We start from the raw sequence: 115,343 nt of genomic DNA, 5'->3' as shown, positions 1-115,343 counted from the left end.
AAACAGGATCAGCGCGCCGGTGGCCGCGCTGACGGTCAGATACGCAAACGAAAAACACGAGACGTACACGAACAGCATCGCCGCAGCCGGCCAGTCGGCAGGCGGGGCGGGCCGTCGCGCACCCGCACGCGCGACGACCGCGAGTATCAGCGCACCGGATACGAGGCGCAGGCTGCCGAAGCTGGCCGCGTCGATCCGTCCGGCCTGCAGCGCGAGTCGGCACAGCAGCGAATTCGACGCGAACGCGAGCATCGCGATCGACGTCAGCGCGACGACGCGCACGCCCGGCCGGACGTGCAGCGCGAAGGCGGGGGCGGGCGGTCGCATCGGGGCCTCACGCGTGGCTGGCGACGATCAGCACGGCCGCGCCGAACAACGCGACGCCGAGCGGCGCGGTGAGCGCCTGCCCCCACGACGCATTCTTCTCGAGGGCCATCAACGCGGCGAGCAACAGCATCCAGCCGAGACTGCCGGCGCCGACGACGAACATCAGCAGCATCAGCGCCCAGCAGCAGCCGACACAGAAGAGCCCGTGGCTCACGCCCAGCGCAAACGCGTGACGCATCGGCGTGCGGCCGCGCCAGCGGCTGATCACGAAACTGAAGGGCGTGCGGCAACGGTCGAGACAGTGCGTCTTCAGTCCGCTGAACTGGAACGCGCCGGCGAGCGCGAATACGGCCGCGCCGATCAGCCAGCCGCGCCACGCGAGCGCCGGTACATGCGCGACACCCGTCAGCAGCAGCCCGTGCAGGCCATGCGCGACGAGGCCGAAGCCGCTCCACGTGGCGACGTAGCCGATGCCGACGAGCGCGAGCAGGCGCGTCTGGTCCGGGCGGCTCGCGACGACGCGGGCGAACGCATCGAACAACGACAGCGTCGTCGGCAACATCATGGCAAGGATCATCAGCGTCCAGCCGGCCGCGTCGAACGCTGCCGGCAGCCACAGCGTGCCGCCCGGCAGCGCGCGGCAAAGCGCACTGAACGGTTCGGGCAACCCGCTGTCGCCGTGGTCGAGGTAGCGCCCGTACGGACTGCGCGTCCACGCCCACAGAGTGAGCCACGCGAACGCGACGAGACTCGCGAGCACGAGCGGAAACAGGCGCCGATGCAGCGACGCAGCCATGACCGTCGGCGTGCGATCGCGCTTCACGCGTCGAACAGGAACGTGCTCTGCAGCGCGTTGTGATTCTTCAGATCGACGTCGATGCCGATCGCCGCATTCTTCGACCGGTAGACGGGCGCCTTGCCGACGAACACCGGTGCGCCGGGCACCGTCGAGAACACGGTGTCGGTCAGCGTCGTCTGTGCGCCGCTCGGGCCGAGGTACGGTTCGAGTTCCGCGTGGTAGTCGGTGCCGATCGACAGCGTGCCGCGTGCCCCTTGGACATTGAAGGTGATGGGCGCGCGTTCGATCGACACGACCGTGCCGATCAGTTTCGCGAGTTCGGCGATCGGGCCGCCCGCCTGGCCCGTGTAAACCTTGAGCAGCGCCTGCTCCTGCGCTTCGGACGCCGTGTCGCTGACGTAGATCGCAGCCGTCCAGTTACCTTGCAGGATGTTGCCCGGCACGCGGCACACCGCGGCGATCGTGTTGCCGCCCACGTCGACGCCGTCGACGGTGCCCTTGTCGACATGCCAGGCGACGATGGTGTCGCAGACGCCGAAATCCGGATCCTCGCCGATCCAGCACGGGCAAAGTACGCGACAGTTACAGACCTCGAGCAGACGGCCTTCAAGGTGATAGCTCATGATTCCCTCCAGGGGGCGACGGCGAATGCACGTTGGGCTGGGGGGAGGAAGCTGACTGACGAATCGTCACCCCGCTCGGCGATGCGAACGCGAAATGCGCTGAGGAATGCGCGGAAGCGGAGACGGGATGGATGCGATAGCGCGGGCCTGAAGCGGCGTATCGATTTTCAAGTGTAGGTGGGGAGGGCCGATATGCAAGCCGCCGCATGCTGCGACACCGGCTGACAAGCCGGCGCGCGTGCGCTAGCATCGCGATCGGTGTCGCCGCGCGACGGCGGCCGATGCGCGACAGCGCGGCAAGCCCGGCACCGGGTTCCACGACTTCAACGAACAACAAGGAGCATCCATGCGTGTCTTGACCGGTCTGCTGTGCTCGCTGGCGCTGGTGGCGAACGTCGCCCATGCGCAGGCGAATTGTGCCGACGCGACGGATCAGGCGGCGATGACGGCATGTGCCGATCGCGCGTACAAGAAATCCGACGGGGAACTGAACCGGACCTACCAGGCCGTCACCGCGCGCCTGCGCGATGCGCGGCCGCTCGCCGACAAACTCGTGAATGCGCAGCGTGCGTGGATCGCGTATCGCGATGCCGAATGCAGCTTCTCCAGCGCAAACGCCGAGGGCGGCAGCGCGTATCCGATGGTCGTGTCGACCTGCCTCGACGATCTGACGAAAGCGCGTACCGAGACGCTGAAGGGCTATCTGGCCTGCGAGGAAGGCGATCTCGCGTGCCCGGTGCCGGCCAGGTAAGCGTGGTGCGCCGCCCGGGCTAACGCGTTCGGGGCGGCCGGGCGGCACACGCCATCCGCGGCTGGACGTCGTCCGTTACACGTCGTCCGTTTCGTCGAGCAGCTTGTGCCGCATCGCGTAACGCACCAGCGCCGCTTCGTGCGGCATCTGCATCTTTTCCAGGATCCGCGTCTTGTACGTGCTGACCGTCTTCGCGCTCACGCACAGCGCGTTGGCGATCTCGGTCAGCGTCTGGCCGGCGGCGATCCGCCGGAACACGTCGAATTCGCGGTCGGACAGCCGCTGGTGCGGTAGCGTCTCCGCCGGTTCGTTCAGGCTCTGCGCGAACTGCTCGGCCATCGCGAGGCTCACGTAGACGCCGCCCGACGCTACCTTCGTGACCGCGCCGACGAGCTCGGCGCTCGCGCTTTCCTTCGTCAGATAACCCGACGCGCCGGCGCGGAACGCGCGCACCGCGTATTGCTGCTCCGCGTGCATGGTCAGCACGAGGACGCGCAGCGCGGGCTTCTCGTCCTTGATCTGCTTGATCAGCTCGACGCCGTTGCGGCCCGGCATCGACAGGTCGAGCACGAGCACCTGCGCGGGCGTGGCGCGCACGAGCGCGATCGTCGACGGGCCGTCGCAGGCTTCGCCGGCCACCTCGAATCCGGTGGCGTTCTGGAGGATGTGCCGCAGACCGTCGCGTACGAGCGTATGGTCGTCGGCGATGAGCACCTTGATCATGTGATGAGCGTTTCCTGTTGGACGGTACTGAGCGGGAATGCGACGGTGATCGAGAAGCCGCGCGCGAGCGCGGTGTCGATCGTCACGGTGCCGCCCAGCATGTGGGCGCGTTCGCGAATGCCGATCAGGCCGAACGATTTGTCTTCGTGGGCCGGGCCGCCGGGTGTCGAGCCGCGGCCGTTGTCCGCGACGCGCAGCACGCAGAAGCCGTCCTCGACGTCGAGCTGCAGCGCGACGCGCGTGGCATCCGCGTGGCGCGCGACATTCGTCAGTGCTTCCTGGACGATCCGGAACAACGTGGTCGCGCCCGCGCTGGTGAACGTGAGGCCGCCGGTTTCGATGTGCCGCTCGACATCGATTCCGTAGCGGTTCGTGAAATCGTTCGCGAGCCATTCGATCGCCGGCACGAGGCCGAGATCGTCGAGCATCACGGGCCGCAGGTCGGCTGCGATGCGCCGCACCGACGCGACCGTCGCGTCGATCAGCCGCCGCATGCCCTGCAGGTGCGACTGCACGTCCTCGTCGGGTTGTGTGCGGCCAGGCACGCGCAGTTGCTGCTCGACCACCGACAGATCCATCTTCAGCGCGGTGAGCTGCTGGCCGAGGTCGTCGTGCAGTTCGCGCGCAATGCGGGTCTTTTCCTCTTCGCGCACGTTCTGCAGGTTCGCCGACAGTTCGCGCAATTCTTCACGCGATTGCTTCAGTGCGTTCTCGGCACGCAGCCGCTCGGTGATGTCGCGCAGCATCACCGTATACAGCTTGCCCGACGCGTCGCGGATCTGCGAGATCGAGGCCTCGATCGGGAACTCGTCGCCGTTGGCACGCAGCCCGAACAGCACCCGCTGGCGGCCCATCTGCCGCTCGGACACGCCCGTCACGCCGAACTGGTCGACGTGCTTCGCGTGCGCCGCGCGGAACCGCTCGGGGATGAAGCGCGACAGCGGCGCGCCGATCGCCTCCATCGCGGACACGCCGAACACCTGCTCGGCCATCGGATTGAAGATCACGACCGTCTGCTTTTCGTCGATCGTGATGATCGCTTCCATCGACGAACGGATGATGCCCATCATCCGCGCCTCGTTGAGGATGCCGCGGCTGCTCGCGCCGGAATCGGCGGCGCCGGCGCGGCCGCGCAGCAGCGCATGAATCAGCACCGCGAACGCGATCGACGCGATCAGCCCCGCGGCGAGCACGGTGCCGGCCGCGCGTTGCGCGCCGGTCGCGCTCGGGCGGCCGTCCGCGGAATAGGCGAGCGTCAGCACGGTGCCGCCGAAACTCAGCTCGTCGGTGCGCCGCATCAGGTCGGGCGATGCCGAGGCCTCGTCGGTCGTCGTTTCGACGCTGACGATCGCGCGCCGATCGCCGCCGGCGGTCATCCACACGTCGATCCCGCGTTCCGCGTCGAGCGCGCGCTCGATCAGGCGCCGCGGGCTCACCGCCGCGAACAGCACCCCGTCGGCACCGGCTTCGCGCGTGCCGGACGGCGTGGCGGCCGCATGCGGCGATGCCGTCACCGGCAGGAACAGCGTCAGGGTGCGTGCGTCGCGGGACGTGTCGTCGTCGGCCGGGTGGACGCCGAGCGCGATGTCGCCGGTCTGCAGCGCGCGCGAGAGCGGCGCCGCGTCGGACGCGCCGAAGCGCACGACCGGCGAATTCGACGCCGGTGCGCTGAGCGCCGCGGTCGCGAGCGTGCCGGCCGGCAGCGGTTTCGCGCCGGCGAGGGCGGTGCGCGTCGCGGGCGTCAGCGGCACATAGCCGAGCTGGCGGACCGGCGATCGGCCACTGTCGAGATCGAGCGTATCCGCATAGCGGCGCCACTGCTCGGGCGTCATGCCCGGGACGAGACTGAACGCGCCGCGCGCGCCTTCGAGCACGGCCACGCTGGATTGCAGCTCGTGGCGGAGCATCGCGGTCACGTGCGACGTGCGGCGTTCGAAACGCGTATGGACGGCGCCTTGCCACTGCTCGCGCACAAGCAGCGCGACGCCGAGCGACAGCACGGCGCCGGCGCACAGCGCAACGACGCCGGCCGCGAGCGGCTGGCGTAACATGGTCTGGAAGCGCGTGGGCCCTCGGGCGTCACGCGGCGGGGTTCCACTGGCGGTCATTCAATGGCCATTCTGTTGTCGGGGGCCACTCCGTGGCACCCGGAGCAGCGCAGCAAAACCGGGCAAAACTCGCACCGGCTGCATGCAACGTCTATTTTCAAGATGAAATTGTGCGCGATTTACACGGTTTTTGTAATGGGGTCACTAGAAATTGCGGCAACCGGCGTGAAGCAGCGGGTGCGCCGGCCGCACTTGACGCGCATCAACGGGCGCGTCGGCACGTGGGGCAGACTGTTCGGCAGGCCACCCGGCATCGGGCCGGGTGGCGATAACGGGCCGTCGTCGCGCGACGCGCGATGCGTGCCCGGTCGGAGGGACGGACCATGTACAAGCGGATTTTCGTCGGGCTCGACGGCAGCCCGAGCGCGCGTCTCGCGCTGAGCGAGGCGATCCGGATCGCGGCGGCGTCCGGCGGTGAAGTCACCTGCGCGTATGTCGTCGAGCACCGGCCGCAGCTCGTCGACGTCGATGCGGGCTTCGCGGCCGCGCGCGATGGCGATGCGGCCGCGGCCGATGCCGTGACGCCGGTGCTCGACGATGCCAAGGCGGTGCTTGCGCAGGAGCATGTGCGAGGCACCGTGCGCGCGCTCGACGCATATGGCGAGGATGTCGCCACCGTGCTGATGCGCACGGCGGCCGAAGCCGACGCCGACCTGATCGTGATGGGCACGAGCGGGCGCCACGGCCTGCGTCGGCTGCTGCTCGGCAGCGTCGCCGAATCGCTGCTGCGCGCGGCCGACCGGCCCGTGCTGCTGGTGCGGCACAGCGAGCCTGGTGCACCGGCGTCTGCGTGAAGCAAGCGGCGTGGCACTGACGCAAGGGCGGGCGCGGGCGGCGACTGTCTCGTGCATTCGCCGGATGAAGGCTGATGAAACGAAAACGCACGACGCACGTTGTGTGAGTGCGGCTGTCGCTTCTGTCACATCGGCCGGGCGAGGGCGGCAGGCCTGATGCACCCCGTGGGCGTAATCGCGTGCCGCGGTTGCATCCCGACACGCAGTTCTGGCAGCATCGACCGGTGTCCGCTTGTTCGCCGCGCGCATGGCCGCGGCGATCGACGCAGCAGCATCCGGCGGCATGCGGTCGCGTTCGCGATGAGCGAAGCGAGGCCGTGCGCCGGGTGTCCGGTTCCTGACCTTACCGATGTCATCCGCCATGCCGATTTCCGCTACCGACCTGATTCGCCAGTTCGATCTTCAGCCGCATCCCGAAGGCGGCTATTTCCGCGAAACCTACCGTGCGACCGATTCGGTCGTGCGTCCGGCCGACGGCGCGCCACGCGCCGCGTCGACGGCGATCTACTACCTGTTGTGTGACGGCGCGTATTCGTCGTGGCACCGGATCCGTTCCGACGAGGTCTGGCATTTCTACGCGGGCGACCCGATCGAGGTGTGGGTACTCGACGCGCGCGACGGGTTGACGATCCACCGGCTCGGCAACCCGCTCACGCATCCGGGTACCGTGTTCCAGTCGGTCGTGCGGGCCGGGAGCTGGTTCGGCGCGCGCTGCGCGGCGCCGGAGCACGTCGCGCTCGTCGGCTGCACGGTGGCGCCGGGCTTCGAGTTCGCGGAATTCGAACTGGCCGACGCGGCCGAGCTGGCCGCCACGTTTCCCGACTACGCGGAACACGTCGCCAAGCTCGCGCAGCGCACGGACATGTGACTGTCACGGCGGTGCAACCCTTGACGCGAAGCCCGCGCCGATGGCGCGTGTTCCGCGCGAGCGCGGCCAAACCCGTTTAGAATGCCGTGATGCATCAGGTCGGCTGCGGACGTGCCGCGGCGGCCGTTGCCCAGCCGTACCGACAGCCCCCGTCGCGCGGCCGCATGTCTTCCAGGAGCGCCGCCGTGTGGCACTTTCCCATCGCTATTCCATCGTCGCTCGGCCCATGGGCCGTGTTCGCGAGCGTGTTGATCACGCAGCTCGGCGTGCCGGTGCCGGCCGTGCCGATGCTGATTCTCGGCGGCACGATGGCGGCAATGGGGCAGGCGTCCTGGGTCAGCATGTTCGCGGCGGCGATCGGCGCGACGATGCTGGCCGATTCGCTGTGGTTCTTCATGGGCCGCACGCGCGGCCGGCGCCTGCTGAACGGCCTCGTGCGCTTCTCGCTGTCGCTCGACACGACGCTGCGTTTCGCGCGTAACGTATTCGAAAGATACGGCGCGCCGCTGCTCGTGCTGTCGAAGTTCCTGCCGGGGCTCGGCCTCGTGTCGGCGCCGCTGCTCGGCACGACCGCGATCGGCGTCGGTGTGTTCCTGTTCTGGGATCTGGCCGGTGCGTCGCTGTGGGCCGCGTTCTGGCTGATCGGCGGTGCCGCCATTCACGACCAGATCGTCCAGTTCGTGCTGTGGGTGCGCGCGAGCGGCGGCACGATCCTCGATGCGTTCCTCGCGATCTTCATCACGTTCCTGCTGTACCGCTGGGTGCGTCGCGTGCAGTTCCGCCGCTACCTTGCACAGGTTCGCATCTCGCCGCCGCAACTGGTCGAGATGATGACGTCGGACGAGCCGCCGCTGATCTTCGACGCGCGGCCGAAAGCGATTCGCGAGCGCGAACCGTACCGGATCGCCGGCGCGGTGCCGGTCGATCTCGATTCGCCGGATCTGCTCGACCCGGAAATGCTGAAACGGCCGATCGTCGTCTATTGCGTGTGCCCGAACGAGGCCACCGCGAAGCGCCTGATCGCGAAGATGCAGCGCAAGAAGATGCTCCACAACATCCGGGCGCTGAAAGGCGGCCTCGATGCATGGGAGAAGCACGGCTATCCGGTTGAGCCGATGCCGGCCGATCTCGATGCGTCGCGTTATTTCGTGCGTCCTGAACACGGTGCGCTCGAAGGCGAATATACGGTGCGTGCGACGTTGTCGAAGTAAGGCACCAGAAAGCCTAGCCAGTTGAGAACTCTCCCAAATGAGGGAGTCGCGGACGCTGCTTGGTCGCAATGCACCCCAAAAATTTTTTCCGTAACACAACAGCTCACCAGTGTGGGTATTCGCAAAACGGTTTTCTCTAGTTCCGATGGCGGGCCGTCACATTCGCGAAAGTAAAATCAGTTTTCAATCAAGCGAATTTATTAGGGAGAGCTGGTTCATTGGGTGGCGGACTGTTAAATTTTAAAAGTAATCGATTCGCTCCATTGACAACAAAGAAAGTAAATTGTAATGTGCGCTTCGGATGATCCGCCGATTTTCTTTCCATGGCATCCGGGTTACGTCGTCTGTCTGTCCGTGTGACCACAACGCTGTTCCGATATCGAGCCATCAGCTGTTCATTTGTCGCGCAAATCAGCAAGAATCACTACAACGCCTACGCCGAATCATTAGCGTTTATTGTGTCGCACTTCGTCATGTTCGGGCCCTGCGCAGCACGTTTCTGTGCTGCATGTTTCTGTTATTTCCATTTCTGTTCCACGGGGTAGTCAATAGCATCGCAAGGCAGGAGTGATCGCCGTAACCTGAGAGAGTATCAACAATAATGAATCCAACCGAACTTGTCCGTACTGTCTCGGCGCAGTTCCCGAACTTTGAGCGACTGCTATCCGGCTTTACGCAATCACGTCGCTTGTTGCAAGTGACGTTTACGCATTCGATGGGCCTGCCGGATGACGCAGTCTTGCCGCATCAACTCATTGCGAGCGAGGGTGTTTGCGAGCCGCTTAGGTTCACCCTGCAGGCGCTATCGAGCGATGTGTCGATGCCGTTAAAAGCATTCATCGGTGCGCCGGTGGCGTTTCAGGTGGGCGACATTGCGGGTGCCGAGCGAACTATTTGTGCAATCGTTTGCGAGGCGCGGCAACTTGCTGCCGATGGTGGCTTTGTGCTGTACGAGTTCGTTTGCACGGACGCACTTTCGTTGCTTGATCGACGTGTGACGTGGCGAGTCTTCCGCGATGCGTCCGTCGTGGATATTTCACACACGATCATTCAAGAGCACACCACTGGCAATCAAATCATCGGTGCCGCGTTTCGGCTCGATACAAGCGCGCTGGGCGCTTATCCAAGCCGTGGGTTCACGATGCAGGCGAAGGAAAGCGACTTCGCATTCATGACCCGCATGTGGCGTCGCGAAGGTATTAGCTGGTACTTCACGCATGCGATCGAGAACGGTGAGCCGATTCATACTCTGCACCTTGTCGATAACGCTGACGCATGGCGGGCGAACCCTGCCGGGCTTGTCCGTTTCAATCGTGCGGATGCGACGGAACCGAACGACACGATTTTCGCGTGGGAAGCGTATAGGGAACTTGCCCCTGGAGGAGTGGTTGCTGCATCGCACGACTATCAGACCGGTGGTGTTGAGCAATTGGACGCCGCGACATCGCAAGATCAGGGCGAACACGGCAAGGCGCTTGCGGCAACGCTCACACAGTATTGGTATGACTCACCACACGTCGCGGAGAATTCCGGACACTATGAGCAGGTCATGCAGCGGCGCCAGCTCGCGCTTACACAGGGAGCCAAGCACTTTGCGGGACAAAGCGTCGTTCGTGCATTCGTGGGTGGGGCTGGCACGACGTTTTCGCTGTCGGGGCATCCTGAAATTGACAGGCATTCGACAGAAGACCGCCGATTTGTGTTGACGCACATAGAGACGCGCGCGCGGAATAGTCTTCTTCTCAACTCACCAGCAAAAGGTGCGTTTTCAATCGAAGACGACGCACCGATTCTGAACCGCTTCGAATGTGTTAGGGCATCTACGCAGATCGTGCCGACGTGGAATGCATCTTGCGTGCCTTCAGTCGGACCGATTAGCGCCCGTGTCGTCGGTAACGGTGAAGTCGATGTGGACGAGCAAGGACGCATATGCGTGCAGTTCTTGTTTGCGCGACGCGATGACCATCCCGATAGTGGCGCAAGCGGATCGTTACGTGATTCGGCCCGCGTGCGCGTCGCGCAACCGTGGGCGGATGCACAGTCGGGTACCGCATTCTGGCCGCGTGTCGGGTCTGAAGTGCTCGTTCTGTTCATGCAGAACGACCCGGATAAGCCGATCGTCGTCGCCAATATGTTCGATGCTCGCCATGCGCCCGTGCAATTCGCCAGTGCTGGCAATCTTCCTGACAACGCACCGTTATACGGTATTCGCTCAAAGGAAATTGGCGGCCTTGGGTATGGAGAACTGCAGTTCGATGACACCACCGGGCAGACGAAAACCAAGCTATCGTCCGAACACGGCAAGACTCAACTCAACCAAGGCTGGATTGGGCACCCTCGCGATAAGGGAGCGTCAGAGAAACGCGGCGAAGGCTTCGAACTGCGCACCGATTTAGCGGGCACCATCCGCGCAGCACGCGGCATGTTGCTTACAACTGATGGCCGCAACAACGCGAATGGTCGCGTGCTGGATCGTGCGGAACTGATTGGCCAATTGGAACTCGCGTTGTCCATTGCAAAACGGCTGGGAGAATTGTCTGCGACGCACGACGCTTATGAAACCGATACCGATCCGCAAGAGAAGTTGACGAAGGGGATTCGCGATTGGTCGGACGATGGTGGAGCTGCAGCAATCGGCATTACCGCGCCTGACGGTATTGCGATGTCCAGCCCCGCGAACGTTGTTTCGGCTGCGGGCGGGCACGTCGAATCAATAGCGGCACAGGATGCAAACATAAGCGCGGGGCGGCGCATTCTGTTACGCGCGGCTCAGGGGCTGTCCGCGTTCGCGAAGGCCGGTATGAAACTGATGGTGGGGTCGGGTGACCTGACCATACAGGCGCATCAGGGGAAGGGAGAGATCGGCACGTCTGAGCGCCTTCATATCTATTCGTTGGAAAAGTTGGTTCTAGAGGCACCGGAACTTGAATTACGCACAAACGGCGCGGTCATCAAACTTGAAAATGGGAAGATCGTCTCGTCCTCGAGTAGCGAGCATCGGATCGAGTCGAGTAGTTTTCAGGCGATCACGGGTGGTGGAGGATCGACCGACCTAGCGCCCATGCCGACCTCATCGATGAGGACCGACGAACGGTTCAAGATTGTCGGTCCTGATGGCAAGCCACATGTCGGTCTTTCGCATAACGTGACCGATGATACTGGCGGCATTCGCGACCAAGGAAAGCTTGCTGCCGACGGTACGCATTCGCTGACCGTAAACGATAGTGAAATTCGTCCGGTTACGTTCCGTCCGGTTGATTGAAAGCACACAAGAAAGATCAAAAAATGGCTAATGCTGAAACTACAAACGGTAATTCGGAATGTGAAGTGAAGCAAGCGTACCGTCGCGTACCACTTCAGTTTGACGTCAACGGAAACCCGCATTTCGGTAGCGTCACAAGCCCTGAATCGTTCAAGGTATGCGCTCTGGGTCGGCTTCCGCCGCGTCACGTCGTTCCGGTCATCTTCGTTCCCGGCATCATGGGAACGAATCTGTGCGGCAACAAGAATGCGACGAAGGCCGGTGAACCAGCTTGGCGTCCACCTAATGGCAAGATGGCGGGACTAGGCGAGTGGTTCCGGCGACTGCATCAAAGCCCCGCAGCAAGACAGATGCAGATCGGACCTGAGCGTGTCGAGGTGGATAAGAGCGGGAAGGTCAGTATCCCGCGGTATTTGTTCTCGTTGACGAACGATGAGGCAAAGCGGCGGGGATGGGGGGAAATCCATTTCGATAGCTATGGGGGGATTCTTGCCGAACTTGAATTTGCTCTGAACGAACCGTTCGTCGAGCCGGAACTGCCTAACGATCGGCAAAAGCCGAAGGATGTCTGGCAAGTGGCACAGACACTAGAGCGAATCGTGAAGAATCAGAAGGTCGATGTTCTCAAAGAGTGGAATCCGCAAGGTGTGACGATCGAGCCACTTGCGTCGGATGAATTCTCACGGTTGTCCCAGTACTACTATCCAGTGTGGGCGTGCGGTTACAACTGGCTTGCATCGAATGATATGTCTGCGGATCAACTCATCGCTCGCATCAACGAGGCCATTGAGTATTACAAAAAGGGTTCCTATTGGATTTCTACTGGCAAAGTCATCATTGTTACTCACTCGATGGGTGGCCTCGTTGCGCGCCGCGCGGCACAAAAATTGAGCGGTAGTGCAAGCCCGACTTCAGGGAGTGGTGGCGGCGGTAATGGCGGGAGAGTCGGAGGCCCGGAGCAATCGGACGACGCAAATGAAACTCAAATGAACCCGCGGGACTCCGGGGGCACTACAGACGCCTCGGCTAGCGTTCCAGCAGGTGCCGCCGGGCCGGATTCGGTGCTGGGTATCGTTCACGGCGTGCAGCCTGTCGGTGGCGCTCCGGTTGTGTATCGACGTTTTCGCGCAGGAACTGAAGTGAACGGGTCATTCAATGTTGAAGGTGCGTTGGTGGCGGAGATTATGGGGTGGAGTGCGGCCGATATTGTTTGTGTGATGGGGAATTCCCCAGGCCCGCTTGAGCTATTGCCGACAAAGCACTTTTCGCCGGGGTGGCTAAAATTCGTTCGGCATGCACATGGAAAGAAAAGCGAGGCAATGCCATCGCTGCCATTATCTAATCCGTACTCTGAAATATATTCCACTACAGTAGGAGATGTGTGGTGGGGAATGGTGAATGAGAAGTTAATAAATCCCGCCGAATTGGATAATGACGTCGGGAAGAAAGATATTAATCGCTATAGTAAAGCAATCGGGGCGGCGGAGCATTTTCATGACGTCTTGCAGTTGTACTGCCATCCTGTCACTTACGCGTACTACGGTGCAGATAAAAAACAGGTGTCGTTTGGAAATATTACCTGGTCAACGAAGGACGACGTTGGCGCCGATTTTGAATGGAAATTGCCTTCATTGAAGACGGATGATTTTGATTTATTCGGAAAATCAGTCTTGAGGGTCGATAGACAAAAGGCGACATTTAAATTAGAGAATGCGCCGCCACCACCTAAAGAAGGGCAGGTGGGCGATATAGAGTTTTCCGGGGACGGAACGGTGCCGTTTGATTCCGGAAATATGATCACGGAGGGTGGGTCGAAACCTGTTACCTTCCGTATGACTGGATTTGACCATCAAATGTCATACAACAATGATCCGGTGCGCGAGTGTGTGCTATGGTGTATCGCGAAGATCGTACAACTCGCGCCGCCAGTCCACCAATCTGGCGGAACTACACAGGGAAGCGCATGAAGGTGCAACGACTAGTAATATTTATTCTCGCTTTTTTTTCTGTAACTTGTGTGGCTGGCGAACCGAGCATGAATGAATCGAAGACATACTGTGTTGGTCGATACCTTGTCGATGTTCCGGCAAACATGGAACCATATGCACAGATGGGCGAATATATGTTTGGCCCCGTCCAAACGAATACAAAGTACCCAAATGCAACTGCATTCAAAAATAGAATGAAGGAGCGGGAGTTTGGTTTAAAGAATCAAGAGGGGAAAAATGAACTCGCATTTGATCGTGCAATTGATTTGCATGACAATGGGATGATATTTCTTAAGTCTACGACCCTCTACGGGAGAAGGATAGAGGGATTTGAGGCGTACAAGTGGATAAATGGTCGAACGTTTTTTATTGATGCTGATGGATTTGATCCAGCCAAATATGCAGCATTGACTGAAAAGCTGCAGAGTAGATTCTTGCCAAGTCTTCGCGCGCGTACCTCAAATGAAATTCCGGCGCAGGCAGGTTTTTGCCTCAAAGATGGATTCTTTGCTGATGATGGGAAAACGCCGCAGCACGAAATTGCATCGATCACGTTCAAGCTGCCAAGCGTGCCGGGTTTGCTCATACATGTAACGACGATAACGGCGAAGCCGGATGCGAAGTCGCTGCTGCAACGGGTCGATAGTGGAGTCGTGCCAGGTCCACTTCAATCGCTCGTTTCGGGCATTCGCACATTACAGCGTGGCGAGCATGACGTGAACGGGCGCAAGGGTGAGGAGGGTTTGTGGTCGCTGCCAACCGATGCTGGTTTCCGCGCCTATCAGTTTCATTGGGAAGCACTGGGGGAGCACTTGCAGCCCTTGAAGCCTACACTTTCGGTTGAACTGACGACGCGCGACGATCAGCGACCCGGCTTGACCGAAGAGCAAGCAACCAAGCTGTTCGAATCGATCGTGAACTCTGTACGCCTGCGCCAGGCACCCGGAGGGGCGCAGGTAGGCGACGCCAGTACTCCGCCCGTTCCGCTTAATAGCATCGTGCGGACTGGGGAGGCTTGTCCGCGCAGCGGGTGGTGGACATGTCCGGAAGCGAACGGGCTTTCCGTCGTCGGTGGTAGTCGGCAGTACATCGAACTCGGCGCGGTCATGCCCTCGGTTGATGTATTGACTCAGCCGGGCGTTCTGGATCGAGTGTTCGGTCGAGAGTCGAAACACAGCGTCCCTACTACGTGGACGCTAGTTGCGGTCCACGATGTTGCACCGCCCGATGCGGCGGACGGTGCCGACAACACCCCGACGGTGTGATAAGGAATGTTGACCGATGCGTAACGTTATTCGAATAGGTGATGCGACCGATCACGGCGGGCAAGTTGTAGGCGGTGCGTCGAACTTCCAAGTTGACGGGGTTGCGGTTGCGCGCAAAGGCGATCCTTGTACATGTCCGGTCCAGGGGCATCAAGTGTGCATGATTGCAGAGGGGGACCCGAATTTTGTCGTCGAAGGTCGCCCGGTTGCGCTCGACGGACACAAGACGACGTGTGGTGCGACACTCGTTTCCAGCATGTCGGGATTCGGAACTGCTTAACTTTTAATAGCGCCGCTGCGAGTGTCCCGAATCCGGGTCACGCAGAGGGAGTATATGACGTACGCGCTACCACGCCCATCCGAATTCCACTACCGGTTTCACGCCCCGCGATTTTACGAAAATCGTCTGGCGTGAAACCGCTGATCCTCCATATAATCCCGCCTGCATATTGCGTGCGCCTGATCGCGCACATTCGACGCGTGTTCGTTCGCGCCGAAAGCGATTGATCCCGTCGTCGTCCGTCACGCACACAGCCGCGTCACACGGGCCGCACGGGCGTATTCCGTGAAAGGCCCGATCCGTTTTCCGGATTGTTCCGGAAAATACGGATAATCCGCGGCGATTCCAATCGGATTGACGCAGTATCCGTGTCGTTTCTTATTTAGAAAACGACGGCGGAGATTATTTCGTTTTCGGCATGCCGTGATCGGCATGAACGGTCGCGCATTGCATCGACAATGACGGCGGCCCGTTCGCGGCTGCCAGGAGACGGACTTGAAACAACCAGAAGACCAGTTGCATCGCGGGCTGGAAGAGCGGCACATCAACCTGATGGCGCTTGGCGCGACGATCGGCGTCGGCCTGTTCCTCGGCTCGGCCACCGCGATCCGCGTCGCCGGCCCGGCCATCCTGCTGACCTACCTGCTCGGCGGCATCGCGATTTTCCTGATCATGCGCGCACTCGGCGAGATGGCGATCGCCAATCCGGTTGCCGGCGCGTTCAGCCGCTACGCACGCGATTACCTCGGCCCGCTGGCCGGCTACCTGACCGGCTGGACCTACTGGTTCGTGTGGATCGTCACCTGCATGGCGGAAATCACGGCGGTCGGCGTCTACATGCACATGTGGTTCCCCGGCGTGCCGAACTGGATCTGGGCACTCGCGGCGCTCCTTGCGATGGGTTCGGTGAACTTCATCGCGGTCAAGCTGTACGGTGAATTCGAGTTCTGGTTCGCGCTGATCAAGATCGTCACGATCGTGCTGATGATCATCGGCGGCGGGTTGATGATCGCGTTCGGCATCGGCAACGGCGGTGTCGCGATCGGCCTGTCGAACCTGTGGGCGCACGGCGGTTTCATGCCGAACGGCATCAACGGCGTGATCGCCGCGTTGCCGATCGTGATGTTCGCGTATCTCGGCGTCGAGATGCTCGGCCTCACCGCCGGCGAGGCGCGCAACCCGGAGAAGTCGCTGACGAAGGCCGTGAACTCGGTGTTCTGGCGCGTGCTGATTTTCTACATCGGCGCGCTGTTCGTGATCATGTCGCTCTATCCGTGGGACCAGATCGGCACGCAGGGCAGCCCGTTCGTGATGACGTTCTCGCGGCTCGGCATCCCGGCCGCCGCCGGCATCATCAACTTCGTCGTGCTGACCGCGGCGCTGTCGTCGTGCAACAGCGGCCTGTTCAGCACCGCGCGGATGCTCTACAACCTCGCGCAGCAGGGCCAGGCGCCGAGCAAGCTCGGCAAGGTCAACCGCAACGGCGTGCCGGTGTACGGCGTGATCGTGTCGGTCGCGCTGCTGCTGATCGGCGTGCTGCTCAACTATCTGGCGCCGCAGCACGTGTTCACGTGGCTCACGTCGGTGTCGACGTTCGGTGCGATCTGGACGTGGTGCGTGATCCTGATCGCGCAGATGCGCTTTCGCCGCACGCTGTCGGCCGACAGGATCGCGCGCCTGCCGATCCGCGTGCCGTTCTATCCGCTCGGTTCGTTCGTCGCGCTCGGGTTTCTCGTGCTGGTCGTCGTGCTGATGGCGTTCACGCCCGATACGCGCGTCGCGCTCGTGATCGGCCCGGTATGGATCGTGCTGCTCGGCATTTCGTATGCGCTGTTCTACGCGAACCGTCCGGCGGCATCGGTGCCGACGAAGTCGTAAGCAGCACGGGCAGGGGCCCGCGCGACCCTTGATCGCGATCATGCGCGCGCGGGCCGGACGATCTATGCTGAACGAATCGATTGTCCGCGCTTCGCGTGGCAATTCACCGATCCCCGCGACCGCGGCGGCTGTCCGGCCGCCGCGCGCCGCTTCCGCGCGAAGCTCCCGTCGTCGTTCCGCGACGACGCGCACGCACGGAGACCTTCGCCATGCAGCCTGCCCAGCCCACCCCGACGCTTGCGCGGATCGCGCTGGCCGTCGATCCGACGCCCGAATCGCTGTCCGCCGCGCGCTACGCGCGCACGCTGCTGCGCCCCGGCATGCGATTGCGCATCGTCTGCGCAATCGACAACCCGCGCCTCGTCTTGCCCGACATCCCGCGCATCGACGCGCTGCTGACGTCCGCGCGCGAGGACCTGATGCGCGAAGCGCAAGCCATCAACGAACGGATCGCGGCGCTGTTCGCCGATAGCGGCATCGAGGTCGAGCAGGCCGTCATCGATACGTCGGTAACCGGCGGCTCGGTGGCCGATGCATTGGTGAGCGATACGTCGGCATGGAACGCGGATGTGCTGATGGTCGGCGCGAATCCGCATCACGGACTGCTGCGGCTCGTCGAAGGCGCGATGTCGGACACGCTGACGTCGCGCGCGCGCTGCGCGCTGCTGATCGTGCCGGCCGCCTATGCGCGGCCGGCGGACGGCGGCCTGCAGCGGCTGATGTTCGCGGTCGACGGCAGCGAGCCGTCGCTGAACGCGGTGCGCGTCGGGCTCGGCTTCGCGGCGCCGACGACGTTGCTGTACGCGGCCTACGTGATCGATCGCGCGGTTCGTCTGACGGATATCGTGCCGGTGCGCGCGCTGGAGGATGCCTATCGCGCGGAGGGCGAGGAGGCACTCGCGAAGATCGGCCCGCTATTCCATGCGACCGGAAACCCGACCAAGCGCGGTGTCGTCGAAACCCGCCCGACCAGCGACGACGTGGCCCATGCGCTGATGCGCGACGCCGTGCACTGGCGTGCCGAATTGCTGGTGGTCGGTACACACGGCCGGCGCGGTATCGCCGCCTGGCTGATCGGCAGCGTCGCGCGCCGCGTTGCGCATCTCGCACAGGTGCCGGTGCTGCTCGTGCGCGGTACCGAATAAATCGCGCGGTGTCGCGATCGAAGCAGGCTTGGCTTGACCTGCATCAGAAACGGCGCGAATCGTGCGTGAGACATTGACGGAACGTCCGGCAACGCGGCCTGTCTGTCGTGCATGTACCTCGCAGCCACGCAGCAATGCGAGTGTCAAAGGCTGCGATCGACGGTGCATTCATAGCCGTCACATCAATTTCCGGAGCCGCAACGTGCAATGCACGGCGCGTCATCCGACCGAGAACTCTCTGGCACGAGGGTAGGCAGCCAACGGCTGCCTTGGAGGACGGGCGGGGTGCAAGTCACCCCGTCCGCTTTCCTCGTTCGTGTTGTAGTTGGCCCCGTCTGGATTGCTTTCCCCGCAGGAATCGTTGTCATTGCGGCCGTGTGGAACGGCGCGTCATGATGCGTGATGGCGCGCGGTGGCGCCGATGCGGATCGGCGATGGTCTCGGCATGCGCTCCGCTGCCGTACAGGCACGGCGTTGCGGCATGCGCTGCCGACGTCGCGCGGTGCGCAGTCGTTGCATGGCCCCGTGCCGTGCAACGTCTGCTTGAACGCTCAGGTGATGCGAAGCATCGACCGCAAGTCGTGCCGTCGGCCCGCGCCGCGGCGCACCCGAGGGTGCTGTCGCGCGACATGCAGCGGCGCGCACGCGCTGCACGTGCGGTTGCGCAGGCGGTTGGCATGCGGCCAGCCGGGGCGCGCCTTTCGGCGTGGCTCGGCAACGGCCGGCACGTCGGGTGCGGCCCGCGCGCACAGTGCCGCGGCGAACCGTTGCAACGCGAGAACCGAGCCCGCGACGCTCTGGTATTTTTCGCGGCCGATCTGCCCGTCGAGCGTGACGAGCAACCCGGCTTCGCGAGCGAGCGCAAGCAAGGTGTCGATATTGTCAGACGGACGGTTGCCGTCCGACACGGCCTTGGCCGGCAGGGCGCGCGCGTTGCCCGACGCGCGCCGCTGGCCGTCCCGGCCCGGTAAGTTGCGAAGTGCCATGATTGGTCTCCTGCGCCAGGCCCCGCATGCCGGCTCGACGGCCGGCTGAGCGATGACCTGTATGAACGTTTCGTCCATGTCACCAGTATCGTGTCGCGCCAGTGCGCTGCCAAGCAGCGCGCGCTGAAGTCGCTGTCAGGTATTGCGCGGCCCGTATCGGAATCCGCTGACACGCATCGCGACCGATCGGCCGTTCCGGCGACGATCCGGCCCGTTCGTTCCGACGAATGGGTAGCGGGTGGGGGACGTCGCTTGACGCATGATTTCGGCCGGTCTAAGTTGCCCTTTGCATCGGCGCCGGGCAGCGTTCCATCGTTCGCCCGTCAGCCGGTGCCGCGCCCCGGGGTGGCGTGGCAGGGCTTCCAGTCTCGTTCGCGGGCAGTTTGCGCCGCGGATATTGCGCGGCCGGTTCGGGGACGGATCGGCACGGCGGCACGCAACGTGCCGTTGATCGCGCGCAAACACGCGCCGGCGCATCGCACGCCGCGCGACCGTTCAGTCATTAAGCTTCCGGTACCTTCTTCTTTTCGTTCCTCGACCGTCAGGAGTCCGTCGATGTCCAAGGACAATTTGCTCGATTCACTCAAGGAAGCCGCCAAACAGCGCGCGATCGGTTCGGATCAGTTGCGTGCGATGCTCGACGACGAAGTGCGCGTGTTGTCGTCCGACGCGCGAGTGCACGACTACATCCACGTGTTCGCGATCCGGCATCTGCGCGAACGGATGCGCCAGCAGGACGATCTCGACAGCGACACGCGGGCCGATGCGCCGTCCGCGGAAGCCGATCCGCGTCCGAGTCATCGCCTGTGACGGACGAGCGCCGCGGCTGACGCCGCGGACGTGACACGATCCGTCGCGGGCCAGGGCCGGATCCTGATCGACAAGGATGCATTCGTCGACAGCGAGCCGGCCCGTTCCAACTCCCTTTTGATCGCCGTTCCCAGGATCGCCGGTAGCGTCGTTGCGTCCGGCGGCGACATGCGCGGCTATCCTGACGATCCCCTGACAACCGGGGTTGTCTTTTGTCATACGTTTCACTGAATTGTCACAGCGGCCTCAAGTAAGCGGCGCGATTGCCGTTTACCCGGTGAATTCGTCCACCGGGCGTTCGCGCTCCCTTACCGAGTCGTTGCCATGTTCTCGTCCATCCGCGCCCGCATCCTCGCCGCGTGCGTTGCCATCGTCGTATTCGCGCTCGTCGCCACCACGCTCATCAACTACTTCATCGCGCGCTCGTACAACGACGATGCGATCGACCGCAACCTGACCTCGGTCGCCAGCGGCCACGTGGTCGGGATCGCCGACTGGGTCGCCACACGGAGCCGGATGATCGCGTCGCTGCAGGATGCCGCGCTGGCGCCCGATCCGCTGCCGGTGTTCAAGCAGATGGCCACGGCCGGCGGTTTCACGAACGTCTACGCGGGCTACGCCGACAAGGCGTTCCACTTCTCCGACCCGACCGGTATTCCGCCCGACTACGATCCGACCGGCCGCCCGTGGTACAAGCAGGCCGCGCAGGCCGGCAAGCCGGTCGTCACGCCGCCTTACGTCGACGCCGGCACGGGCAACCTCGTCGTCACGTTCGCGGTGCCGATTGTGCGCGACGGCGCGGTGAAGGGCGTCGTCGCAGCGGACGTCTCGATGGATACCGTGATCGCTAACGTGAAGACGATCCACCCGACACCCGCGAGCTTCGGGATGTTGATCGACAGCAGCGGCCACGTGGTTGCACACCCGGACGCGAAGCTCACGCTGAAGCCGGTCACCGACGTATCGCCCGAACTCGGTGCGACGAACGGCGCGACGATCGCGGCCGCGACCGCGCCCGTCGAGGTGAGTGTCGGCGGCGACGCCAAGCTGGTGCGCGCGCGCCCCGTGCCGGGCACCGACTGGTACGCACTGGTGCTGCTCGACAAGAACGAGGCGACGGCCGGGATGCGCTCGCTGCTGACCGCTTCGCTGATCACGCTGCTCGTGATCGTCGGTGTTGCATCGCTGATCATCGGCGCGATCACCGCGACCGCGTTCCGCCGCCTGTCGCAAGTGCGCCAGGCCATGGCCGCGATCGGCTCGGGCGCCGGCGACCTGACGCAGCGCCTGCCGGCCGACGGCAGTGACGAAGTGGCCGACATCGCCCGCTCGTTCAACAGCTTCGTCGACAAGCTGAACGACGTGATGCGTCAGATCCGCGATGCGAGCGAATCGGTGCGCACGGCCGCGAACGAGATCGCGGCGGGCAACCAGGACCTGTCGTCGCGCACCGAATCGGCGGCGGCGAGCCTCGAGGAAACGGCTGCATCGATGGAAGAGATCACCGCGACGGTCGGCCAGTCGGCGGCGGCGGCCGGCCAGGCCGACGAACGTGCGGCAGCTGCATCGCGGATCGCGTCGCATGGCGGCGTGGTCGTGTCGGACGTCGTCGCGACGATGGAGAAGATCGAGGAAGCATCGGGCCGGATCGGCGACATCATCGGCGTGATCGACGGGATCGCGTTCCAGACCAACATCCTCGCGCTGAACGCGGCCGTCGAAGCGGCGCGCGCGGGCGAGCAGGGCCGCGGTTTCGCGGTCGTCGCGCAGGAAGTGCGCAGCCTCGCGCAACGCAGCGCGCAGGCCGCGCGCGAAGTGAAGGTGCTGGTCGAATCGACGGTCGCGAGCGTGTCGGCCGGGTCCGGGCAGGTGCGTCAGGCCGGCGACACGATGCGCGAGATCGTCTCCAACGTGTCGAACGTGACGACCATCATCTCCGAGATCACGCACGCGGCGAACGAGCAGACGCGCGGCATCCAGGAAGTGAATCGCGCGGTCACGCAGCTCGACGAAATGGTGCAGCAGAACGCCGCGCTCGTCGAACAGTCGACCGCCGCCGCGACCGCGCTGCAGTCGCAGGCGAACGCACTGGCGACCACGGTCGGGCGGTTCAAGGTCGCATGACGCGGCTTGCGGGAAATACGGCCGCGCCGCTCAGGAGCGGCCGTCGTCGCGCATCAGCGCGAGCCGGTTGTAGAGCGTTTTCAGGCTGATCCCGAGCGCTTTCGCCGCGCGCGGCTTGTTGCCGTCGAAGTGGTGCAGCGTCGCCGCGATGAAGCGCTGCTGCGCATGGTGCAAGGTCGCGCCGAGCGGCAGCGCCATCGCCATCGTGTTCTCCGACAGTCGCTCGGGCCGCACCGCCGGCTTCGGCAGCGTGACGTCGATACCCTCGTCCGCCAGGATGTAGGCGCGCTCGATCGTGTTGTGCAGCTCGCGTACATTGCCGGGCCACGAATACGCGCGCAGCGCGGTGATCGCCGCGTCGGTCAGCCGCTTGTGCGCATGGTGCCGCGCGTTGAGCGCGTCGACGAACTCCAGCGCGATCGTCTCGATGTCGCTGTCGCGCTGGCGCAGCGGCGGCACGTACAGCGCAAACGCGGCGAGGCGGTAAAACAGGTCCTCGCGCAGCCGGCCGTCGCGCACGGCATCAGCCGGGTTGTGGCGCGTGGCCGACACGATCCGCACGTCGAGCGGAATCGGCTCGGTGCCGCCCACCCGCACGATCAAATTCGATTCGATCGCCCGCAGCAGCTTCACCTGCAGCGGCGCGGGCATTTCCGCGATCTCGTCCAGCAGCAGCGTGCCGCCGCGTGCGGCTTCGAAGAAGCCTTCCCGCTGCGCGATCGCGCCGGTGAAGCTGCCTTTCTCGTGCCCGAACAATTGCGATTCCGCGATATCGGGCGGAATCGCACCGCAGTTCACGGGGACGAACGGGCCATCCCGCCGGGCACTGAGATCGTGCAGCCGGCGCGCGACGATATCCTTGCCGACCCCGCTTTCGCCTGCAATCATCACGCTGGCGTGGGTCGGCGCAATTTTCTCGATGCGGCCGAGCAGCATGCGCATCGCGGAGGACCGGCCGGACAACCGGCGGCTGTCTGCACGTTGCTTCGACCGGTTTGCAGTTTCTCCCATCGATATTGATCGGCGTTAGCGAGCCGTTTTGAAAATCGGCATCGCGCGTTCCGTTGATTGCAATATTTATCATCGACAGCGAAACGACCGTGAAGGTGCCGCAAAATAGAAAATTCCAATGTTTGCGGCGGGGGCAGAAGAAGCAGCCCATCGATTCCTGACACGAATCGCGGCATTTCTGAGCCATCCAGGGTCGTATCGGTGCTTTTTTACATCATTCCGATGAAAAAGCCGGTTGCGGCCATGGTGCGCTGATGGAGCCTGCGTCACCCGCCGGTGCCCGACCGGCCGTGACGCGGCGGGCAGCCGGCGGACGCACCATCCGGCCGGCCACTGTCCACATCGGGCATGTCGTTTGCTGATCCCACCACACTCGCCCGGCACGCTCGACGGCAGGCCGGAGGGTCGACCAGCGGCATGACGCCGTGCGACCAGAGCCGGCGCGAAGCAAGGATGCAATGAGGACCCTGACCCGTGAGCTGTTACGGCAGGGTGCATGGATCGTGCTGGCCGTCGGGCTGGCGTCCGCGCTGCAGGCGTGGGCGGTTCGCATCGTCGGCGAGCACGCGCCATTTGCGCCGCTGCCTTTCTATGCAGGCGTTGCGGCTGCCGCATGGCTGACGTCGTTCGGCGGCGGTCTCGTTGCTGCCGCCTTGAGCGTGGCCGTCATCGGTGCGCTCTGGTGGCGCGATGCGCCGCTGGCCACGCTGCTCGCGCAGGCCGGCGCATTCGTCGCGATCGGCTTCGTCGAGTGCGTGATCGTGATGGCCGTGAAGCCGCTGCTCGCGAACGATCGTCTGCGCGAAACCGATGACGACGGCGATGATGCCGTTCGCCCGGCGCATCGCGAGCCGGCACCTGACCCACATCTGCCTGACCGAGACGACGTCCTGCTGCGCCGTGTGGTCGACGCTTCGCCCGATGCGATCGTCGGTGTCGACACCGCACGCCGGATCACGAGCTGGAACCCGGCCGCGCGACGGATCTTCGGCATCGACGCGGCGCAGGCCGCCGGCTGCGACGTCGCCGCGATGATCGCGCCGCGCTGGTTGCGGCGGCATCCGTTGCCGGCGTCGTTCGCGGAGCTGCGCGCGCCCGTCGGTCCGCTCGACGTGCTGTGCGTGCGGCGCGATGGCAGCCGTTTTCGTGCGACCTTCGCCGCGTCGCCGATCGTCGATGCGCAGGGCAACTGCACAGGCCTGTCGATGACGCTGCGCGACGCGCACGAACGGCGCCGCGGCGAGCGGCGCAACATGCGCTCGCTGCGCGGCGCGCGCGACGCACGTGCCCAGGCGGACACGTCGAACCGGCTGAAGGACGAGCTGCTGGCCACGGTGTCGCACGAACTGCGCACGCCGCTGAACGTGATCTACGGCTGGGTCGAGGTGCTGCGCAACGCGGACGGTCAGGGGCTCGCCCAACAGGCGGTCGACGCGATCGATCGCAGCGCGCGGTCGCTGTCGCACATGGTCGCCGACCTGCTCGACGCATCGGCGCTTGCGACGGGCCGGTTGCGTCTCGAACGGGTGCCGGTCGATCTCGTGCGGGTCGTGCGCGATGCCACGCGTGAACTCGAAGCGACGGCGCAGGCGCACGGGCTCGAACTGTCGACCGCGTACGAGATGCCGACCTGCGTGATTCCTGCGGACCGCGAGCGCGTGCGCCAGGTCCTGTCGAACCTGTTGTCGAATGCGATCAAGTTCACGCCACCGGGCGGCCGCATCGTCGTGTCGCTGGCCCGTGCGGGCGAGCGCGTGCGGCTGTCGGTCGCCGATACCGGGCAGGGCATTGCGCCGGAATACCTGCCGCACCTGTTCGAGACGTTCAGCCGGCCCGAACGCGCATTCACGTCGCCGAAGCGCGGCCTTGGGCTCGGCCTGTCGATCGTGCGAAACATCGCGCAACTGCATGGCGGCGATGTCGTCGCGACGAGCGCCGGCACCGGACGCGGGATGACCGTCACGGTCACGCTGCCGGCTGGCTGGGACGTCGACGATCCAGCCGAGAGCCTGCTGCACGCGGCGGGCGCGGCCGACACGGTGGCGCTCGACGGCCAGCGCGTGCTCGTCGTCGACGACGACGTGACATCGCGCGCGAGCCTCGCCGCGGCACTCAAAACGATGGGCGCGCAGGTGTCGACCGCGCAATCGGGGCACGACGCGCTCGACGTGCTGGAACGGCAGGCGCCGAGCGTCGTGCTGTCGGATCTCGCGATGCCGGACGGCGACGGCTTCTGGCTGCTCGATCGCATCCGCCATTTGCCGGGCGGCAGTGCGCATCTGCCCGTCGTCGCAGTCACGGCACACGCCGGCAACGCCGACCGGCACCGTGTGATGGCCGCGGGCTTCGACGCGTATCTACGCAAGCCGGTGGACATGCCGACGCTGGCGAGCGTGATCGCCGACGTCGCGCCGGACGCTGCGCACGATCGGAAACCACGCGGCCGGTAGGCGCCGGCGCGGCTGCTCGCCCGGTCATCCACGAGGCAAGGAGACGCGACGGATGCGATGGAATGCACAACAGCACGAGCGGCAGGCACGCTTGCCTGATGCGCATGCCGTCGGTCGTGTCGACCGCGATCCGCGGCGTGCACTACAGGCTGCAGATCCGCCGCAAGTAGCGTGATGCACGGGCAGGCACCGGCCCGTTCCGTCGCGACACACGGAGGTCCGGATGAAAACGAACCGAACCCGCCGGCCGGCGGCAATCGTGCTCGCCGCGACCGTCGGCGCATTCGCCGCCGCGCTCCCGCATTCACAGGCGGCACCCGCTTCGTCAGCGCAGGTCGCGCCGGGCGTCATCCGCCCCGGCACGACCGCCGACGAGGCCGGCATGACGCAGCGGCCGACCGGTATCGATGTCGAGTTCGTCGACAAGGCCGGCATGATCAGCAAGGTGGAGCGGCAGGCCAGTCAGCTCGCGCTCGACCGCTCGTCGAACCCGAATGTGACGGTGTTCGCGCGCCGGATGGTCGACGATCACGGACGGATCGCCGGCGAATTGCGCCAGCTCGGCGCGGCGAAGGGCGTACCGGTCCAGTCGCGGATGCTCGTCGATCCGGCCGTGACCGCGTTGCGAACCAAAGAAGGCCATGCGTTCGACACGGCCTATGTCGAGGTGGCCGGCCCGCGCGCGCACGAAGCGGCGATCCGGCTTTACGAAGCCGAGGCGCGGAACGGCCGCGATCCGCAGCTTCGCGCGTTCGCGGCCAACGCGTTGCCGATGCTGAACGCGCATCTGGCCGCCGCCCGGCAACTCGCGCAGACGGTGGCGGCCGCGCACTGAGTGAGCGGGGCTCACGTGACGGAGAAATTTGCCAGCCCGCTTGTACATCTTCCATGGCGGCAGCGGCGAACGGGCGGGGCAGGACGTCAGTGGCCGATGCCCGTCATCGCGACGATCGCGAGCACCACCGCGCTTTCGATTGCAGCCAGCGCGGCGACGCCGGCGGCGCCGCTGATTTCATGCCATCTGCGTTCAAGGCGTTTCATCAGATCAACTCCGGATTGCTCCGGCGCGCCGCTGCGCCGCCGCGCTGCGCGAGCCGGTTGCCGCCGTCAGCCGTGATCGCGGGGCGGGGAAGGGACGTGCGGCGAGCGGCGTTCGTGCTCGCCGGACGGCTTGGCAGGATCGATACGGGTCGCGCCGCCAACGGCGGGCGGGTCGCTGGCCGGAAACGTCTCCTCGAGTCCCTCGTCGATGCGCTCCTCCGTCTTGTCTTTCGACGGCGGGCGCGACGTGGCGAGCCAGAGCAGTCCGGCAGCCGGTGACACGGCGTCGTGGCGGCCGGTGGCGTGAACGGTCATGGTCGAACCTCCTTGGTCATGGATGTGGGCGCAAGCGCCATGCCTGCGCGCTCGCGACGGCGCGACGCTTGCACGTCGGCGAAACCGCACGGGGCGCGGCTCGGCATCGCGCGCCGTCGGCGTGGACGAGAGGACATCGTGATGAATGCTTCCAGAGAAAGGATACGTTACGACGCGAACCTATGCGGCGGCGATTTCTCCCATATGCGCGAGCGTTTCGACACGTGGAAGCGCGAATCACGCGGCTATCGGCCCGAGCGGCGCCTGTTCGACGGCAAGGACGACGTACGCGAACTGAACGACACCGTCTACGACGGCCCCGAGCGCGCAGCAGGCGCTCGTCGCGGAATGCGCGCCGTCCGACCGGTTCGCGCTCGCGGTACGGCTGGCCGCGGAGGGGCGCACGATGTGGCTGGGGATGGCCGCCTACGACGACTGAGCACACGGCAGCGTCCGACCAGAGTCGACAACACGGCGGCCCGGCGGCGGGCACGCCGCTTGCGCACGGTTGCAGCGCCATCGAGATGCGCGCGCCGTCGCGCAGGAGACACATGAAGACGCCATTCACGCTGCACCGCCCCGAGCCGACGACACCCGACGTCGACCCGGATCCGACGCCACCCGGGCACGACGGTCCCGTCGATCCGCCCGTACCCGACGGGCTGCCGCACGGCGACCCGCCGTCGCACCCGCAGCCGATCCGGATGCCGGCAGGAAGCGGTGCACACAACCGTCCGCGCGAACACTGAAAAGGAGGACCTTCATGGACATTCACGTGCAATCGCCCGACAAGCGCGCGATCGCTCAGGTGCTGGGCCGCTATTTCGAATCGCGCTCGTTGCGCTATCACATCGAGGAATTGCCGGGCGGCGTGCTGCAGATCGGCTTTCGCGCGAGCGGCCGCCCGGTTGCCGTCACCGTGTCGTTCGACGATGCCGCGTACGACACCTATACGCACTGGGACGCGAGCCAGAAGCAGCTCGCGCTCGGACGGCTCGCCGACGGCTTCTCGCGGATGATGTCGACGCGCAGCCCGGCCGCACTGGCCGGCGACTATCACGTCGAGCGATTCTGATTCCACCACGCTTCACCGGTCGATGCCGGCGTACGGCAAAGTGCCCGCGCGCAGCGGGCGCTTTGCGTCCGAGCACGCGTCGCGTAGGATGTCCGTTAATTCAGCGCATGCTACGTTCGCGCCGCAGGCTGCCAGCCGCTGCAGCCGAAGAAGCGCAATGCGCTTTCCTTCGGGTTCGTTTCGCGCAACCGACGGGGACTGCCTTTATGACTGCTGCTCGCCCTTTGCTGTCACCCGGCGCACGCCGGTTCGTTTCCGGTGTGTCGGCCTGCGCTGCGCTCGCCACGGCCGGCGCCCGCGACGCAGCGGCCCAGACGCCTTCGCCGCTCGGCGAGTGGCAATACTCGGCGGGTGTGCCGCTCGAAAAACTGTACGAGCCGAACGTCTCCACCTGGGATATCAGCATGGGCGCCGCGATGACGCTGCAGCCGCGCTATGCGGGCTCCGATCGCTATCGCGTGATGGGCGGCCCGACTATCGATATCCGCTATCGCGACCTGTTCTTCCTGTCGACGGGCGAAGGGCTCGGCGCGAACGTGCTGCGCGGGCCGAACTGGCGCGTGAGCCTGTCCGTCGGTTACGACCTCGGGCGCCGCTCGGCCGACGATATCCAGCACCTGAACGGCCTCGACAACATCAACGCGGCCCCGGTGATGAAACTGGCGGCCGATTACGTGATCTCGAAGGAGTTTCCGCTCGTCCTGCGCGCGGACATCCGGCGCAGCCTCGGCGGCTCGAACGGCTGGGTCGGCGATTTCTCCGCGTACATGCCGCTGCCGGGCAGCAACGAGCATTTCTTCTGGTTCGCGGGGCCGACCGTGTCGTTCGCCGATTCGCGCTACATGAACAGCTGGTTCGGCGTGAGCCAGGGCGCCGCCGCGCGCTCGGGGCTGCCGGCGTATTCGTCGGGGGCCGGGCTCAAGTCGTTCGGCGCGGGCGTAACGATGGCCTGGTTCTTGAACAAGCACTGGTTCGTCACGATCGACGGTGCGATCGAGCAGCTCGTCGGCCGCGCCGCGCGCAGCCCGATCACGCAGCAGTCGACCAACGGCGTATTCGACATGTCGGTGAATTACCAGTTCTGACCGCCGCCGGACAGCCGATGACCGATGGGGCGTGCGGCATCCGCCGCCACATTTGATATGATTTCGACCTGTACAAATGTACAGTGATCGATCACCGTGACGCCTGCTTCGCCGACGCCCCCGGCGTTTTACTACCTGACCAATTTCGAACGCGCGCTAGCCTGGCTCGGCGCGCGTTACGACGACCTGTTCGACGCGCACGAGCACGCGTTCGTCCGGCAGTTCGCCACGCTGCCGCAGGCGTCGCGCGCGCTGCTCGTGCGGATGCTGATGCGCAACGGGTCCGACTTCCGCGCCAGCAAGCTCGTGTACGACGAAATCGGCTGCGCGCTCGACGCGGCCGCGCCGCTCGTCGAACTCGGCTGGGTCGATCCGGCGCCCGCGCTGACGCTCGACGAACTGTTCGCACTGTCGACCAAGGCCGATCTGCTGCGCATGTTTCCGGCACTCGCCGCGCATACGGGCGAGCGCAAGCCCGAATGGCTCGAACGGCTGCGTCCCGCGCACGACGTCGCGCAACCGCTCGACGCGTGGTGCGCGCAGGCCGGCGACTGCGTGCTGCGCGTGACGGTCGGCGCGCTGTGCGACCGGCTGCGCCTGATGTTTTTCGGCAATCTCCATCAAGACTGGAGCGAGTTCGTGCTCGCCGATCTCGGCGTGTTCCAGTACGAAAGCGTGCCGATCGCACCATCGTCGCGCGCGTTCCAGCAGCGCGGCGACGTTGATGCCTATCTCGCGCTGCAGATGTGCCGCGATGCGCTCGACGCATGGCCCGACGATCTGCCGTTCGACGACCTGATGCGCGCGATCGACGCGGTCGGCTGCGCGCAGCCATGGCTCGCGACGCGTCGTGCGAAGCTGCTGTTCGCGCTCGGGCAGACCTGCGAGCGCCGCGCCGACTGGGCCGCCGCGCTCGACGCGTATGCGCGCAGCGCATGGCCCGGCAGCCGCCACCGGCGCATCCGCGTGCTCGAACGCTGCGGGCGCGACGACGATGCGCTCGTGCTGGCGCTCGATGCGCGCGGCGGCTTCGAGAGCGACGAGGAGCGCCAGCGTGTCGAGCGCATGCTGCCGCGCCTGCAGCGCCGGCTCGGTCAGCGCGTCGAACGTGCGGCCGCAGCGGCGGACGTGCCGCGCGAAACGCTCGTGATCGCGCGCCCCGATGCATTCGTCAGTGTCGAATTCGCGGTGCGCGACCATCTCGCGCAACCGGCTTCACCAGTCCATTACGTCGAAAACACGCTGATCAATTCGCTGTTCGGGCTGCTGTGCTGGGAGCCCGTGTTTGCCGCAGTGCCCGGTGCGTTCTTCCACCCGTTCCAGCGCGGCCCGGCCGATCTGCACGCGCCCGATTTCGTCGCGCGCCGTGCGGACGCGTTCGCCGCGTGCTTCGCGCAACTCGATTCGGGTGCGTATCGCGACACGATCCGCCGGCATTTCGCGACGAAGGCGGGGCTGCAATCGCCGTTCGTGTTCTGGGGCGTACTGAGTGACGAACTGCTCGACGAGGCGCTCGCGTGCCTGCCGCCCGAGCACTTGCGGCTGTGGTTCACGCGCCTGCTCGCGGATATCCGCCGCAACCGGTCGGGGCTGCCCGATCTCGTCCGCTTCTGGCCCGGCGAGCGCCGCTACGAACTCATCGAGGTGAAAGGCCCCGGCGACCGCCTGCAGGACAACCAGACACGCTGGCTCGCGTACTGCGTCGCGCACGGCATTCCGGTGCGCGTGATCGACGTCGAGTGGGCCGGCGAGGGCATCGCACACGCCGAAGCGGCGGGACTGTCCGCATGAGCTACGTCGTCGCGGTGCGGGCGATGTGCGAGTTCACCGCGCGGCGCGGCGATCTCGACCTGCGCTTCACGCCCGCGCCCACCGCGCTCGAAGGCATCGCCGGCCATGGTGCGGTCACGTCGAATCGCGGCGCACGCTACGAAACCGAGATCGCGCTGACGGGCACGTGGGGCATGCTCACCGTGCGCGGCCGCGCGGACGGCTACGATCCGGTCGCGAACCGCCTCGAGGAGATCAAGACCTATCGCGGCAGCCTCGATGCGATGCCGGCCAACCATCGCGCACTGCACTGGGCGCAGGCGAAGGTCTACGCGCACCTGATGTGCGATGCGCGCGGCCTCCAGGACATCGACGTCGCCCTCGTCTATTTCGACATCGTGTCGGAGCGCGAGACGGTGCTGACGCAAACGCTGGCAGCGGCCGAGCTCGCGACGTTCTTCGCCGAGCAGTGCGCGTGCTTCGTCGGCTGGGCCGAGCGCGAGACGGCCCATCGCGCGGCGCGCGATGCGGCACTGCGCGCGCTGGCGTTTCCGCACGGGCAGTTCCGTAGCGGCCAGCGCGAACTGGCGGTGGCCGTCTATCGCGCGGCACGCGACGAGCGTTGCCTGATGGCGCAAGCGCCGACCGGCATCGGCAAGACGCTCGGCACCGTGTTTCCGCTGCTGAAAGCCTGCGGCGAGGGCGAACTCGACCATGTGTTCTTCCTGACCGCGAAAACGCCCGGCCGCGCGCTCGCGCTCGAAGCGGCGACGACGCTCGGTGCCGGCACACCCGCGCTGCCGCTGCGCGTGCTGGAACTCGTCGCGCGCGACAAGGCGTGCGAGCATCCGGACAGCGCATGCCACGGCGAATCGTGCCCGCTCGCGAAAGGTTTCTACGACCGGCTGCCGGCCGCACGCGATGCGGCGATCGAGACAGGGCTGCTCGATCGAGACACGGTGCGCACGGCCGCGCTCGCGCACGACGTGTGCCCGTACTACCTGTCGCAAGAGCTCGTGCGCTGGTCCGACATGCTGATCGGCGACTACAACTACTACTACGACGGCAGCGCGATGCTGCACACGCTCGCGCAGCAGAACCAGTGGCGCGTCGGCGTGCTCGTCGACGAAGCGCACAACCTGCTCGATCGCGCGCGCAAGATGTACAGCGCGTCGCTCGATCCGTTCGCGTTCGCGGCTGCGCGCGAGGCCGCGCCCGCGGCGCTGCGCAAGGCTTTCGACCGGCTCGCCCGCGCATGGGGCACGGTCAATCGCGCGCAGGCCGAGCGCTATGCCGCGTATCCCGAGATACCGGGCCCGATCGTGTCGGCGGTACAAAATCTCGTCGCTGCGATCGGCGAACATCTGGCTGACGCGCCGCGCGCGAACGGCGACGCGCTGCTGCGCTTTCATTTCGAGGCGATCCAGTTCGGCGTGCTTGCCGACGCCTTCGACAGCGCGTCGATCTTCGACGCGACGCTGCATGGCGAACCGATGCCGCGCCAGCCGGCGCTCGACGGCGTTGGGTCGGCCGGCCGCCGGCGCCGCGTCCAGTCGACGCTCTGCGTGCGCAACGTGATTCCGGCCGGCTTTCTCGCGCCGCGCTACGAAGCCGCGTGCGCGACCGTGCTGTTCTCGGGCACGCTGAGCCCGTTTCACTTCTACCGCGACACCCTCGGGTTGCCTGGCGACACCGGTTGGCTCGACGTCGACGGGCCGTTCCGGGCCGAGCAACTGACGGTGCGCGTCGCGAGCCACGTGTCGACGCGCTGGCGCGACCGCGACCGTTCGCTCGAACCGATCGTCGACCTGATCGCCGCGCAATACGCGACGCGGCCAGGCAACTATCTCGGCTTCCTGAGCAGCTTCGACTACCTGGGGCGCGTGGTCGCGCTGATGCAGACACGGCATCCGGATGTGCCCGTCTGGGCGCAGGCGCCCGGCATGGCCGAAAGCGAGCGCGACGCGTTTCTCGCGCGCTTCGACGCGGGCGGGCGCGGCGTCGGTTTCGCGGTGCTGGGCGGGGCGTTCTCGGAAGGCGTGGACCTGGTCGGCGAGCGGCTGATCGGCGCGTTCATCGCGACGCTCGGGCTGCCGCAAGTCAACGACGTCAACGAGCAGATGCGGCGCGCGATGGACGCGCGCTTCGGCAACGGCTACGACTACATGTACCTGTACCCGGGCTTGCAGAAGGTCGTGCAGGCGGCCGGGCGCGTGATCCGCACCGAGCACGACGAAGGTGTCGTGCACCTGATCGACGACCGTTACCGGCGGCGGGAGGTGCGCGATCTGCTGCCGCGCTGGTGGCGGATCGGGTAAGGCAAGGGCCGCCTGACCGTCGTGTACGCGAACCTGCCGGTGCCCGTTGCCGCGCAACGTCCGCGTGATCGATCGCGTGCGTTTCCGCCCGAGCCGCTTCGTGGATCAAAAAGTTCGAAGCGGTCGCATGGCGTTAGATCTGATGCGGCTCGAAATCACGCGTAAAGGATTGCCTCGTAAAGGCATCGACGTAGTCCATCATCGTATCGGCCGCGAGTCCGGCTTCCCGCTCGTCGCCGTCGGCGATCGCGCGTGAGACACGGGCGTGCTGCTGGCTGACCTTCAGCAGATCGTTCAGGTGCGTGTGATGGATGAAATAGAAACGCCGGGACAGCGCATGCAACGGCGCGACGGCCTCCGCCGCGAACCGGTTGCGCGCGAGCTGCGCCGTGAGCCGATTGGCGACATACAAGCTTCGCAGGTACGCGAGCACGTCGCGTGACTCGCCGGCCACCTCGAGCTTCGCGGCGACTTCCCGCATCTGGCTCCGCTCGTCAGGCAGCGCACGCCGTGCCGCGCGCTGGGCAATGAGGCGCTCCAGTTCGCGGCGTGTTTCGAGCACCAGCAACTGATCATGGATATTGGGTACCGTGATCATGATGCCGTGACGCGGCACGATCTCCAGCAGGTGCGCCGCGGCCAATCGTTGCGCCGCTTCGCGAACCGGTGTGCGCCCGGTATTCAACTTCTCCGCTAGCGACACCTCCGACCATACGCTGCCGGGCGCCAGCTTCAGTGTCACGATGAGTTCTTCCAGTTGCTGATGGGCCTGATCGGCAAGCGATCCGTTGGTCTGTTCGGTCTGGTACATGGGTCGTCGGCTCAAAAATGTCACTAACATATTAGCGCGACTCGCGCCGCACATCCAACCCCTGCATGCCGGCCAGCCTGCGTAGTTGCACGGGTATACCCGCTTTGACGATCGAGTTTCTGATTAATATTCTACTAACATATCAACGATATCCGAATGATATGTGACTTGGCGTAGGAATCGAATCGTAAGGAAACCGTATGAAACCGAGAGTCGATTACCGGTGGATCATTGCCACCGTGCTGTTCTTGGCTTACAGCATCCAGTTCCTGGATCGCGTGAAAACCAATCTGCTCAACCCGCTGATTGCGGCCGACATCGGGATGAGCGCTGCCGATATCGGTACCGGCACATTCCTGATGCTCATCTTCTACGGGCCTTCGCAATACGTGTCCGGTGTGCTGACCGACAAGTACGGTGCGAAGAAGATGCTGATCTTCTCGGTGATCTCGTGGTCGTTGATGACCGCGTGGATGGGTTTCCTGCACAGCCGGAACGAGTACTTCATCCGGATGGCGCTGTTCGGGATACTGGTCGGCACGGAGTACGTTCCGTCGGCCCGCGTGCTGATGCGGTGGTTCAACAAGGAAGGGCGGGCGCGGGCGCAGGCACTGCTGTCGTGGGCGTGGATCCTGACGCCGGCATGGGCCAGCATCTTCGCGACGCAACTGGCCGCGCACACGGGTAGCTGGCGTCTGGTGTTCTTCATCTCCGGCGCGCTTGGCGTGATCCCGCTGGCCCTGATCGCGTATTTCGTCTACGACCGTCCCGAACACTATCCCCGCATCACCCGCGCAGAGCTCGAATACAGCTACAAGGACGAGATCGAGGCGGGCGTTCTGGACGGCAAGAACTTCACCGACGTGCAACGCCGGATCCTGACGGTCAAGCATTTTTCGTTCCTCGACCTGTTCAAGCATCCTGCCTATATCGCGGTCGTCGTGGTCGACGTCGTGATGCAGGTGACCTATTGGGGCGCATCGATCTGGATTCCGCTTTATCTCGCGGACAAGTTCGGTTTCAAGATCCAGACGATGGGCTTGTGGGCCGGCCTCTATTTCGTGGCGGGCGCGATCGGCAGCTTCGTGTCTTCCTACCTGTCGGACAAGGTGTTTCGCGGCAACCGCCGCGTCATGATCGCGACCTGCTTCGCGGGGCTGATCCCGTTCCTGCTGGTGATCGCGACACTGCGAGACGGCAACCAGCAACTCCTCGCGTTAGCGCTCTGCGGGATGGGCTTTTTCGCAAATATGGCGTGGGGGCCGTTCCTTACCGTGCCGGCCGAAATCTTCACCCCGGAGGTGTACGGCAAGGCCATGGGATTCGTGAATGGCGTCGGCTACGTCGTCGCGGCCTTCAGCGCGAAGATTTTCGCGAGCCTCATCGTCACCACTTCGGCGGGCAAGGACTATTCGAACGGCTGGATCTTCCTTGCCGGGTGTGTCCTCGTCGGCATCCTGGCTTCCTGGTTCATTCGTATCGAGCGAAACGACTCGGCGCGCACTTCAGCCAATGAACCGGCTACGACCTGAGCACATTCGGAGGGTATTTCATGTTACTGAACGAGCATCAAGAAGCGGTCAACATCCTGACCATCGATCGCCCGAGGCGTCGTAACGCGCTGGGCACCGAACTGATCTACGGCTTGAAAACCGCATTGCGCGACGCCGAGGCGAACGACGACGTCCGCGCGATCGTCCTCACCGGTACCGAACCGGGCTTTTGCGCCGGGAGCGACCTCAAGGAACTCGGCAACATGAGCATGGCCGAGATGCGCGAGCACGAAGCAGTGACGGCCGCGCTGGCGCGGAGCATCTCGATGCTTCGCAAGCCGGTTCTGTGCGCCGTGTCGGGCTTTGCGCTGGGCGGCGGGGTGGCGCTTGCCGCGGCATGCGATCTCGTCGTGACGACCGCGACGTGCCGATGGCACATGCCAGAAGTGAAGATCGGGTGGATTCCGCCGTGGGGCCTGGAATTCCTGCTGGGCCGATGCACGCCGGCAACCGCGCGGCGCCTCGCGTGGGGCGTCGAAGTCATCGACGGCGCCGAGGCGCAGCGCCTTGGCCTCGCCGATTACGTGACACAGGATGCGAACGCGCTGCCGATGGCGCTGGAAATCGCGAACACGCTCGCGAGCTATCCGTTGCCCGCCGTCGTCGCCACCAAACGCTATTTCCGCGACAGCTTCGCCGCCCACGGCGAGATTCGCGATGCGGAAGCCAATCTGTTGTTCGCCGAGAACTGCGAACATCCGGTCGCGAAGGCGACCCTCAATGCCTTCGGAGTCAAAGCATGACCAAGATTTGCTCAGCGCAGGAAGCCGTTTCGAAGATTCCCGATGGCTGCGAGGTGGCGAGTGTCGGCGTGATCGGATGGATTACGCCGGATCGCATCCTGCGGGCCATTCGTGAGCGCCACGATCAGGTCGGTTCACCCGCGAACCTCTCGTTTTATTTTCCCTGCGGCACCGGCGACTCGATGGGGATCAAGGGCATGGACTGGGTCGCCAAGCCGGGGCTGATGAAACGCATCGTATCGGGCTCGTACGTCAATCCGGTCGATCCGCGCACCGGCAAACGGCCGGAACTGATGCGGCTGATTCGCGAGAATGCGATCGAAGCCTATAGCTGGCCCATTGGCGCGAGCATGCACTGGCTGCGCGAGGTTGCGCGGCGAGGGCCCGGCTACCTCACGCGGATCGGGTTGGGAACCTATGTCGATCCGCGCCAGCATGGCGGCAAGCTGACCGGGCGCAGCGAGGAGGATCTCATCAGGCTCGTCGAGTTCAACGGCGAAGAGTTCCTGTTTTACCCGACGCGCAAACTCGATGTCGGCATCATTCGCGCATCCAGCGCGGACGAGTTCGGCAACCTGTCGTTCGAAAGCGAGGCGCTCATGTCGTCGTCGCTCGCGATCGCGCTTGCCGTCAAGGCATGCGGCGGCCGCGTGATTGCGCAGGTCCAGCGCATCACCGAACGGCGTACGCGCGCCGTCCAGGACGTCAAGATTCCCGGGGTGCTGGTCGATCATGTCGTGGTCGACGCCGAGCAACTGATGGTGACGGATACGCCGTTCGACGCAGCCTATCTGGGCGGCCAGCCGCCAGCCTTCAACGACCTCGCGCCGCTGCCGCTGTCGATCGACAAGATTGTCGCGCGACGCGCCGCCCGCGAAGTGCCTCGCGAGACGGTCAGCATCTTCGGATTCGGCGCATCGTCCGATGCTCCGCTGACGATGTGGGAGGACGGCCTGTTCGAAGGCGACCGGATCAACGACTACTGGATGACGACCGAGCATGGCACCTTCGGCGGCCTCGTGATGAGCGGCTGGCAGTTTTCCGCGAACCTGTATCCCGAGGCGTTGCTCGACGGCCTGAACCAGTTCGATTTCATCAATGGCGGGAACTGCCGGTTCGCGGCACTCGCGTTTGCGCAATTCGATGCCGCGGGCAACGTCAACGTCAGCCGTTTCGGTGCGTTCAACCCCGGTGCGGGCGGATTCATCGACATCGCGTACAACGCACGGGACCTGATCTTCACCGGCACCTTTACGACGGCCGGGCTCGAGGCCGAGATTGGGGCCGGCGGCCTCAGCATCGCGCGTGAAGGGCGGGTCAGGAAATTCGTGTCCCAGGCGGAGCAGATCACCTATCCGGTGATGAAGAACGTCAGGGAGCGCGGGCAGACGGCCAAACTCATCACCGAGCGCGCGGTGTTCGAAGTGGAACCGGACGGTCTCGTTCTTACCGAGGTGGCAAAGGGGATCGACGTGCAGCGGGATGTGCTCGAGCAGATGGAGTTCCGCCCGAAACGGATCGCCGAGAAGCTCAAGCTGATGGAAGCCGAGCTGTTTGCGAATTGACGATGGCGCTTGCGGCCACGATTCGCGACGGCCGCGGGCGCCCAACGAGGAGATCATTCGATGGCGATCCAATACGCGGTTCATTGCTCGGACGAGCGCCCCGCACAGGTCCTGCATGCCGATGTCCTGGTGGCGGGCGGCGGGGCAACCGGCCTGGCTGCCGCCGTCACGGCCGCTCGCCAGGGGTGCAAGGTGATTCTGGTCGAACGGTACGGCTTTTGCGGCGGCGGCGCGGTCGCCGGATTGTCCGGCACGATCTGCGGCCTGTACGAGGCGAGCGATGGCGACGCGCCGCCGCGGCAGCTGGTGCATGGCTTCGTCGACGAGTTCATTGCACAGATGGAGCGTCGTGACGGGCTGAGCGCGCCGCTCAAGTACGGCAAGACCTATACGCGCGTTCACGAGCCGCTGGCCTGGCGTGAGAGCGCCGATGCCTTGCTCGCCGAAGCAGGCGTGACGACGATCTATCACGCGATCGTCACGGAGGTCCTGATGGAGGGCGACCGTGTCGCGGGCGCTCAGCTGTACACGAAGCAGGGCAAGGTACAGGTCAGGGCCAAGGTCACGATCGATGCGACCGGCGACGCGGATCTGGTTGCGATGACCGGATTGCCGACCTTCATGGGTGACAACGGGCACGTGCAGAATCCGACGATGATCTTCCGGTTGATGGGCGTCGACGTCGAGCGATTCGTGTCGGCCTATGGACGCGACACGATCATGCCCGCCGAGGTGATGGCGCATATCGCGCACGCGAATACCGCTGGCTACCGGCTCCCGCGCACCAAGATATGGCTGTTTCCGACCACGCGGCCGGGCGAATTGCTGTGCAACTGTACGCGTGTCACGGGGAGCGATGGCCGCGAACTGAATGCGGTGCTCTATCGCGATTTCTCGGATGCCGAAGTCGAAGGGCGTATCCAGGCGCGCGAGTACGCACGGTTTTTCCGCGAATACCTCGCCGGTTGCGAGGCGAGCTGGGTGAACGACACGGCCGTCCAGGTGGGTGTCCGGCAGACCCGGCAGGCGCAAGGCGTCGCGACGCTGCGCAATGCGGATATTCTCGGCGGCGCGAAATTCGCCGACGGCATTGCGCGGTCGCCATGGCCGATCGAGCTGCATTCCGGAAACCGGCCGCGCGTCGAATGGTTGCTCAACGATTTCTACGAAGTGCCGTTTGGCTGCTTCGTCCCTGCCTCCGGCGAATCGCTGCTGTTTGCCGGGCGCTGCCTGTCTGCCGAGCACGAAGCCGTCGCGTCGGCCCGTGTCACCGCGCAATGCTTTTCCTACGGTCATGCGGTAGGGCATGCGGCGGCGCTTTCCGTCAACGAGCATCTTGAAACGAGACGGATCGCCGGGCAGGACATTCGCCTGTTGCTCAATCGCGATGGCGCGGATCTCGATTGAAGGTTGGTTGAAAGTCGTCTGGTTCGAGCGGGAGGATCGATGCCACGAGCCGGGGGCGAGGTTCGGCGCGCGGCTCGTTCTGCGGGGCAGCGCGCTGATGTGCTCGTGCTGCGTCGGATCATGCGCAGCGGTGGCCTCGATCTGGAATCGCCGCCATTACGCTGCTGCGCAATGCATTGCGGTGTAGCGGCGATGGCCTTTTGATGCACTTGCCATGACGCGTCGCGAGCGGCGTGCTCCTCTTATCCGATCAATGACGGTATCGAGGTCGTCCGTGATTTGCGGAATCGAGCAGACGGGCGACGGGGCAATCGGCGAACTTTCCTAGAGTACGTTCAGCATCGCGAGCGCGGCTTCCTGCAGATGCGGCAGCACGCGCCGCACGGCCGCGTCGGTCGTCTCCGCGCCGATCGGCATGTTCGTGCTCAACGCGGCGACCACTTCACCGTGACGGTTCTTCAGCGGCACCGCGATCCCGCGCACGCCGACCTGCAATTGCTGTTCGATCGCGGCGAACCCCGCGTCGCGTGCCTGGTCGACCTGCTCGAGCAGGCGCGCCTTGTTGGTGATCGTGTGCGGCGTGAACGGCGGCAGTTCGGTGTCGTCGAGCCACGCGCGCACGGCTTCGCGATCGGGATGATGGGCGAGCAGCACGACGCCCGGCGACGTGAGCGGCGCCGGCACGCGCGCGCCGAGCACGAAGCCGGTCGTCATCACGCGCGACACGCCGTTGCGCGCGATGAACACGAGTTCCCAGCCGTCGAGCACGCTCACGTACGCCGACTCGTTCAGCGACGCGCTCAATTGCTGCAGATAGGGCTGGACCGTGCGCGGCAGGCGCGCCGAATCGAAGTACGACCAGCCGACCCGCAGCACGCGCGGCGTGAGGCCGTACAGCTTGCCGTCGGTGTACACGTAGCCGAGCGACTCGAGCGTCAGCAGGTAGCGCCGCGCGGCCGTGCGCGTGAGACCGGTGCGCGCGGCGGCCTGGGTGGGCGTCATGCGCGCATGCTGGCTGTCGAACGCCTCGAGGATCGCCAGGCCCTTTTCGAGGCCCGCAATCCAGTCGCGTCGGTCGAGTTCGGGCTTTTTCATCGTCGGAAAGTGGCGTCTGGGTGCGCGGTAATCGCGCGTGAATGGGCGATTATCGCGCAGATCGGCGCAGCCGCGACGCGTGACCGGGGCTTGCATGATTCGACGCCGGATGCGTGCCCCACGCGTGGAACATGAGCGTCGAAGACAACCGGCGACACGCCGGGCTGCCGGACCAGCCTGACGTGCGCGACCGGGAGACATGCCGAAAGCCTTGCTGGCTAAGGCGCGCTAGAATCGCCGCCTCGACTGGAACAGAACAATGAAAATTCGCGAATCCATCTTGGCCGTGCTCGTCGCGGCCGTGCCGTTGCTTGCCGCGGCGAACCCTTCGTCCGGCACACCGCTCCCGAAGCCGACCGTCGACGTGCGTGCGTGGCCGCGCACGACGTCGCCGAAATTCGGCTGCTACGTCGAAACGACCTTCGGCTACCGTGACAAGCGCTTCAATTGCGCGCTGAAGAAGTACCGGAACACCGGCGATGCGTGCAAGAACACGAAGGCCTACTACGAAGGCCCGGTGTTCCCCGACCGGCTTGCGGCCGGCGTGCATCCGCTCGCGACGAAGGTCGAGCTGGACTGGGAGCACGGCGACCTGCAGATGGTCACCATCACGCTGAAGGGGACGTGGAACGAAGCGGACGTGCGCAAGGCGTTCGGGTTGCCGCGTGCGGAAGGGCGCAAGCTGACCGAAGCGGAGTTGCGGTCAGTGCCTGACAACCTGATGGACACGAGTGTCCAGTATCCGTCGGCCCCACTCGACGAAAGCCTGGCGAAACGTCCGAGTAACGCTGCGCGCGGCACGACGGCCGTGATGCTCTACGGGTTCGACCACATGGGCGCCGGCGATGTCGATTGCGGGGGCGGGGAGTAACGCGTGGCGGATTGTGCGGCCGGCCGGAGCTGGTCGACGGGGGAAGTGTCGATGACTGCCGGGCGGCCCTGTCGACGCAGACATGAAAGGACCGGGGGAAGGAGGCGGCGCCGCTGTCACACGTGCCGCCTCCGGCGCAGCCTTACTCGCTGCTCGTCCATTCGACGTTCGCGCCGACCGAGCGCAGGTTCTCGACGAAGTGCGGGTGCGCGCGGCGGATCGGCAGCGCGTTCATGATTTCCGAGCGGCCTTCGATGCTCGCGGCCACCATCAGCAGCGCGATCGCGACGCGGATGATGTACGGGCTCTCGACGCGTGCCGGCGTCAGTTGCAGCCCGCCGAACGTGATCAGGCGGTGCGGATCGGACAGCAGCACGTGCGCACCGAACTTCGACAGCTCGCCGGACCAGCCGAGCGCACCGTCGTAGACCTTGTTCCAGAACATCGCGCTGCCTTCCGCGCGCACGCCGAGCGCGATGAAGATCGGCAGCAGGTCGACCGGCAGGTACGGCCACGGCGCGGCTTCGACCTTGGTGAGGATGTTCTGCGTGAACGGCCGGCGCACGCGCAGCGGGCCGTCGCGTTCCGCGCGCGACCAGCCGTCGCGGTGCGTGACGTTGACGCCGAACTTCGCGAACGTGCGGTCGATCAGCGGGAAGTGTTCGGGCGACGAGTTGCGCACCGTGATGTCGCCGCCCGTGATCGCGCCGAGCGCGAGGAACGTCGCGATCTCGTGGAAATCCTCGGCGAAACGGAACTCGCCGCCACCGAGCTTGCCGCCGCCCGTCACGCAGAGCCGCGACGTGCCGATACCCTCGATCGCGACGCCGATCATCGCGAGGAACTGGCAGAACTCCTGCACGTGCGGCTCGGACGCCGCGTTCATCAGCGTCGACGTGCCGTTCGCGGTCGTCGCGCACAGCGCGAAGTTTTCGGTGGTCGTGACCGACGCGTAGTCGAGCCAGTGATCGTTGGCCGTCAGCGGGCCGTCGGTGCGGACGATCAGCGAATCGGGCGTGCGCTCGATGTGCGCGCCGAAGCGCTCGAATACCTCGACGTGCGGATCGATCTCGCGCACGCCGAGCGTGCAGCCCTTCACGTCGTTCTCGAGGCGCGCGACGCCGAAGCGCGCCAGCAGCGGCGGGATCAGCATGATCGACGAGCGCATCGCTTCCGGCAGCCGGTGGACGGCCGGATCGAATTTCGTGTTGCGATGGTGGAGTTCGAGCAGGCCCGTCGTGAAGTCGACCGACACGTCGCTGCCGAGCGTGCGGAAGATGTCGAGGATCTTGCGCACGTCGGTGATATCCGGCACGCCGATGAGGCGCAGCGGCTGATCGGTCAACAGGGTGGCGCACAGAATCGGCAGGACGGCGTTCTTGTTCGCGGACGGCTTGATGTCCCCGCGCAGCGGAGTGCCGCCGTGGACGATGAGATTCGACATGATATGGGGGCGTATCGGTGACTGACGTAGGCCCATATGATGCCATTGGTAGGCGGGCGGCGTGGAATGTTCGGAGGGGAAAACGGGGAATCGACGCGTGTAACTGACAGTGTTTGACGTCGTGCACGCGAGGAGCGGGGTGTTGCCGGTCGACGTCGAGCGATGTGTGATGGCCGGCCGCGGATCGGGCCGGCCATCTGGTCGGGGCGTTACTGCGCCGCCCGCATCCGCGCGGCGACCACCAGCGAGATCAGGCAGCCCACCGCGAGATAACCGGCGACGAGGTGCCACGAACCACCGGCCACGCTGACGAGGCCGACCGCGATGAACGGCGTGAACCCGCCGCCGACCACGCTCGCGAACTGGTAGCCGACGCCCGCGCCGCTATAGCGGTATTCGGCGCCGAACAGCTCGGTGAACAGCGGCTGCTGGACGCTCACGACCATGTCGTGCGCGGCATTCGCAAGTAGGATCGAGAAGATCACGATCCACGCGATCGACCGCGCCTCCAGCGCGACGAAGAACGGCACCGCCGACGCGACGCCGATCAGCGCGCCGATCAGGTAGATGCGGCGCAGGCCGTAGCGATCGGCCAGCCATGCGAAGCACGGGATCGTCACGCAGCTCACCGCGCCCACCAGCAGGCCGATGTTCAGGAACAGGTCGCGCGACATGCCGAGGTTCGTCGTTGAATAGCTGAGCGCGAACGCGGTGACGATATACATCGTGAACAGTTCGGCGAGCCGCAGCGCGATGATCAGCAGGAACGCTTTCGGATGGCGCGTGAGCGCTTCCAGCACCGGCAGGCGCAGCTTGCGGTTGCCGTGTTCGACCTTCTCGACGAACTCCTGCGATTCGTCCATGTTCTTGCGCACCCACAGCCCGATCAGCACGAGCACGATGCTGAACACGAACGGCAGGCGCCAGCCCCACGACTTGAATGCCGCCTCGCCGAGCGTGTGGCTCAGGATCGACACGATGCCCGTGGCCAGCACGAGGCCGACGCCGTAGCCGACCTGCACGCCGCTGCTGTAGAACGCCTTCTTTTGCTTCGGCGCGCTTTCGACGGCCATCAGCGCCGCGCCGCCCCATTCGCCGCCGACCGCGAACCCCTGGACCGCGCGCATCAGCACCAGCAGCACGGGCGCCCACCAGCCGATCGTCGAAAACGCCGGCAGCAGGCCGATCGCGACCGTCGACAGCCCCATCATCATCACGGTCAGCACCAGCATCCGCTTGCGGCCGAGCCGGTCGCCGTAGTGGCCGAACACGACGCCGCCGAGGGGCCGGAACAGGAAGCCGACGCCGAAGGTCGCGAACGCCGCGAGCGTGCCCATCGTCGGGCTGACTTTCGGGAAGAACTCGGAATTGAATACCAGCGCGGCGACGATCCCGTACAGCAGGAAGTCGTACCAGTCGACGACGGCGCCGACGAAGCTGCCGATCGCGGCCTTGCGGGCCTGGCTGCGTATGCGGGCACTGGCGGCGGCGTCGAGGGTGTCGAAGGTTGGGGTCATGGCGGTGTCTCCTGGCACGGCGCATCGAGGAATCGTGGCGGCGCCGCGTCCGATGCTGCATTGAAGTCGATGGGTGAACGGAGAATAGGGCGCGCGCCGCATGGCGGCAATTGGCCAATCGGACAGAGTGCGCGATTATCGTTCAAGTCCGTGCGATTATCGAACGCTTTCCGGGTTTGCACTAGGCGGCGCGGCGATATCCCGTTTGGCCAGGGTGTGCCGCCGTGAACGATCTGGTTAAAATCGGCAGCATAGAAAACTCGCCCGTTCGGGGCGGATGCGCGGTCGCCACCCTGGCCGCGCATGCCGCACGCGACGGGCGCCATCCCCATCGACCGCATGTCCCCGGAGACTGGAATGCCCGGCAATTCCCACCCCCTGTCCAGCGATACGCCGCCCGTTAGCGATCCGGCTGCCAATCCGCTCGGGATGGCCGGCCTCGAATTCGTCGAATTCGCGGCGCCCGTGCCGGAAGCGCTCGCGCAGCGCTTCGAGCAGTTCGGGTTCAAGGCGATCGCGCGGCATGTCAGCAAGAACGTCACGCTCTACCGGCAAGGGCAGATGCATTTCCTGATCAACGCCGAGCCCGATTCGTTCGCCGCACGCTACGCGGAGGAATACGGGATGGGCGTCTGCGCGATCGGGCTGCGCGTGGCCAGCGCCCGGCGCGCGTTCGAGCGGGCGATCGAACTCGGCGCGTGGGCGTTCGAGGGCGAGAAGGTTGGCGTCGGCGAGCTGAAGATCCCGGCGATCCAGGGCATCGGCGATTCGCACCTCTATTTCGTCGACCGCTGGCGCGGGCGCGACGGCCAGCGGGGCGGCGTCGGCGACATCTCGATCTTCGACATCGATTTCCGGCCGATCGACATCGCGACCGCGCATACCGATCTCGACTGCGTGGGAGTCGGGCTGCAGCAGGTCGATCATTTCACGCAGACCGTCGGCGCGGGGCGCATGCAGGAGTGGCTGGATTTCTACCACGACCTGCTGCATTTTCGCGAGATCCACGAAATCGACGCGCACTGGCATGTGTCGGAGGAATCGCGTGTGATGGTGTCGCCGTGCGGCGCGGTGCGGATTCCGGTGTACGAGGAAGGCACGCGGCGCACCGAGCTGATGCATGCGTATCTGCCTGACCATCCGGGCGAGGGCGTGCAGCACGTCGCACTGGCCACCGACGACATCCTGTCCTGCGTCGATGCGCTGCGCGCGAACGGCGTCGAATTCATCGAGCCGCCGACCCGCTATTACGACGACGTCGACGCGCGGTTGCCGGGGCACGGCGTCGATCTCGACGCGCTGCGCCGCCGCGCGGTGCTGGTCGACGGCGAGATCGGCAGCGACGGCATACCGCGCCTGTTCTTCCAGACCTTCGTCAAGCGCCGGCCCGGCGAGATCTTCTTCGAAATCGTGCAGCGCAAGGGGCACCACGGATTCGGCGAAGGGAATCTCGCGGCGCTCGCCCGCGCACGCGACGCCGGCTGAGCGGCACCGGCGCCCGCATCCGGCGTCACGCGTCGCGCGTCACATGCCGAGCCTCACGCGCCGGCGGCCGGCACGCGGTTCGGCGCGGGGTCGTTCGGCTCGCGCAGCGCGCACGCGGTGCCGCCCGGCGTGTACATCGACACGACACAGCGGTTGCACGACGTGCAGCCCGACTGCGCGAGCCGGCCGTCGCGCAGCCCGTTGACGAAACCCGGCTCGAACACGAGCGCGCGTGCGAGCGCCACCGCATCGAACCCTTCACGCATCGCCAGCTCGACGTTCTCGCGCGAACGTACGCCTCCGAGGTAAGCGAGCGGCATCCTGACAGCCGCGCGCACCTTCTTCGAGTGCTCGAGAAAATACATCTCGCGAAACGCGCCCATCTTCGGCTCGGTGAGCTTCTGCAGCGCCATTGCGGCGCGCACGATCGCATTGTCGGCATTCGCACGCGCGTCGCCGGGCAACGGGCTGCCGAACAGCTGCCACACCGATTCGACGTTCATCCCGCCGCTGAGCACGAGCAGGTGAGCGCCTTCGGCTTCGAGCCGCCGCGCGATTTCGCAAGCGTCGTCGGCCGTTCCGCCGCCGCGCACGCCCTCGGTCACGCCGATCTTGCAGACGACGGCGAGATCGCGGCCCACCGCATCGAGCACGCGGCGCAGCACCTCGACAGGGAACGTGGCGCGTCGTGCCGCGTCGCCGCCGTACGCATCCCGGCGGCGGTTGTACAGCGGCGACAGGAACTGGCTGAGCAGATAGCCGTGCCCCATATGGATCTCGACCGCATCGAAGCCGGCGTCGCGCGCATGGCGTGCGGCCTGCGCGAATTCGTCGGCGACGGCCGACATCTGGTCGCGCGTCATTGCCTGCTTCAGAAAGCGGCCGCTCATCAGGCCGACCTTGTTGAAGCCGCCCGATGCGCTCAACGGCCGTTGGGTCGACAGCGACGGCAGGAACGTGAAGCAGCCGCCGTGCGTGATCTGCGCGGATGCGGCGGCACCGTGGCGATGGACGGCGTCGGTCAGCGCGCGGAACTGGCGGACCGTCGGCCCGTCGAGCCGCGCCTGGTCGACGAACGTACGGCCGTCGTCGCTGATCGCGCAATACGCGACGGTCGTCAGCGCGGCACCGCCTTCGGCGATGCGTTCGTGAAAGCGGACGAGCGCGCGCGAAGGCACGCCGCTCGGCGTCATGCCCTCGTTGGTGGCGGACTTGATCAGACGGTTGCGCAGCGTCAGCGGGCCGACCTGCAGCGGGCTGAACGCGGTGGACAGTTCGGTGGGTTCCATGTCGGGCAGACGTCGGGAATGGGCTTGGCGATCATTGTGCGCAATCCGCACCGGTGCACATCGTCCAGGTGGATGGCCCGTCCGACCGTATGAAGCATGAGACGGCGGCTCCTTGCGTTCGGGCGTAGGCGATGCTGCCGGTTTGCAGGAATGCATCGATCGATGGCATCGTGACGATGCGGCATGCCGCACACGACGAGAACATCCGGAGATCCGCATGAGCAGCCAGTCGCAGCCCAAGCAGAAGCGCCTGCCGAAACCCGCCGGGCGCCAGGCGATCCTGACCGAGCAGCGCCGCCGCAAGATGGCGCGTTCGCCTCACGCGTATGTGCGCGGCAATACGGCCCGGTTCTACGAATGGCTCGTCGAAACCAACGGCAGCGCACTGCCGCACGGCCCGTCGATCTGGATCTGCGGCGATTGTCATACCGGTAACCTCGGGCCGGTCGCGAACCGCGAAGGGAAGGTCGACGTGCAGATCCGGGATCTCGACCAGACGGTCGTCGGCAATCCCGTTCACGACCTGATCCGCCTGGGGCTTTCGCTCGCGACGGCCGCGCGCGGATCCGCACTGGCGGGCCTCACGATCGTGCACATGATGGAGGCGATGACGGCCGGTTATGCGTCGGCATTCGGCAGCCGCAACGCGAAGCTGCCCGGGCGCCCCGAACCGGTCCACCTCGTGATGAAGCAGGCCATGCGCCGCTCCTGGCGGCAACTCGCCGTCGAACGGATCGAAGGGCTCGCGCCGACGATTCCGCTTGGCCGCCGCTTCTGGCCGCTGAGCGCGAAGGAATCCCGTGCGATCGGCAAGCTTTTCGGCGACGACGCGATCGCGGCGCTCGCCACGAGCCTCAAGGGCCGCAACGACGCGGGCAAGGTCGACGTGCTCGACGCGGCGTACTGGGTGAAGGGTTGCAGTTCGCTTGGACGGCTGCGCTACGCGGTGCTGCTCGACATCGACGGCGACGTGAGCGACGGCGACGACCTGTGCCTGATGGACATCAAGGAAGGCGTGACGGCCGCCGCACCGCGCGACGAAACGGCCGCGATGCCGCGCGACAACGCCGAGCGCGTCGTGGAAGGCGCGCGACATCTGTCGCCGGCCCTCGGCGAGCGGATGCAGGCCGCGCGCCTGCTCGATCGCGCGGTCGTGATCCGGGAACTGCTGCCGCAGGACCTGAAGCTCGACATCGATCTGCTCGCCGAGGACGATGCGCGTGAAGTCGCGCGCTATCTCGGCGCGGTGGTCGGTGCCGCCCACGCGCGCCAGATGGACAAGCCGACACGCGCGGCGTGGCGCACCGAGCTCGGTCGCAACCGCGCGAAGACGATCGATGCGCCGATGTGGCTGTGGAACAGCATCGTCCAGCTCGTGAGCAGCCACGAAGCGGGGTATCTGGAGCATTGCCGGCGCTTCGCCGCAGGAGAGTAGCGTGCGCCGCGAGAGGCGGCCGAGGCTACTCGGCCGCGCGTAGCTTGAGTCTCTGCCGGCGCATGCCGTCGAAGATCGCGTCCGCCACGTCCGCGGGAAAATCTGCCGGGATCTGCGCGGCGGCTTCGGCGATCGCGGGCTCCGTGCGTGCAACGACGGCCGCCATCGCGGCGCGCACGTCGTCTTCGGTCAGGCCGACACGCCGGCCCTGCGCGATCCAGTGCCGCGGCTGGATCTCGCCGATCACGTAGTGCCGGTTCTTCCCGCACACGGCCATCGCGAGCCGGGCGCGGCGCGGTGGAAGCTGGTTGCGGCGCGTGCCGATGATCGGATGCGCAGACAGCACGTCGTACAGCGGCGTGCTGCGGTACGTGTTGCCGGGCAGGTGCGCGATGCTGAAGTTCTTCGCGTGGCCGTCGATCGCCGCCAGCACCCAGAACACGAGTTGCGCGACGAAGAAATTCATTCGGTCGTGCGCGGCGTCGGCCGAATTCGCGAGGATGCCCATGATCGTCTCGATGCCCGGGCCCCCGTCGGATTCGTACTTCGCGGCGGACGGCGTGCCGGTCGCCTGGCACATGTCCTCCTGCGGCAACCGCAGGATCCACGTGCCGTCGCGCGACGCACGCCGGTCGAAGCGCTCGACGATCAGCGCCTTCTGGTCGTCGAACCGGCCGATCGCGCAGGGCGCGACCGGCAGGCCGTACGCGGCGACGAGCTTCGAGCACAGCCATTCGTTTTCGACGGACGTCCGCATGTCGGCCTGCATGTTCCCGACGCGCCCGAGCGGCAGTTTGAAGATGTGTGTCGTCGGCGTGCTGCCCGATGGCCGCAGCCAGCGGTTTCCCAGGCGCAGCAACGCGGTCTTTTCCTGCGCGCCGGCAATCGACAGGCGCAGGTCGCCTTCCGGCTCCGCGCGGCCGGGCAGCGGCGTGGCGGTCGCGTGGCGCAGCACGTCGGCAACGGCCGCGTCGTCGAGCGTCACGCCGTCGATCGCCTCGAGATCGACGGGCGTTTCACCGGGCGGCAGCATCTGGATCGCGCCGACGCAATCGCGGCCGATCGACGCGAGCAGTTCGAACGGCGCCGTCGATCGAAGCCGGTAACGCTGGGCGATGCGACGGCGGATCGGCTCGCTGTCCGGTAGCAGGTTGTCGAAGTAATCGGCGACGATCGCGCCCTGGTGCGGCTGGTTGCCGGGCGTGAAGGGCAGCGACAGCGACAGCGGCCGCCCCTGTGGATCGTCGAGCCACGCCGGCAGATAGACGAGACGCTCGACACCGCGCCGAACTTCCCAGTAGCCGACCGGAATGCCGTTCATCCACAGGTCGAGACGGTCGTGGCGGGCACGCGTGGCCATCGTCACCAGTCCTCCCGCTTCGAAACCCGCGGCTTGCCGGGTGTTGCGGTCGCGGACCGCTTGCGCGCGGCGCCGGTTGCGGGTTGGGCCGGTTTTTCGGCGGGCGTGGTGCGGCGCACCGCATTCTGCTTGCGTTTGCTCGCGGCCGGTTTGCGAACCGCCGGCGCGGCATCGGGCGCGGGAACAGGATCGGCCGATGCCGCCGACATGTCCTGCTTGCCAAGGTCGAGCGTCATGTGAACGCCGAGCGCGTTCAGCACTTTGAAGAGCCGCTCGATGCTGACCGCCGACGGGTTGGCCTCGAGCTGCGCGTAGGATTGCTGCGTGACGCCCAGACGGGCCGCCAATTGCGCCTGCGTGAGGCCCGCGGCTTTCCGGAAGCCGACGAGTATCGGACGCAGCTGGGTCAGGGTCTGGACAGGAAAGGCCATCGGGCGCTCCGCAGGATGACAGGCGATCGTTTGTAATCGGAAAATACAGTCTATGGTATGTATTGTCAAAATACAAACCAAAGGCTGTATCCGAAAAAAACAAACGATAGCCTGTCAAACGAGAACCCCGCCCGCCATCCTGCGTCAACGCCTCACGCCGCCCGCAGCGGGTTCGCGTGCGTCCCCCGTGCGCTTTCCGGATCGTCGTCGCCGAGCGGAATGAACGCCATGATCTCCAGGTCGTGCCCCGACAGCGCGGGCAGCCGGAACGGGCTCGACAGCACGTTCAGACGCCGCACGCCGAGCTCGCGCAGGATTTGCGAACCGATCCCCGTCACGCGTCCGTCGCGGCGCGCAGGGCCGGCCGGCACCCGCATCGCGTCGCCGCGCATGTCGCAGTCGAGCAGCACCGCCACCCCGCAGCCGGCCGCGTCGATCCGTTGCAGCGCGGCGTGCAGCGGCCACGAATGCGCGGAGGGCTCCGCATCGAGCAGGTCGAGCAGCGAGTGGCATTCGTGCACGCGCGTCAGCACCGGCGTCGACGGATCGGGCTCGCCGCGCACGAGCGCGAGATGCGGCGCGCCGTGCACGGTGTCGCGATACTCGATCGCGCGGAACCGGCCCCACGGTGTATGCAGCGGCCGTTCGCCGACGCGTTCGACGAGCGATTCGTGTTCGCGTCGGTAATGGATCAGATCGGCGATCGTGCCGATCTTCAGCCCGTGATGCGCGGCGAACGCCTTCAGCTCGGGCAACCGCGCCATCGTGCCGTCGTCGTTCATCACCTCGCAGATCACCGATGCGGGCGTGAGCCCGGCGAGCGCCGCGAGATCGCAGCCGGCCTCGGTGTGCCCCGCGCGCACGAGCACGCCGCCCGGGCGCGCGGCGATCGGGAACACGTGGCCGGGCTGGACGAGATCGTCCGGGCGGGCGCCGGCCCGCACCGCCGCACGGATCGTGTGTGCGCGATCGGCAGCCGAAATGCCGGTCGTCACGCCTTCGGCCGCCTCGATGCTGACGGTGAACGCGGTGCCGAACGGCGTGCCGTTGTGATCGGCCATCGGCGGCAGCTTCAACTGCTCGCATCGCTCGGCGGTCAGCGTCAGGCAGATCAGCCCGCGCCCGAAGCGCGCCATGAAATTGATCGCGTCGGGTGTCACGTGATCGGCCGCGATCACGAGATCGCCTTCGTTCTCGCGATCCTCTTCGTCGACGAGCAGCACCATCCGGCCCGCGCGCAGCTCGTCGACGATCTCCAGGGTGCCGGCGAGTGTCATGGTGCCTCCGTCGCGTCGAACGCACGGCGCAGCGCATCGGCGCCGAAGGTCAGCACGCGGTCGGCCGCATCGATCGCGCCGAGCATGCTCGCGAAACCGTGAAGCTGGCCCGGCCAGCGCACGAGCGTCACCGGCGTGCCGGCCTGCGCGAGACGCAGCGCATACGCTTCGGCCTCGTCGCGCAGCGGGTCGAATTCGGCGCTGACGATCGTCGCCGGCGCCGCGCCTTCGAGGGACGGTGCCGCGAGCGGGCTGGCAAGCGGCGACGCGCGATCGGCGCCGTCGTCGAAATAATGGTGCTTGAACCAGCGCATCATGTCCGCCGTCAGGAAATAGCCGTTGCCGAGCGTTTCGTACGACGGATGCTCGGTCGCGCAATCGACGACCGGATACAGCAGCAACTGGTGCGCGATCGCGATGCCCGAGCCACGCAACTGCAGTGCGGCGACCGCCGCCAGATTGCCGCCCGCGCTATCGCCGGCCACGGCCACCGCGCCGGCGCGTGCGCCGAGATCGCGCGCACTGGCGGCGGCCCAGCGCACGGCGTCGCATGCGTCATGCGCGGCGGCCGGGAAGCGCGCCTCGGGCGCGAGCCGGTAGTCGACCGACAGCACGAGCGTGCGCGCACGGGCCGCGACGCTGCGGCACAGGTTCGCGTGCGAATCGATCCCGCACGACACGAAGCCGCCGCCGTGGAAGAACACGGTCAGCGGCAACGGCCCGTCGGCGGCAGGCCGATACAGCCGTGCGGACAACTGACGGCCCGACGCGGGAATCTGCCAGTCCTCTTCGGCGGCAACGGCATCGCCCGGGGCGAACGCGCCGCCGGCGGCAAGACTCGCGCGATACGCGGGAACGGTGAGCTGCGCGAAATCGATCGCGGGTGCCTGGGCGAACGCTGCGAGCAGCGCCTGCGCCTGTGGGTCGAGCGGCATGGGGACTCCTGTCTGAATCGGATGCGGTTTGAATCAGGTAAACCCGTGTCGCGGTTTTCCCTGAGTCCGCGCCGGACGCTTGCCGGCACGGCCTGACGGGCATTCCAGCGCAGCAGGCTGGGCGCCACATCATCCGATCGGACGATGGTTCGTTCGCACGGATGGCCAATTCTCACCATTCAGTGAATCTCCCGATGACGCCGGAATTTAGACGCGTCTTAATTCATTGCGGCGCGGTTGGTTCGCGCCGGAAACATGTCGTATGGAGGATGGAGCGTGCTGATGGAGACGAGATGGGCTCCGCAAGAGAGCCAGGCAACCAGTGACGAGGCCGACATCGGCGTCGCGGATTTCAGCGAGTTGATGGCGCGCATCTACCAGGGGCCGCTGGAGACGCCGCCGTGGGCCGGTGCGCTCGAACTGGTCCGGCGCTGGCTGCAGGCCAACTACGTGACGCTGATCCTGCGCGCGGCCGCGAGCGACCGCCGCGCGCCGCTGTCCGTGCACGCGTCGGAATTCGGCCCGGTGGTGCCGGGCGACGGCGAGGCGTCGTACAACAACTACTACTATTCGCTCGACCCGTTCGTCGGCCTGCCAGCCGATCGCGTGGTCACGGTCGACGACGTGTTCGGCGACACGGGCTGGCTGTCGAGCGAGCTGTACAAGCAGTTCCTGAAGCCGCAGGACGTGCGCTATATCCTCGGTGCCGACCTGCGCACGTCGTCGGGCGTGGAGTGCCGCTTCCGCGTGTGCCGCAACCATGCATCGAAGCAGTTCTCCGCGCGCGACAAGGCGATCTGTGCGCTGCTGCTGCCGCACCTGAAGCGCGCGGTCGAGCTGCACTCGCGGCTCGACACGGCCGAGGTCGAACGCTCGATCTATGCGAACGCGATCAACCGGATGCAGATCGGCACGATCACGCTCGACGAGAACGGCACGATCATCGACCTGAACAGCGTCGCCGACGAGATCCTCAAGCAGAACAACGGTCTGACGATTGCACGCGGCACGATCGAGGCAACCGACGCGCAGGAGAACCGCACGCTGAAGCGGCTGATCCGCCATGCGGTGATGGGGCACCACGGCACGGCCGCGGCGACCGTCGAGGCGATGCCGATCACGCGCAGCTTCGACAAGCCGCGCCTCGGGCTGCTGGTGCGCACGGTACTGCTGTCCGACTGGTCGGAGGACAACAAGCGTCGGCCGGCCGTCACGCTGTTCCTGCGCGATCCCGATCGCAAACCGCAGGGCGCGCAGGAAATCATCCGCAAGCTGTTCGACCTGACGCCCGCCGAGACGTCGCTCGCGCTGCTGCTGACGAACGGGCTGACGCTCGAGGAAGCGGCGGAGGAGTCGGGGATCAGCAAGAACACGGCGCGCACGCATCTGCGCGCGATCTTCTCGAAGACGGGCGTCACGCGCCAGGCGACGCTCGTGCGGATTCTGCTCGGGAGCGTGGTGCCGCTCGGGTAAGCGACAGCCGACGCCGATCCATCGGAACCGGCCGCATTCGTCCGGGGATACATCGACGCTGGTCAACGGGTCGCGTGCGGCACGACGGCGGCGACATCATGCAAAAGAGGCTCGCCTGGTGCGAGCCTCTGCTTCGTTCAGCGCAGCCGCTTGCGGAGAGCGGATGTGCGACGCACGGCGATGCCGCTCGCGTTCACGACCCGCGCGTGGAACGACCCGCCCACGACGCCAGGGCTGGCCATTGCGCGCAACCGCGCCGAATGAAACCGGCGCCGGTACGGATCACGAGTGCGCCGATCGCGAGCGTGGCCAGATCGTCGAGACGACCGAAACCGACCAGTGCCGCGCTCATCGCGAGCGCCGCCAGCAGCGACGACAGCGCATCGGTCCGCACATGCCAGCCGCTCGCCTCGAGCAGCGCGGAACCCGTCTCGCGCGCCTTGCGCAGCATCCAGTGCGACAGCGCGCCCTTGCCGGCGAGCGTGACCGCGACGAGCGCGAGCGTCGCAGCGCCAGGCTGCACGACGGGCGGCGTGGCGAATCGGTTCATCGCGTGCCAGATCATCTGCGCGCCGGTCGCGACGAGCAACGCGCCGAGGCCCGCGAGCGCAAGCGGTTCGTAGGTGGGGCGCTGCTCCGGCGGCAGGCGCGCGTCGAGCCGGCAAGCAATGAGGATCAGCGCATCGGCTGCGAGATCGATCGCTGCGTGCGCGACGTCCGCGAGCAGCCCCGACGAATGCGCGGACCATGCCGCAACCGTCTCGACGGCGAGCAGCAGCAGGTTGATCGCGAGGCTGACGGCAAGGGCGCGGGACGTGGCCGCATATACGTGGGGCGAGGCGCGCGACGTGCGCTGCATGGCGGATTCGTCTGTCGATAGCGTGGGTCAGACCCGAACGCTACCGGTCGACGGTGGCAGATCGGTGACACGGAAGGAATCGCCGAATCGGTGCGGGATGCGTCCGCAAGCGCCCGGGCCGCCCCCGCTGACATGGCGAGGCGCCGCCGCGAAAGTGGCCGGCTGCATCGTGTCTCGGGAAACCTGCGCGGCTGACCTCATCGCCCGCGGCTTTTCCCTTTCGTCGATGCGCCGGCGTCAGCTTCAACTCAAAGCGTCTCGATCGCCAGCGCGATACCCTGGCCGCCGCCGATGCACAGCGTGACGACGCCGCGCTTGATGCCGTCGCGCCGCATCGAATGGATCAGGCGCGTCGTCAGCACCGCGCCCGTCGCGCCGATCGCATGACCGTGCGCGATCGCGCCGCCTTCGACGTTGACGATGTCCTCGGCGATACCGAGCTGGCCCGCGACCGCGATCGGCACGACCGCGAACGCTTCGTTGATCTCGAAACGCTCGACATCGGCCAGCGCCCAGCCCGCACGCTCCAGCGCGATCTTCACGGCCGGCACCGGGCCGAGCCCGAACATGCCGGGCTCGACGGCAGCCACGCCGAATGCAACCAGCCGGGCGCTCGGCGCAATCCCGTGCGCGTCGGCGAATGCGCGATCCGCAACCAGCATGGCCGACGCGCCGCTGTTCAGGCCCGGCGCATTGCCCGCGGTAATCGTGCCGTCCGGGCGGAACGCGGGCTTCAGTTTCGCGAGCGCTTCGAGCGTCGTGTCGGGGCGGGGCGTCTCGTCACGCGCAAACGCGACGCGCGCCTTGCGCTGCAGGACCTCGACCGGTACGAGTTCGGCGTCGAACTTGCCGTCGGCCAGCGCGGTGGAAAAGCGCTGCTGCGAGCGGAGCGCCCACCGATCCTGGCGGTCGCGCGAGATGTCGAGCTGGCTCGCGAGATCCTCGGTATGCCAGCCCGAATGCTGGTCGGAAAACGCATCGACGAGGCCGTCGCGCAGCATGCTGTCGCCGATCGATGCGTCGCCCATCCGGTAACCCCAGCGTGCGCCGTCGAGCAGGTATGGCGCGCGCTCCATGCTTTCCATGCCGCCGGCGACCGCCGCGTTCGCGTAACCCAGCAGGATCTCCTGCGCGGCATTGACGACCGCCTGCGCACCGGAGCCGCACACGCGGTTGACCGTCAGAGCGGGCACCTTGACCGGCAGGCCGGCGCCGATGGCGGCCTGCCGGGCCGGGTTCATCTTGTTGCCGGCCTGGATCACGTTGCCCAGCACGACCGAGTCGATCGCCGCGCCGTCGAGGCCGCTGCGCCGCAAGGTTTCGCGCACGGCGATGGCCCCGAGTTCGGTGGCCGGGGTGTCCTTCAGCGACCCGTTGAACGTGCCGATCGGGGTCCGGACGGGATGGCAGATGACGACTTCGCGTGTACTCATGATGCGTTCCTGGATCGCGTTGCAAGCTGCGCGGACGAGTCGGTTGCGAACGGGGCACGCCGCGCAAATCGCGTCGCCGGTTCGATTGCGCCGTGACGCCGGCTGGACCGCCGACGCCGCGCAACGCGGCTGTATCCGATACCCGGATCGCACGCCGCTACGTGAGGGAACGGTATCTATGCATATGCATACTGTCAACGGGGGCATTTTGCACGGGATAGGGGGACAGGGCGTGTGGAAGGGGGAGCGACGCGTCCGGTTTTTGCCGCCGGGGGACTGCGAGAGCGCAACGACAGGCGCAGGAGGCGGCGCGACCAGGTCGGTGCGCGCGCAAACGTCTATCCGCATCCCTTTGTACAGCAGGGTGGGCTGATCGCCGTGCCGCGCCAGGGCGGTGCCCCCGACCCGGATGACGTACTGGCGACGATCGTCGCATCGCTTCCGGTGGTCGGAAATGCGGTGTCTCCAGCGACCTGCAGCCATCACATGCCGCTGCTCTGGCGGACAGCTACAAATGCTGCCGCCAGTTGCCCATCAGACGAGCCATCTTCGAGCAAGAGTCCTTGCCACGATTTTGATCGGACGATGTGCCGTTAAGCCTTACCGAGCAGGGTTCGGTGCGGATTTTAGACGCTGCGGGAGGAGGGGCAGTTACGAGTTTCCGCAAAGAGCGGCTCCGACATTGTGCAAACAGACGCTCGGCGCATTCGCACCCGATGTACAGATCCTCAATCTCGACATTATAGAAATAATGTCAAATTCAGAAGCGTGAAGAATTGGATATTTAACGGTTTACGTTATATTATTTACTAAATCATCGACCAAACCCCGTCATGTCCGATCTCGCTGCCGACGAATCCCGCCTGACCGCCGAAATCGAGCGCCTCAAGGCCGACTTCCCGAAAACGCGCGAGCTGTATCGCGAAGCCTGCGCGCTGCTGTTCTTCCGCTTCGGCATCACGCCCACCGCGAACCGCCTGTACCAGCTCGTCCGCAAGGGCAGCATGAGCACGCCGACGGCCGTCCTCGGTGAGTTCTGGGCCGAGCTCAGGAAAAAGAGTCGTGTCCGCATCGAGCATCCCGACCTGCCGGTCGATCTGCAGGCAGCCGCCGGTGAACTGGTTGCGGCGCTATGGAATCGGTCGAGCGCCGACGCATCTGCCGCGCTCGACGCCCTGCGCGCAGAGGTCGAAGCCGAGCGGGAGACAGCGAAGGCAGAAGTGGCGGCGCTGCAGGCCGAACTGGCCCGCACGGAAACCGCGCTGGAGCAACGCACGGCCGCGCTGCTGGCTGCGCAGGTGCGCATTCAGGAAATGGAACAGGCGAGGGCGGCGGACGACGCATCGCGGCAAGCGCTGCAAGCGGATATCGAACGCCTCACGGCCGACAACGCGGAAGGCGACCGCGCACTCGCGCAGGCACGCGCGGATTTCACCACCCAGCTCGACCGGCTGCGCGACGACGCCGGCCGGGCCGAGGAACGCCTGCGCGCGTCGGAGAAGCGGGCGCTTCAGGAGATCGATCGCGAGCGGCTCGCAGCCGCGCGCCTGCAGAAGGAGCTCGATGCAGCGGCATCGCGCACGGAGCAACGCGATGCGCAGCAGCGGAAGGATGTGGCCGCGCTGCAGGCGCAACTCGGCGACGCGCTGCATCGATGCGGCGTGCTTCAGGGGCAGCTCGACGGCGCGCAGGCGACTGAAGCGGCGCGCGGCAAGGAACTCGATGCGTTGCGGCGCGACATGACGGTGCTCGCGCGCCGGGCGCCGCTGCGCGGCGCCAAGGCGGCGCCGGCCACGCAACGCGACGAGCGGCGGGCGCGCACACGGAAGCGCGCCGACGAAGCGCCGCGCTGATGGCAAAACCGCAAGCGTGCGTCAGCCGATGATGACGCACGCCTGAAGCCCTCAAGCGGGCAGGCGGGCAAGCAACCGAGCCCGCTCCCCCGCCGATTGCCCACCCGCCAATACAAATCAACTCGACACATACCGAGAAGGCAACGCCGGCGCGTCCGCCGGAATCGTGACGAGCGACGTGTTCAGCCAGCCCTGCGGCGAGCCGTTCGACTGCGCATACGCCCCGACGTACGGCATCATCCGTGTCGTCTGATAGACCTGCGGCGTCCACCCGGCGGGCGCGAGGAAGATCGACGTCGCGCGCTTCTCGCTATACGCGGAGGCACCATACGTCGAGATGTTCCACAGCGTCTGCTGATACGTCGCGTAGTCGGCGTTGTGCCGCGACCCGCCGGCCTGCCAGCCTTCGAGCTGGATGAACGTGTTGTACGTGCCGGCACCCGCGAGCAGGTTGTTCACCGTGCGCCCGTACAGGAACGACAGGATCAGCCCGCAGTTCGCCGGCGCGAAATCGCTGCCGACGCTCAGGTAATAGCGGCCCGTCGTGTTCAGTACCGACGCGTAGTGCGAGTTGCCGATATCCGTCGACGTCGTCAGCCCGCTCGCACCCATGAAGCTGTCGAACGCCTGCATCGTGACGCCCGCCGGCAGGTCGCTCGTCGCGCTGATCGCGACGATATGCGAGCCGGCCGCCAGCAGCGTCAGGAACGCGGACAGCGTGCCTGCGTTCCAGTTGCCCTGCGCATCGCCGAACGGAAACGCGCGATAGCCCGTCAGCGCGAACACCGCCGGATCGGATCCGGCCTGCCACGCGATCTGCGGCACCCACATCGTCAGCGGGCCGGCGTTCGATGCGCCGGACACGTACTGCTTCAACGCGTCGATCAGTTGCGCATCGGCAGCGGGCAGCACGCCATAGGCCGCGCCGTTCTGCCAGCGCTGTACCCATTGCGCGACGAAGCCCGCCAACTGGCCGCCGGTAAAGTCGGCGGGCGGCACGTAGCCGAGCGGGCCCGTGCTTTGGTACGCGGACTGGATTGCCGCGGCCGTGCGCACGTTGCTGCCGAACATGCTGTTCGCGAAATCCTGGCAGTTGTTGGCCGGCGGCGTCGCGAGCTGCGACAGCGGAACGACCCACGCGCCGTTCGCGGTCGCGACGCCGCGATACAGCGTGAGATTCGCGACCGAGTCGTGACCGGGAAACGTGGCGGCGTCGGCGCCCGACACGTAGCCGGCCGACGGCGTGACGCTGACGGTGGTCGGTTGCGATCCGAACGGATGCGTGTACGCAATCGCAAACGATGCGTCGCCACCGGCAAGGCTGAACGATCCCGTGCAATCGCCCCAGCTGTTCGACGCGCTGACGGCGGTCGATTGCCCGGTCGCGACCTGCGCTTGCGATGCCTGCGGCAGCGAGCCGCTCTGGCTGGCCGCGTTGCCGTACGCGAGCGTCGTCGACGGAATCGCATTGACGACGTTGATCGTGATCGAGCGGTCGGCGATGCCGTAGCTGCGTGCAGACGCATCCGCGGCGCCTGCGGCGGCGAACGACGATGCGGACGTCGGGTTGCCGTCGCCGCCACAGGCGGCCAGCGTGCCGACGAGCGGCGACAGGGTCAGCGCGGCGCCGCGCTGGATGAAGCGCCGGCGGTTCGGCGCGGACGGGCGTTCGGGTTTCGAAGCGGTCATGGGCGTTCCTGGTCACGGGTTCGAGAGTCGTCAACGACGATCCGGCGCATTGCACACGTGTGCAATGCCGGCCGAAACTTCCCGATCGCCGGCACATGCGCCGCGCGTATTTATGCGTGAGATCGATGAAACGCCCGCGACGAAACCGAGTCGTGCGTGTGACGCGACGCACGCGGCGGGGCGGGAGAGGGGCGCGGAATGCCGGCGCGACGTTTGGGCGCCCGCCGGGGATCGGGTAAAGTGCCGCTCAACATGCCGGTTCGACGTTACTAGACGACCGGTCTAATCGTTGCTAACATACGCCATCATGAATGCATCTTCAGGCGCGGAAGTCCGCCAGCACATCCTGAATATCGCCAAGCCGATCATGCTCCACAAGGGGTTTTCGGCGGTCGGTCTGAACGAGATTCTCGCTGCGGCGGGCATCCCGAAGGGCTCGTTCTACCATTACTTCGGCTCGAAAGAGGCATTCGGCGAAGCCTTGCTCGAATCGTATTTCGAAGGCTACCTCGAGCATCTCGACAACCTGCTCAAGCACCAGGCCGGCACGGGCGCCGAGCGCCTGATGACTTACTGGAGCAACTGGCTGCACACGCAATGCGCGGACGATCCGGAAGGCAAGTGCCTCGCGGTGAAGCTCGGCGCGGAAGTGTCGGACTTGTCGGAGGCGATGCGCACGGTGCTGCGGCACGGCACGGGCCAGATCATCGAGCGGCTCGCGGGCGGCATCGAGGCCGGGCTGGCCGACGGTTCGCTGAGCGGAGTCGCCGATCCGTCGCATACGGCCGCGATCCTCTACGAACTGTGGCTGGGCGCGACGCTGCTGGAAAAGATTCACCGCAACCGCAAACCGCTCGAAAGGGCGATGGTCGAAACGCGGCGCATGCTGAACCTGCCGCCGCTCGAGCCGAGTGGAGTGCAGTCGTAACCCGGGCGCGCATCGGCGCGCCTTGTTTTTACCCTGATTCTAGACGACTGGTCTACTCAAACCCGCATGACGAACGTGCCACGCCGCGTTACGCTGTCCCGATTGATTCAACCGCATGCACGCAGCCGCGACGGCCTGTCCGCCGATGCAGCCGCCCGCGTGCGTCTCCCGCTGGTCCATCCCTGATCCGATCGTGCCCACGAAGCACGTCCATTCCTGTTGACGGAGGCTCACATGCCGCAAAGCAAGACCGCTAATCGCCAGATCATCCTGAATTCGCGCCCGGTCGGCACGCCGACGCCGGGTAACTTCCGCACCGAATCCGCCGAGGTGCCGACGCCCGGCGCCGGCCAGGTGCTGCTGCGCACGGTCTGGTTGTCGCTCGACCCGTACATGCGCGGCCGGATGAGCGACGCACCGTCCTATGCACCGCCGGCCGAACTCGGCCAGCCGATGGTCGGCGGCACCGTCAGCCAGGTCGTCGCGTCGAACCTGCCCGCATTCCGCGAAGGCGATCTCGTCGTTGCCGGCGCCGGCTGGCAGGATTATGCGTTGTCCGACGGACGCGATCTGATTCCGCTCGGCCGCAATTTCGCCCATCCGTCGTACGCGCTCGGCGTGCTCGGCATGCCGGGCTTCACTGCCTATACGGGGCTGCTGAAAATCGGCGAGCCGAAGGCCGGCGAAACCGTGGTGGTCGCGGCGGCGAGCGGTGCGGTCGGCGCGGTGGTCGGCCAGATCGCCAAGCTGAAGGGCTGCCGCGTGGTCGGCGTCGCAGGCGGCGCCGACAAGTGCGCGTACGTGACCGATACGCTCGGTTTCGACGCGTGCGTCGACCACCGCGATCCGGCGTTTGCCGCGAAGCTGAAGGACGCTTGCCCGAACGGCATCGACGTCTATTTCGAGAACGTCGGTGGAGCCGTGTTCGACGCGGTGTGGCCGCTGCTGAACGACCATGCGCGCGTGCCCGTGTGCGGGATCATCTCGCATTACAACGACACCGCGCTGCCGACCGGCCAGGACCGCCTGGCGGCGCTGGTCGGCACGATCCTGCGCAAGCGCATCCGGATGCAGGGTTTCATCATCCTGGATCACTATGCAACCGGCTATGCGGCGTTCATGAAGGAAATGAGCGAATGGGTCGCGCAGGGCAAGGTGAAGACGCTCGAGGACGTCGTCCCCGATCTCGCCGATGCACCGGAAGCGCTGATCGGCTTGCTCGCCGGCAAGAATTTCGGCAAGGTCGTCGTGCGCGTGGGCCCGGACGAACTGGCCTGACACGGTACCGGCTTGCAGCAAGCAATAAACAGCCACCCGCCGGCGTCGCACGACGCAGGCGGGCGGCTTTCCCGATTCCGTTTCGATAGGAGTGACAAGATGGCGCTTCACGTGATTGCTTCCCTGTTTGTGAAACCCGAACATGCGGAGGCTGCCGAAGCCGAACTCCGCAGCATGGTCGCAAAGACGCGTACCGAACCGGGCAACCGGCGCTACGACCTGTTCCGCGAGCAGGACGGCTCGCCGAACCTGCACCTGTACGAGATTTACGACGACCAGGCCGCCTTCGACGCGCACCTCGCGAGCCCGTATTTCGGTGAATTCCGCACGAAATCGGCCGACTGGTTCACCGCGCCGCCGGTCATCAAGGTGCTGTCGGGCATCGACGTCGCCGAGTAAGCACGCAGCACCACCGTCGCGGCCCGCTCCCACCCGGGCCGCACGGCACCCGCCGCACAGTGCGCGGCGGCGATGACGACACCACGCGGCGCACCATTCGCGCCGCCTCCACAATACACCGGCCCCGGAGGCTGAATGATCACCCTCAACATCAACGGCGAAACCCGCTCGGTCGACGCCCCAGACGACATGCCCTTGCTCTGGGTGCTGCGCGACGTCGTCGGCCTCACCGGCACGAAGTTCGGCTGCGGGATCGCGCAATGCGGCGCGTGCACCGTGCATCTCGACGGTGTCGCCGCGCGTTCGTGCGTGCTGCCGGTCGCGGCGGTCGCGGGCCGCAAGATCACGACGATTGAAGCCGTCGGCGCGACACCGGCCGGCCACAAGGTCCAGCAGGCGTGGCGCGAGCTCGACGTCGTCCAGTGCGGCTACTGCCAGTCGGGGCAGGTGATGGCCGCCACCGCGCTGATCGCGTCGAACCCGAACCCGAGCGACGCCGACATCGACGCGGCGATGGCCGGCAACATCTGCCGCTGCGGCACGTACAACCGCATTCGCGCGGCCGTGAAGCAAGCCGCGAAGGAGGTGTGACATGTCGCGAGGACTGATCGAAGCCGGCCGGGCCGGCACAGGCGTGTCGCGCCGTTCGTTCCTCAAGCTCGGCATGTCGCTGGGCGCGGCGGCGGGCGGCGGATTGCTGCTCGGCTTCAGCCTGCCGGCCACGGGCGCAGATGCGCGCCGTTCGGTGATCGGCGGCGACGGCGATGAAACCGCGCGCTCAGGCGTGTTCGCGCCGAACGCGTTCGTGCAGATCGACCGCGCCGGCAAGGTCACGCTGGTGATGCCGAAGGTCGAGATGGGGCAAGGCGTCTATACGGCGCTGCCGATGCTGATCGCGGAAGAGCTCGAAGTGCCGCTGTCGAGCGTGACGCTCGACCATGCGCCGCCGAACGAGAAGCTGTTCCTCGATCCGCTGCTCGGCGGCCAGCTTACCGGCGGCTCGACGTCGGTGCGCTATGCGTGGGAACCGCTGCGCCGTGCTGGCGCGACCGCACGTACGCTGCTGGTCGCGGCGGCCGCCAAACAATGGAATGTCGATCCGGCATCCTGCCGCGCCGCGAACGGCGAAGTGCAGCATCCGCCGAGCGGCCGGCGCGCGTCGTACGGTCAGCTCGCCGACGCCGCCGCAAAGCTGCCGGTGCCGAAGGACGTCGCGCTGAAGAAGCCGGCGGATTTCAAGCTGATCGGCACGCCCGCGAAGCGGCTCGATTCGCCGGAAAAAGTCGACGGCACCGCCCAGTTCGGGCTCGACGTGCGCCTGCCCGGCATGCTGTACGCCGTGATCGTGAACAGCCCGGTGTTCGGCGGCACGGTCGCGAGCGTCGACGAGTCGGCCGCGAAGAAGATCCCCGGCGTGCGCCAGGTCGTGCGCGTCGACAACGCGGTGGCGGTGGTCGGCGATCACACGTGGGCCGCGAAGCGCGGCGCGTCGGCGCTGGTCGTGAAGTGGAATGAAGGCGCGGACGCGAAGGTGTCGATGAAGGACATCGTCGCGGATCTCGCGCAGGCCGCGGCGAACGGCAAGGGCGCGGTCGCGCGCAAGGATGGCGACGTCGGCAAGGCGTTCGCGAATGCGAAGACGCGCATCGACGCCGTCTACGAACAGCCGTTCCTCGCGCACGCGACGATGGAACCGGTGAACTGCACGGTGCACGTGCGCGGCGACGGCTGCGAGATCTGGGTCGGCACGCAGGTGCCGACGCGGGCGCGTGATACCGTGCAGCAGCTCACGGGCCTCGCGCCCGAGAAGATCGTCGTGCACAACCACCTGCTCGGCGGCGGCTTCGGCCGGCGGCTCGAGACGGACATGATCGGCCAGGCCGTGAAGGTCGGCAAGCAGGTCAATGCGCCGGTGAAGGTCGTCTGGACGCGCGAGGAAGACATCCAGCACGACATGTACCGCCCGTACTACTACGACCGGATCTCGGCCGGGCTCGACGCGAACGGCAAGCCGATCGCGTGGCAGCACCGGATCGTCGGCTCGTCGATCATGGCGCGCTTCGCGCCGCCGGCGTTCCAGCACGGCGTCGATCCCGATGCGGTCGAGGTCGCCGCCGAGCTGCCGTATGACCTGCCGAACCAGCTGGTTGACTACGTGCGCCAGGAGCCGCGCCACATCCCGACCGCGTTCTGGCGCGGCGTCGGCCCGACGCGCGGCACGTTCGTGGTCGAGAGCTTCATTGACGAACTGGCCGCGCAGACCAAGACCGACCCTGTGCAATACCGCCGCGCGCTGCTCGGCAAGGCACCGCGCGCGCTCAACGTGCTCGACGTCGCGACGAAGGCGGCCGGCTGGGGCGGCCCGGCGCTGCCGACGGGGCAAGGGCGCGGGGTCTCGGTGATGCACGCGTTCGGCAGCTTCTTCTCGATCGTCGTCGATGTCGCGGTGGATAACGGCGAGGTACAGGTGAAGCGCGTCGTATGCGCGGTCGACTGCGGCATGGTCGTGAACCCGAACACGATCGAGGCGCAGGTGCAGGGCGGCATCATCTTCGGGATCACGGGCGCGCTATATGGCGAGATCACGATCGAGGAGGGCCGCGTCGTGCAGAGCAACTTCACCGACTACCGGATGCTGCGGATCAACGAGACGCCGCCGATCGAGGTCCATCTCGTGAAAAGCGGCGAAGCGCCGGGCGGGATCGGCGAGCCCGGTACGGCCGCGACGGCCGCGGCGCTGTCGAACGCGATCTTCGCGGCGACCGGCAAGCGGCTGCGCAAGCTGCCGGTCGGTGACCAGCTGAAGACGGCTTGAGGGGAGGCGACGATCATGCAAAACCTCACCCTGAAGATGCTCGGCACGTCGTTGCTCGCCGTGTCTGCGCTGCTGGCCAGCACGGCCGCGCATGCTGAGACGGCACCGGCCGACAGCGCGCTCGTCGCGCGCGGCGCGTATCTCGCGAAAGCGGGCGACTGCGTCGCGTGCCACACCGCGCCGCGCGGCACGCCGTTCGCCGGCGGCCTGAAAATGGTCACGCCGATGGGCGCGATCTACACGACCAACATCACGCCCGATCCGGAGACGGGCATCGGCGGCTACACGGAAGCCGAATTCGCCGGCGCGCTGCGCAAGGGCGTCGCGAAGGACGGTCACAACCTGTATCCGGCGATGCCGTATCCGTCGTACGCGAAGCTGAAGGACGACGACGTGAAGGCGCTGTACGCATACTTCATGCACGGCGTCGAACCGGTGAAGCAGGCGAACCGGCCGTCCGACATCCCGTGGCCGCTCAACATGCGCTGGCCGCTCGCGTTGTGGAACATGGTGTTCCTCGATACGACGCCTTATGCCGACAAGCCGGCCAAGGACGTGGTGTGGAATCGCGGTGCGTATCTCGTACAGGGGCTCGGGCACTGCGGGTCGTGCCACACGCCGCGCGGCGTCGGCTTCCAGGAGAAGGCGCTGGACGAAGGCGGCGCGGCGTTCCTGTCGGGCGCGCCGATCGACAACTGGTTCGCGTCGAACCTGACCGGCGAGCCCAACACGGGGCTCGGGCGCTGGAACGAGGCCGAGGTCGCGCAGTTCCTGAAGACCGGCGCGAACCGCCATGCGACCGCGTTCGGCTCGATGGTCAGCGTGATCAACCACAGCACGCAGGCGCTCTCCGACGACGATCTGGCGGCGATTTCCCGCTACCTGAAATCGCTGCCGGCGGCGGGCGGCACGGGCGCGCCGCCGTACAGCTATGATCCGAAGGCGACGCAGGTCGTGCTGGGCCGGCCGGCAGCCGATCCGGGCGCGAAGGTGTATAACGCTTACTGCCTGCATTGCCACGGCGCGGACGGGCGCGGCTACGCGCCGCTGCTTGCGCCGCTCGCCGGCAATCCGAACGTGCTCGAAGCCGATGCCGCGTCGCTGATCAACGTGACGCTGAACGGCAGCGAGACGCTCGTGATCGATGGCGTGCCGTCCGCGTATCCGATGCCGGCGTTCTCGAACCAGTTGAACGACCGGCAGATCGCCGACGTGCTGACGTTCATGCGCGCCGGCTGGAACAACGGCGCGCCGGCCGTGCAGGCGGCGGACGTCGCGAAACTCCGCAAGGCGACGGCGGCCGCGCGCTGAGCGCGGCCCCATGCGGAACGATGGCGGGCCGGCGTGCCCGCTGTCGATGCCGCCGGGTGCGTGCCTGCACCGGCGGCCTGGCTTTTTCTGTCAACCGGCGCGCGGCCGTTTGCGGCAGCGCGCGTTTTTCGACGCAATGTAGGGGTGTCTGGATGGCTAACGTGACTTATACGGATACGCAACTGCTGATCGACGGCGAGTGGGTCGACGCCGCGAGCGGCAAGACGATCGACGTCGTGAACCCGGCGACCGGCAAGCCGATCGGCAAGGTGGCCCACGCGGGCATCGCCGATCTCGACCGTGCGCTCGCCGCCGCGCAACGCGGCTTCGAAGCATGGCGCAAGGTGCCCGCGCACGAGCGCGCGGCGACGATGCGCAAGGCCGCCGCGCTGGTGCGCGAACGCGCCGACGCGATCGCGCAGCTGATGACGCAGGAGCAGGGCAAGCCGCTCACCGAAGCGCGCGTCGAAGTGCTGTCGGCGGCGGACATCATCGAATGGTTCGCGGACGAAGGCCGCCGCGTGTACGGCCGGATCGTGCCGCCGCGCAACCTCGCCGCGCAGCAGACGGTCGTGAAAGAGCCGGTCGGCCCGGTCGCCGCCTTCACGCCGTGGAATTTCCCGGTCAACCAGGTCGTGCGCAAGCTGAGCGCCGCACTGGCAACCGGCTGCTCGTTCCTCGTGAAGGCACCGGAAGAAACCCCGGCATCGCCGGCAGCGCTGCTGCGCGCCTTCGTCGACGCGGGCGTGCCGGCCGGCGTGATCGGCCTCGTGTATGGCGATCCGGCGGAAATCTCGTCGTACCTGATCCCGCACCCGGTGATCCGCAAGGTCACGTTCACGGGTTCGACGCCGGTCGGCAAGCAGCTCGCCGCGATGGCCGGCCTGCACATGAAGCGCGCGACGATGGAACTGGGCGGGCACGCGCCGGTGATCGTGGCCGAGGACGCCGACGTCGCGCTCGCGGTGAAGGCCGCCGGCGGCGCGAAGTTCCGCAATGCGGGGCAGGTCTGCATTTCGCCGACGCGCTTTCTCGTGCACAACAGCATCCGCGACGAATTCACGCGTGCGCTGGTCAAGCATGCCGAAGGGCTGAAGGTCGGCAATGGCCTCGAGGAAGGCACGACGCTCGGCGCGCTCGCGAACCCGCGCCGGCTGACCGCGATGGCGTCGGTCGTCGACAACGCGCGCAAGGTCGGCGCGAGCATCGAAACCGGCGGCGAGCGGATCGGCTCGGAGGGCAACTTCTTCGCGCCGACCGTGATCGCGAACGTGCCGCTCGAAGCGGACGTGTTCAACAACGAGCCGTTCGGCCCGGTCGCGGCGATCCGCGGTTTCGACAAGCTCGAAGACGCGATCGCGGAAGCGAACCGTCTGCCGTTCGGTCTCGCCGGCTACGCGTTCACGCGTTCGTTCGCGAACGTGCACCTGCTCACGCAGCGCCTCGAAGTCGGGATGCTGTGGATCAACCAGCCGGCAACGCCGTGGCCGGAAATGCCGTTCGGCGGCGTGAAGGACTCGGGCTACGGGTCGGAAGGCGGGCCGGAAGCGCTCGAGCCGTACCTCGTCACGAAGTCGGTGACGGTGATGGCCGTCTGACGGTCGTCGATCGATCGCGCGCGGCGCCATGGGCGTCGCGCGCGATCGGCGTGGGCCGGGCGGCACGCCCGGTCTCCCGCCAGTTTTCCTGCCAGCCGGGCATTCGAACGGCTACCGGCCGACCATTTCAATTCGCGCATCACTACGGTTGAATTGTTTCAATTCCGTCATCGGCACGGACATCCGCCACACCATGCTCCTCGGTGAATGAGCGTCGGCACCCTGTGCCGGCTCGACCGGAACACGACCCGCTCGACACCGCTCTACTCACGTCGTCAGCAACCTGACAAGTACGGACTGCACCTCGTACCCTGATGCCGCACTTTTTGGTATAGGTTTATTCAGAACAAACCATAACAACCGGTGCGTCAGCGTCGGCCCAACCTGAGAGGAAACGGATGCATTCGCGGTCGGCAGCGCCGTACTACGTTGTGCTGGCGGGGACCTTGATAGCGTGCGCGCTGATGGGCCTCTGCGTGTTGCAGCTGTTTCAGAGCCGTCACGATGCGCTCGATCGCGCGCGCGACACGTCGCGGAATCTGGCGCTCGTCGCCGAGCGCGACATCGAACGCAATATCGAGCTTTACGGCTTGTCACTGGAGGCGGTGATTCAGGGCCTCCAGCGGCCGGACGTCATGGCGGCCACACCGGCCTTGCGGCGCAGCGTCCTGTTCGATCACGCGATGACGGCGCAATTTCTCGGCTCGATGCTCGTGCTGGATTCGGCCGGCAACATCATCCTGGATTCGGCGAACGACATGCCGCGACAGGGCAATTTCGGCGACCGCAAGTACTTTACGGTTCACCGGGACAATCCGAATGCCGGACTCTACATCAGCGATCCATTTGCCTCCCGCCTGCGCGGCGGCTCGCTCAGCGTCGCGCTGACGCGCCGCGTGTCGAATCCGGACGGCTCGTTTGGCGGCATTGCGCTGATCGCGGTCAATCTCGAGTATTTCCACACGCTGTTCGCCGGCCTCGCGCTCGGCTCGCACGGCGCAATTTCGCTGGTCGGCACGGACGGCATCATGTTCATGCGCCAGCCTTACGACGTGCGCACCATCGGTCGCGATATCAGCAAGGCGGCGACATTCCGCCACTTCCTGACGGCGCCGGAAGGCTCGTTCATCGAGACCTCGACGATCGACGGCGTGCGCCGCCTGTACTACTTCAAGACGCTGCCGCACCTGCCGCTGATCATCATGGTTGCCGAGGCGGAGCAGGACATCTACGCGGCATGGCGGCGCCGGGCAATCACGATCGGCGCGCTGGTGGTGGCCTTCGGCGCGGCATTCATCGTGCTGTCCTTCTTGCTGGGCACGCAACTGCGGCGCAGGATGCGCGCCGAATCCGAGCTGGTCATGCTCGCGCGCACCGACGGCCTCACCGGGCTCAACAATCGCCGCTCGTTCGGGGAAGTGCTGGACCTCGAATGGCGCCGCGCACGCCGTGCCCGTTCGGTGTTTTCGCTGCTGTTCGTCGATGTCGACCGCTTCAAGGCCTACAACGACACGTATGGTCACCAGGCCGGCGACGATGCGCTGGCCGCGGTTGCACGGTGCATCGGCGACAACATCCGGCGCCCCGCGGACACCGCGGCCCGTTATGGCGGCGAGGAATTCGTCGTGATCCTGCCCGATACGCCGGCGACGGGCGCGACCGAGATCGCCGAACGGATTCGCGCGGCCATCGACGGGCTGGCGATCGAGCATGCGGAAAGCGAATTCGGGCGCGTTACCGCGAGCATCGGCGTGGCAAGCTGGGCGCCCGAACAGGAAGGGGAGGTCGAGTCGGTGATCAAGGCGGCCGACGAGGCGTTGTACCACGCGAAGGAAACCGGTCGAAACAAGGTCGCCTCGCGTGATGCGGACACCTGACGCCACCGCCGGCACGCATCGCCCGCTGCCGGTGGCGGGCGTGCCGTTCGGCACTCAATGCCGGCCGCTGCCGCGATAGCTTTCCACTTCCGCGTCGTACGCCGCCAGAAACGCCTTGCCGAAAACCGACGCGAAATCGTCCTCGATCGCGAACACCGTGTCGCGATGGGTCGCCGCGTAGCGATCCCACATCCTCGCCTTGTACAGCGCGGGCACGCGCTTCTCGTACCAGCGAATCGCGTCGTCCCGCTCGCGCAGCCGTTGCGGCGAAAAGCGCGTCAGCAGGTCCATCAACGCGGCGCGCATGCCGGCGACCATCCCGATCTGGTGTGCATGCAGATCCTGGAACGCGTCGCTGACCGCGCTCTGCGGCGACATGAAGCCCGGCAGCGGCAGCCCGAACATCTGCCGCAGCACGGCGCCGCCGTCCGGCAGCAGCTTCAGCGGGTTGTTCTCGCGATCGAGCAGCATCGTCATGTGCGCCTTCACCTCGCGCTTCAGGATGCTGCGCGACGACAGCAGTTCGACCGTGCCGTTCGCGAACAGCGCCAGCAACTGGCCCGCGATGTACAGCTGTTCGGCCGACCACTGATGCGATTCGGCGGCCGTATCGAGCCCCGCGCCTTCGAAGAACGCGCTCAGCAGTTCATCGGGCGTCGGCGCGCGCGCCGCATGCGGCGCCGGTTCGTCGGCAGGCTGCGGATCGGCGGCGCGCGCGGCGGCTGGCCGTACACGCACGTGTTGCGTCCACTCGGGCGCATGGTCGGCCTGTGTCGCGGACGACGCTTCGCGATTCGCGTTGCCGGGATCGACTTGCTGCGCCGTGCGCGATGTGCCGGGGTCGCCCGACGACTGCATGAACAGGTCGAGCGGATCGGTCGACAGCTGGTGCAGGTCGCGTTGCGAAGCGGCGGGCGGTACCGCCTGCGCCGCGCGGTTCGCCGACTGCGCGGCATCCGCCCGTGCAGGGCCGCCTGGCCGTGCACCGGCGTCCGCCGCCTTGCCGCGCGGGGCGAGACGATCCTGCAGGAGCGCCCACAGCCGATTGCCGGCGCCTTTCGTATCGACACGCGAAGACGATGCTTGCGCGGGCGTAGCTGAAGCATGCGCCTGCGCGTGCGTATCGACGTGCCCACCGGTACCGGTCGCCATGTCGATGACCGGTGCACCGTCGCCGTCGCTGCCATCGTCACGTTCTGCGCGCAGCACGTACGGTCCGATGCGGATGATGTCGCCGGTGTTGAGCGGGCGCTCCTGCGCATAGCCGACCGGCTCTCGGTTCACCTCGATCGTCGACACGCTGCTCAGGTTCTTCAGCAGGCATTCGTCGTCGCCGACCTGCAGCAGCGCCTGCAGCCGTGAGATCTGCCGCGTGTCGTCGCGCAACACGAGATGGTTGTCGCTGGCCCGGCCGATGGTGCCGCCGGGCGGATGAAACACGACGGCGTCGTAGGAGTCGTTTCCGACCGGCTCGCCGGCATGTTCGATCACGATCAGTTGCATGTCATACGTCGCTCGGTGAAGCGCTCGCGTGGAAGCCGGTTCGTTCAGGATGACGACGCATGCCTGCGGCGCGCGAATTCGAACGCGGGCCCCCAGATCGGATGCCCCTTCTCGGCAGGGGACAAGTCGAAGCGCGGGTTGAGGTCGAGAATCTTCGAGAACTCGGCGCGGCACGGCGTGATGCGGTTCGTCACGCAATAGCTGAACGCGAGGAGCTTGTGCGCGGCGACCTGCGTGTCGGTGTCGGCGCCGTCGATCTCCTTCGCATGGCTCAGCAGCGCGATCGTGCGCCCGTAGTCGCCGCTGTCGTACGCGACGCGCGCGCTGTCGACGGTCGTGCGTGCAGCCGACTGTATCGGGGACGTACTGCACCCGCCGGCCCCCAGCAACCATGCGCCGAGGAAAAGAACGAGCGATGAACGACCTTTCATTATTGAAATTAAAAATTGGCGTAATTGGAAGGTGGCACACAAGCGCTGTTGGATTCTAGTGCGAATCATCGGCACCGAACCGGCTGTTACGTTTTGTTTCATTTAGCCGATCTTTTACCACCCGAATACATAATCGACTACGAATTTCAGTGCTTGTTAATCCGGTAAAACGGCCTATAGTTCGCTGTGTTTTTCGGATTCGTCAGTTGTTTGGTCTGCGCACGTCAATGCACGAAAACCGGACCGTCCGTTCGTGCGAAACGAATAGCGTGGCACACCACCAGCGTCGCGAGCGCCCCTTGCCCGGCGGCCGGCCGGCTTGCGCCCCGCGCCCATCCGACAGGTGTCCATGTCATAGAACCGGGCCGCCCAGGCGCACCGGTCGGATTAAATTTTGCCATTAATTTACAAACACCAATTCAATTGGCCGCCATTTACAAAAATCGACTTTCAAATACCCTGAATGATGCGACCCGGCTTTTTGCAAGAATAATTTGCCGACACGGATTTCAATGGATGGATATGCAGGCTACACAATTACCGATCTTTTAATTGTCCCTTTTTAAATCAGATCATCCGGTTTCGAAATCGAAAACCGGCGCGTGGCTATTGGGTGGCGAGGGTGGAATATGCAATGGCGGTCGAGCAGTTTCATCGTATGGGGATGCGTGATGCTGTTGCCGGGATGCGGTGCGACCGAGCACGCCGCGGCGGTGCCGTATGCGATCACGGTTGACGTTGCCCCCGACGTCAACCCTGACATGAACCGCAAGCCTTCGCCGATCGTGCTGAAGGTGTTCCAGCTCCGCGCGGCATCGTCGTTCGACAGCGCGGATTTCTTCTCGCTGCAGGACAAGCCGGAGAACGTGCTCGGCGCGGACCTGCTCGGCACCGATCGCGTGATCCTGCGGCCGGGCGAGTCGCGCACGCTGCACTATCGCGGCAACGTCGAGGCCGGCGCGATCGGCGTGGTCGCCGAATACCGGATGCTCGAAAAGAACCGCTGGCGGCTGACGGTGCCGCTGCCGCGCGCGAAGCAGCTCAATCTCTACAAGTTCTGGCAGACATCGCCGGGCGAACTGAAGCTGTCGATCGCCGTCCGCAATGGCGGCGTCGCGCTGAACGATGCGAAGGGGCGCCCATGACCGAACCGACGATGTCCGCGACGCCGGTCGCGGCGCTCCGCCAGCGGGTGGTGTGGACCGAGGGGATGTTCCTGCGGCCGCAGCATTTCCAGCAGCTCGAACGGCACTGGGAGCGCTACGTCGCGCTGCGCTGCTTGCCGCTGCAAGGCTTCTACTGGGGCTTCGACACGCTGGAACTCGATCGCGAGCAACTGGCGCTCGGCAAGGTCGCGCTGCGCACCGCGTCGGGCGTGATGCGCGACGGCACGCCGTTCGACCTGGCCCATCCGGACGATCTCCCCGAGCCGCTCGACGTGCCGGCCGATGCGAAGGACCAGCTCGTCGTGCTCGCGCTGCCGCTGTGGCGCGGCGGCGGCGAGGAGGTGTCGTTCGGTGCGGGTGTCGGCGCAGGTGGCGGCCATGCCTCGAACGGCGCGAACGGCAGTGCCGATGTAGCGCGCTACGTCGTGCGTGAATACGAAGTGGCCGACGCGAACGCGGTCGCGCTCGGCCCCGCGCTGCTCCAGACGGGGCGCCTGAACGTGCGGCTGATGCTCGAAGCCGAGCTGACCGGCGACTGGCACGCACTCGGCGTTGCGCGCATCGTCGAGCGGCGCACCGATGCGCGGCTGCTCGTCGACGACGGCTACATTCCGCCCCGCCTCGTCGCGCAGCACGACGCCGTGCTGCTGGCCTATGCGCGCGAGCTGCACGGGCTGCTCACGCAACGCAGCGAAGCGCTCGCGGAACGGCTGTCGGAGCCCGGGCGCGGCGGCGTGTCGGAAGTCGCGGATTTCCTGCTGCTGCAGCTCGTGAACCGCTATCTCGCGCTGACCTGGCATGCGCAGCAGCACGTGTCGACGCATCCGGAGGCGCTGTTCTGCGACTGGCTGAAGCTCGCGTGCGACCTGAGCACGTTCACGGCGGCCGGCCGGCGCCCGCAGTCGCTCGCGGTCTATGTGCACGACGACCTGCGCACGAGCTTCGTGGAGCTGATGACCGAGCTGCGCCGGTCGCTGTCGACTGTGCTCGAACAAAACGCGATCCAGATCGAGCTGCGCGATGCGGGCAATGGCATCCGCGTCGCGACGCTGGCCGACCCGGCGCTGCGCGACACGGCCGGCTTCGTGCTCGCGGTGCGTGCAGACTTGCCGGCCGACAGCCTGCGCACGCGTTTTCCGGCGCAGGCGAAGCTCGGGCCGGTCGAACGGATCCGCGATCTCGTGCAACTGCAGCTGCCGGGCATCACGATGCGCCAGTTGCCGGTCGCGCCGCGACAGATCCCGTATCACGCGGGCCATACGTACTTCGAGATCGACAAGGGCAGCGACCTGTGGAAGCAGCTGGCGCGCTCCGGCGGTCTCGCTTTCCATTTCGCCGGCGAATTCCCTGGGCTCTCGATGGAGTTCTGGGCGATACGTGGGTAAGGGCGGGGCGACGCGATGAATTCCTCCTCCGATTCGATCTCCCCTGGCGCAGGCGGATTCGTGCCGCCGAATCCGGGCGGCATGCATCCGGCCGCGGCGGGTGCGGCCGGCCCGACCGCGACGCAGCCGCGCCCCGGGCGCTGGGCCGCGAGCGGCACGAACCCGCTCGTCGCGGCGGCGAATCCGTTGCTGAACCTGGTGCCGCAGATCCGTTCGACCGTTCATCACCCGAATCCGGCGTGGCTGCGCGAGCATCTGGTGGTCGAGATCCGGCAGTTCGAGGCACGCGCGCAGGAGGCCGGCGTGCCGTCGGAAGCGATCATCGGCGCGCGCTACTGCCTGTGCACGGCGCTCGACGAGGCGGCCGCACTGACGCCGTGGGGCGGCAGCGTGTGGTCGTCGCACAGCCTGCTCGTGTCGTTCCACAACGAGACCTGGGGCGGCGAGAAATTCTTCCATCTGCTCGAACGGCTGTCGCAGCAGCCGCGCCAGCATCTCGACCTGCTCGAGCTGCTGTATTTCTGTCTCGCGCTCGGCTTCGAGGGCCGCTATCGCGTGCTCGACAACGGCCACGCGCAGCTCGACGCGCTACGCCACCAGCTCGCGCTGACGATCCGCTCGGTGCGCGGCGAGTTCGAACCGGCGCTGTCGCCGCACTGGCGCGACGTCGTCACGCGCGACGTTGCGCGCCGTTTCGTCGTGCCGTTGTGGGTGTGCGTGGCGCTCGCGCTGCTGATCGGCTTCGGCGTGTTCGTCGGGCTGCGCATCGCGCTCGCCGGGCATTCGGATCGGCTGTTCGCGTCGATCGACGCGCTGCACGTGCCGAAGCTGCAGCCCGCGCAGGCGCCGCCGCGCCCGGCGCCGGCGCCGCGCATCGCGAAGTTCCTGGAGCCGGAGATAGCGGCCGGCCTCGTGTCGGTGCGCGACGACGCCGATCGCAGCGTGATCGTGCTGCGCGGCGACGGGTTGTTCAAGTCCGGTTCGACGTCGGTGATCGACCGCTACGTGCCGGTGCTCGCGCGCGTGGCCGATGCGCTGAACAAGGTGCCCGGCAATGTACGCGTGACCGGCTATACCGACGATACGCCCGTGCATACGGCGCGCTTCGCGTCGAACTGGGACCTGTCGCGCGAACGCGCGGAAGCCGTGCGCGGCATGATCGCCGCGCGACTCGACCGTCCGGAGCGGCTCGCCGCGGAAGGGCGCGGCACGCTCGACCCGGTCGCGCCGAACGATTCGCCGGCGAACCGCGCGCTGAATCGGCGCGTCGAGATCACGCTGCTGCCGGCGCCCGGCGGTGCCGCCGCCGGCGCGAGCGCGACGCAGGGGGCCAACTGACCATGAACCAGGCAGTCGCGCGTTTCGTCCGGCCGTTGCCGTCGCGGGAGATCTGGACCTTCGCCGGTCTCGTCGTGCTCGCGTGCTTCGTGTGGCTCGCGGGCCCGCTGTTCGCGTTCGCCGAGGTCCGGCCACTCGAAAGCGGCTGGGCGCGCGGGCTCACGATCGCGGTGCTGTTCATCGCGTGGGGCGCGCGCGTCGCATGGCGCAGCTGGCGCGCCGGCCGCCTCAACGCGCAGTTGCTGAACCAGTTGCGCGAGGCCGCGCCGGGGCCGGCCACCGCCGACGATCCGGCCAAAGCGCAGCTCGACGAGTTGCGCAGCCGCTTCGACGAAGCCGCGACGCTGCTGAAGAAAGTCCGCTTCGGGCAGGCCGACACCGTGCGCAAGGGCTTGCCGCGCTGGTTCGACCGGGTGTCGCGCCAGTATCTGTACCAGCTGCCGTGGTACGTGTTCATCGGCGCGCCGGGCTCGGGCAAGACCACTGCGCTCGTGAATTCCGGGCTCAGCTTTCCGCTCGCCGAGCAGTTCGGCCGCGCGGCGATTCGCGGCGTGGGCGGCACGCGGCATTGCGACTGGTGGTTCACGAACGACGCGGTGCTGATCGACACGGCCGGCCGCTATACGACACACGAGGGCAACCGCGCGCTCGACGAGGCAGAGTGGAAGGGCTTCGTCGACCTGCTGAAGAAATACCGCACGCGCCAGCCGCTGAACGGCGCGATGCTGACGATCAGTGTGGCCGACCTGCTCGGTGCGTCGGAGGCCGAGCGCACGCAGCACGCGATGGTGCTGCGCAAGCGGCTGCTCGAACTGCGCACGCAGCTCGGCATTCGCTTTCCCGTGTACCTGCTCGTGACGAAGGCCGACCTGCTCGCGGGATTCGCCGAGTATTTCAGCAGCTACGGCCGCACGGAATGCGCGCAGGTGTGGGGTTTCACGTTTCCGCTCGCGCAAAGCGAGGCGCCGGGCTTCGACCTGCGCGCGGCCTTCGACCGCGAATACCGGCTGCTGCACCAGCGGCTGAACGACGGGCTGCCCGAACTGCTCGCCGCGCAGACCGATGCGCGCCAGCGCGAGATGACGTACCTGCTGCCACAGCAGATCGCCGACCTTCAGGACATGCTCGGCCAGTTCGTCGCCGAGGTGTTTTCCGTGTCGAGCTACGAGCCGATGCCGATGCTGCGCGGCGTCTACCTGACGAGCGGCACGCAGGAGGGCACCGCATTCGATCGCGTGATGAGCGGCATCAAGCGCTTCCTGAAGATCGAGGGCGTGCCGCCGGTCGCGCAGGTCGGCTCGACCGGGCGCAGCTTCTTCCTGAAGTCGCTGCTGCAGGAACACATCTTCCGCGAAGCCGCGCTTGCCGGCAGCGACCTGCGCTGGCACCAGAAGCGGCGCGTGCTGCAGATTGCCGGCTACGTGCTGCTCGCGCTGGTGTGCGTGGCCATGCTGGTCGCGTGGCTGCGCAGCTATTCGAACAATCGCGCGTATCTCGACCAGATCGCCACGCGCGTGCCGGCCGTCGATGCGCAGATCGCCGGGGCGAAATTCTCCGAGGCGGCCGACGTCGCCCGCCTGCTGCCCGTGCTCGACGCGCTCGGCAACCTCGCGAATGCGGGCGGCGTCGACCTGCAGCATCCGCCGCTCGCGTATCGGTGGGGGCTGTTCCAGGGCGAGAAGATCGATGAAGCCGTCGACGCCGTGTACCGGCGCGCGCTCGAAGACGTGCTGCTGCCGATCGCCGCGAGCCGCATGGAAGCCGCGCTGCGCGACGCGCGGCCCGACGAGACCGAATACGCGTATGCGGCGCTGAAGGCATACCTGATGCTGTACGACAGCGCGCACTACGATCCCGCGTTCGTGCAGGCCGTCGTCGACCTCGAAATGGAACGCGCGCTGCCGCCCGATTTCTCGCCGGCCGAACGCACCGCGCTGCGTGCGCATCTCGCCGCGCTGTTCGGCAACCGTGTCGCGGTGTCGCCGTATCCGATGAACGAGCGGCTCGTGGCCGACGTGCGCGACCGGCTGCGGCAGGTACCGTTCTCGCAGCGGCTGTACCGCCAGCTCACGCTCACGCTGCGGCCGGCAACCTCCGCGTTCGACTTCAGCGTTGCACGGGCGGTCGGCCCAGATGCCTCGCTGGTGTTCCGCCGCCAGAGCGGCAAGCCGCTGTCGGAAGGCGTGCCGGGGCTCTATACGCGCAACGGTTATCGCAACGTGTTCGCGCCACACCTGGCCGGCGAGGTCGAAGCCTACGGTCGCGAGGAAGTGTGGGTGCTGAACCTCGGGCTGTCCGAGATTCCCGGGCCGAACGACGCGGCCGCATGGGCACGCGATATCCGTCAGTTGTACCTGAACGACTACCTGAAGATCTGGGACGACTATCTCGCCGACATCAAGCTGCAGCGCACCGCAACGCTCGCGCAGAGCATCCAGGTGGCGCGCGCGTTGTCGTCCGCCGATTCGCCGCTCACGCGGCTGATGGTCGCGCTCGCACGCGACACGGCGCTCGGCGATGCGCCGGGCGGGGCGCGCAATCTCGCCGCGCGCGCGCAGGACAAGGTCGACGAGGCGCGCAGCTCGCTGTCGCAGATCTTCGCGGGCCAGGGAAGCAATTCGAGTGCGTCCGCGGCGGCGCCCGCGAGCGCCGAGCAGATCGTCGACAGCCACTTCGCCGGGCTGCGCGCGTTCGCGCCGGGCAGCGGCGACCAGGCGCAGGCGTTCAACGAAGTGTTGAAGTCGATCGACGCGCTGTACACGTACCTGACGGCCACCGACGACGCGTTGAGGAGCGGTGCGCAACCGCCGCCGTCCGACGCGCCCGCCAGGCTGCGCGCCCAGGCCGGCCGCCTGCCGACACCGTTCCGCGAAGTGCTCGACGATCTGTCGAACGTCGCGAACGGCAGCGTCGCGACCGTCGAGCAGCGCAGCGTCGCGACGCGGGCCGGCGCGAACGTCGGCGACTTCTGCCGGCAGGCGATCGCGGGCCGCTATCCGTTCGCGCGTGGCTCGTCGCGTGACGTAGCTCCGGCGGATTTCGCACAGATGTTCGCGCCCGGCGGCCTGATGGACGACTTCTTCCAGAAGAACCTGCAGTCGATCGTCGATACGACGTCGCACCCGTGGCGCTTCGCGAACCGCAACGCGGACGCCGATCCGTCGGCCGCCGCGATGCTTGCGTCGTTCGAGAAGGCGGCGGTGATCCGCGACGTCTATTTCGGCGGCGGTGCGCGCACCGCGCAGCTGAAGGTACAGATCCAGCCGCTCGAAATGGACCCGTCGATCACGGAGATGGTGCTCGACGTCGACGGGCAGATCGTCCGCTATGCGCACGGCCCGCTCGTGCAGAGCGCGGTGGACTGGCCGGGCCCGCGCGGCAGCAACCAGGTGCGGCTGCAGGTGTCCGGGCAGGCCGGTGCGACCGACGGTTTCTCGACCGACGGGCCGTGGGCGCTGCACCGGCTGTTCGACCGCGCGGGGGTATCCGCCGGGCGCGGTTCCGACCAGATGATTGCGCGCTTCACGGTCGACGGCAAACCGATCGTGCTGCAAGTGAATGCGGGCAGTGTCCGCAACCCGTTCAGGCTGCCCCAGATGGAGTCCTTTACATGCCCTCCGAAGCCATGAGTCCGACACCGCCGTTCACGCGTACCGACGGCGATACGCCGGCCTGGTACGGGAAGATTCCCGGCGCCGGCGACTTCGTGAACAGCCGGTTGCCGCATGCGCTCGCGCTGTGGTGGGAGCGCTGGCTCCAGCAGGGGATGGCCGCGATGCGCCAGCGCGGCGCGGACGAGATCGAGCGCCACTACACGGTCGCGCCGGTCTGGAATTTCCTGATTCCGGCGGGCGCCGGTGCGTCGTGCATTCAGCCGGGCTGCCTCGCGCCGAGCTGTGACCGCGTGGGGCGCTACTACCCGGTGATCGTCACGCTGCCGATGCGCGCGGCCGACTACTGGAACGGGTTGCCCGATGCGGCCGACGCGTTCTACTGGCAGGTCGGCCAGGCGCTGCTCGACGCGATCCGCCATGCGCGCGCGCCGGGCGATCTCGAGCAGATGCTGGAGTGCGTGCGGCTCGCACCGGGCGACGACACGTACGCGGACATCGTCGACGGCATGCCGGCGCCGGCCGCGTGGCCGGGGCTGTCCGGATACTTCGATCCGCATGGCGGCACCAGCTTCTGGTGGACCAACCGCGCGGACGGCTCGCCGCTGCGCACGCATGCGCATACGGGCACGCCCGACAACGCGCTGTTCCTGACGTTGTTCGGCGGCGGCTAGCGGCCCGGCCGAAGGTGGGCGGGCCGCCGGGCGCGGCGGGCGGAAAGGACGCGGTTTCGAGAGGTGGTGGAGATGAAGGGCGCTGAATCGAGAGACAACGAGCACGACACGGCGACACGCGGCGACGCATCCGAATTCACGGTGCGGCCGCTGCCGCTCGGCCATCGCCTGGGCGAACTGCAGCTCGACGAGGTGCTGGGCATCGGCGGCTTCGGGATCGTCTATCGCGCATTCGACCGCACGCTGCGGCGCGCGGTCGCGATCAAGGAGTACATGCCGTCGATGCTGGCCACGCGCGGCGGCGACTATACGGTGTCGCTGCGCTCCGAGCGGTTCGCACAGGCGTTCGACGCCGGGCGCGGCGCGTTCCTCAACGAGGCTCGCCTGCTCGCGCAATTCGACCATCCGGGCCTCGTCAAGGTCCTGCATTTCTGGGAAAGCCACGGCACCGCGTACATGGTGATGCCGTTCTACGAAGGGCGCACGCTCAAGCAGTTGCTCGACGGCGGGATGCGGATCAGCGAGACGCAGTTGCGCAACATCGTCGGCGCGCTGCTCGGTGCGCTCGACACGCTGCATCGCGCGCAGTGCTTCCATCGCGACGTCGCGCTCGACAACGTGCTGATCCGCCCGAACGGCAGCGCGATCCTGCTCGACTTCGGCGCGGCGCGCAAACGGATCGGCGATCTGGTCGACGACGGCGCGATGATGATCAAGCCCGGCTACGCGCCGATCGAGCAGTACACCGACGATCCCGCATTCAGCCAGGGGCCGTGGACCGATCTCTATGCGCTCGGCGCGGTGATGCACGCGATGATCACCGGCGAACTGCCGCCGGCTGCCGTCGTGCGCAGCATCAAGGACACATACCGGCCGCTTGCGTCGCGCGAACTGCCGGCCGGCGAGGTGTACAGCCCGGCGTTTCTCGCAGCGGTCGATCATGCGCTGCAGTTGCGGATTCCGGATCGGCCGGAATCGGTCGCGGCGTTTGCGACGGAGCTCGGGTTGCGGGACTTCGGGACGGGTGGCGGGTATGGCGCGGCGGTCGTGCCGCCGGTGAGTGAGGCGGGCAGGAGCGGGGAAGGGAAAGGTGAGGTTTCTGCCGGGGCCGGTACTGCATCCGCTGCTGCCGCGACTTCGATCGGCACTGGCGGGACCGCTTCGGGCAACGTTGCGCCGGATGGGCGGCCGTCGACGTCCGCCGGTGCGGATCATGTGTCTGCGTCCACGAACACGGCATCCGCATCGTCTGGCGTTTCCGGCGCAAAGCCGCAGGCCGATGATGCGCGTTCGACGTCCAAAGCGGTCGCGCAAGGTGCCGCGATCGCGGCTGCGGGTACGCTCGCAGCGTCCGAATCGCATGCGACTGAGAACCCTGCTGACAAACCCGTTGATTCCGGCGCACCGCAAGGAAACGTCGAACGCGCGAAAGAATCGCCCGCTGCAAGAGCTGACGCACAGGGCGAAGCCGGTACGCGATCCACAAGCACCGACACGGACATCGGTGCGCGTGGTGCAGCAGGTTCCGGGAATGCGAACGCGTCGGCCGCTGCCGGCGCCGCCGGTGCGACCGCACCGCATCCCGCCGCATCAGCCTCGTCATCAGGCGGCGCTTCGGTGCCCACCGGCACCCAACGCGGCCAGGCTCCCGCTGGATCGCGCAACCGCCACCTGCCGGTCTACGTCGGCAGCGCGCTCGTCGCGCTGATCGCCGTGGGGCTAGCCGCGACCTATCTGTCACGTCCCGCCCGCGTCGCTGACGAGCCCACGCCGGTCGCGAACCCGCCGCAGGCCGGTACGCCACCGCCCGCGAGCACGCCGGCCGCCACGCTGGCCCAGCAGGGGCCGACACCGACGGTCGTGCCGCCGTCCAGCCTGCCGGCCGGATCGTCCGCACTGGTTCCGCCGCCACCCGTCGCCGCCGAGCCGGCCGCCTCGCCGGCCGTTGAAGCCGCCACGCCTGCGCCGCAGGTCGCGACCACCGTGACGAACCCGGCGCCAGCGCCGGCCGGTTCCAGCTCGACCATCGCGCCCGCCGGCAGCCTCGACGCGTCGGAGCGCATCGTCAACGTGCCGCGGTCGGAAGCGGCCGCCGCACCGACGGCCAGGCCCACCCCAGTGCCGAAACCACCGCCGGAAACCGACGCGGTCATCGCCGCCGTGAACGTGCTGCCCGCCGAACAGCAACCGCGTTCGCCGAAGGCGCAGGAAACCGTGCAGGTGCGTTTCAACGTGCGGCCATGGGGCGACGTGTACGTGAACGGCGCGCGGCGCGGCGCGAGCCCGCCGCTGCGCTCCGTATCGCTGACGCCGGGCGTCTACGTGATCGAGATCCGCAACGGCTCGCTGCCGTCGTTGCACCGCACCGTGGCGATCGACTTCGGCAGCAAACCGGTCAACATCGACTATGCATTCGAATGACGTCAGCCAGGCGGCGCTGGCCGCCGCATTGTCCACGGTGCCGCCCGGCATGCCGGCGACGCCGCGCGCGGACCTGATCGGCCAGCTGCTCGCGGATGTCGCGCCCGATGCGCCGTGCGGCGCGAACCTCGAGTACGACGCCGAGTTCCTGCAGTTGCAGGAGCGCGCGACGCCGCGCGCCGAGCAGCAGTACGGCGACACCGTGATCCCGGCCGAAGCGCCCGACTGGCGCGCGGTCGAGCGGCTCGCGCTGGCGCTGTCCGCGCGAACGAAGGACCTGCGCGTCATTGCCTGTCTTGCGCGAAGCTGGACCGAGCAACACGGCATTCCCGGCTATGCGGATGCGCTCACGCTCGTCGCGAACCTGCTCGAGCGCCGCTGGGACGACCTGCATCCGCGGCTCGACGCGGACGGCGAACACGACCCGACGCCGCGGATGAACGCGCTCGCCGAGGTAGCCGGCGCGCACGACTGCGCACGCGCGGCACGCCGCCAGCCGCTGTTCGACGGCGGGCCGAGCGTGCGCGACGCCGAACGGCTGCTCGACGGCCGCGACGACACCGGCAGCCCCGTGGCCGGCAGCCGCGAAAGCCTGCTGGCCGCGCTGTCGGCCACGCGCGGCGACGGCACGACGCCGCTCGACGCGGCGCGTGCGGCACTGCACGCGCTGGATGCGATCCGCGTGTGCGTGACGGACAGGCTGGGCCGCGAATGGGCGCCCGACGAAGGCGATGCGGAGAAGGCGCTGCAGCGGATCGTGCGCGACGTGCCGCTGACCGAGCCGCAACCGGTCTCACCCGACGTGCAGCAGGCCGCGCCCGGCGACGTGTCGCAGGCCAGACCCTCAGCAACCACAGCGGCAGCGATGCCGAACGCCCACGCGTGGCGCGATGCCGAGATCACGAGCCGCGACGACGTGCGCATCGGCCTCGACAAGATGTGCCGCTATTTCGAGCAGCACGAGCCGAGCCATCCCGCGCCGTTGCTGCTGCGGCGCGCCCAGCGGCTGCTCACGCTCGACTTCTACGAAATCATCCGCGATCTCGCGCCGGAGAGCCTGCCGAAGCTGGACCTGCTGAGCGGCGAGCGAAGCGAATGAAACGAACGAAAGGCGCCGCCATGCGGGCGGCGGCGACGGACTGCGCAACCTGATCGATGTGAAGGAGTGGACGATGACGGACAGAACCAAGGCGGCGGGCAGCGGACAGAAGTTCATCGCGCGCAATCGGGCCCCGCGCGTGCAGATCGAGTACGACGTCGAGACCTACGGCGCCGAACGCAAGGTGCAATTGCCGTTCGTGATGGGCGTGATTTCGGACCTGGCGGGCAAGCGTGCCGAGCCGCTTCCCGACCTGCCGGAGCGCAAGTTTCTCGAGATCGACGTCGACAACTTCGACGAGCGGATGAAATCGGTCGCGCCGCGCGTCGCGTTCCAGGTGCCGAACACGCTAACGGGCGAGGGGATGCTCAACGTCGACATGACGTTCGAGCAGATCGACGATTTCTCGCCGGCCGCGATCGCGCGCAACGTCGACGCGCTGCGCCGGCTGCTGGAAGCGCGCACCGAGCTGTCGAACCTGCTGTCGTACATGGACGGCAAGCACGGCGCCGAGCAACTGATCGAGCGCGCGATCAACGATCCCGACCTGCTGAAGACCCTCGTGCGCAACCCGCACGAGCCCGCGCAGGGCGGCGACGCGACCCAACCGGAGGCCCGCGATGAATGATCCCGTCCAATCCCGCGTCGACGCGCGCGAGGCCGCGCAACCTGCGTTTGCGCACGACGAATTCGCCGCGCTGCTGCAGAAGGAGTTCAAGCCGAAGACGGCCGAGGCGCGCGAATCGGTCGAGCGCGCGGTGCGCACGCTCGCGCAGCAGGCGCTCGAACATACGGTCGGCATGACGACCGATGCGTACGGCAGCGTGAAGCAGATCATCGCGGAGATCGACCGCAAGCTGTCCGAGCAGATCAACCAGATCCTCCATCACAACGAGTTCCAGACGCTCGAAGGCGCGTGGCGCGGGCTGCATTACCTCGTCACGCACACCGAGACCGACGAGCTGCTGAAGATCAAGGCGCTGCCGGCGTCGCGCAACGAGGTCGCGCGGATGCTGAAGCGCTACAAGGGCGTCGCGTGGGACCAGAGCCCGCTGTTCCGCAAGATCTACGAAGAGGAATACGGACAGTTCGGCGGCGAGCCGTTCGGCTGCCTGGTCGGCGACTTCCATTTCAACCACAGCCCGCCCGACGTCGAGATGCTCGGCGAGCTGTCGAAGATTGCGGCGGCCGCGCACGCGCCGTTCATTGCCGGCGCGTCGCCGGAGCTGATGCAGATGGATTCGTGGCAGGAACTGTCGAACCCGCGCGACCTGACGAAGATCTTCCAGAACACCGAATACGCGGCGTGGCGCAGCCTGCGGCAGTCGGAGGATTCGCGCTACGTCGGCCTCGCGATGCCGCGCTTTCTCGCGCGGCTGCCGTACGGCGCACGCACCAACCCGGTCGACGAATTCGACTTCGAGGAAGACACCGACGCCGCGAACCACGACCGCTACACGTGGGCGAACTCGGCATACGCGATGGCCGCGAACATCAACCGCTCGTTCAAGCAGTTCGGCTGGTGTTCGTCGATCCGCGGCGTCGAATCGGGCGGGGCGGTCGAAGGGCTGCCGAGCCACACGTTCCCGACCGACGACGGCGGCGTCGACCAGAAATGCCCGACCGAGATCGCGATCAGCGACCGCCGCGAGGCCGAGCTCGCGAAGAACGGCTTCATGCCGTTCGTGCACCGGAAGAACTCGGATTTCGCGGCGTTCATCGGCGCGCAGTCGCTGTACCAGCCGGCCGAGTACCACGATCCCGACGCGACCGCGAACGCACGGCTGTCCGGCCGCCTGCCGTACCTGTTCGCGTGCTGCCGCTTCGCGCATTACCTGAAGTGCATCGTGCGCGACAAGATCGGCTCGTTCCGCGAACGCGACGACATGGAGCGCTGGCTGAACGACTGGATCATGAACTACGTCGACGGCGACCCCATCAATTCGTCGCAGGAAACCAAGGCGCGCAAGCCGCTCGCGGCGGCGCAGGTGGTCGTCGACGAGGTCGAGGACAACCCCGGCTATTACACGTCGAAATTCTTCCTGCGGCCGCACTACCAGCTCGAAGGGCTCACGGTGTCGCTGCGGCTCATCTCGCGGCTGCCGACCGCGAAGGCGGCCAACGAGTGAGCGGCGGAGCAGGCAACGATCGGCATTCAACGCGGCATTCATCCTGACATCGCACTGAAACGGAGACGGCAATGGGCGTGGCAATGTTTATGAAGGTGGACGGCGTGACCGGCGAATCGGCGGACGCCCAGCACAAGGGCTGGACCGACATCCAGTCGTTCACGTGGGGCGCGAGCCAGCCGGGCGCGATGGCGAGCGGCAGCGGCGGCAACGCGGGCAAGGCGAGCTTCAACGATCTCGTCGTCGCCGCGTACATGGACAAGGGCGCGCCCGCGATCATCAAGAACTGTGCGAACGGCAAGCACCTTTCGACGGTCGAGATATCCGCCTGCAAGACGGGCGGCACGCAGGTCGAGTTCATGCGCGTGACGCTGCAGGAAGTGCTCGTCACGTCCGCGCAGGTCGCGGGCATCGATCCGGGCGACGTCGCCGACCGCCTGATGATGCACTACGGCTTCCAGGCCGCGAAGGTGAAGAAGCAGTACTGGCAGCAGAACGACAACGGCGGCAAGGGCGCGGAGGTGACCGTCGGCTGGAACATCAAGGAAAACACCGAGATGTGACGGCGCGGAGACGACCATGGACGACCCGCGAACCCGCGACGGCCGGGAGCGTAGCCTGCGCGACCGGCTCCAGCCCGCGCTGCTCGACCGGCTCACCGACGACACGCCGCAGCGCGCGACCGAAGCGCCCGGCGCGCAGTGGATCGGCACCGAACGCCTGCGCGCGGCCGTGCTGCGCGATCTCGCGTGGCTGCTCAACACGCGCAACGCCGAGGACGGCTTCGTCGACTGGTCGGCGTTCCCGCGCGCGCAGGCGTCGGTGCTCAACTACGGGATGCGGCCGCTCGTCGGCAAGCCGATGTCGGGCGTCGAGCGGATGTCGGTCGAGGCATCGATCCGTGACGCGATCATCCGCTTCGAGCCGCGCATCGCGCCCGACAGCGTCGACGTCCGCAGCGTGATCGACGCACCCGGCGGCCGCGCCGGCGAGCGGCGCCACAACGTGCTGCTGTTCGAGATTCGCGGCACGCTGTGGTCGATCCCGCATCCGCTCGAATTCGTGCTGCGCTCCGACCTCGATCTCGAAACGGGCGCGATGTCGCTGCAATCGGTGACGGGGGCCTGACGCGATGGATACGCGCCTGCTCGACTACTACAACCGCGAACTCGCGTACCTGCGCGAGCTCGGCGGCGAATTCGCGCAGCAGTTCCCGAAGGTCGCCGCGCGGCTGCGGCTCAATGAATCGGGGCCGCCCGATCCGTACGTCGAGCGGCTGCTCGAAGGCTTCAGCTTCCTCACCGCGCGCGTGCAGCTCAAGATGGACGCCGAGTTTCCGCGCTTCACGCAGGCGCTGCTCGATGCGGTGTATCCCGGCTATATCGCGCCGCTGCCGTCGATGGCGATCGTGCGGTTCGCGCCGATGCTGAACGAAGGCAGCCTCGCGCAAGGCTGGCGGCTGCCGGCCGGCACCGCGCTGCGCGCGCGTCCAGCAGCGTCCGAGCAGACCGCATGCGAATTCCGCACCGCGCATGACCTGACGCTGTGGCCGCTCGAACTGACCGATGCGACCGTCACCGGTGCGCCGTCGTGGCTGCCGCGTGGCGCCTTCGCCGCGCGGCAGGACGTGCGCGGCGCACTACGCATCCGGCTGAAGGCGCGCGGTGGCGCCAAACTTGCCCAGTTGCCGCTCGACCGGCTGACGTTCCATCTCGCGGGCCCCGAGCGCGACGCGCTGCACCTGCTCGAACTGATCGCCGCGCATGCGCTCGGCGTCGTGTGCCACGATCCGTCGCAGCCGCCGCGCTGGCTGCATACGCTCGACGCGGACGAGATCGTCCACGAAGGCTTCGATCCCGCGCAGGCGATCCTGCCCGACGACGGCCGCAGCTTCCACGGCTACCGGCTGCTGCGCGAGTATTTCGCGTTCCCGGCGCGCTTCCTGTTCTTCAGCATCGGCGGGCTGCGTGCCGCGCTCGCGCGCGCGACCGGCGACGAATTCGAGCTGACCGTGCTGTTCGACCGCCACGACGCGGCGCTCGAAGCGGCCGTCAGCGCGAAACACCTCGCGCTCAACTGCACGCCGGCCGTGAACCTGTTCGCGCGCCGCGCCGACCGCATTCCGCTGCAACCGGGCGCGCGTGAGCACCATGTCGTCGTCGATCGCAGCCGGCCGCTCGACTACGAGGTCTATGCGGTGCAGCGGCTCGCGAGCGAGCAGCGCGACGACGGCCGGTCGCGCGAATTCCGGCCGTTTCATGCGTCGTTCGCGAGCGACGACGGTAACCATGGCGCGTACTACACGGTGCGGCGCGAACCGAGGCTCGTCTCCTCACAGGCGCGCGCGAGCGGCACGCGCACCGGCTACGTCGGCAGCGAAACCTACGTGTCGCTCGTCGACAGCCAGTGCGCGCCGTACGACGAGACGATGCGCTACCTGGCGGCCGATACGCTGTGCACGAACCGCGATCTCGTGCTGCTGCAGCCGCCCGGCGACGCGAACACGTTCACGCTGCGCGTGTCGGCCCCCGTCGAAAGCATCGTCGCGATCCGCGGCCCGTCGCGGCCGCGCCCGCCGATCGCCGACGCGCAAACCGCGTGGCGGCTGATCCGCCATCTCGGGCTCGCACGCCACACGCTGACCGATCTCGACGACGACGAAGGCGCGCATGCGCTACGCGAACTGCTCGGTCTGCACGCCGACCCGGCCGACGCCGCAATGCGCCGGCAGATCGACGGCGTGTTGCGCGTGGCGTTCTCGCCGGTATTCCGCCGGCTGCCGGCGTCCGGCCCTCTGATGTTCGGGCGCGGTGTGCAGGTCGACGTGACCGTCGACGACCATGCGTTCTCCGGTGACAGCCCGTTCCTGCTCGGCGCGGTGCTCGAACAGTTCTTCGCGCGCCACGTGTCGATCAACGCGTTTGCCGAATGCGTGCTGACCAGCGCGCAGCGCGGCACGCTCGCGCACTGGCCGGCGCGCATCGGCAGGCGGCCCGCGATATGAAGCGCGACATGACACCGGGTGCCGGGCCCGCCGCCGAAGCCGCACGCCGCGACGCGTGGTGGGCCCGCCTGCGCTCCGCGCCGCACGGTTACGACCTGTTCCAGGCGCTGCGCTGGCTCGATGCGCTGTCGCCCGGCCGCGCGCCGCTGGGCCATGCCACGCGGCCGCGCGATGAACCCGTGCGGCTCGGGCAGCAGCCGTCGCTCGCATTCGCGGCGTCGATGCTGGCCGGCGTGAGCGACGAGGCCAGCGGCATGCCGCCACGCATCGCGATCCACGGGTTCGGGCTGTTCGGCCCGAACGGGCCGCTGCCGACGCACCTGACCGAATACGCGCACGAACGCGCGGCGCAGCACGACGACCCGACGTTCGCCGCATTCGCCGACCTGTTCCATCACCGGCTGATCCTGCTGTTCTACCGCGCGTGGGCCGACGCGCAGCCGACCGTGAGCCTCGATCGCCCGGAGCGCGCACGGTTCGACGGCTATGTCGCGAGCCTGATCGGGCGGGCGGCGAATGGTGACAAGCCGGCCGCGAAAGCGGACACCGACGCCGACGCCGACACGCTCGCACCGCATGCGCGCTATTTCCATGCGGGCCATCTCGTACGGCACACGCGCAACCCGGAAGGGCTCGTGCAGATTCTGCGCCGGCATTTTGGTGTCGAGGCCCGCATCGTCGAGCACGTGCCGCAGTGGGTCGCGATCGAACCTTCGCAGCGCTGCACGATCCGCGCGACGCGGCCGACGTTGCGGGTCGGCGCCGTCGCGCTCGGTGTTGCCGTGCGCGATGCGCAATCTCGCTTCCGGATCGTGCTCGGCCCGCTGTCGCTTGACGCTTACCGCCGCTTCCTGCCGGGCGGCCCGCATGCCCGGCAGCTCGCGCAATGGGTGCGCGAATACGTCGGCATCGAGTTCGACTGGGACGTGCAGCTCGAACTGGCGGCCGACGCGGTGCCTGCGATCGCGCTCGGCGCGCGGCAGGGCGTCGGCCGGACCACATGGCTCGGGCAGCGGCTCCAGCCGGGCCCCGCACGTGACCTCGTCGTCCGCTACGACGTGCGGAGCGGCGGCGCCCCCCTTCATCGCGAAACCACCTAAACGGGAATCGCCATGTCCGATATCGGTCGCGCCAACCTGTTCGGAAAACTGAATCCGTTTCTCTACGAGTCGCTCGAGCAGGCAACCGGCTTCTGCCGGCTGCGCGGCAATCCGTACGTCGAGCTCGCGCACTGGTTCAAGCAGATGCTGCAGCGGCCCGACGGCGACCTGCAGCGCGTGCTGCGCCACTTCGGGATCGATGACGCCGCGCTCGACCGCGGGCTGGTTGCCGCGCTCGACAAGCTGCCGCGTGGCGCGGGCTCGGTGTCGGATCTGTCCGTGCATATCGACGACGCCGTCGAGCGCGCATGGGTGTACGCGACGCTGAAGTACGACGCGACGCGCATTCGCGGCGCGGTGCTGCTGCTCGCGATCCTGAAAACGCCGCAGTTGCGCAACGTGCTGGTGGCGATCACGCGCGAATTCGAGCGCGTCGTGCCGGACGTGCTCGCCGACGCGCTCGAATCGATCGTCGAAGGCTCGCCGGAGGCGCCACCGGCCGGGCAGACGGTGCCGGGCGGCGATATGGCGATGCGCGGCGCGACCGCCGCCGCCACCGACGGTTCTGCACTTGCGCGTTTCGCCGTCGACCTGACTGCCCGCGCGCGGGCCGGCGAGATCGATCCAGTGATCGGGCGCGATCCGGAGATTCGCCAGATCGTCGACATCCTGCTGCGGCGCCGGCAGAACAACCCGCTGCTGGTCGGCGAGGCAGGCGTCGGCAAGACGGCCGTCGCGGAAGGCTTCGCGCTGCGGATCGCCTCCGGCGACGTGCCGCCGTCGCTGCGCGACGTAGCGCTGTATCTGCTCGACATCGGGCTGCTGCAGGCCGGCGCGAGCGTGAAGGGCGAGTTCGAGAGCCGGTTGCGCGGCGTGATCGACGAGGCGATGTCGTCCGAGCGGCCCGCGATCCTGTTCATCGATGAAGTCCACACGCTCGTCGGCGCGGGCGGGGCCGCCGGCACCGGCGACGCCGCGAACCTGCTGAAGCCCGCGCTCGCCCGTGGCCTGCTGCGCACGATCGGTGCGACCACCTGGTCCGAGTACAAGCAGTACATCGAGAAGGACCCGGCGCTCACGCGGCGTTTCCAGCTCGTGCACGTGCACGAACCGGAAGAAGCGGCCGCGCTGACGATGCTGCGAGGCCTCGCCGGAAAGCTCGAGGCCCACCACCGCGTGCTCGTGCTCGACGACGCGCTGCAAGCAGCCGTCACGCTGTCGCACCGTTACATTCCGGCGCGCCAGCTGCCGGACAAGGCGATCAGCCTGCTCGATACGGCCTGTGCGCGTGTCGCCGTCAGCCAGCACGCGGTGCCCGCGCCGATCGAGGATGCGCGCCGCCAGATCGACAGCCTGCGCGTCGAACAGGAGCGGATCGGACGCGAATGCGCGCTCGGCACCGGCGATATCGCGCGGCGCGACGCGATCGATCACGACATTGCCGCCGCCCGAGCCGAACTCGACCGGCTCGACACGCGCTGGCAGACCGAACGCGACGCATTGACCGCGATCGTCGACGCCCGCGCATTGCTGCTCGACGACGATCCGTCGCATGCGCTCGACGCCGACGCGCGCACCGCGGCACAAACCCGTCTGTCGGCCGCGCAGCAGGCGCTGGCCGACTTGCAGGGCGACGCGCCGCTCGTGCTGCCCGCCGTCGACACGCACGCGGTGGCCGCCGTCGTGGCCGACTGGACCGGCATTCCGCTCGGCCGCATGGTGCGCGACGAAACGCAGGCCGTGCTGAAGCTCGCCGATACGCTCGGCGAACGCGTCGTCGGCCAGAAGCACGCGGTCGAACTGATCGCCGAGCGCATCCAGACCGCGCGCGCCAGGCTGGACGATCCGAAGAAACCGCATGGCGTGTTCCTGCTGTGCGGGCCGTCCGGCGTCGGCAAGACCGAGACCGCGCTCGCGCTGGCCGACACGCTGTACGGCGGCGAACACAACGCGATCACCATCAACATGAGCGAGTTCCAGGAAGCACATACCGTATCGACGCTGAAGGGCGCGCCGCCCGGCTACGTGGGCTACGGGCAGGGCGGAGTGCTCACCGAAGCCGTGCGCCGCCGCCCGTACAGCGTCGTGCTGCTCGACGAGATCGAGAAGGCACACCGCGATGTGCACGAGATTTTCTTCCAGGTATTCGACAAGGGCTGGATGGAGGACGGCGAAGGGCGCGACATCGATTTCCGGCATACGGTGATCCTGCTGACCTCGAACGTCGGCGCCGATCGCGTGATGCAGCTGTGCCGCGATCCCGAGCGCCTGCCCGACGTGCAGACGCTCGCCGATGCGCTTCGCGCGCCGCTGCTCGACGTGTTTCCCGCCGCGCTGCTCGGCCGGTTGACCGTCGTGCCGTACTACCCGCTCACCGACGCGACACTCGCGCGGATCGTCGCATTGCAGTTGCGGCGGATCGAGCAGCGGATCGACGCGCATCACGGCATCCGGCTGCGCTGCACCGACGCGGCGACCGCGCTGGTCGTCGAGCGTTGCCGGACGATCGAATCCGGCGGCCGGATGGTCGACGCGATCCTCACGCACACCGTGATGCCGCGCATCGGCCGCGCGATCCTGCAGGCCACGCTCGAGGGCCGCACACTGTCGTCGATCGAGCTGAGCGCAGACGACGGCGAATTCGCATACCGGTTCGACGAGGAGGAAACGACTTGAATCGCGTATTCACACTCGACAGCCCGCACGGCGACGACCTCAAGTTTCATACGCTCGACGGCAGCGACGAACTCGGCCGCCTGTTCGAATTCCGGATCGAGGCGCTTGCCGACAGTCACAGCCTGTCGCTGAAGGACATGCTCGGCAAGCCCGTGACGGTCAGGATCGAACAGCAGGACCTGTCGCCCCGCTACCTGAACGGGATCGTTGCGCGCGCATCGCTCGCCGGGCGACGCGCCGAGCGGTACTACGGCTACGAGCTGATCGTGCGCCCGTGGCTGTGGCTCGCGACGCGCCGCTCCGATTGCCGGATCTTCCAGAACAAGACGGTGCCCGAGATCGTGCAGGAGGTGCTGTCGACGTACGGCTTTCCGATCGAGAACCACCTCGCCGAATCGTATGTGCCACGCGACTATTGCGTGCAGTACAACGAGACCGATGCCGCGTTCGTGTCGCGGCTGATGGAGTTCGAGGGGATCTACTTCTGGTTCCGGCACGCGGAGGATACGCATACGCTGATGCTCGGCGACGCGATGTCGTCGCACACCGTGCTGCCCGGCTACGAGACGATTCCGTACATCGCACGCGACCGCACCGCAATCGCCGACGAGGAGCACATCGACGGCTGGCTGCCCGCGCAGGAGGTGAGCGTCGGCCGGCACCAGACCACCGACTACGACTATACGAAGCCGCGCGCCGATCTTTCGTCGCAGAAGGTCGATCCGCGTGGGCATGATCACGACAGCTTTGCTTCGTTCGAATGGCCGGGCGGTTATCGCGACGATGCGCCCGGTGCGCATTACAGCCGTGTGCGGCTCGAGGAACAGCAGGCCGAACATGAACGGGCGAGCGCCGATACCGACGTGCGGGGTGCCTCGCCCGGTTATTTGTTCACGCTCGAACACTGCCCGCGCGCGGACCAGAACCGCGAGTACCTGATCGTGAGGTGCCAGTACCGTTTTCAGGAGAACGCGTATGCGAGCGATCCGGGCGCGGAGGCGGTCGTGCATCAGACGATGATGCTCGTGCAGCCGTCGAGCCTGCCTTACCGGTCGCCGCGCGATACGCCGCGGCCGCGTACCAACGGGCCGCAGACCGCCACTGTGGTCGGGCCGCCGGGGGAAGAAATCTGGACCGACCAGTATGGGCGCGTGAAGCTGCAGTTCCGCTGGGATCGGTATGGGCAGAGCAACCAGGATTCATCGTGCTGGGTGCGGGTGTCAAGTCCCTGGGCTGGGGGTGGATTCGGGGGTGTGCAGATTCCGCGGGTGGGCGATGAGGTGGTGGTCGATTTTCTCAATGGCGATCCGGATGAGCCGATCGTCACCGGGCGGGTTTTCAACGGCGAGAGGATGCCGCCGTGGGGGCTGCCGGGTAGTGCGACGCAGAGCGGCTTGCTGTCGCGTTCGTCACCGGGCGGGACGACCGACCATGCAAATGCGTTCCGGTTCGAAGACAAGAAGGGCGCCGAGCAGCTGTGGATGCACGCGGAAAGGAATTTCGATGCGGAGACGGAAGCCGATCACACGCTGTCGGTCGGGAACAACCATACGCATACGGTCGGGAACGACGAAACGATGCAGGTGAAGAACAACCGGCAACGGAGCGTGGGCCAGAACGAGACGGTGAATATCGGGCAGAACCGGGTTGCGCAGATTGGGATAGATGAGACGCATGGGGTGGGGGGAAATCGGACGCGGACGGTCGGGAAGAACGAAACCGTGACCATCTCCGCGAATCGTGATGCGACCATCGGTGGCGTGCATACCGAGACGGTCGCGAAAGGCAAGACCGAAACGATCGGCGAAGCCAAGACGCTGAACGTCGGACAGATGTATCAGACGACGTCGCAGGACATGAAAACGCTGGTTGCGTCCGCGCATACCGAAGAGATCGGCACGCGAACGTCGACGATCGCGAACGCGCATACGCACACGGTCGGCGGCGAACACACGGTCAACGTCGGTGCGAACCATACGACGAATGTGCAGCATCAGGTGTTCGTCAACGCCGGCGATCAGCTTTCGCTCGTCTGCGGGATGTCCAGCATCGTGATGAAGAGCGACGGCACGATCACGATCCAGGGTGTCAACGTCGCATCGACCGGCACGAATACGCACAGTGTGAACGGCAAGACGGTGACGTCGTCGGCGACCGCGGAGCACACGGTCGAAGGCGCCGTCCTGAAACTGAATCCGTGACGGAGATCCGCGCGAATGCAGAACTGGCAGCCGACTAATCCGGTGGAGCGCAGGTTCATGGACGCGCACACGGACTGGATGAGTTTCGCGAAAGAGCAGGACGCGCGCTTGATGATCTGGCAGACCGACGAGACGGATGCGGAACTCGTGCGGCTGTATTTCCAGGTTCAGGATGAAACGTCGTGCGCGGTCAGGACGATGCGGGCGTCGTTCGTCAACGAATCGGGTTATGCGACGGCGCTGACGGAAGAACTGATTGCGTTCTACAACAGCCGGCGTGAGGCGTCCCATGCGCAGGGCATACGTGCGGATTGGCAGGCGCCGTACGACGACGGCAAGAATCCCGTGCTGTATCTGTTCGCAGTGACCAACAGCCTGATGCAGCACCATCCGGATATTTTCCCGGCGATGGTGTTCGTGCTGGAACCGGTGAAAGTGCGGGATGACACGGCATGGGTGCGATGGATGGACGATTTGCTGTCGATCATTGCGGTCGCGCCGCAGCTGGCCGAGCGTGTGCGCTTTGTCGTACCTCGTATCGATATCGCGCCGTTTGCTGCGTTGATGCAACGGCATCGCGCGGCGGTGCGCGTCGTGCACGGCAAGTATTCGATGGCGAGCGTGCCGCGCGAACTGCTGGCGGAATCGGGCGAGCGCGGGCCGAGCGGTGAGTTCCGACGGCACTTCGTGATGCTGACCGAGATGATCGAAGGCGGTAATCCTTCCCGTCTGGAGGAACTGCGTGCGGCGGCGCTGAAGGTGGCTGAGCGCGAGCAGTGGTTCGATCAATGTGTCGTCGTGCATCTGATTGCAGGGGCCGCCTATCTGAAGTGGCGGGATCGGGAGCGGGCGATCGGCGCTTACCAGAGCGCCGCCAGCAGCGGCATGCGCGCGGTTGAAGCCGGGCATCCGGCTGGGCACAAGCTGGTTGCGAACGGGTTGTTCGGCGAGGCGAGCGTGCATCTGACGCACAAGGACTATGCGCACTCGGCTTATTGCTACGAGCGTGCGGCGGCGTCGACTGCGGCGGCGAAGGACGGGCTGATGACGGTCGAGGCCTGGCGGATGAGTGCCGTGTGCTGGGAACGGGCAGGGGAGCGCGAACATGCGCTGGAGGCCGGGTTCAATGCGCTCGATGCGGGGTTGATGATCGACGAGCCGATGCGGGCGAACAGCAATCTGCCGATGGTTGTCGAGTGGATGGTGTCGCAACTGGGTGCGATGGACCGACGACGCAACGCGTTGAGCGAGAAGGTCGCTGCGTTGCGTGGTGGGTGCTGAACGGGGAGGGCTGAGTGGGATTGCTCGCGGTCAAGCATCTGGATCCCGTTGTCGGTGTCGACGTTCACTCGGTATTGGTCACGCCGGGTACGCCGCCGGTGTTCCTGCCGCATCCTCACGTCGGATTCATGCTCGATCTGCGCGAGTACATCCAGGCGGCAAAGGCCGTGGTCGGCTGCATTGCCATGATGATCGTGCAGGAGAAGGTAACCGAGTACATCGAAGATCACCCTGAAGATGTGACGAAGCTGGAACACCTCGCCGATGAAGCGAGCCAGCAGGTCAATGAACTGATCGGTGGCGGCAAACTACCAGATCTCATGGACGACCCCACTGTCGTCGAGGGAATGAAACTGGCGAAAGAGGCCAACAAGCTCAAGAACCGCATCAGCGACGATCTTGGCTCGAACGTCGGGTCAGGTGGCAGCAGCGGCAGGCCGATTTTTGTGAACGGGATGATGCGGGCCACGGCGGGGACGCATGCGTATCACGTTCCGGGGTTGCATTTCCCGCTCGGGGAATCGTTTGCGCCGCCGCCCGAGGAAGTTGAACCGTCGAACGACGGGGAATCGTTCATGGGCAGCAAGACGGTGCTCGCCAACAACGATCCGATGTCGTACATGGCGCTGGAGGCGTTGAGTTGCTGGTCGGTCGGCATGGAGCCGCCTCCGCATAACAGCGCGCATACGGATCGAACCTATCCGTCTATGCCGAGTTCGGTAATGTTGCCGATTCCGGCGGGAAGGCCTGTTTTTGTGGGCGGGCCGCCGATCGTGAACATGGCCGCCCTTGCGGTGGGGCTGTTCAAGGCGTTTCGTGGTTCCGATTGGGCGAAAAATCTTGCGGACAAGCTGCACCTAAAGCCCGGATTTCTGCGCTGCAATGTCCTGGGAGCCGATCCGGTGGACATGATCACCGGCGAAGTGGTGGTACAGCAGCACGATTTCACGGTGTCGGGGCGCTTGCCGCTCGTCTGGGCCCGGTATTACGCCAGCCACGACACTTATGCCGGCGCAATTGGCGTGGGTTGGCAGACGCCCGCCGACGTCCGACTCGAACTGATGAGGAACGACGACGGGATCGGCGTATCTGCACATTTCCCGGACCACGCGACGGCTTTCGACGCGATGCCTCCGGAGAGCGGTTGGACGGGCCGTGTGTATGACTGGCAGCATGGGCACGCGCTGTACCGGCGCGACGATCGGCTCGTGCTGCGCACACGCGCCGACATTGAGTACGAGTTCAGGTTGCTGGCACAGTGGCAGCGCACCGTCGACGTTTTTCCGGAAGATGCCACGCTGCCATTACTTGTCGATCGCATGGCCGACCTCAACGGTAACGCATGGGCGTTCGAGCGCCAGCTCGATCAACGCCTCAAGCGTCTGGTCGAATGGAAGGGCGATGTCACGACAGGGCGCGTGATCGAATGCACGAGCGGCAGCGACATTCCTTCGGACCTGCTTGCCGCATTGACGCTGATCGACACCCACGGTCGAGCGCATCCGCTCGTCGGCTATGAACATGACCAAGCGCGGAACCTGACCGCTGCCGTCGATGCGATGATGCGACCTCACCAATTTGACTATGCTGACGCTCACCGGATGATACGCCACACCAGTGCCCGAGGGGTGTCGTTCTACTACAGCTACCAGCGGCACGATGATGGCACTTGGCGCGTCGACCGTGCGTGGGGCGACAACGGTCTTGCCGATTATCGCGTTGTCTACGACCTTGAGCATCACGAAACACGCATCACCAATTCCCTGGGGCACACAACGCTCCTGCAATTCAACAAACGTGGCATGCCGGTCGCCCAGATCGATCCGCTTGGCGGTGCAACGACTTACCGGTACGACGCGCAGGGGCGCACGAGCGCGGAAACGGATCCCATCGGCTGTACCACCACTTGGGAATACGACACCTATGGCAATCTACTCATGCAGAGCATGCCAGGTGGTGGCGCACTGCGCGCGCAGTACAACACCGACCACAAGCCGGTGTGCGTGACAGAACCCGCAGGCGGGCAACGGCACTATGCGTGGGACGAACGGGGCAACCTGCTCTCGCAGACGACGCCATTGCAGGACAGCGATCATTACGTGTACGACGAGAACGGCCAGATCATCGCGCATACGGGGCCACGCGGCGCGGTTACCAGGTTCGAGTACGATCACGATGGCCATCTGGCGGTGCTGACCGATGCGCTTGGCCATCGCACGCAGTACATGCACGATGCGCTCGGAAACCTGAGTCAGGTCATTAATGCGCTCGGTCAGGTAAGCCGTTACGAATATGACCGCAGCAGCAATCTGATTCGTGCTATCGAGCCGGGCGGGCGCGAGGTCCACTGTACCTACGATGCCGAAGGCAATCTGGTGCGCTACCGGGATCCGGCCGGCAACTTGACACAAATGGCGTATTCGGCACTAGGGCAGGTCAGCAAAAGGCAGACGCCGGACGGAAACGTCGTCGAATACCGCTACGACACCGAGGAACAACTGGTCGGTGTTGTCAACGAGCGCGGCGAGCTCTACCAGCTCAAGCGCGACGGCTTGGGCCGGATTGTGGAAGAGGTTGATTACCAGGGCCAACCTCGCCGCTACGAGTACGGCCCGCTGGGTGAACTGCACCGCAGTATCGATCCACTGGGACAGGCAATTGTTTATCAGGCTGACACGCTCGGGCGCATCGTGCAGATGCAGGTGCCGGACCCTCGGCAAGCCGACGGCATCCGCACCGAAACGTTCTCATACGATCGCAGTGGCCAATTGATCGTCGCGGCAAATCCGGACAGCCGGGTCGAATTGAGCTACGACGCCGCCGGTCGTCTCATTGAAGAACGGCAAGGCGACGACTTCGTGATCGCCTGGCGGTATGACGCGACTGGTCGGTGTATCGAACGCCGCACGCAGCTCACGACGGGCGGCGCAACGGTCGCCCACACCGTGCGCTACAACTACGACACGCTCGGCGCGATCGTTTCGATCCAGATTGACGATGCCGTGCCAATCAGGCTCGAACGCGACGTGCTCGGGCGGGTTTGCGTCGAACACTTGGGCGAGGCATTGCGACGCGAGCTCGCGTATACGCCGGATGGACAATTGTCCCGGCAAACGGTGGCGGGTGGTACGGGACAGTTGTTTGCCACGGAATACGCCTACGACGCCAACGGCGACATGACCGAGAAGCGCGATTCCCGACTCGGCATCGAGCGCTTTGACTACGACCCGGTGGGCAAGCTGACGGGCCACCTCGACCCGACCGGTAAGCTGCACCGTTTCCTGTACGACCCGGCGGGCGATTTGTTGGAGATGCGGGTTCGTCAAGGCAATCGGACCGGCGTGTTCGGCCAACAGCCCGAAACCGACACGTGGATGCGTTTGGGCGAGCACGATGGCCGCCACTACACGTTCGACCGTACGGGCAACGTGTTGCGTAAGTTGGACGCTGAACAGGATCTGCTGATACGCTGGGACGGTGACGGGCTGCTGATCGAAACGCTGACGGTGCGCCCGGCGGCCGGACCGACAACCAGCACCTTGCGCATCCATACCCGCTACGCGTATGACGTGTTCCACCGGCGCACCCGAAAGATCACGCAGATCCAGCGCGAGTCTGGCGCGGGGACCGGCTCAGCCTCCGGTTGGACCACCGGGTCGCACACCTGCTGTTTTTTCTGGGAAGGTGATGCGTTGGTGGGGGAATTCACGCACGGCGATGAGAGCGTCGTCAGGCTATTGGCGGACGCGACTGCCGACCTGCATCCAGTTCGCGAGAATGGACTCGTTGGCATGTCGTCAGGGCCGCCGGATGAATACGTCGAGGCGCGCGAGTGGGTCTTCTATCCAGGAACGTTTCGTCCATTGGCGTCGATGCGATGCGTGTATCGGCAAAGCGATCGGCCTATAGCTGACGGAGAAGAGCAGCAAGCGGCAACGCCGTTGCCGGTTCTGGCGCCTGCTTTCGCGACGCAGTATGTTTTCCATCTCGATCCCAACGGCGCGCCGGTGCGACTTACCGACCTTTCTGGTGCGATCGTGTGGGAGGGCCGTTATGGGGCGTGGGGTAATGTCAGTCCCGTCGGGATGAAGGCTGCTTTCGATCAACCGCTGCGGTTTCAAGGGCAGTATTACGACGCTGAATCGGGCCTGCACTATAACCGCTACCGTTACTACGATTCCACCATCGGCCAGTTTCTGAGCCCCGATCCGATCCGGCTGCTGGGTGGCGTGGACCTCTACGCGTATGCGCCGAACGGATTGGGCTGGTCCGATCCGTTGGGGCTCTCAGGAATTCCGATCGAGCCGAATCCCCATTACTTCGGTCACTACGATCCGACGGTCGAGCAGAACGTGCGGGCCGAGGTGAAAAAGTACTTGGCGAAACACCCTGAGCTCAAAAACGGCGGCAAGAATCTCGCTGCCGTCCTGCTGCACGACGGCAGTTACTACGTTTTACATGGCGGAGACTCGGAGGGCCATCCTGACCGACGGCTGCTAGAGGAATATGGGGACAAGGTGAGGTTTCTGTGGACAGAATACTGGCCGTGCACCTGGAAAGACTGGGAGCGGGCGGCGGCTCAGGCGGCGGCGAAAAAGAGGAAGAATAAGAACGCGAAGACGAGGAGTATGGCGCCCGTAGTGCCCTGCCGCACCCACATCGAGAATCTGGAATGGCAAGATGACGAGCACAAGGGACTCAAGGAGGTATGGTGGTTCACTCGTCTCGGAGAGGCGGGCAACGCGGCCATGATAAAAGCTTATCGTCGCAATCCGAAGATGTGGGACTCGGTATCGCTTAAGCAATACCGTTATCCTTGGAAAGATTAGCGCAGACCAACGGGCAACGTGCCGCCGCGATCATGAGCTTGATCCGTTCGGCGCAGCTTAACGGGCATGATCCGGACGTCTACCTGAAAGATGTGCTTACGCGATTGCCTACTCATCGCGCCGACGACATCTCGCAACTACTTTCGCATCGTTGGGTGCCCGCCCTTGGTTAAGGGGCGGTGCCGACAACCCACACGCGGGCAAGAAACTATCGGCGCACCTCAACGACCTTAAGGCCGAGGGAGTCTGCCAGCGCTGTTGCCTCCTCCGGTGTCTCACAGCAATCAACCCAGAAGGCGGTACCGGCAACGGCGATTGCGTAGGGCGGGACATCGCTGCCGCATTCGTTCTGCTTGTAGATCACCACATCGGCACCAGCCTCGAGGAAGTCGGTCATCTCAGGACGACACTTCGGAAAAACCTTGGCAACGTGGTTAGCTTGGCCAACTGTAAGACGTATGGGGAAATCACTCACTGGAAACTGACGACGCGAGAAACGAACTTGGTGATGCCGATACGCTATCACATCGCATCCGCTTGGCAAGCTAAGACGGTGCCACGATCACGCCGTCAACATCAGCTTGCGTGAACTCGCGCTGCTTCTTCGTGCCGTCCAGACGTTCAGGCTTCCGAACTTCGAGGCCCTGATTCGTGCGTGACGGCGAACCGGAAGCGCGTCGGTTATCGCGCTGCGCCTGAAGCGCCTGCGCAACCTGCAGCACGTGGCTCAGGCGTTTGTGTTCGACGACGGCACCTTGATCAATCTCGGCCAACCGGTCGTACTACCGACATGGCAGCACGCAGCCGTCGGCGCGTATCTCAATCCGTCCGGTTACTCCCAGACGTCGATGTAACGGTGAATCAGCTTCCGGTTCGCCAGCGTTTCGTCCAGCAGATACATCACCCGGTCGTACTGCACCGTCAGCGACTTCGTGACCCGGCGCGTCTCGCGCCAGGTCATCAGCCGAGCCAGATCCTCCTCGTCCCGCAACGATCGGTGCGCATCGAAGTCGCTCCTCGGTGGCTTTGCGAAGCGTGCGTCCGTGCGTCGTAGGAAGCGATGAAGGAGGGCGGTGCCGCGGAACACGCTCGCCTTGTCGCTGTAGAACGCCACCGGCTTCAGTATCAACGCTAGCCGTGTTCAGTAACGTTGCTAGCACGTTGCACGTGTTCTTTAATACGGCTAGCGCATGTGTCGCGTGGATGAGCAGGAGGCCGTATGGCTTCGATCGAAGAGCGGGCCGCTCGAGCGGCGAAGGTTGCGTCCGTGCTTCGACCGCTGGGCAACGGCGTGCTTTCCCGCAAGCAGGCCGAACGAGCAGCACTGCTATTCGGCGTTCACTGCACAACCGTAGATCGCCTGCGCCGTCGTTTTCTCGCAAATCCGGTCGCCAGTGCACTACAGCCAAGGCAGCCGGATAGGGCGATCGGGAGCAGACTGGACGTCGCCGTCGAATGCGTCATCGACGGGGCCGTGCACCAATGGCTTCCCGATCAGCGACAACTTGCGCATCCCGCAATTGATCTTGTACTTGAGGGGAAACGTCGCTGTAGCGTTGCAGGTCTGTCGTTGTCGTCTCCAAGCAGGTCGACGATAGCTCGACGGTGGCTCTCATATCGCGAGCAGGATGCTTTCGGGCTGCCCTCCCGAACGCTGCAATCGCCCCTGGCACGTTCCAGGTCCGGCATCCCTTAGATATCGTGCAGATTGATCACACGCAGGCGGACATCCTGCTCGTTAACGAGCAGGATGGACAGATTGCCGCGCGCCTGGACGGTCGACACTAATTTCGCGAGACAGATGCCGGTTGGTGGACAGCGCGCGTTGACGTCCGTCGTTTGATGCACATCAACGAGGCACAGCCGTTGCCACGGAAGTTGGATGCACAAATGCATGACCGGCAAGCGCGACCCCAAGTTGTAACGTCGGCACGCCCGATGACCAAGGTTCGTGTCACTCGTTGCGGCACGTCCGGCCACCACAACCCTGCAACGGGGTATGCGCGGGGGCATTTCCAGATCAGGGCCGGCGCCACGGAAAAGGGCGAATGATGGGGCGACGTCGCTCAGTCGATATGGACGGACTGGATGCCGACGTAATCCCAAGGCCACGCTGGCCCCCAACCAAGCGCCACCGAAGACCTCCATCTCCGAATCGTGATTGCCAAGGCACCGGTCGGGCTGGATGCCGCAATGACAATGAGAACGAGTCGTGCACGTCCATTTAGCCAAAGTGAATAAAAATGAAATGATCAAGCAAGCTTTCTTTAAACTTGCTACGATCATGCGCGCGTCGATTGGGGGCAGGTAATTCGGTTCGCGCACTGCACGACACTAGCGCGTGATTCACGCAGAGACGGCGCGAAAATCAGCGCACAAAGCTGGACCGGAACGGTAACCGAGAGGCCGTCCGGCCCGGGCAGACAATATTTGAACAACAAGGACGTCAACAATATGAGGACCACACGCCAGAAGGTCGCTGCGACGTTGGTCGCCGTCGCGCTTGCCACAGGTTCCGCCACGCCGATCGCCTTTGCAAAGAGCTCCGGCTTCAGTTCGAGCCGCTCGTCGTCCAGCTCGAGTTCCAGCGGCTCGTCGTCCGGCTCAAGCTCCAGTCGCTACTCATCCGGTTCGAGTTCCAGCAGTTCGTCATCCAGCTCGGGTTATGGCCGCTCTTACGGTTCGTCGAGCTCGAAAAGTGCCTCCTACGACTCATCGGCTCGTTCGTCGACGAGTCCATCCAGCTCGGGTTCCGGCCGCTCATACAGCTCGTCGAGCTCGAAAGGCTCGTCGTACGACTCATCGGCCCGTTCGTCGACGAGTCCATCCAGCTCGGGTTTCGGCCACTCATACGGCTCGTCGAGCTCGAAAGGCTCGTCTTACGACTCATCCGCTCGGTCGTCGGCAAGTTCATCCAGCTCCGGTTACGGCCGATCATACGGCTCGTCGAGCTCGAACAACGCTTCCGATGACTCATCGGCTCGTTCGTCGGCGAGTCCATCCAGCACATCCTCGAAGTCGGGGTTCAGCAGCTCCGGTTCCAGGAAAGTGATCGCCGCGACCGCGCTCGGCGGCGCACTGTATGCGGCTCAGTCAAGCCGCGATGCGGCTGCAACGCTGAATTCGAACCAGCCGTCGCATGGCAGCGATAGCGCCGGTAGCAGCAGTTCGCTCAGCCACGGCGCGTCCGGAGATACATCGTCATACGGGACGCAAAGCACCGCGTCGACATCCAGCGCACCCGCTCATGGCGCAGCGCCGCCGGTGGCTGGACAGCAATCCAGCAGCAATGACAGGTTCCTGCTGGGCTACTTGCTCGGACGTAGCAGCTCGCCGCGCGAAACCGTCGTGGTCCAGCAACCGATGGCGCGTCCGGTCGACTCGACCTCAGCACCAAGATATCGAAATACATCCGGCGACGATGCCGCGCCGGACGCCGCATCCGACGCCCGGGCGGAAACACTCGCCCAGTCGCCGGCAACGACGGAAAAACAACCGGCAGGGGAAAGCAAGCATCCGATCATGGATGCATTCCTGTTGGGCGGAATGTTCTTTATCTCTGCTTGTCTCGTCGTTGGGATGTTCCAGCGTGCGCGCCGCGCGTGGCTACTCAGAAAGGCGCGCTATGCATCCCACACCAACTATCGCCTCTGAGAACGAACATGGGAATCCTTGAACTCGCTCGCCGCATCGGTGAAAAGCGCCTCGACGACTTCGCGCGAGCGCGCACCGCTCAACCGGAGCGGGTCGACACCGGACTACCGCTCGGCGCATGCATCGGCGGCATGATCAAGCTTGTGCTGGCCGACTTCGCTCTACTGGAGGGCGCGCTCCTCGTCGTGCCGCCGGACGCACAGATGCCGATCGTTGCGGTCAGCCGCCTGCATATCGACGCCGACGCGGATCTGTCGATTTTCCGGATGTACACGAACACGGGACCTGACAGGAACGGGCAGGGCGCGTTCCTGCAGGTCATGACGGGCAGGGATGATCCCCAGGATATTCGGGAAGTCGCCTACTACCAGTTCCTGTACCGCGAATATCCGGTGACGGCCGAGGAGCAGGATGCATTCCTCGGCAACGGCTACGGGCTCGGGCAGGACCGTTACGACATGGATCGCGATGAGCTTGACCAGATCGCCCATCTCGCCAGGAATCCGGCGCGCGTCGATGCGCTGCTCGGCGGCAACGATGCGATCGGGTTCGAGCGTGACGCGCCCGGTGGCGACTACATCAGGCCGTGGACTGCTCGGGAACGTCGTCTGGACGATAGCGTCGGCGAGAAGGGCGTCGAGAAGACGCATTCGTTCATGCAGTACGTGCGGCGCCTGCCGGCCGGCCCGGCGCAGGAAAGCGGCCCGATCGAGCGCCTATGGATCGATTTCGAGCACGTCGAGACGATGGACGGGCATCCGGCGCCGGCCGTCTGGGTCGACTATTTCGCCGGCCTTGCCCTCGATCCGCTGCGCGTCAAGATTTTCTGAGGCGCTAAGCCGCCTCGATCCATCCGCAATACAAGGTTCACCAAGGAGAACACCATGTCTGGCTGGAAACTCGTTTCGTCACTGCTTGCGAAACACGTGGGAACCGTCGGCGATCGTCTGGCGCAACAGATCGCCGCATTCGATCCCGAAACGGCTACGCAAGTCGACCGCGACAACCTGCAGGCGAAACTGCATGAAGTGGCGGTAAAGCTTGCCGAGGCCAAGCAGAAAAGCAACAAGGCGCAAACCGCGGCGGCAGAACTGAAGGCAAGCATCGACGGGGACGTTAAAGCGTCGATCGTGCTGATCGACAAGTTCGAAAAGCAGGAGATCAACGAAGCAACGCTGACGCAGTTCACCGACGATCTCGAGCGCCGCAAGCGGGATCTGCCGCAGCGTGAGGCCGAAGCCGATAGCGCACGGCAACTTGTCGAGACGCTTCAGGAAATCCTGGGGACCGTCGAAACCCAGTTGAACGAATTCGATGCGAAAGCACGTGCCGCAATGGCGGACCTCGCGCAGGCACAGGCTGATCGCGAGCGGGCTCAATTGATGCAACAGCAGCAGGACGAACTGAACCGCTTGCGCGCGAGCACCGGCTCCGCTTCAACCGGACTTGGCGCGTTGCAGGCTGCCGCCACCCAGGCGCGTGTCTCGGCCGACGCCGCGCAGACCGTGGCCTCCATCGGGCAAAAACCGCTCGATCAACAGGCTGCGGTCGAAGAAGCGCGTCGCATCGCTGCGGGTGGCGCTCCCGCGGGCTCGGAATCGGTGATTGATCGCTTGCGCCGAATCTCGCAGTCGTAATCGGGTGGGCCGCGCGCCGGGGACGACGGCGCGCGGCAAACAGAGGCGAATCTGGGCGGTTAACATCACGTCAATTTAATTTGACATAACGTGAAGAAGGGTCGCTAACTTTAGCTGGCGTTACACCTGCGGGACCAAGGCCCTACAAGCGTTAGCGGGTAGCGCCAGCCGGCGAAAACCCTGTAGGCCCTTGGAAAAAACTTCCAGAGCATGCACCCAAATTGCCTTCGTGCGATCGTCGCGCGAGCTTTCGGCGTGCGCAGCGGCGATCACCTCGAACGGATCGACGCCGAGAATTTCCGCGACACGGATCGCCGTTTTCTCATCAAACACGGATTGCTGGTTGCGGTACTTGCTGACCGCGCCACGCGTCACGCCCAGCACTTTCGCTGCGGCATAGTCGGAGGGAAGGTCGAGGCGGGCTTTCACCGCGTCGAGCCAATCGACTGTCGTTTTCATTGACAAACCCCTTGTGAATCAAATCAACCCGGCGTCAAAGGTACTGCGACGCTTCATCAGATGCAACTGTCTCTGTCGCTGAGACGTATCATCTATTGACACGTTTCATTCGATGAGACTATTCTCCATCCCGTCGACCCGGCCCCGGTTTCCAACCCCGCCGGTGACGGACTAGCTATCCGTCTGCCGGGCGACTTCCACGCTGTATCCGTTCAAGGGGTTGAACAAGGGGAAGTCAAATGCACGTTTCGCTGCAACAAACGCTTACACCTTCGGCGCTCTCGCGCCAATCCGTCGCACCGCAATTTCGTGCACTTATGGATGCAATGGTTGCTTTAGTCCAAAAGTGGATTTCGATTCCGGGCGTGCAAACGGCAGGGTGGGCGGCATGAAAACCGTGTCACTTTTTTCGACTGAAAATCGCGTCGCATCCGCGAACGGTCCCGCCATCAGGGCCGATCTCGTCGGCGAATCCGTGATCAAAGAACCATTGGAGCGTATCGAGCCAAAGGTTCATGCCTTCCAAGCGGATGCCTCGGTAAAGCTCTCCGGCGTCGTTGCGAATGCCGATCTGCATCCGGTAGTCGCGCGTGAATTTCGGGACTGTTTTGAGGTTGAGCCCGTCGACAATCTCGGAATCGAACGAGGCGAGTTCGACGTTCGCTACAAGGCGACTTTCCATGCGTTGCTCCATCTGATCAGGGACCGGGAATTATGGAGCATCGCGGCGCGTGCGCCGCGTCGCACATTCGGCTACGCCAAAAAGTACGCGGCGAAAACCGCGCCCACACTCGATCAATCACGGGGCCTCGCATGAAAAACATCGACACCGAACTGCGCGACGAACTGCGGGCTGCGCACGTGATCATCCGCACGGTGCTCACCGTGTTGACGTTCGACCAGAAAATCCAGTGGTCGAACGCGAACGAGTGCGACAACGTGATCGGCGAGGGGATGACTCGCGCCGACGAGCGGAAGGACGCGATTGAACGTGGTGGCATCGACGCGCTGTATCGCGAATTGAAGTGCGCCGATCGGATCATCGCGAATGCTCGCGCGCTGCTGACGCATCACCAGTGCGAACTGTGGGCCGATGCAATCCGCCTTGCCGGTGTCGTGTCGAGGAACGCAACGCGGGACGACGTGCGCGAAAAAGCGCTGCGACGTGCGGCGCAGGAACTATCTGGTTCATGGTTCGGCTTCGATCCGGCTGGCCCGGCCGGAAGTGTCACGATCGTGATGCTTCCGACGGACGCCGTGTCTGCGGAACACGCGGCGTTCTTGCGCGGGCTTGAGCGATTGGGCGCGTTGGTGTTCTCAATGCCGCGCCCGGCAGATCAGCGCGCCGGGGCAGGGGCGATGTGTGCAGCCTGAAACGAACGCCGGGGACCGCGTAACCGCGGTCATCCTCGACGGTAGCAATTCCTTTCGATAGTACGAACATACATAGCGGGGTGATTCAGTGGCTCTTGTCTATAGCATTCCTAATCAGCGCGACGCGGAAACGCTCGCAATTCGCAGGGTGATCCGCGCGAGCAACGCGGAACACATCGCACGTCGCCGCGCGAGCGATGCAGCCGAGCGACAGGCGGCGACGCTTCGCCGCGTCGAGCGAGCATTCACCATCGTGGGGTCCGCATGACGCTCGCAGACCTTCAAGCCGCTGCACCGCGCCAGATCGAGCCCGGCATTGTCGAAACCGGCCCGTTCTATGAGCGCGGTTCGCGCGGCGGGTACTTCACGGCGAACGGCTCGGCGGTCCACTGGTACGAAGAAGGCGGCATTGCCCCCGATTGCTGCATGTCGCGCGATATGGCGTTACTCGTGGCACGTGACTGCCTTCGTCCGATTCTCGCGGAGGCAGCGTGACGCGGGCGGCAACGGGAACAGGCGTCACGGCGCCGCTTCTCAGCTTCATGGGTAGCAAGTTTCGCGTCGCATCGTGGGTGCTGTCGCACCTGCCCGAGCACGATATCTACGTCGAGCCGTTCGGCGGCTCGGCCGCTGTTCTTCTCCAGAAGCCGCGAAGCCGCGTCGAGATTTACAACGATCTGGATGGCGAAATCGTCAACCTTTTCCGTGTGGTGCGCGACGACGCGTCGCGCGCACGCCTGATCGACGCACTCGAACTGACGCCATACGCGCGGACGGAGTTCGACGCCGCATGGTCCGCTACCGACGAACCGATCGAGCGCGCACGACGCCTGTGTGTGCGCGCGCAAATGGGTTTCGGCTCGATGGGTGCGACACGGCCGCTGAATGACCCGATTGGATTCGCTGGCGACGTGTGGTCGGATGGACCGGGGCAGTGGAAGCGGTATCCGGGCAGGCTTGGCCCGATCAGTGCGCGCCTGCGTGGAACCATGATCGAGAACATGCCCGCCGTTGAACTGATAGCGCGATACGACGCGCCGGGCGTGCTGTTCTACGTCGACCCGCCGTATCTGCCGGAAGTGCGCAACAGCGTCTCGCGTGGCATCGGCCGCGACTACCGTTGCGAAATGTCCACGTTTGAGCATGCCGATTTGCTGGCGATGCTCGCGAACCTTAGCGGCATGGCCGTGGTGAGTGGTTACGCGTCGGACATGTACGAGCGGGCGCTTACCGGGTGGGGGCGATTCACGCGCAAGACGCGAGCAAACAGCCAGGCGGGAACCGTGGCGCGCGAAGAGGTGATCTGGATATCACCGTCGGCGTGTGCGGCGGCAGGGATCGAGCCGCGCGAGGTCGAGCGGTTCGACGTGATCGATGACTTGCCGCTGTTCGCGGTCGCGGGCGTTCGGGGCTGACATGGATCAGTCGAGTGCCGATTGCACGATGACGACGCGCGAACTGCTGATCGAGGATCTAGCGGATTTCGGCATCGGTGCGGGCGTGCTCGCTGCTCCCCCCGAACTGACGAGCCCGGCGCGCACTGCGGAATCCGATTTGGCCGAAGCCGCCGCAATGCACGTTCTCCGACCGCTCCTGCGCAACCTGTCAAAGCGACGTTTTCAATTCCGGTAATCAAGAGGACACCCCCATGAAGCAAACGCCCGAGAAAAAGCCGCTCCCGCTGTGGGCGATTTGGCTGCTCACTATCGTGTTCGCGCTCGCATGGTGCGGCACGCATCCCGAAGATGGCACCGAGCCCGCATGGCCCGTTAAATCGACGCAACCCGCCTAACGTTCCTCTCTCGAGTCTCGGCTGTCTCTATGTGGATTTACGCGCGCGACGCTGAAAGCAGCGTCCCGAAACTACCCGAAGCGAACAAGGCAAAGAAACGCCTTCCCGTGAAGTGGATGCGCCGCGCGCTTGAACAGGCGCGTGACGCCGGGCGTGACAGCGCGCGCACGTACCGCCAGCGAACCGGCTTCAACGCCGCGCATATGTTCGATCTGGCAGCAGCGGCGAACACGCTGCGCGACTTTCTGGAAGTCCACGCGCCCGACGGCATGCCGGTATCGCCCGATGCGACCGATCACGAAATCTGCATGAAGGCCCGCCGCATTGCGTCCGACGTGACGATGCGCGCATATGGGCTCGAACTGGCCGATGCGCTCGTCGTCGCGCGCGCTACGTGCGGCGCATACGGAATCGACATGCCGAATTTCGAGCATCCGGCCGATCAGGTCGCGCGCGTGAAGTGTGAACTGTGGTGGCGGCGTCAGTTGCGCAAGATGCACATTCGGGGACTGGAGCACTCGAATATTCGGCTGCACTTCGTCCACCTGAAAGCGGAGCCGTATGCGAGCGATGAGGCCGTGCGGCGTCGCATTGCACAGAATCGGCGCAACGCTCGCACGCTCGAAGCGGTCACGATGGAGAACGAGGACGGCCAGCGCTTCACGCTCGCCGAACTGGCGTCGAAGGGCATTTCGAACAAGGCATTGAAGCGCGGCGAACTGTTCACGCGCCTGCGCGGACTGGAAGAATTGGCCGATGGCGCGTCGTATCGCGGCGTCATGTTCACGCTGACGTGTCCGAGCCGATTCCATGCAGTCCGGCAGACCGGTAGCTGGTTCAAGCCGAACCCGAACTATGCAGGCGTGACGCCGCGCGACGGGCAGGCGTACTTGCGGAAGGTATGGCAACGCATCCGCGCGGAACTGAGCCGAGAGGGTGTGGCGTACTTCGGCATGCGCGTTGCGGAGCCGCATCACGACGGCTCGCCGCATTGGCACGGGCTGGTGTTCTCGAACGATATCAAGCGGTTCTGCGAAATCATGCGCAAGCACGGGCTGCGCGACTCCGGTAACGAACCCGGCGCGCGCGAGCACCGCGTGCGCTTCGAACTGATCGACAAGGCGAAGGGTTCGGCCGTCGGGTACATCGCCAAATACATCTCGAAGAACATCGACGGACATGCGGTCGGCGAGCACAAGACGAACGAGGGCTACGTGGTGCAGTCGGATTTTTGGGACGACGACGAAATCACGCCGTCTGCTCGCGTTGAAACGTGGGCCGCGCTGTGGGGCATCCGACAGTTCCAGCAATTCGGCGGTGCGCCGGTCGGCGTGTGGCGCGAGCTGCGCCGCGTCAAAGAGGACGATCTACCGGCCATCGAAGAATCGGCGTGCATCGTCGCCGCTTGGACGGCCGCGCAGAAGCGCGACGACAAGCCCGCCGATTGGGCGGCGTACTCGCGTGCAATGGGCGGAATCGCGGGCGAGGCCCGCATGGTCTACATCCGACACACGATCGAGCACCGCGAGGGGCGGTATGGCATCGCCCCCGTGCGCGTGCCGCACGGCGTCGAAGCAATCGGCATTGCGAGCATCGTTGACGGGCTTTGCTCGTACACCCGCGAAACGGAAATCTTCGTTCCGTCGACGCGTCACGTGTGGCGAGTGGTTCGGCGCGGCGGCGAAGCCGCCCGCCCTTGGACTGGTGTCAATAACTGTACGCAGCAGCCCAAGCACGTCGAAGCGGCTGAAACGCCGGTCGACGCATGGCTTGAATACGCGGAATCGTTCCGCATTGATCCGCCCGCCGATTCGCGAGGATCGAGCCGCAACACCGCTCACGCGCATGCCGCGCACGACGTATCCGACTGGCTGGCCGACTACGAACAGGCCGCCACGCTGAACACGCAACCTAACCAATCGGGAGCCGTATGAACGCCAGCTATCGCGATCCGCACGACATGACGATCGAGTGTCCCGCGTGCGACGGGCATATCGAGGCGCGTCACTCTGAGCCGATGAGCGACACCATGCGCCGCCTGTACTTCTATTGCCCGGATTGCGGATTTCGTGCGCCTGCGTCGCTCGAAATCCTGTACTCGCTTTCGCCGTCGGCGTCGCCGCGCGATGGGCTCGATCTGCCGATCGTTCGCGCTGATCCGCTTCGCGGCGCGGTGAATTCGCGGACGGCAAAGCGGGCCGGGTTGTGACATGCGGTGGACCATGCCATGCCCGCATTGCAAGGCGCGGGGTATCGCGCGCGTGATGCTGCGCACGTCGGACCTGTGTTGGAACGTGGATTTCCAGTGCGACAACGTGCTGTGCGGTCACACGTACCGAACCGCGCTCACGATGACGCCAGAGGGGCCGGTGCAGCGCACCGAGCGGCGGGCTTCGCTTTCGCTTTTCGATGACTCGCCGGATAGCGGGTCTGTTTCTGATGATGGCGACACATCGTCGCCGGGGTACTTGAAAGGGGATTGAACGATGGATGCAGCAACGAACATGCAGGCCGAAATGGAGTTGGTGCCGGGCAATGTGAAACAGATCATGAAGCAGTTCCGGCAGGGGAGCGCGGATATCTACATGGTGTCGCTCGATGCGATTCGTGTACGGCCGGGCTTCAATGCCCCTCGTCTCGCCGACCCGGACTATCCGGCGGCGGTGCGCGAGTACGCGGATTCGATGAAGGTCAACGGCTTCTTTCGCCACAAGCCTCTCAAGGTGTGCGCTGCTGTGGACGGCTTTCTGTACCTGTCCGATGGCCATACGCGATGGGATGCTGTCCAGCTTGCGAACAGCGAGGGCGCTGGCATCGAAGCGGTGCCGGTCGTCAACGAGGAACGCGGTACGACGGAAGAAGATCGCTTGTTCGGCAAGTATCAGGACAACAACGGCCGCAAGCTGACGCCGCTCGGCGAGGCGATATTGTTCAAAGATATGCTCGGCCGCGGAATCTCCGAAGAAACGATTGCTCGACGCTTGCCGTGTTCGATCACGAAGGTTCGCAACGCGCTCACGCTGCTGTCTGCGCCGACGGCGATCCGCGAAGCGGTGCAGGCTGGCGAGGTGTCGGCCACCGCTGCGCGGAAGCTGGTGAAGGAATCAGGGCCGGGCGCGGTGGGGCAATTACAGGCCGCGAAGGAGATAGCGAAGGCATCGGGAAAGACGAAGGTAACGCCGAAGGCTCTTGAAGCAGTCAGCGGCGCAAAACAACCAGCCAGGCCAACCGATGCGGGTCTGCTGGACTGGCTTGCGGCCCAAGGCAACGTCACGATCAACAAAATGCACGTGGTGGGGGAACAGCCAGTGTTTCGCGTGAGCGTGCTCGATCTACTCGAAAATGCCGTGGTCGGGGAAGGTGCCGACCTGCGAAAGGCGATCCAAGCAGCGGTCACGCACCGTCAATAAGTTTGGGGCAGGGCAAGAGCGTTGGTTCCGCTCTTGCCCGCGCAAGTGAAATTAATCTTTCTTAGATGGAATCGCAGACTGGAGAAGCCGCTCAATTATCGAGGTCAAGTTCTTATTTGAATCACTTTGGATTCTATTCTTTTCAATTTCCACCGTTGTCTGTCCCTTTTTTAGAACATTATTTCGCTCTGTCTTTGAAAATTCGGCTATGACGGAAGTGATGGCATCCTGATTGCCTGACTCTAGTGCGCACATCAACGAAATTCGGCGACTCGAAATGTTTGTAAGCTCGTTGTGGTAGTAGCGCGTTTCGTTAATATTTCCCTTGTACAGATTCAGAAAGAAATAAGAAAAAAGCTCAACAATCAATACCAGTGACAAGCGCGGGAAGTACGCTCGCGCGAAATCCCATGCGGAATCACCATGAAGCGGAACAGACAGAGTTTGCCAAAGAATCGCAACGCCAACACCGGTTAATATGATACCGAATACAAGGTTAAGGTTCGCACGAGTCTGTAAATTTCTGATGGCAGTCTGCAATCTTGTCATCGTGTCAAAATGCTCAGATTGAACCTTTTCGAGGAACCGGATCTTCTTTTTGGCCTCAATATTCTCTGCGGCAAGAGTGTTTAGCGTTGAGTCAACAGCGGACTTGTGAATCTCATCTTTGATTCCTGCGATGATCTCATTCTTGGTCTCATCTGAGACAAAGAACTGCCCCAATTCTTTTTTAACAAAAGCAGGTTGCGCCTTCAGCAGTATTTCAAGATCTTCGACTTTGTCTTTTAACTTGCTGAGACTGGTTGCAGGGCCGCTATCGCGAAGGTAGAAAAGCATCGCCCCGGCTGCGACAACGACACCTATAATCACAAATGGCCATGATGGAATCGCAGTCGAAGGGGTGGATATATTTATCTCGAAAAAGCCCTTCTTGAACGCAGAAAAAATAATGACAGATCCGACAAATATAATCGCAACTGGGTTGAGCAGCGAAATAACCCGCTCGAATCGTTTCAATTTTTCCCGTTGATCCAAGAGTTGTTGGTAGCTTCGTTCGCCGGCATCCTGCTCTGACTTTATCCGCCTCTTTATTTTTCTTTCGATTTCATCAAAATCAGATCCCATATTTATTCCCCGGGTAAATTACTTTATTGATTCGTGCGGTTGATCTAAAATCGCTGCAATTTGTGAAGTGAAACGCGAGGTGTCGCGGTAGCTATTTATCGGCCTACCTGATCAAATATGTGCGGCGCGCTCCAATACCTCGCGAGCCGCGCGCCCCAATACTTCCTCTGACCATTGATTGATGCTTTCGTCCGACAGAGCGGCAGCGATACCGACACGTGCATGCACAGCCGGATCGATCCGTAGCATCAGCTTTCCGGATGCAGGCTTTTGCGGCTCGCGCCCGGCGCGCTTGCAGTCGTCAAGATAGTGATCGACGGCCGCATGAAAGTCTCGTAACAGTTCGTCCACCGTTTCGCCGTGGAAGCTGATCTTGTCGTCCACGCCGAGCACGTGGCCGACGAAAATGTTATCGCGCCCGTCGAAATCGATCCGGGCGAAATATCCCTTGTAAGTCATGGCGTTGTTCATGGCTTGATTCCCATTTCGATAAACCAGTCGCGCAAGTCCTCCACCTGATACCGCTTCGCCTCTTTGCCCGGATGCGGGCGGTGGTGATAGCGGCGCGTGCCGTTCAGTTCGAAGGCGATGCGCGACCCTGCGCCTTCGTGGATTTCGCCGCCGAGTGCGGCGACGAGCGATTCAATATCGGAAAACACGATCCCGCCCAATGTGGGCTTGGTGAAGATCGCGGCGAGGGTGCGGGCGTGTTTCGATTTCATGCCCAAATGATAGCAGAAAATGCTATCATCATGCAATCAAAAAGTGATATCACGTCGAAGAATCGCGACCATGCGTCCGGCAGATTCTCCGGGCTTCTGCGCGGTTCTCGTGCATGTTGTGGTCGCGCGTCGGGCGCGGCAGCGGCAGGCCCGTGGCGGGCTCGATACGGGCTCGGGCGCGCCGTCGCGCGCGGGCGGTAGGTGGGGGCGGATCACACTTCCGCCCCGGAATATCGCAGTCCCCTCCGCGCCTGCGGGCTAAAAAGAAACAGCGATTCCAGACGCAACCCGTGCGACCGGCCGAGCCCCGCACGGGGCGGGGTTCGGCGGTTTTCGGGTGGATTTTCCAGACGCAAACGGTCGCGTAACGCGTGATTCCAGACGCAGCACCGAAAAGTGCCAGATTGGGCACTTCGCGCGGTCAGGCAGCGACCGGCAGCACGTAGTCGTTGAACCGCACGATTTCCTCGCCCGCCCACTCGTTGATTTTCAGGAACTGCTGTTGAAGCGGCACCACTTCGTTCCGGGCGAACACCCGCGCCATCGGTTCGACCGCGCCGAATCCGCCCGTGTTGCTCGGCACG

General features: G+C 65.6%; 95 protein-coding genes and 4 pseudogenes (2 of these 99 only partly in view). 69 read left to right on the top strand and 30 right to left on the bottom strand.

Features of this window, described 5'->3' with window-relative positions; all coding sequences use genetic code 11:
• The 3 genes in view from BCO18175_RS17745 to BCO18175_RS17735 are tightly spaced (at most 23 nt apart) and all read right to left on the bottom strand, a layout consistent with a single transcriptional unit that may run on beyond the window.
• Positions 1 to 327 carry the 5' portion of a DMT family transporter gene (locus BCO18175_RS17745; RefSeq protein WP_174982854.1) on the bottom strand. The gene continues 567 nt to the left of window position 1, outside the view, so only the first 327 of its 894 coding nucleotides appear in the window; its start codon is at positions 325 to 327; the stop codon falls past the left edge of the window.
• A 7-nt stretch (positions 328 to 334) separates the two neighbouring features.
• Positions 335 to 1,123: a DUF2182 domain-containing protein gene (locus tag BCO18175_RS17740; protein ID WP_174982852.1), complete on the bottom strand. Its 789-nt coding sequence runs from the start codon at positions 1,121 to 1,123 to the stop codon at positions 335 to 337.
• 23 nt (positions 1,124 to 1,146) lie between these two features.
• Positions 1,147 to 1,749: a DUF1326 domain-containing protein gene (locus BCO18175_RS17735; protein ID WP_174982850.1), complete on the bottom strand. Its 603-nt coding sequence runs from the start codon at positions 1,747 to 1,749 to the stop codon at positions 1,147 to 1,149.
• A 346-nt stretch (positions 1,750 to 2,095) separates the two neighbouring features.
• Between BCO18175_RS17735 and BCO18175_RS17730 the strand changes: the two genes are divergently transcribed.
• The gene (locus BCO18175_RS17730; RefSeq protein WP_174982848.1) at positions 2,096 to 2,500 is read left to right on the top strand and encodes a lysozyme inhibitor LprI family protein; all 405 of its coding nucleotides are present in this window, start codon (positions 2,096 to 2,098) and stop codon (positions 2,498 to 2,500) included.
• A 75-nt stretch (positions 2,501 to 2,575) separates the two neighbouring features.
• Here BCO18175_RS17730 and BCO18175_RS17725 read toward each other — a convergent pair whose 3' ends face one another.
• Together BCO18175_RS17725 and BCO18175_RS17720 are read right to left on the bottom strand one after the other, a co-directional pair.
• The gene (locus BCO18175_RS17725; RefSeq protein ID WP_006483707.1) at positions 2,576 to 3,223 is read right to left on the bottom strand and encodes a response regulator; all 648 of its coding nucleotides are present in this window, start codon (positions 3,221 to 3,223) and stop codon (positions 2,576 to 2,578) included.
• Positions 3,220 to 5,331, bottom strand: coding sequence for a PAS domain S-box protein (locus tag BCO18175_RS17720; RefSeq protein ID WP_174982846.1), 2,112 nt, complete (start codon positions 5,329 to 5,331; stop codon positions 3,220 to 3,222). Before BCO18175_RS17720 ends, BCO18175_RS17725 begins: the two co-directional genes overlap by 4 nt.
• Before the next feature lie 323 nt (positions 5,332 to 5,654).
• Here BCO18175_RS17720 and BCO18175_RS17715 point away from each other — a divergent pair, with 323 nt between their 5' ends.
• The 9 genes from BCO18175_RS17715 (at position 5,655) to BCO18175_RS17675 (ending at position 18,022) form a co-directional block, all read left to right on the top strand.
• Positions 5,655 to 6,125 (top strand): universal stress protein, encoded by a 471-nt coding sequence (locus tag BCO18175_RS17715; protein WP_174982844.1) that lies wholly within the window; start codon positions 5,655 to 5,657, stop codon positions 6,123 to 6,125.
• 361 nt (positions 6,126 to 6,486) lie between these two features.
• The gene (locus tag BCO18175_RS17710) at positions 6,487 to 6,993 is read left to right on the top strand and encodes a cupin domain-containing protein (protein ID WP_174982842.1); all 507 of its coding nucleotides are present in this window, start codon (positions 6,487 to 6,489) and stop codon (positions 6,991 to 6,993) included.
• 185 nt (positions 6,994 to 7,178) lie between these two features.
• Positions 7,179 to 8,204, top strand: coding sequence for a DedA family protein/thiosulfate sulfurtransferase GlpE (locus tag BCO18175_RS17705; protein WP_174913857.1), 1,026 nt, complete (start codon positions 7,179 to 7,181; stop codon positions 8,202 to 8,204).
• 601 nt (positions 8,205 to 8,805) lie between these two features.
• Positions 8,806 to 11,466, top strand: a complete 2,661-nt coding sequence (locus BCO18175_RS17700) for a type VI secretion system Vgr family protein (RefSeq protein ID WP_174982840.1) — start codon at positions 8,806 to 8,808, stop codon at positions 11,464 to 11,466.
• Complete coding sequence (locus BCO18175_RS17695; protein ID WP_174982838.1) at positions 11,463 to 13,433, top strand: esterase/lipase family protein; 1,971 nt, start codon at positions 11,463 to 11,465, stop codon at positions 13,431 to 13,433. The genes BCO18175_RS17700 and BCO18175_RS17695 overlap by 4 nt, the downstream gene beginning before the upstream one ends.
• A 68-nt stretch (positions 13,434 to 13,501) precedes the next feature.
• Positions 13,502 to 14,719, top strand: a complete 1,218-nt coding sequence (locus BCO18175_RS17690) for a T6SS immunity protein Tli4 family protein (RefSeq protein WP_174982836.1) — start codon at positions 13,502 to 13,504, stop codon at positions 14,717 to 14,719.
• 16 nt (positions 14,720 to 14,735) lie between these two features.
• On the top strand, positions 14,736 to 14,999 hold the full coding sequence (locus BCO18175_RS17685; RefSeq protein WP_174982834.1) for a PAAR domain-containing protein: 264 nt from the start codon (positions 14,736 to 14,738) through the stop codon (positions 14,997 to 14,999).
• A 495-nt stretch (positions 15,000 to 15,494) separates the two neighbouring features.
• Complete coding sequence (locus tag BCO18175_RS17680) at positions 15,495 to 16,877, top strand: amino acid permease (protein ID WP_174913860.1); 1,383 nt, start codon at positions 15,495 to 15,497, stop codon at positions 16,875 to 16,877.
• A gap of 209 nt (positions 16,878 to 17,086) precedes the next feature.
• Entirely contained in the window at positions 17,087 to 18,022 is a 936-nt protein-coding gene (locus BCO18175_RS17675; RefSeq protein ID WP_174982832.1) for a universal stress protein, read from the top strand.
• Positions 18,023 to 18,573: 551 nt separating this feature from the next.
• Here BCO18175_RS17675 and BCO18175_RS17670 read toward each other — a convergent pair.
• Complete coding sequence (locus BCO18175_RS17670) at positions 18,574 to 19,008, bottom strand: hypothetical protein (protein ID WP_174982948.1); 435 nt, start codon at positions 19,006 to 19,008, stop codon at positions 18,574 to 18,576.
• 555 nt (positions 19,009 to 19,563) lie between these two features.
• Between BCO18175_RS17670 and BCO18175_RS17665 the strand changes: the two genes are divergently transcribed.
• The 3 genes from BCO18175_RS17665 to BCO18175_RS17655 all read left to right on the top strand — a co-directional run bounded on the left by BCO18175_RS17665 (position 19,564) and on the right by BCO18175_RS17655 (position 21,942).
• Entirely contained in the window at positions 19,564 to 19,818 is a 255-nt protein-coding gene (locus BCO18175_RS17665; protein ID WP_174913865.1) for a DUF3562 domain-containing protein, read from the top strand.
• A 30-nt stretch (positions 19,819 to 19,848) separates the two neighbouring features.
• A complete protein-coding gene (locus tag BCO18175_RS17660; RefSeq protein WP_174982830.1) occupies positions 19,849 to 20,049 on the top strand; it encodes a hypothetical protein in 201 nt (66 codons plus the stop codon).
• Between the two features lie 93 nt (positions 20,050 to 20,142).
• Positions 20,143 to 21,942 (top strand): methyl-accepting chemotaxis protein, encoded by a 1,800-nt coding sequence (locus tag BCO18175_RS17655; RefSeq protein WP_174982828.1) that lies wholly within the window; start codon positions 20,143 to 20,145, stop codon positions 21,940 to 21,942.
• A 30-nt stretch (positions 21,943 to 21,972) separates the two neighbouring features.
• On the opposite strand, the pseudogene BCO18175_RS17650 reads toward BCO18175_RS17655, so the two are convergent.
• Positions 21,973 to 23,026, bottom strand: a pseudogene (locus BCO18175_RS17650) (sigma-54 interaction domain-containing protein).
• Between the two features lie 385 nt (positions 23,027 to 23,411).
• On the opposite strand from BCO18175_RS17650, the gene BCO18175_RS17645 reads away from it, so the two are divergent.
• Positions 23,412 to 25,403, top strand: coding sequence for a hybrid sensor histidine kinase/response regulator (locus tag BCO18175_RS17645; RefSeq protein ID WP_174982826.1), 1,992 nt, complete (start codon positions 23,412 to 23,414; stop codon positions 25,401 to 25,403).
• A 223-nt stretch (positions 25,404 to 25,626) separates the two neighbouring features.
• The gene (locus BCO18175_RS17640) at positions 25,627 to 26,238 is read left to right on the top strand and encodes a DUF4142 domain-containing protein (RefSeq protein ID WP_174982824.1); all 612 of its coding nucleotides are present in this window, start codon (positions 25,627 to 25,629) and stop codon (positions 26,236 to 26,238) included.
• Between the two features lie 272 nt (positions 26,239 to 26,510).
• On the opposite strand, the gene BCO18175_RS17635 is transcribed toward BCO18175_RS17640, so the two are convergent.
• On the bottom strand, positions 26,511 to 26,759 hold the full coding sequence (locus tag BCO18175_RS17635) for a hypothetical protein (RefSeq protein ID WP_174982822.1): 249 nt from the start codon (positions 26,757 to 26,759) through the stop codon (positions 26,511 to 26,513).
• A gap of 141 nt (positions 26,760 to 26,900) precedes the next feature.
• On the opposite strand from BCO18175_RS17635, the pseudogene BCO18175_RS40625 reads away from it, so the two are divergent.
• The 6 genes and pseudogenes from BCO18175_RS40625 to BCO18175_RS17610 all read left to right on the top strand — a co-directional run bounded on the left by BCO18175_RS40625 (position 26,901) and on the right by BCO18175_RS17610 (position 33,007).
• Positions 26,901 to 27,198, top strand: a pseudogene (locus BCO18175_RS40625) (hypothetical protein).
• 112 nt (positions 27,199 to 27,310) lie between these two features.
• Positions 27,311 to 27,508: a hypothetical protein gene (locus BCO18175_RS17630; RefSeq protein WP_174982820.1), complete on the top strand. Its 198-nt coding sequence runs from the start codon at positions 27,311 to 27,313 to the stop codon at positions 27,506 to 27,508.
• Between the two features lie 14 nt (positions 27,509 to 27,522).
• Entirely contained in the window at positions 27,523 to 27,834 is a 312-nt protein-coding gene (locus BCO18175_RS17625) for a hypothetical protein (protein ID WP_041492268.1), read from the top strand.
• Positions 27,835 to 28,040: 206 nt separating this feature from the next.
• On the top strand, positions 28,041 to 28,919 hold the full coding sequence (locus BCO18175_RS17620) for a MipA/OmpV family protein (protein WP_174982819.1): 879 nt from the start codon (positions 28,041 to 28,043) through the stop codon (positions 28,917 to 28,919).
• A gap of 96 nt (positions 28,920 to 29,015) precedes the next feature.
• A complete protein-coding gene (locus tag BCO18175_RS17615; protein WP_174982817.1) occupies positions 29,016 to 30,710 on the top strand; it encodes a VRR-NUC domain-containing protein in 1,695 nt (564 codons plus the stop codon).
• Positions 30,707 to 33,007 (top strand): ATP-dependent DNA helicase, encoded by a 2,301-nt coding sequence (locus tag BCO18175_RS17610; RefSeq protein ID WP_174982815.1) that lies wholly within the window; start codon positions 30,707 to 30,709, stop codon positions 33,005 to 33,007. The genes BCO18175_RS17615 and BCO18175_RS17610 overlap by 4 nt, the downstream gene beginning before the upstream one ends.
• Before the next feature lie 133 nt (positions 33,008 to 33,140).
• Here BCO18175_RS17610 and BCO18175_RS17605 read toward each other — a convergent pair whose 3' ends face one another.
• Positions 33,141 to 33,818 (bottom strand): GntR family transcriptional regulator, encoded by a 678-nt coding sequence (locus tag BCO18175_RS17605; RefSeq protein WP_174982813.1) that lies wholly within the window; start codon positions 33,816 to 33,818, stop codon positions 33,141 to 33,143.
• A 200-nt stretch (positions 33,819 to 34,018) separates the two neighbouring features.
• On the opposite strand from BCO18175_RS17605, the gene BCO18175_RS17600 reads away from it, so the two are divergent.
• Genes BCO18175_RS17600 through BCO18175_RS17585 form a run of 4 tightly spaced genes read left to right on the top strand, consistent with a single transcriptional unit; the run spans position 34,019 to position 39,086 of the window.
• Entirely contained in the window at positions 34,019 to 35,350 is a 1,332-nt protein-coding gene (locus BCO18175_RS17600) for an MFS transporter (RefSeq protein WP_174982810.1), read from the top strand.
• Positions 35,351 to 35,370: 20 nt separating this feature from the next.
• The gene (locus tag BCO18175_RS17595) at positions 35,371 to 36,114 is read left to right on the top strand and encodes an enoyl-CoA hydratase/isomerase family protein (RefSeq protein WP_174982808.1); all 744 of its coding nucleotides are present in this window, start codon (positions 35,371 to 35,373) and stop codon (positions 36,112 to 36,114) included.
• Positions 36,111 to 37,679, top strand: coding sequence for an acyl CoA:acetate/3-ketoacid CoA transferase (locus tag BCO18175_RS17590; protein WP_174982806.1), 1,569 nt, complete (start codon positions 36,111 to 36,113; stop codon positions 37,677 to 37,679). The genes BCO18175_RS17595 and BCO18175_RS17590 overlap by 4 nt, the downstream gene beginning before the upstream one ends.
• 60 nt (positions 37,680 to 37,739) lie before the next feature.
• The gene (locus BCO18175_RS17585) at positions 37,740 to 39,086 is read left to right on the top strand and encodes an FAD-dependent oxidoreductase (protein ID WP_174982804.1); all 1,347 of its coding nucleotides are present in this window, start codon (positions 37,740 to 37,742) and stop codon (positions 39,084 to 39,086) included.
• Between the two features lie 324 nt (positions 39,087 to 39,410).
• On the opposite strand, the gene BCO18175_RS17580 is transcribed toward BCO18175_RS17585, so the two are convergent.
• Positions 39,411 to 40,181, bottom strand: coding sequence for an IclR family transcriptional regulator domain-containing protein (locus BCO18175_RS17580; RefSeq protein ID WP_011355232.1), 771 nt, complete (start codon positions 40,179 to 40,181; stop codon positions 39,411 to 39,413).
• A 259-nt stretch (positions 40,182 to 40,440) separates the two neighbouring features.
• Here BCO18175_RS17580 and BCO18175_RS17575 point away from each other — a divergent pair, with 259 nt between their 5' ends.
• Positions 40,441 to 41,052 (top strand): hypothetical protein, encoded by a 612-nt coding sequence (locus BCO18175_RS17575; protein ID WP_174982802.1) that lies wholly within the window; start codon positions 40,441 to 40,443, stop codon positions 41,050 to 41,052.
• A gap of 142 nt (positions 41,053 to 41,194) precedes the next feature.
• Here the strand turns inward: BCO18175_RS17575 and BCO18175_RS17570 are convergent, their stop codons facing one another.
• Positions 41,195 to 42,496: a UDP-N-acetylglucosamine 1-carboxyvinyltransferase gene (locus BCO18175_RS17570; protein WP_174913921.1), complete on the bottom strand. Its 1,302-nt coding sequence runs from the start codon at positions 42,494 to 42,496 to the stop codon at positions 41,195 to 41,197.
• A gap of 209 nt (positions 42,497 to 42,705) precedes the next feature.
• Positions 42,706 to 44,013, bottom strand: coding sequence for a shikimate transporter (shiA, locus tag BCO18175_RS17565; protein WP_174982800.1), 1,308 nt, complete (start codon positions 44,011 to 44,013; stop codon positions 42,706 to 42,708).
• Positions 44,014 to 44,370: 357 nt separating this feature from the next.
• Here shiA and BCO18175_RS17560 point away from each other — a divergent pair, with 357 nt between their 5' ends.
• On the top strand, positions 44,371 to 45,498 hold the full coding sequence (locus BCO18175_RS17560) for a 4-hydroxyphenylpyruvate dioxygenase family protein (RefSeq protein WP_174982798.1): 1,128 nt from the start codon (positions 44,371 to 44,373) through the stop codon (positions 45,496 to 45,498).
• A gap of 53 nt (positions 45,499 to 45,551) precedes the next feature.
• Here BCO18175_RS17560 and BCO18175_RS17555 read toward each other — a convergent pair whose 3' ends face one another.
• Positions 45,552 to 46,787 (bottom strand): NADH:flavin oxidoreductase, encoded by a 1,236-nt coding sequence (locus tag BCO18175_RS17555; protein WP_174982796.1) that lies wholly within the window; start codon positions 46,785 to 46,787, stop codon positions 45,552 to 45,554.
• A 217-nt stretch (positions 46,788 to 47,004) separates the two neighbouring features.
• Between BCO18175_RS17555 and BCO18175_RS17550 the strand changes: the two genes are divergently transcribed.
• Entirely contained in the window at positions 47,005 to 48,222 is a 1,218-nt protein-coding gene (locus BCO18175_RS17550; protein ID WP_174982794.1) for a DUF2252 family protein, read from the top strand.
• A gap of 25 nt (positions 48,223 to 48,247) precedes the next feature.
• Here the strand turns inward: BCO18175_RS17550 and BCO18175_RS17545 are convergent, their stop codons facing one another.
• From BCO18175_RS17545 to BCO18175_RS17530, 4 genes are all read right to left on the bottom strand, one after another.
• Positions 48,248 to 49,582, bottom strand: coding sequence for a type II toxin-antitoxin system HipA family toxin (locus tag BCO18175_RS17545; protein ID WP_174982792.1), 1,335 nt, complete (start codon positions 49,580 to 49,582; stop codon positions 48,248 to 48,250).
• A gap of 2 nt (positions 49,583 to 49,584) precedes the next feature.
• The gene (locus BCO18175_RS17540; protein ID WP_174982790.1) at positions 49,585 to 50,013 is read right to left on the bottom strand and encodes a helix-turn-helix domain-containing protein; all 429 of its coding nucleotides are present in this window, start codon (positions 50,011 to 50,013) and stop codon (positions 49,585 to 49,587) included.
• Positions 50,014 to 50,165: 152 nt separating this feature from the next.
• Complete coding sequence (gene ribBA / locus BCO18175_RS17535) at positions 50,166 to 51,290, bottom strand: bifunctional 3,4-dihydroxy-2-butanone-4-phosphate synthase/GTP cyclohydrolase II (RefSeq protein WP_174913937.1); 1,125 nt, start codon at positions 51,288 to 51,290, stop codon at positions 50,166 to 50,168.
• Positions 51,287 to 52,225 (bottom strand): alpha/beta hydrolase, encoded by a 939-nt coding sequence (locus BCO18175_RS17530; protein WP_174982788.1) that lies wholly within the window; start codon positions 52,223 to 52,225, stop codon positions 51,287 to 51,289. The genes ribBA and BCO18175_RS17530 overlap by 4 nt, the downstream gene beginning before the upstream one ends.
• Before the next feature lie 282 nt (positions 52,226 to 52,507).
• Between BCO18175_RS17530 and BCO18175_RS17525 the strand changes: the two genes are divergently transcribed.
• Positions 52,508 to 53,698, top strand: a complete 1,191-nt coding sequence (locus BCO18175_RS17525) for a helix-turn-helix transcriptional regulator (protein ID WP_041493308.1) — start codon at positions 52,508 to 52,510, stop codon at positions 53,696 to 53,698.
• A 193-nt stretch (positions 53,699 to 53,891) separates the two neighbouring features.
• On the opposite strand, the gene BCO18175_RS17520 is transcribed toward BCO18175_RS17525, so the two are convergent.
• The gene (locus BCO18175_RS17520) at positions 53,892 to 54,557 is read right to left on the bottom strand and encodes a cation diffusion facilitator family transporter (RefSeq protein ID WP_174982786.1); all 666 of its coding nucleotides are present in this window, start codon (positions 54,555 to 54,557) and stop codon (positions 53,892 to 53,894) included.
• Positions 54,558 to 54,805: 248 nt separating this feature from the next.
• The gene (locus BCO18175_RS17515; RefSeq protein WP_174982785.1) at positions 54,806 to 55,990 is read right to left on the bottom strand and encodes a thiolase family protein; all 1,185 of its coding nucleotides are present in this window, start codon (positions 55,988 to 55,990) and stop codon (positions 54,806 to 54,808) included.
• Between the two features lie 833 nt (positions 55,991 to 56,823).
• Between BCO18175_RS17515 and BCO18175_RS17510 the strand changes: the two genes are divergently transcribed.
• Positions 56,824 to 57,843, top strand: a complete 1,020-nt coding sequence (locus tag BCO18175_RS17510) for a DNA-binding protein (RefSeq protein WP_174982783.1) — start codon at positions 56,824 to 56,826, stop codon at positions 57,841 to 57,843.
• Between the two features lie 117 nt (positions 57,844 to 57,960).
• Here BCO18175_RS17510 and BCO18175_RS17505 read toward each other — a convergent pair whose 3' ends face one another.
• Positions 57,961 to 59,532: a hypothetical protein gene (locus BCO18175_RS17505; protein ID WP_174982782.1), complete on the bottom strand. Its 1,572-nt coding sequence runs from the start codon at positions 59,530 to 59,532 to the stop codon at positions 57,961 to 57,963.
• A 307-nt stretch (positions 59,533 to 59,839) separates the two neighbouring features.
• On the opposite strand from BCO18175_RS17505, the gene BCO18175_RS17500 reads away from it, so the two are divergent.
• The 8 genes from BCO18175_RS17500 to BCO18175_RS17465 all read left to right on the top strand — a co-directional run bounded on the left by BCO18175_RS17500 (position 59,840) and on the right by BCO18175_RS17465 (position 69,738).
• Positions 59,840 to 60,460, top strand: a complete 621-nt coding sequence (locus BCO18175_RS17500; RefSeq protein ID WP_174982780.1) for a TetR/AcrR family transcriptional regulator — start codon at positions 59,840 to 59,842, stop codon at positions 60,458 to 60,460.
• A 234-nt stretch (positions 60,461 to 60,694) separates the two neighbouring features.
• The gene (locus tag BCO18175_RS17495; RefSeq protein WP_174982778.1) at positions 60,695 to 61,738 is read left to right on the top strand and encodes an NADP-dependent oxidoreductase; all 1,044 of its coding nucleotides are present in this window, start codon (positions 60,695 to 60,697) and stop codon (positions 61,736 to 61,738) included.
• Between the two features lie 99 nt (positions 61,739 to 61,837).
• Entirely contained in the window at positions 61,838 to 62,137 is a 300-nt protein-coding gene (locus BCO18175_RS17490; RefSeq protein ID WP_043183739.1) for a putative quinol monooxygenase, read from the top strand.
• 135 nt (positions 62,138 to 62,272) lie between these two features.
• On the top strand, positions 62,273 to 62,728 hold the full coding sequence (locus tag BCO18175_RS17485) for a (2Fe-2S)-binding protein (protein ID WP_011355206.1): 456 nt from the start codon (positions 62,273 to 62,275) through the stop codon (positions 62,726 to 62,728).
• Position 62,729: 1 nt separating this feature from the next.
• Complete coding sequence (locus BCO18175_RS17480) at positions 62,730 to 64,952, top strand: xanthine dehydrogenase family protein molybdopterin-binding subunit (protein ID WP_174982776.1); 2,223 nt, start codon at positions 62,730 to 62,732, stop codon at positions 64,950 to 64,952.
• A gap of 15 nt (positions 64,953 to 64,967) precedes the next feature.
• A complete protein-coding gene (locus BCO18175_RS17475) occupies positions 64,968 to 66,263 on the top strand; it encodes a c-type cytochrome (protein WP_174982774.1) in 1,296 nt (431 codons plus the stop codon).
• 152 nt (positions 66,264 to 66,415) lie between these two features.
• Complete coding sequence (locus tag BCO18175_RS17470; RefSeq protein WP_069748211.1) at positions 66,416 to 67,861, top strand: NAD-dependent succinate-semialdehyde dehydrogenase; 1,446 nt, start codon at positions 66,416 to 66,418, stop codon at positions 67,859 to 67,861.
• A 398-nt stretch (positions 67,862 to 68,259) separates the two neighbouring features.
• Positions 68,260 to 69,738 (top strand): sensor domain-containing diguanylate cyclase, encoded by a 1,479-nt coding sequence (locus BCO18175_RS17465; protein WP_174982772.1) that lies wholly within the window; start codon positions 68,260 to 68,262, stop codon positions 69,736 to 69,738.
• A gap of 54 nt (positions 69,739 to 69,792) precedes the next feature.
• Here BCO18175_RS17465 and tagH read toward each other — a convergent pair whose 3' ends face one another.
• Positions 69,793 to 71,241, bottom strand: a complete 1,449-nt coding sequence (gene tagH, locus BCO18175_RS17460; protein WP_174982770.1) for a type VI secretion system-associated FHA domain protein TagH — start codon at positions 71,239 to 71,241, stop codon at positions 69,793 to 69,795.
• A 44-nt stretch (positions 71,242 to 71,285) separates the two neighbouring features.
• Positions 71,286 to 71,672 carry a TssQ family T6SS-associated lipoprotein gene (locus BCO18175_RS17455; RefSeq protein WP_174914100.1) on the bottom strand — a complete coding sequence of 129 codons (387 nt, stop codon included), beginning with the start codon at positions 71,670 to 71,672 and terminating at the stop codon, positions 71,286 to 71,288.
• A 629-nt stretch (positions 71,673 to 72,301) separates the two neighbouring features.
• Between BCO18175_RS17455 and tssJ the strand changes: the two genes are divergently transcribed.
• The 18 genes and pseudogenes from tssJ to BCO18175_RS17365 form a co-directional block, all read left to right on the top strand.
• A complete protein-coding gene (gene tssJ, locus BCO18175_RS17450) occupies positions 72,302 to 72,817 on the top strand; it encodes a type VI secretion system lipoprotein TssJ (protein WP_174969980.1) in 516 nt (171 codons plus the stop codon).
• Positions 72,814 to 74,223, top strand: a complete 1,410-nt coding sequence (gene tssK / locus BCO18175_RS17445; protein WP_174982768.1) for a type VI secretion system baseplate subunit TssK — start codon at positions 72,814 to 72,816, stop codon at positions 74,221 to 74,223. Before tssJ ends, tssK begins: the two co-directional genes overlap by 4 nt.
• 15 nt (positions 74,224 to 74,238) lie before the next feature.
• The gene (locus tag BCO18175_RS17440; RefSeq protein WP_174982767.1) at positions 74,239 to 75,561 is read left to right on the top strand and encodes a DotU family type VI secretion system protein; all 1,323 of its coding nucleotides are present in this window, start codon (positions 74,239 to 74,241) and stop codon (positions 75,559 to 75,561) included.
• 2 nt (positions 75,562 to 75,563) lie between these two features.
• Entirely contained in the window at positions 75,564 to 79,190 is a 3,627-nt protein-coding gene (tssM, locus tag BCO18175_RS17435) for a type VI secretion system membrane subunit TssM (protein WP_174982765.1), read from the top strand.
• On the top strand, positions 79,172 to 79,846 hold the full coding sequence (gene tagF, locus BCO18175_RS17430) for a type VI secretion system-associated protein TagF (protein ID WP_174982763.1): 675 nt from the start codon (positions 79,172 to 79,174) through the stop codon (positions 79,844 to 79,846). The genes tssM and tagF overlap by 19 nt, the downstream gene beginning before the upstream one ends.
• A 72-nt stretch (positions 79,847 to 79,918) precedes the next feature.
• Complete coding sequence (locus BCO18175_RS17425) at positions 79,919 to 82,267, top strand: serine/threonine protein kinase (RefSeq protein WP_174982761.1); 2,349 nt, start codon at positions 79,919 to 79,921, stop codon at positions 82,265 to 82,267.
• A gap of 49 nt (positions 82,268 to 82,316) precedes the next feature.
• Positions 82,317 to 83,366: a type VI secretion system protein TssA gene (gene tssA, locus BCO18175_RS17420; protein ID WP_174982946.1), complete on the top strand. Its 1,050-nt coding sequence runs from the start codon at positions 82,317 to 82,319 to the stop codon at positions 83,364 to 83,366.
• Positions 83,367 to 83,439: 73 nt separating this feature from the next.
• Entirely contained in the window at positions 83,440 to 83,994 is a 555-nt protein-coding gene (tssB, locus tag BCO18175_RS17415) for a type VI secretion system contractile sheath small subunit (RefSeq protein WP_011355191.1), read from the top strand.
• Entirely contained in the window at positions 83,987 to 85,495 is a 1,509-nt protein-coding gene (tssC, locus tag BCO18175_RS17410) for a type VI secretion system contractile sheath large subunit (RefSeq protein ID WP_174982759.1), read from the top strand. The genes tssB and tssC overlap by 8 nt, the downstream gene beginning before the upstream one ends.
• 71 nt (positions 85,496 to 85,566) lie before the next feature.
• Positions 85,567 to 86,058, top strand: coding sequence for an Hcp family type VI secretion system effector (locus BCO18175_RS17405; RefSeq protein ID WP_011355189.1), 492 nt, complete (start codon positions 85,567 to 85,569; stop codon positions 86,056 to 86,058).
• A gap of 16 nt (positions 86,059 to 86,074) precedes the next feature.
• A complete protein-coding gene (gene tssE / locus BCO18175_RS17400; protein WP_174982758.1) occupies positions 86,075 to 86,623 on the top strand; it encodes a type VI secretion system baseplate subunit TssE in 549 nt (182 codons plus the stop codon).
• Positions 86,624 to 86,627: 4 nt separating this feature from the next.
• Positions 86,628 to 88,499: a type VI secretion system baseplate subunit TssF gene (gene tssF, locus BCO18175_RS17395; protein WP_174982756.1), complete on the top strand. Its 1,872-nt coding sequence runs from the start codon at positions 86,628 to 86,630 to the stop codon at positions 88,497 to 88,499.
• 8 nt (positions 88,500 to 88,507) lie between these two features.
• Positions 88,508 to 89,599: a type VI secretion system baseplate subunit TssG gene (gene tssG, locus BCO18175_RS17390; RefSeq protein WP_254608116.1), complete on the top strand. Its 1,092-nt coding sequence runs from the start codon at positions 88,508 to 88,510 to the stop codon at positions 89,597 to 89,599.
• A gap of 12 nt (positions 89,600 to 89,611) precedes the next feature.
• On the top strand, positions 89,612 to 92,275 hold the full coding sequence (gene tssH, locus BCO18175_RS17385; protein WP_174982752.1) for a type VI secretion system ATPase TssH: 2,664 nt from the start codon (positions 89,612 to 89,614) through the stop codon (positions 92,273 to 92,275).
• Positions 92,272 to 94,476: a type VI secretion system Vgr family protein gene (tssI, locus tag BCO18175_RS17380; protein ID WP_174982750.1), complete on the top strand. Its 2,205-nt coding sequence runs from the start codon at positions 92,272 to 92,274 to the stop codon at positions 94,474 to 94,476. The genes tssH and tssI overlap by 4 nt, the downstream gene beginning before the upstream one ends.
• 15 nt (positions 94,477 to 94,491) lie before the next feature.
• Positions 94,492 to 95,757, top strand: a complete 1,266-nt coding sequence (locus tag BCO18175_RS17375; RefSeq protein ID WP_174982748.1) for a hypothetical protein — start codon at positions 94,492 to 94,494, stop codon at positions 95,755 to 95,757.
• Positions 95,758 to 95,771: 14 nt separating this feature from the next.
• Positions 95,772 to 100,586, top strand: coding sequence for an RHS repeat-associated core domain-containing protein (locus BCO18175_RS17370; RefSeq protein ID WP_174982744.1), 4,815 nt, complete (start codon positions 95,772 to 95,774; stop codon positions 100,584 to 100,586).
• An 8-nt stretch (positions 100,587 to 100,594) separates the two neighbouring features.
• A pseudogene (locus BCO18175_RS17365) lies at positions 100,595 to 100,759 on the top strand (transposase domain-containing protein); the annotation flags it as partial.
• 35 nt (positions 100,760 to 100,794) lie between these two features.
• Here the strand turns inward: BCO18175_RS17365 and BCO18175_RS17360 are convergent.
• The 3 genes and pseudogenes from BCO18175_RS17360 to BCO18175_RS17350 form a co-directional block, all read right to left on the bottom strand.
• Complete coding sequence (locus BCO18175_RS17360) at positions 100,795 to 100,983, bottom strand: hypothetical protein (protein ID WP_254608115.1); 189 nt, start codon at positions 100,981 to 100,983, stop codon at positions 100,795 to 100,797.
• Positions 100,984 to 101,131: 148 nt separating this feature from the next.
• Positions 101,132 to 101,702, bottom strand: a pseudogene (locus BCO18175_RS17355) (ISNCY family transposase); the annotation flags it as partial.
• Between the two features lie 1,435 nt (positions 101,703 to 103,137).
• On the bottom strand, positions 103,138 to 103,302 hold the full coding sequence (locus BCO18175_RS17350) for a hypothetical protein (RefSeq protein WP_174982742.1): 165 nt from the start codon (positions 103,300 to 103,302) through the stop codon (positions 103,138 to 103,140).
• A 332-nt stretch (positions 103,303 to 103,634) separates the two neighbouring features.
• Between BCO18175_RS17350 and BCO18175_RS17345 the strand changes: the two genes are divergently transcribed.
• From BCO18175_RS17345 to BCO18175_RS17335, 3 genes are read left to right on the top strand one after another with little or no spacing between them, the layout of a single operon-like run.
• A complete protein-coding gene (locus tag BCO18175_RS17345; protein WP_174982740.1) occupies positions 103,635 to 104,240 on the top strand; it encodes a hypothetical protein in 606 nt (201 codons plus the stop codon).
• 8 nt (positions 104,241 to 104,248) lie between these two features.
• A complete protein-coding gene (locus tag BCO18175_RS17340; protein ID WP_174982738.1) occupies positions 104,249 to 105,070 on the top strand; it encodes a DUF2491 family protein in 822 nt (273 codons plus the stop codon).
• A 54-nt stretch (positions 105,071 to 105,124) separates the two neighbouring features.
• Positions 105,125 to 105,877 carry a hypothetical protein gene (locus BCO18175_RS17335; RefSeq protein WP_174982736.1) on the top strand — a complete coding sequence of 251 codons (753 nt, stop codon included), beginning with the start codon at positions 105,125 to 105,127 and terminating at the stop codon, positions 105,875 to 105,877.
• A gap of 120 nt (positions 105,878 to 105,997) precedes the next feature.
• Here BCO18175_RS17335 and BCO18175_RS17330 read toward each other — a convergent pair whose 3' ends face one another.
• Positions 105,998 to 106,336: a DUF3693 domain-containing protein gene (locus tag BCO18175_RS17330; RefSeq protein WP_174982734.1), complete on the bottom strand. Its 339-nt coding sequence runs from the start codon at positions 106,334 to 106,336 to the stop codon at positions 105,998 to 106,000.
• A 388-nt stretch (positions 106,337 to 106,724) separates the two neighbouring features.
• Here BCO18175_RS17330 and BCO18175_RS17325 point away from each other — a divergent pair, with 388 nt between their 5' ends.
• From BCO18175_RS17325 to BCO18175_RS17280, 10 genes are all read left to right on the top strand, one after another.
• Positions 106,725 to 107,153: a hypothetical protein gene (locus tag BCO18175_RS17325; RefSeq protein WP_174982731.1), complete on the top strand. Its 429-nt coding sequence runs from the start codon at positions 106,725 to 106,727 to the stop codon at positions 107,151 to 107,153.
• On the top strand, positions 107,150 to 107,710 hold the full coding sequence (locus BCO18175_RS17320) for a hypothetical protein (RefSeq protein ID WP_174982729.1): 561 nt from the start codon (positions 107,150 to 107,152) through the stop codon (positions 107,708 to 107,710). The genes BCO18175_RS17325 and BCO18175_RS17320 overlap by 4 nt, the downstream gene beginning before the upstream one ends.
• Before the next feature lie 264 nt (positions 107,711 to 107,974).
• On the top strand, positions 107,975 to 108,205 hold the full coding sequence (locus BCO18175_RS17315) for a hypothetical protein (RefSeq protein ID WP_174982727.1): 231 nt from the start codon (positions 107,975 to 107,977) through the stop codon (positions 108,203 to 108,205).
• Positions 108,202 to 109,125, top strand: a complete 924-nt coding sequence (locus tag BCO18175_RS17310; protein ID WP_254608114.1) for a DNA adenine methylase — start codon at positions 108,202 to 108,204, stop codon at positions 109,123 to 109,125. Before BCO18175_RS17315 ends, BCO18175_RS17310 begins: the two co-directional genes overlap by 4 nt.
• Positions 109,126 to 109,153: 28 nt before the next feature.
• Positions 109,154 to 109,342: a hypothetical protein gene (locus BCO18175_RS17305; protein ID WP_254608113.1), complete on the top strand. Its 189-nt coding sequence runs from the start codon at positions 109,154 to 109,156 to the stop codon at positions 109,340 to 109,342.
• A gap of 16 nt (positions 109,343 to 109,358) precedes the next feature.
• Positions 109,359 to 109,502 carry a hypothetical protein gene (locus BCO18175_RS17300; RefSeq protein ID WP_174953147.1) on the top strand — a complete coding sequence of 48 codons (144 nt, stop codon included), beginning with the start codon at positions 109,359 to 109,361 and terminating at the stop codon, positions 109,500 to 109,502.
• Positions 109,503 to 109,531: 29 nt separating this feature from the next.
• Entirely contained in the window at positions 109,532 to 111,436 is a 1,905-nt protein-coding gene (locus tag BCO18175_RS17295) for a replication endonuclease (protein ID WP_174982723.1), read from the top strand.
• Positions 111,433 to 111,711, top strand: a complete 279-nt coding sequence (locus BCO18175_RS17290) for an ogr/Delta-like zinc finger family protein (protein WP_254599199.1) — start codon at positions 111,433 to 111,435, stop codon at positions 111,709 to 111,711. Before BCO18175_RS17295 ends, BCO18175_RS17290 begins: the two co-directional genes overlap by 4 nt.
• Before the next feature lies 1 nt (position 111,712).
• On the top strand, positions 111,713 to 111,985 hold the full coding sequence (locus tag BCO18175_RS17285) for an ogr/Delta-like zinc finger family protein (RefSeq protein WP_174982722.1): 273 nt from the start codon (positions 111,713 to 111,715) through the stop codon (positions 111,983 to 111,985).
• Positions 111,986 to 111,988: 3 nt separating this feature from the next.
• Positions 111,989 to 112,912 (top strand): ParB/RepB/Spo0J family partition protein, encoded by a 924-nt coding sequence (locus BCO18175_RS17280; RefSeq protein WP_174982720.1) that lies wholly within the window; start codon positions 111,989 to 111,991, stop codon positions 112,910 to 112,912.
• A 51-nt stretch (positions 112,913 to 112,963) separates the two neighbouring features.
• On the opposite strand, the gene BCO18175_RS17275 is transcribed toward BCO18175_RS17280, so the two are convergent.
• The 4 genes from BCO18175_RS17275 to BCO18175_RS17260 all read right to left on the bottom strand — a co-directional run.
• Positions 112,964 to 114,037 (bottom strand): hypothetical protein, encoded by a 1,074-nt coding sequence (locus BCO18175_RS17275; RefSeq protein ID WP_174982718.1) that lies wholly within the window; start codon positions 114,035 to 114,037, stop codon positions 112,964 to 112,966.
• Positions 114,038 to 114,148: 111 nt separating this feature from the next.
• The gene (locus tag BCO18175_RS17270; RefSeq protein ID WP_174982716.1) at positions 114,149 to 114,508 is read right to left on the bottom strand and encodes a type II toxin-antitoxin system HicB family antitoxin; all 360 of its coding nucleotides are present in this window, start codon (positions 114,506 to 114,508) and stop codon (positions 114,149 to 114,151) included.
• Entirely contained in the window at positions 114,505 to 114,759 is a 255-nt protein-coding gene (locus BCO18175_RS17265) for a type II toxin-antitoxin system HicA family toxin (protein ID WP_015875749.1), read from the bottom strand. Before BCO18175_RS17265 ends, BCO18175_RS17270 begins: the two co-directional genes overlap by 4 nt.
• A gap of 421 nt (positions 114,760 to 115,180) precedes the next feature.
• Positions 115,181 to 115,343, bottom strand: the end of a protein-coding gene (locus BCO18175_RS17260; protein WP_174982714.1) for a phage portal protein. It continues 875 nt past the right edge of the window; the window shows 163 of its 1,038 coding nt (coding positions 876-1,038); the start codon falls outside the window, past its right edge; its stop codon occupies positions 115,181 to 115,183.

The organism is Burkholderia lata (genome assembly GCF_902499335.1).
Lineage (GTDB): Bacteria > Pseudomonadota > Gammaproteobacteria > Burkholderiales > Burkholderiaceae > Burkholderia > Burkholderia lata_B.
The sequence above is the reverse complement of the archived record's forward strand: the minus strand, read 5'-3'. Positions and strand labels throughout refer to the sequence as shown.

Coding starts and splice junctions, on each gene's coding strand:
- BCO18175_RS17740 (WP_174982852.1), bottom strand. CDS start 1,123: ATGGCTGCGTCGCTGCATCGGCGCCTGTTTCCGCTCGTGCTCGCGAGT.
- BCO18175_RS17735 (WP_174982850.1), bottom strand. CDS start 1,749: ATGAGCTATCACCTTGAAGGCCGTCTGCTCGAGGTCTGTAACTGTCGC.
- BCO18175_RS17730 (WP_174982848.1), top strand. CDS start 2,096: ATGCGTGTCTTGACCGGTCTGCTGTGCTCGCTGGCGCTGGTGGCGAAC.
- BCO18175_RS17725 (WP_006483707.1), bottom strand. CDS start 3,223: ATGATCAAGGTGCTCATCGCCGACGACCATACGCTCGTACGCGACGGT.
- BCO18175_RS17720 (WP_174982846.1), bottom strand. CDS start 5,331: ATGACCGCCAGTGGAACCCCGCCGCGTGACGCCCGAGGGCCCACGCGC.
- BCO18175_RS17715 (WP_174982844.1), top strand. CDS start 5,655: ATGTACAAGCGGATTTTCGTCGGGCTCGACGGCAGCCCGAGCGCGCGT.
- BCO18175_RS17710 (WP_174982842.1), top strand. CDS start 6,487: ATGCCGATTTCCGCTACCGACCTGATTCGCCAGTTCGATCTTCAGCCG.
- BCO18175_RS17700 (WP_174982840.1), top strand. CDS start 8,806: ATGAATCCAACCGAACTTGTCCGTACTGTCTCGGCGCAGTTCCCGAAC.
- BCO18175_RS17690 (WP_174982836.1), top strand. CDS start 13,502: ATGAATGAATCGAAGACATACTGTGTTGGTCGATACCTTGTCGATGTT.
- BCO18175_RS17685 (WP_174982834.1), top strand. CDS start 14,736: ATGCGTAACGTTATTCGAATAGGTGATGCGACCGATCACGGCGGGCAA.
- BCO18175_RS17675 (WP_174982832.1), top strand. CDS start 17,087: ATGCAGCCTGCCCAGCCCACCCCGACGCTTGCGCGGATCGCGCTGGCC.
- BCO18175_RS17670 (WP_174982948.1), bottom strand. CDS start 19,008: ATGGCACTTCGCAACTTACCGGGCCGGGACGGCCAGCGGCGCGCGTCG.
- BCO18175_RS17665 (WP_174913865.1), top strand. CDS start 19,564: ATGTCCAAGGACAATTTGCTCGATTCACTCAAGGAAGCCGCCAAACAG.
- BCO18175_RS17655 (WP_174982828.1), top strand. CDS start 20,143: ATGTTCTCGTCCATCCGCGCCCGCATCCTCGCCGCGTGCGTTGCCATC.
- BCO18175_RS17645 (WP_174982826.1), top strand. CDS start 23,412: ATGAGGACCCTGACCCGTGAGCTGTTACGGCAGGGTGCATGGATCGTG.
- BCO18175_RS17640 (WP_174982824.1), top strand. CDS start 25,627: ATGAAAACGAACCGAACCCGCCGGCCGGCGGCAATCGTGCTCGCCGCG.
- BCO18175_RS17635 (WP_174982822.1), bottom strand. CDS start 26,759: ATGACCGTTCACGCCACCGGCCGCCACGACGCCGTGTCACCGGCTGCC.
- BCO18175_RS17630 (WP_174982820.1), top strand. CDS start 27,311: ATGAAGACGCCATTCACGCTGCACCGCCCCGAGCCGACGACACCCGAC.
- BCO18175_RS17625 (WP_041492268.1), top strand. CDS start 27,523: ATGGACATTCACGTGCAATCGCCCGACAAGCGCGCGATCGCTCAGGTG.
- BCO18175_RS17620 (WP_174982819.1), top strand. CDS start 28,041: ATGACTGCTGCTCGCCCTTTGCTGTCACCCGGCGCACGCCGGTTCGTT.
- BCO18175_RS17610 (WP_174982815.1), top strand. CDS start 30,707: ATGAGCTACGTCGTCGCGGTGCGGGCGATGTGCGAGTTCACCGCGCGG.
- BCO18175_RS17605 (WP_174982813.1), bottom strand. CDS start 33,818: ATGTACCAGACCGAACAGACCAACGGATCGCTTGCCGATCAGGCCCAT.
- BCO18175_RS17600 (WP_174982810.1), top strand. CDS start 34,019: ATGAAACCGAGAGTCGATTACCGGTGGATCATTGCCACCGTGCTGTTC.
- BCO18175_RS17595 (WP_174982808.1), top strand. CDS start 35,371: ATGTTACTGAACGAGCATCAAGAAGCGGTCAACATCCTGACCATCGAT.
- BCO18175_RS17590 (WP_174982806.1), top strand. CDS start 36,111: ATGACCAAGATTTGCTCAGCGCAGGAAGCCGTTTCGAAGATTCCCGAT.
- BCO18175_RS17585 (WP_174982804.1), top strand. CDS start 37,740: ATGGCGATCCAATACGCGGTTCATTGCTCGGACGAGCGCCCCGCACAG.
- BCO18175_RS17580 (WP_011355232.1), bottom strand. CDS start 40,181: ATGAAAAAGCCCGAACTCGACCGACGCGACTGGATTGCGGGCCTCGAA.
- BCO18175_RS17575 (WP_174982802.1), top strand. CDS start 40,441: ATGAAAATTCGCGAATCCATCTTGGCCGTGCTCGTCGCGGCCGTGCCG.
- BCO18175_RS17570 (WP_174913921.1), bottom strand. CDS start 42,496: ATGTCGAATCTCATCGTCCACGGCGGCACTCCGCTGCGCGGGGACATC.
- shiA (WP_174982800.1), bottom strand. CDS start 44,013: ATGACCCCAACCTTCGACACCCTCGACGCCGCCGCCAGTGCCCGCATA.
- BCO18175_RS17560 (WP_174982798.1), top strand. CDS start 44,371: ATGCCCGGCAATTCCCACCCCCTGTCCAGCGATACGCCGCCCGTTAGC.
- BCO18175_RS17555 (WP_174982796.1), bottom strand. CDS start 46,787: ATGGAACCCACCGAACTGTCCACCGCGTTCAGCCCGCTGCAGGTCGGC.
- BCO18175_RS17550 (WP_174982794.1), top strand. CDS start 47,005: ATGAGCAGCCAGTCGCAGCCCAAGCAGAAGCGCCTGCCGAAACCCGCC.
- BCO18175_RS17545 (WP_174982792.1), bottom strand. CDS start 49,582: ATGGCCACGCGTGCCCGCCACGACCGTCTCGACCTGTGGATGAACGGC.
- BCO18175_RS17540 (WP_174982790.1), bottom strand. CDS start 50,013: ATGGCCTTTCCTGTCCAGACCCTGACCCAGCTGCGTCCGATACTCGTC.
- ribBA (WP_174913937.1), bottom strand. CDS start 51,290: ATGACACTCGCCGGCACCCTGGAGATCGTCGACGAGCTGCGCGCGGGC.
- BCO18175_RS17530 (WP_174982788.1), bottom strand. CDS start 52,225: ATGCCGCTCGACCCACAGGCGCAGGCGCTGCTCGCAGCGTTCGCCCAG.
- BCO18175_RS17525 (WP_041493308.1), top strand. CDS start 52,508: ATGGAGACGAGATGGGCTCCGCAAGAGAGCCAGGCAACCAGTGACGAG.
- BCO18175_RS17520 (WP_174982786.1), bottom strand. CDS start 54,557: ATGCAGCGCACGTCGCGCGCCTCGCCCCACGTATATGCGGCCACGTCC.
- BCO18175_RS17515 (WP_174982785.1), bottom strand. CDS start 55,990: ATGAGTACACGCGAAGTCGTCATCTGCCATCCCGTCCGGACCCCGATC.
- BCO18175_RS17510 (WP_174982783.1), top strand. CDS start 56,824: ATGTCCGATCTCGCTGCCGACGAATCCCGCCTGACCGCCGAAATCGAG.
- BCO18175_RS17505 (WP_174982782.1), bottom strand. CDS start 59,532: ATGACCGCTTCGAAACCCGAACGCCCGTCCGCGCCGAACCGCCGGCGC.
- BCO18175_RS17500 (WP_174982780.1), top strand. CDS start 59,840: ATGAATGCATCTTCAGGCGCGGAAGTCCGCCAGCACATCCTGAATATC.
- BCO18175_RS17495 (WP_174982778.1), top strand. CDS start 60,695: ATGCCGCAAAGCAAGACCGCTAATCGCCAGATCATCCTGAATTCGCGC.
- BCO18175_RS17490 (WP_043183739.1), top strand. CDS start 61,838: ATGGCGCTTCACGTGATTGCTTCCCTGTTTGTGAAACCCGAACATGCG.
- BCO18175_RS17485 (WP_011355206.1), top strand. CDS start 62,273: ATGATCACCCTCAACATCAACGGCGAAACCCGCTCGGTCGACGCCCCA.
- BCO18175_RS17480 (WP_174982776.1), top strand. CDS start 62,730: ATGTCGCGAGGACTGATCGAAGCCGGCCGGGCCGGCACAGGCGTGTCG.
- BCO18175_RS17475 (WP_174982774.1), top strand. CDS start 64,968: ATGCAAAACCTCACCCTGAAGATGCTCGGCACGTCGTTGCTCGCCGTG.
- BCO18175_RS17470 (WP_069748211.1), top strand. CDS start 66,416: ATGGCTAACGTGACTTATACGGATACGCAACTGCTGATCGACGGCGAG.
- BCO18175_RS17465 (WP_174982772.1), top strand. CDS start 68,260: ATGCATTCGCGGTCGGCAGCGCCGTACTACGTTGTGCTGGCGGGGACC.
- tagH (WP_174982770.1), bottom strand. CDS start 71,241: ATGCAACTGATCGTGATCGAACATGCCGGCGAGCCGGTCGGAAACGAC.
- BCO18175_RS17455 (WP_174914100.1), bottom strand. CDS start 71,672: ATGAAAGGTCGTTCATCGCTCGTTCTTTTCCTCGGCGCATGGTTGCTG.
- tssJ (WP_174969980.1), top strand. CDS start 72,302: ATGCAATGGCGGTCGAGCAGTTTCATCGTATGGGGATGCGTGATGCTG.
- tssK (WP_174982768.1), top strand. CDS start 72,814: ATGACCGAACCGACGATGTCCGCGACGCCGGTCGCGGCGCTCCGCCAG.
- BCO18175_RS17440 (WP_174982767.1), top strand. CDS start 74,239: ATGAATTCCTCCTCCGATTCGATCTCCCCTGGCGCAGGCGGATTCGTG.
- tssM (WP_174982765.1), top strand. CDS start 75,564: ATGAACCAGGCAGTCGCGCGTTTCGTCCGGCCGTTGCCGTCGCGGGAG.
- tagF (WP_174982763.1), top strand. CDS start 79,172: ATGCCCTCCGAAGCCATGAGTCCGACACCGCCGTTCACGCGTACCGAC.
- BCO18175_RS17425 (WP_174982761.1), top strand. CDS start 79,919: ATGAAGGGCGCTGAATCGAGAGACAACGAGCACGACACGGCGACACGC.
- tssA (WP_174982946.1), top strand. CDS start 82,317: ATGCCGGCGACGCCGCGCGCGGACCTGATCGGCCAGCTGCTCGCGGAT.
- tssB (WP_011355191.1), top strand. CDS start 83,440: ATGACGGACAGAACCAAGGCGGCGGGCAGCGGACAGAAGTTCATCGCG.
- tssC (WP_174982759.1), top strand. CDS start 83,987: ATGAATGATCCCGTCCAATCCCGCGTCGACGCGCGCGAGGCCGCGCAA.
- BCO18175_RS17405 (WP_011355189.1), top strand. CDS start 85,567: ATGGGCGTGGCAATGTTTATGAAGGTGGACGGCGTGACCGGCGAATCG.
- tssE (WP_174982758.1), top strand. CDS start 86,075: ATGGACGACCCGCGAACCCGCGACGGCCGGGAGCGTAGCCTGCGCGAC.
- tssF (WP_174982756.1), top strand. CDS start 86,628: ATGGATACGCGCCTGCTCGACTACTACAACCGCGAACTCGCGTACCTG.
- tssG (WP_254608116.1), top strand. CDS start 88,508: ATGACACCGGGTGCCGGGCCCGCCGCCGAAGCCGCACGCCGCGACGCG.
- tssH (WP_174982752.1), top strand. CDS start 89,612: ATGTCCGATATCGGTCGCGCCAACCTGTTCGGAAAACTGAATCCGTTT.
- BCO18175_RS17375 (WP_174982748.1), top strand. CDS start 94,492: ATGCAGAACTGGCAGCCGACTAATCCGGTGGAGCGCAGGTTCATGGAC.
- BCO18175_RS17360 (WP_254608115.1), bottom strand. CDS start 100,983: ATGACCGACTTCCTCGAGGCTGGTGCCGATGTGGTGATCTACAAGCAG.
- BCO18175_RS17350 (WP_174982742.1), bottom strand. CDS start 103,302: ATGAGTCGTAGGAGGCACTTTTCGAGCTCGACGAACCGTAAGAGCGGC.
- BCO18175_RS17340 (WP_174982738.1), top strand. CDS start 104,249: ATGGGAATCCTTGAACTCGCTCGCCGCATCGGTGAAAAGCGCCTCGAC.
- BCO18175_RS17335 (WP_174982736.1), top strand. CDS start 105,125: ATGTCTGGCTGGAAACTCGTTTCGTCACTGCTTGCGAAACACGTGGGA.
- BCO18175_RS17330 (WP_174982734.1), bottom strand. CDS start 106,336: ATGAAAACGACAGTCGATTGGCTCGACGCGGTGAAAGCCCGCCTCGAC.
- BCO18175_RS17325 (WP_174982731.1), top strand. CDS start 106,725: ATGAAAACCGTGTCACTTTTTTCGACTGAAAATCGCGTCGCATCCGCG.
- BCO18175_RS17320 (WP_174982729.1), top strand. CDS start 107,150: ATGAAAAACATCGACACCGAACTGCGCGACGAACTGCGGGCTGCGCAC.
- BCO18175_RS17315 (WP_174982727.1), top strand. CDS start 107,975: ATGACGCTCGCAGACCTTCAAGCCGCTGCACCGCGCCAGATCGAGCCC.
- BCO18175_RS17305 (WP_254608113.1), top strand. CDS start 109,154: ATGACGACGCGCGAACTGCTGATCGAGGATCTAGCGGATTTCGGCATC.
- BCO18175_RS17300 (WP_174953147.1), top strand. CDS start 109,359: ATGAAGCAAACGCCCGAGAAAAAGCCGCTCCCGCTGTGGGCGATTTGG.
- BCO18175_RS17295 (WP_174982723.1), top strand. CDS start 109,532: ATGTGGATTTACGCGCGCGACGCTGAAAGCAGCGTCCCGAAACTACCC.
- BCO18175_RS17290 (WP_254599199.1), top strand. CDS start 111,433: ATGAACGCCAGCTATCGCGATCCGCACGACATGACGATCGAGTGTCCC.
- BCO18175_RS17285 (WP_174982722.1), top strand. CDS start 111,713: ATGCGGTGGACCATGCCATGCCCGCATTGCAAGGCGCGGGGTATCGCG.
- BCO18175_RS17280 (WP_174982720.1), top strand. CDS start 111,989: ATGGATGCAGCAACGAACATGCAGGCCGAAATGGAGTTGGTGCCGGGC.
- BCO18175_RS17275 (WP_174982718.1), bottom strand. CDS start 114,037: ATGGGATCTGATTTTGATGAAATCGAAAGAAAAATAAAGAGGCGGATA.
- BCO18175_RS17270 (WP_174982716.1), bottom strand. CDS start 114,508: ATGAACAACGCCATGACTTACAAGGGATATTTCGCCCGGATCGATTTC.
- BCO18175_RS17265 (WP_015875749.1), bottom strand. CDS start 114,759: ATGAAATCGAAACACGCCCGCACCCTCGCCGCGATCTTCACCAAGCCC.